Here is an 89,142-nt window from a genome sequence, read left to right on the forward strand (position 1 = left end):
TTGGGCGGTTTGGGTCTGCCTGTGAAAACTCCAGGATTCTTTTTGAATTCTCGATTTGCGTTGAAAAAAGATTTCCAGTCATTTTCAATTACTCTTAAAATCTGTTGAGTGGTCTGAGCAGGTAATGCTCTGTAAATATCTTCATAATCTCTTTTGATAATTTTATCCATTTTGGGATAGTTTATTATTTTACCATTGTGGATAAAGTTTTGCCGCATAATAAAAGTTGCACAGTTGTATAAGTTTTTAGATTTAAACGCTAAATCAGTTAAGTTAGAAGAGTTGCGTATTATGAATCTTTCTACTCTATTCACAAATTAAATCCTTAGATTAGCTTTTTTTTCTACATAATCATATCTACCGGTTGGTAATTTAGTAGCTTTAATTTTTCCACTTTTAATATAATTTTTTAAATAGGTTCCCAGCCATATAAAAAACTGCCTTTCTTATGTTTTGAAGGCGTGTGACATTTATCGCAAAGTGTAATCAAATTTCCAGGACGGTCTGTTCTGTCATTTTTCCAGAAACCAATATGGTGAATTTCCAGCACTTTGTTCTTGCAACCCGGGTTCTGACATTGGTGGTTATCCCTATGCAGGATATATTCCCTTAAATTCCAAAACCCCAACTGTTCACCTTCCTGATACTGTTTACCTTCAATCTTGCCATTAGCCTTGATTTTTTGAATGTCAAATGCCGCTACTTCGATAATCGTGTCAGTTACGGGAAATACTGATTTTAAAAGCTTAACTATTTTAATGTGACTATCAAACTTATGTTGAATGCTTGGGGCAAGCCATCCCACAGGCTTTTTTCGGTTATCAAATCTGGGTTTTCTATATCTTAATCGGGATCTTCGTTGTCTCCGATACATTATCCGTTCTTTGTTTCTTTCAACCTGCCCATCAAGTAGCTTGATTTCACTTGAAAAGTACTCTTTGATAGCTCCAACCACGGAAATACCAATGTTCTTATACCCTGCATCAATCCCTAATGTTAGATTCTGTTTAGATTCTCCTGTAGCAGATGTTAACTGAATAGTGAAAGGTCTATATCCGTCAATTTTTGCCGTACCTTTTTTTAGCAGCACTCTTGCTTTTTGTTGGGTTGTTGGCATTAGAGGCTCACCTCTCATATTTTTGACACAAACACTCAATACAATTCCTTTTATTAAATGGCAGATACTCTCAAGTTCTGCCCTCACATATGTGAGTGATCCACTTCGCCAATGTTACAAAGGGTTTTGTACCGGCAACACTTTTCCTACCCTCAGAAATGTTTAATCACCGACCTCAGTGCCTGGAGCGTGTGGAGTACCCCAAGATGACTATATATTCCAATGTAACGTAGCCCTAAAAGAGCTTAGGCTAATCAACTGGGCCTAAAGTTTCCCTTCAAGCCCCTCGCTTTTCAGCCGAGGGGTGGTTGACCTTGAAAATCCACAATAATCTCCTGCCTGCCATTACACCTTGGGCCGTACATTCAGCTCCAAACGCCATTTGCGATCATCATCCCGTGAGCAGGCCCAGAATTCGAGGGTGCCGATCTCGGTCACCTTAACTTCAAACGTAACGGGTATAAATCCTTCGTCCTTTCCTTCCAGTTCAGTTTCAATGGCGGTTAACGCCGTGATCCCCATATCCTCCCAATCATCTATCACATCTCCCAGCTGATCATCATGCCGATTGGGAGAGCTCATGATATCAAACGTGACTTTTTCCCCCACAACCAGATTAAACAGACGATCTTTACTTTCGGCCTGACTGCCCTCTTCCATACCAAAGGGGGCAATGCAAAGGGCTCTGGTCGGCATGACAAGCCCTGGCACAGCCGGCATGGTGGCTTCAATGGCCATATAGTAGGACATCCCCAGCCCACCGCGTATTTTGATGCCGTCCCCGCGAGCGGCCTGACCATAATATGAGGCCCCCCAGGCCACGGAAAGATCATAATCCACCGCATTGATTTGCCGGATTTCTCCACGTTCAGATGCACTGTGCCACTGCTTTAGGACTTCCAGAATCCGTTCTCTGATCAAAGGCGACTTCATGACACCACCGTTAAATACAACAGCCGTCGGCAGTCTTGGATTGCCTTGATCATCTGTATGAGAAGATATAAATTGGGCCAAATGCCGTGTGATGGCAGGATCGGCTTCATAGGAAAGCCCAAACTCTTTCATGCCCGTGGCACTGCTTCCCGCAGGTTTGTCATCCAGACTGCATACCGGGAAAAAACCATCCAGCACGACCTGCTGTACATCCGCCAGTTCCAAGCTCAGTTTGATCGTTCCTTTAATCAGGCTGGAGCCTCTTCCTAAAACCGTTACAGGATATTCATCAGGACCGTCAGATGAAAACAATGCCTCTTTTGCTTTTCTGCAAGAGTGAACAAGTCCTCTCATCTGCCAGGCATCCAGTTTCTTTTTCTTTTTTCGAAGCTTTTCCGCAAGAAAGTATGAGAGTGTTAAATCCAGATTATCGCCCCCGACAAGCAGGTGATTGCCCACAGCCACCCGTTCAAGATTTAAAAGGCCGTCTTCCCCCTCGTTCACCTCAATAAGACTGAAATCGCTGGTACCGCCGCCGATATCACAGACCAGGATAAGATCGCCTTTTTCCACCTGATCTCTCCAGTCATCCCCTGCTTTGTCAATCCAGGCATAAAAGGCGGATTGCGGCTCTTCAATGAGAACAATATCTTTCAAGCCGGCCATTTTGGCAGACTTTACCGTCAATTCTCTGGCCACTGCATCGAAAGATGCCGGAACCGTCAGATAGATGGATTGATTTTCAAGGCAAAGCGAGGGATCATCATCACCCGCCATTTCATGGTTCCAGGCATTTCTGATATGCCTGAGCAGCGCACATGAGGCTTGAACCGGGGAGAGCTTCTCGATATCTTTTGCGGCCTCCCAGGGCAAAATGGGGGACTCGCGATCCACCGCCGAATTACATAACCATGACTTTGCCGAAGAAATGAGTTTATGGGGAACTTCGGCACCGCGTTCTCTGGCAAATTCACCTGCGACAGTGATCGATTCCTCTTCTTGCCATGGCAACTGTAAGGCGTCTGAATCATCTTCATGCCCTTCCTTGACATAAAGAAAAGAGGGCAAAGAGTCTCTTAATTCAACCGCCCCGGGAGCTGTGAGCTGCGGCACTCTGAAAAGTTCTATTTTTGCCATTTCCATGGGTAATCTTTCAACTTGCATATCTGCGTAGGTCACCACGCAGTTTGTTGTCCCAAGATCTATTCCAACAATATATCGGCCCTCTTTCACGGCATACTCCTACAAATAAATAAAAATTTTTCTATTCAATTTCCACTTCTGCCGGCGCAATAATGGAGGTATCTTGTACATCTGACAATTTTGGCACCTCGCTCTTTGCAGCCTTCCATCCCCGATGCCTCAACACCCCTTTAAAAGGAGGCTCTCCGGAGACATTGCCCGTTAATTTTATGGCATTGGGGTCAAAGCCCAAGTCAACGTCAACAACATCCCCCTCCTCTTTATCAATGACCGGCACCGGGGACAGATACTTGTTGACACTTTTCTTGCAGTCTTCCTGTACGCTTCTAACGGCAGCGCCAATCTGCTCATCATCATATAAAGACAGTTCTTCCGCAAAAAAATCCAGCAACCGGCCTTCCCGTTGCAACACCGATATAAAATGCAGAAAAAGTCTTTTTTGTCGCTCTTGTTCCAGTCGTTTATCTACATGATCCTTTTTCTTTGCGCTTTCACCACGTTTAATTTCTTTCTTGTCGGCAGGCATGGAATCAATATTTTTAAACAAGGACGCAACACTTAATTTTAAAACAACCCAGAGAATAAGGCTTAAAATAAAAAAAACAAGGACAATCACTGCAACAATGCCGGCAATATATTGCGTCGTCACCACATCTAAAAAACGAGCCGCATCCGCAAGACTTTGAATTGTAACGGTCTCATTAATTCCCGGAATAGTGATTATGCCGTCAGATCCCGGTGCAAAGAAGCGGGCCGTTTCTTTTAGTCCGAAATAGATCCCGGCGCCGACCGCACCGCCAATGGTCAACATAAACAGTGAAATGATTATAAATGATCTTGTTGCATATGCCTTTGTCATATTCACGATGTATTTTCTCCTGATGTTTGTATTGTTATGTTTTACAGAGAGTCACAATACTAAAAAATGCAGGTGCATGAAACCTTTTTTAGGCTTGATTCTATTGTCGGCCATTTTTCGTAGGGGCAATCCTTCTGTGGTTGCCCTTGTTAGGGCAGGCACGGTGGCCTGCCCCTGCAACGGTCGATGTTATGATCAAGCCCCCTTTTTTCAGCAGGTTTAGAACTGAGAATGGCTGATAATTTGACAAAAAAATTGTAACTGCTAAAGAAATTTGATAATTGAAGACCTTTACTATTAAATTCAGGAAGGTATTATGACAAAATCCATAGGTATCGATCTGGGGACAACCAACTCCGCCGCAGCAGTAAAAAAGCTGCATGTTGACATATTAAATAATAGTGAGGGCGACCCCATTACTCCGTCCTGTGTCTGTGTTAAAGATAAAAAAATACTGGGGATGGTGAACCGCAGTGAAATTATCGTGGGTAAACATGCCCTGGAATGGATCAAACAGGATCCAAAGAACACCGTCACAGCCATAAAACGGCTGATGGGCAGAAGTATAACCAATCCTGAAGTTAAAAAGATCATAGCAGATCCAAGACAGTTCAATATCATCACCAGCCAGGAAAGGGGCACGACCAACAGTCTGGTTATCCGTTTAAATAATAAAGAATATACGCCCGAAGAAATTTCATCCAAAATACTTGAAAAAATACAAAAGGATGCCCAGGCACGACTGAATGATGAGGTGTCCTATGCCGTAATTACAGTACCCGCCTATTTCAATGACAAGCAGAAGCATGCCACAAGGGCTGCGGCGGCCCTGGCCGGGATCAAGGTGCAGCGGTTGCTGCCTGAACCCACGGCGGCGGCCATATCCTTCGGCGTAGATGAAGTCGGGCAAGACGACGCCAGAACCATTCTGGTGTTTGATTTCGGCGGCGGCACCTTTGATCTTTCCGTGCTGACCATCAGCGGCGGGCAGTTTATTGAACAGGGCAAGGGCGGCAACATGTGGTTGGGCGGCGAAGATATTGACCGGGAAATAGAAACGTATGTGCTGTCGGAAACCGCCCGGGAGTACGAGATTGACGACTTTCAAGGGATGCTGGATGACATGGATGACGGTATCCGCACCCGTTTTTGGGGAGAATTGAAAGCCGCGGTTGAAAAAGCCAAGATCAGTCTCAGCGAAAACCAGGAAGCCTACATTGAAATTTTAGGTCTGCTCAAGGATGCGGACGGCGACCTGCTGGACGTGGATGTCACCCTGACCCGGGACCGGTTTGAAACCCTGATGCAGCCGATGGTGGACAATGCCCTGACCCTGATCCGGAACCTGCTGGCAGATATTTATTTTACACCGGATATGATTGACAATGTGCTCATGGTCGGGGGCAGTTCCCAGATTCCCTGCATCATTGAGGCGGTAAAAAAAGAATTCGGGTCCTCAAAAGTACAGGTGCATGACAGACCCATGCTGGCCATTGCCGAGGGGGCTGCCATACTGAGCCACAGACTTTCGGATACCTATGAATGCCTCAATTGCGGTAAAAAGGTGAACCAGTCCGACACACGGTGCAGCCACTGCGATTTTGACCTTGCATCATATACTGTTGAACACGGGGTGTTTGATATTGTCCATGCCGCGGCTCACGACTATTACGTGGTCCTGGAAAACGGGGACAAGTATCTGTTTGCGGAAAAACACACGCCTTTGCCCTTTGAACAGACACAGGTTTTCAAACTGGTGGATAAAAACCAGCGGCTGGTGCACATGAAATTTTTGAATATCGTCAACAATGAAGATGAATCCATTGGAGATTTCTGGCTGGGCATCGATAACAATGAGCTTATGGCGTATCGGAAAAACCAGACCGAAGAAGAGGCTCAAAAACCCCTTTCCATTGCCGTGACATTGTCCATAGATGAAAACAACCTGGTTGAGGTCACCGCAGTCCTGTCGGAACTGCCCAAGGTTGAGCTGTCCAAAACCCTGTCCCGGGGCAAGGCGGACGAAAAATTATTCATGGACCTGGAAGCCATGGTAGACCACGCCAACGAGGCCGGGTATGACTCGTATAATATAGATGAGATTACCAGACGCAGTACGGATATTATTGCAGATATCCACAAGGTGATTGATAAAAATACCGGTAATGTCATTGAGCCTGTGTATAACCTGGCAAAGATGAAAATTGAAAAAGCCAGGCGTATGGCCGAAGAAGATACGTGCGGATACCCCCTGATGTTCTATGCCCAAGATCTTATGTTTCAGTTTTCAGACATTATGCCGGCCGAAGAACGGGGCAAACTGCAAGAGAAAATCGATCATTTGACGGATATGAACCAACACGGCACCTATGAAGAAAACATAGAAGCCATCCGGGACATGGAAAAAGCCCTTGATGAATTTCCTGTGTTGAATATATTGATGAATATTATTAAGGCGGCAGATCTGTGTGAAGAACATGATCCGGGCAGGGCGCCGCAATTTTCAAATGCCATCGCCACCATTGTTGAAGCCATGGATCGGAAAAATCATGAACTGGTGAGCAAAACCCTGGACGCCATCATGCCCCAGGTCAGAGAGGTGCTTCATCAATATGACAGCCGGGCCGGCTCCATTCAGAAAGGTATCACCCGGTAAGTGGGCCTTACCAGCTGCCCGATCTGCGGATTCTCCAATATCCCCGAGGACCGGGAGAACTGCCCCCAATGCGATGCCGACCTGGTTTGCTTCAGGCTGCTGGAAGAGGGGTTCCCGGTCCCGTCCGTACCCGGCACGGATATGCCGGAAACGGAGGACGCTGTTGAACAGGCACCCCCTGCCAGTTCCCAAAACAACACCGGAGCATGGGGTCGGGGAATCGGCATATGTGCCGCAGTAATGGTGGTACTGGCTATTCTCCTGATTTCATGGGCCGCCACCCACCGCCTGGCAGGCCTGGCCGGTTCAGTTGCCGCATTGGATGCCAGGTTGGGGCAGGTTGATCGGACACATGAGGTTTCCAGGGATATTCAGAGTACCGCAATCCGGATCGGCAACCAGGTAAACATCTTGGAACGGCGTATTGAACGTATGGACAGCCGTGTTGAAAAAGTAGTGGAAACGCTGATATCAGGGCAGAAGAAAACGCCCGAAGATATAGATCAAAATCAAAAAAAAGAGATGGCTGGGGAGATACCCGCCGCACCCGAGCCCTGCATGAAAAAATACCAGGCCAAGGATACGGATACCCTCTGGGGCATCGCCCGGGAGCTTTGGGGTTCAGGCATATATTATCCGGTATTGATGGCCTGCAATCCTGATCTTAATATTTTCACCATCAACCGCCGGGACAGACTGATGTATCCCTGTGATAAAACCAGGGTGCGGGAGTTGTACCGGCAGATGACAGCCGTCAAACAAAATCGTTGGTATTGGAAGTATACGGTGAGGCCGGGGGATACCCCCCAGTCGGTTGCCGACCGGTATTGTTCAGATAAAAATAATTGTTTTGTCAGCGGTTTTCCCTTTAAAACCGGGGAAACCATCGGCATTTTTTTGGAGTAGCTATGGCCAGGAAAAAAAATAAAATCGACACCCTCCTGAAACGGGCGGAAAAATTGTTCAACGCAGGCAATTATATTGAGGCTGAAGAGAAATTTTTAAAAGCCCAAAGACAACTAAACAGCCCGAAAATAGAAGAAAAACTTGCCGTTTGCCGCAGGGAAACAAATATTTTAAGGGGAAAAGAGCTGATTGCCAAGGGGGAGCAGTCCATACAGGAGAACGACCTGTCTCTGGCCCTGGACTGCTTTAAACAGGCGGCAGCCCTGGTGAATGAACCTTGGCTGACTGAAAAAATTCTGGAACTTGAAACCCTCAATACAGGCCGGCGGATATATGACGAGGCCCGGTCCGCGGCTGCTTCAGGAGACATGGCGGCAGCCGCAACGTTGTATGAAAAAGCCGCCGCCGGTCATCTTGACCTCTGGGAAACACACAAAGACCATGACGCCCTGAAAAAAGCGGCAGTGTACCTGACCAAGGCCGGAGATTTTCCCAAAGCCCTGGATCTGTTCGACAGGGTGGGGGATTTCGATGCGCAGGCACGTTATCATTTCGGATTTGCACTGGCCAAAACCGGGGATTATCTTGGGGCAATGGCCCAATGGCAATCCCTTGATTGCCGGGATACCGCATTTTTAGAACAGCGTGGAACAGTGCTGGCGAACGCCGTTGACCAGGTTTACAGGGAGTTAAAAGCCGGTACGAGCACCGGCAGCGCCCATGAATCCGATATACAAGAAAAATATAAAAAGGCGGAACAGGTGTCCGCCTTGATCCCGCCGGATGACAGCCGGGAGCTGAAGGAGCGTATTGAGGCCCTTCTGGTGTATGCCAACGTGATTTCGGCCCGGATGAAATGGGAGGCCGCGGATTATGAGGCCGTTGTCCGGCTGGTAGAAAATCTATGGGTCGATCCGGAACTTATCCGGCTCAAAGCTGCTGCCTGCTATCATATCTCCAAAGACAGGAATACATACCTTGACGTGTTGTCAGAGTGCTGGATGGATGCTGTGGGCACTTTGGACGGCCTGACGGGCCGGTACCTTGGCAATGAAGAAAAAACGACCGAAGTCCGGGACCGGTTGATCCGTATGGCTCATATGCGGATCAATCGTGCATCCGCCTCTGGAGAAAAAGAATCTGCCAAGGCCGGCTTTGATATCCAGACCCGGATATCAGACGATTTTAGGGCCATTTCCCAACACTCAGGCTTAAAGCTTGCCGTTTGCTCCCCCCGGTATGCGGCCATGACGGGCAGATCAGAATTGATGCTTGCGGTGATAAGGAGCAACAAAGCATATTTCAAGAATGACCAACACTATTTAGAGACCGGCGGCTACTATTCCAGGGCCGGTTTAAGCCTTTTGGCGCTGAAAACCGGAGATATCGAATCCGCCGTCAAGAGCCTTGACAGTCTGGATATGGATGAGACACCGGACGAGTTCACACAATATGCCGGGGAACTGATTCGGTTTGAATACGGCCTGAAAGCACTGGAATCGGGGCAGAAAAATTTCATGGATTATTTTTCGTCAACCCATCTTCTGTTCAAAGCGGCCCCGGCCATTGAGGCCCGTTTTTCAGATCGCATGCTTCAAGACGAAAGAGATCATTTACTCGCCTATGAAACCCTTACGGCCTTCCTGTACAGCAAACGGCCGTCCCGCCCAATTGCCCGGGCGCTTTCCGTTCTATTGGCCAAAGCCGGCATCGTAAAATATAACGATGATAAACTCACGGATAAGCAATTCAGGGTGACCGTGAAAAAAGCCCTTGAACTTGACCCGGATAACCAATTCGCGCTTCAGCTTCTGGATAGCACAAACATGGAAGCGGAAATGGATGTGCTTTTAAAAATAATGGGGAGGGGGAAATTTGAAAAAGCCGCCCAAATGGCCGTTGACTCGGATTATCCTGAAATCCGGGAATCCTTTTTTGAGATGGCGGAAAAAATTTCCGGAATGATCCATGACCAGGATGTGTCCCCGGAACTGATAAAGCTGGAACTGATAAAGCTGAAGGACGCCGTTGCCGTCGTTGACCGGCGTCATGACCTGGTGAAGCAAATTCAGCGTGAAATTAAAACAATAGGAGCATAAGATGGCCGCAAATCCCTATTATATTCTTGATATTGGTAAAGATGCCTCAAACCAGGAGATCATCCGGGCGGCAGCCCTCCAGATGCGGCAAAAACGATTTTGTGCAAAAGAGATCGCCCAGGCCCAGAAAATGCTGCTGGATCCGGTCTCAAGGGGATGCCAGGAATTTTTATACCATTTTGATTTTAAAGGACTGGAAGAGCGGCTCTGCCGCCCTCTGGAGGCAAAACCCCCGGAATTTGACGCCCCCTGCCTGACCCTGTTTGACAATGAGACCCATGACAGTTGAAAAAAAAGAGCAGCTCAGGGAAAAACTCATCGGCTTTCAGCGAAGTATAGCCGATCTCAAACGGGAACTTGACCGGCAGGCGCAGGATTTTTCAGACCGGGAAACCCGGCTCCTGTCCGGTTTTTTTGAGGTGATGGATGCCTTTGAGGCTCTGGAGGCAAACCTTGAAGCCAAAAAGGAGTCCTTGGATAAGCCCGCAAGGATGATGAAAAAAAATATCCGGTCCATTTCTAAAAAACTGTACCGCACATTTACATCAAACGGTATTGAGCAAATCCGGTTTGAAGCGGGCAAGGCCAACATGGCCCAGTGCAAAATTCTCGATACCCGGCAGGCCCCGGACCTGCCGGAAGAAACCCTGCTGGAAATCGTTAAAAACGGCTACATTAACACCGGCAACGGCAAAGTCCTCAGAAAGGCGGAGGTAATAACCGTTCATAATAATTAATTAGGAAAAAAAATGAATCAGACCGCAAAAAAAGAAAATATGGTCACCCGGCAGACCTTTTATATTTCCATTCTGACTTCCCTGACACTGGGATTTTTGATCGGCACCGCATATACATCGTTTAAGCTGGCGGATTCCAGGCAGCCGGGCAAAAGACATATGCCGCCGGCCATGATGGGGAATATGCCCAAAGGCACGCCGGCACCTGGAAAAGGGGCGGGCGTTGCTCAAAAACAGGACCTTGCAGCCATGGCTGATCCCCATATCAGGAAATTGCAGGGGATTTTGAAAGAACATCCCGATAATGCCCAGGCCTGGGTCGAACTGGGCAATGCCTTTTTTGATCTGGATCGTTTTGAGGATGCCATCAATGCCTATGAAAAATCTTTGTCCATTCAACCGGATAATCCACATGTTCTTACAGACTTAGGCGTGATGTATCGACGGAATAATGAATCTGAAAAGGCCCTGGACGCTTTCAGCAGGGCCGTTGCTGTTGACCCCGGCTTTGAATCCGCCTGGTTTAACAAAGGTGTTGTTTATATGCATGACCTCAATGATATCGCCAAAGCCATTGACGCCTGGGAACAGCTGCTGAAAGTAAATCCAACGGCCGGAATAAACGGGGGAAAACGGGTGTCTGAACTGATTGAAACCCTGAAGAAAAGCCAAGCCCGGTAATAAGCCCAAAATTGCTGATATGGCTGGCTTTGCGTCCAAACACTAACTGAAGATATAAAAACCCAGGTTTTTTGCATACGGTGGGGGGTTATAGAATTCACCGTAAATGTAATTACCCTGGATCTTTCTGACCACCACCCTGCGTTGAATCAATGCCCGTTTGATATCATCCAGGTTGAATTCAATATCCAGAAAATCATTGACGTGGATACGGTGGGATTTTGAGATCCTGAATCCAATGGCCGATAATGACACCTGCTCGACACGTATTTTTCCAAATTCTCCGGTTTTAAGGCGTTTGAACTGGCCCTGCAGGGATACGGATTTTCCAAAATTTTTAATGCCCTCTTTCTGGGGGTGTTCCGGTACTGTGCCTTTTGTCTCTTCGGCCTCTTTCCGGGCAATTTCATTTTCCACCAGCCCCTGGATGTTTTCCTGCATATCCGGCACGTTGCTTTCCTGTTCAGGCTGACGGGTTTTGGCCAGGGCCTGGGCCACAAGCCTTTTAAGTTGACCGGCATCTTCACCTGCCATGGTTTGGGTCTGGATGGTAACAGAAGAAAATATTTGTTTATTTTCCACCGATGCCGGGGCCAGGGCTTTTTTTATCCTTGCCTGGGCTTTCTGGGCACCATCGGAATAGGTCGAGGGGAGAAGGGCAATAAAACTGTTGTCCGCATATCTGAAAATCAGATCTTCACGGCGTTTGGTTTTATTCAGAATGGCGGCCAGGTTTTTGATTGCTTTGTCACATTTGTCCTGCCCCAGCGCCTCGTAGTGCCTTGTAAGACCATCCACCACAAGGATAAGGATGGAAAAAACCCGGCCCAACCGGGCCTGGAAATCATCCGGGCCGGATACGGTCCGTTCAAAACTGCATCTATTTTTTAACCCGGTCAGACTGTCCCGGGTGGCCAGGTTGGTTAACGCCTGGTGGTAATAGGACCGTTCAATGGCAATGGCTGCATATTCGGCAATGGAAGATAGCAGGGCAAGGTCCTGTTCGCTGAAGGTTTGTTCATTGATCCGGTTGATCAGTTCAATAACACCAAAAATTTTATCATCGGTTTTCAACGGGGTGGCAATGATTGAGCGTGTTTTAAACTGGGTCTGTTTGTCCACCCAGTTGCTGAATCTTTTATCCTTTGTCACATCATCCACCACCAGGGGGGTGCCTGTTTCCATGACATACCCTGCAATGCCTTCTCCCTTGGGCAGTCGTACACCTTGCAGCAGCTTGCTGTTGGTGCCCACCACCACGGAAAAGATCATGTCCCCGGTTTTAGGATCCTTGAGCAGGATGGACCAGTGACAGGGTTCAAAAATGCAGCCCACCTGATACATGACAATACCCAATACATCCTTGACGGTATTGGCCTTGGACATGGCTTTACCTATCTCAAAACCAATGTCCGAGGGCAAACGCTTGTCATGGCTTAAGGACGTATTTTGTGTCCGGTTTGTGGGGTCTCCCTGGTAATAATATTTGGTATTGGCCCGGGACAGTTTGATATTCGCCCACAGCAGATTCTCCTTAAGTTGGTTTACCGATGGAAAAACAAACTGATAAAAGGCTGAGATCTGTTCGATCTCTTTGTTCATGTCAAGAATGCAGTTGATGATATCGACTTTTTCCGGGTTAATACAGGCTTCCACCTCCGGGGCAAGGATCGGGGGACGGATGAAATCAAAGGATCCCATGCCCTGGATCCAGCACAGGAAATTCGCCATACAGACGATGGCGATCAATTTTTTTTCATCCTCGCTCAGATCGTGGTTTTCAAAGGGCTGGTGGTGGTATTTGACGACCAGTACCAGGTTCTCGGGAAGTTGCCATCGATCACAGAAAAATGCCCCGATATCATCATGGCCCAAACCGATTTCCGATCGTTCTTTTTCAATAACAAGATCTGTGGATTCCGACAGATTCCTAATAAATTCACCATAGTCCCGATGCCCCTGCAGATCTAAGAAAATTTTTCCGACATCGTGGAGCAGGCCGGCTGTATAAGCCTCTTGCGGGTTTGGATATTCGATTTTTTGGGCTATTTTCATGCTTAGCACCGCCACAGCAAGGCTATGGCGCCAAAACATCAGCCGGTTAAACTCTTTTGTATGTCCGGTTTTAAATATTTTTTCAAAAATGGCAATAGTTAAAGCCAGCTTTTTGATTTCATCAAGACCGAGGATGACAACGGCATCCGACAGGGAGGTTACTTTTCTGCCCAAACCGTAAAATGCTGAATTGACAAGTTCCAGCACCCGGATGGAAATACCGGGGTCTGTCTCCACGATTTTTGTCAACTCCGCCAGGGGCACCGTATCATCTTTTGATATTTCAAGCAGTTTGGCCGCGACCTGAGGGAAACTTGGCAGGGTATCCCGGTCAAGGGTTAAAACGGCCTGGATATCTGATTGGGAGGGGAGGTTAAGTTTATCACTCATTTTGTAGGGCACCTTTTTTTAAATATCAAATAGGTCACATAATCCGGGTTGAAAATCATAGACCAAGGGCCTGAATATAGGCATCAATTTCCGGATACCGGGTCCTGAACACATTAAATTCACTCAGTGTCCGGTCGTCAGATGAATCAAGAACAAACAGGCGGTTTAGAATTTTTGCGGCATTAATCATCTTATTGCGTTCATCCCCCGGTTCTGTTTCGATCAGACGCAATCGCCCAAACAAGGCAAATTTGTCTTCAGACACAGCCAATACCTGATCATAATAATCTCTTGCCTGGTCAAACTGTTCCATTTGAACGCATGCATCTGCAATACGGGTTTTTGCGATGGCCGGACTCATCCCGGCTGCCATCGCTTTTTCCCACAGCTGTTTTGCCTTTTCGTATTCCTTGTTGCCCCGGGCACAATCTGCCAGTCCGTCTATGGCATAGACATTCCGGCAATCAATATCCAAAATTTGTTCGAACAGCGCTTTTGCACTCAAAAAATCCTTTTGCCTGCGGTAAAAATTTGCCAATGCGCCGATGGCTCTGGGGTTTTGGGGCTGCTTGGCGACAAGTTTCTCAAGAAGCGGCCCGGCCAGGTCAAACGCCCTAAGGCGGATGTAGAGATTACCAAGACCTGACAGGGCAAAGGGATCATCAGGATTCAGGTCGATGGCTTTTTCATATATTCGTCTGGCATCGGTCAGTTTCCCTTTTTTGGTCAAAGCATCAGCCAGCCGGGTCATCACCAGGTTGTTTTCAGGATAAGCATCCAGGGCCTGGGTCCAAATGTCAATGGCTCTGTCCAGATGATTGGCGCCCCTGTATGCGTCGCCAAGACCGGACATGGCAAAAGGGTTCAGAGGGTCTAGTTCAAGACACCTCTGATAATATTTTGCCGCCGTTGTAAACTGTTTTTGCATTCTTTTGGTATCACCCAGCGCAACCAGCACATACGGATTTTTAGGCGATATTTCCAGGGCGGCAAGCAACAATGGTTCCGCCTGTCTGGGCTTTCGGATGCGAATGAGGTCACGGGCATCTTTGCATAAATTCAATACCTTGGTTGCATTTTTTTCATTTTCTTCAATTTTTTCTTTAATGCGCTTTTGCATCCGTTGTATGCCTAATCTTAATAAATGTTCGATCCGTTGTGGTGCTTGGTTTGATAATTGGGTTAACCTGATATCTAATCGTGTGATTGCGTTTTTGTCAATGGTAAAAAAAATATAAATTGCCGTATAATATGCATCTGGCCGCTTGTTGTGGGATCTTATAATATTTTACACTTTCCTATCATTCTATTATTTTTTTAATGCATGAAAATACAAAATTGTATTGATTTAAGTACCCTTATATTGTTTATATTCGTGAAATTACATTAATGTTATCTATTATATCTCAAAAATGTTATTTAATTTACAAATACGCCAGGCGAACAAAATCAATAAATATATTTAATTTCAGATAGATACATTAAAATTTTTAAAAAAATTTTTTTTGGCACCGCTCTTGCTCTCTGAATAGCGTAAAGCGCACATTGTTTGAATGTATATTTAACAAAGGGAGTAAAAATGAAAAAAGTCGTGGCCGTAATTAAACCGTTCAAAGTGGATGAGGTCAAAGATGCGTTAGCCAAAATCAGCATTAACGGAATGACTATTTCGGAAGTCAAGGGCTTTGGCCGTCAGAAGGGACACAAAGAGGTATACCGGGGTGCAGAATATCAGACAGACTTTGTCCCCAAAGTTGAATTGAAAATCTGTGTTGCCGATGACCAGGCTCAGGCTGTGGTGGATACAATTGTAGAAACAGCGAAAACAGGAAAAATCGGTGATGGTAAAATTTTTGTTCTTCCTGTGGAAGATGTTGTTCGTATTCGTACAGGTGAAACCGGAACAGAAGCATTATAAAATTTAACTGAATTAATATTTAATATCAATAAGGAGATTAAAAAAATGAAGTATATACTGATAATTCTGACTTCGTTGGCTTGTACCATTACAGCAGCATGGGCCGGGACAGACGAGGCCCCCACAGCACTTTCCAATGCTGAGGCCATTAAATTGGTTCAGACCCATGCCGATTACGTCTGGACTCTTGTTGCGGCATGTCTTGTTTTCTTTATGCAGGCCGGGTTTGCCATGGTGGAAGCAGGTTTCACCCGGGCTAAAAATGCTGTAAACATCATGATGAAAAACCTGATGGACTTTTCCATGGGGTCACTTTTTTACTGGGCCATTGGGTTTGGTCTGATGTTCGGTGCCTCTAAAACCGGTTTTTTTGGGACCACCGGCTTTTTTCTAAGTGATTTTGACGTGGATGGCGATCCCTGGGTACTGGCCTTCTGGATGTTCCAGGTTGTGTTTGCCGCAACCGCTGCCACCATTGTTTCCGGTGCCATGGCTGAACGGACTAAATTCACCGGGTACCTTATGTACAGCGCGGTGCTGTCCGCATTGATTTATCCCATCTTTGGTTCCTGGGCCTGGGGATCACTGTTCAACGGTTCCGGCTGGCTTGAAGGTCTTGGGTTCATCGATTTTGCAGGCTCCACCGTTGTTCACTCTGTGGGTGGCTGGGCTGCATTGGCAGGTGCCATCGTTATTGGTCCCCGCCTTGGAAAGTTCACCAAAGACGGTGGTATTAAACCGATTCTGGGTCACAATATCCCCCTGGCCGGCCTTGGCGTGTTCATCCTGTGGATCGGCTGGTTTGGTTTCAATCCGGGGTCAACAACCGTTGCGGATAAAAGTATTGCAATGATTTTTGTAAATACCAATCTGGCAGCTGCCACAGGTGCTGTTCTGGCCATGGTCGTTTCCTGGGTTAAATTTGGAAAGCCTGAAGTGGGCATGAGTTTGAATGGTGCCCTGGCAGGTCTGGTGGGGATTACCGCAGGCTGTGCCAATGTTACACCGGGTTCCGCTGTGATAATCGGCGCCGTAGCCGGTATTCTGGTTTTTTTCTCCGTACTGTTCTTTGATAGAATTAGAGTTGACGATCCTGTCGGCGCAATTTCCGTACATGGTGTATGCGGTGCCTGGGGCACCCTTGCTGCCGGTATCTTTAACATCGGCGGTACAAGTGTTAAAATTCTGTCCGTACAGTGCATCGGTATTGTTGCCTGCTTTGCATGGACATTTTGCACGGCCTTTATCCTGTTCAAGGTTATTGACTTGACCATGGGCTTAAGGGTATCCCCGGAAGAAGAACTGGAAGGGCTTGACTCCACAGAACATGGTGGCAATGCGTATCCTGATTTTTTACCCAGCAGCCATTAATAATCATGCATCAGGCTGCTGTTTCAACATTTCTAACGGCAGCCTGGTGTTTTCCTCCTATTGCTTGCATCGGCTTAGGAATGAGACCGAAATAAAACCGTTCATCACCAAGGTTCACTGAGTTTGTTTATAATATCCCTGCGGGAAAGAACCTGGGCACACCGTTCCCAGAGGTGGGCTTCGGGATTAAGGGTGGCTTGATACTTGATGGAGAATGCATTTTGCGCTTTTTTCCTTTCGTGCATATACTCATCCATCCTTTCCTTTAATTTCTCCTCCTCATCGATCCAGTCATCGTGTATGGTATTCGGTATACTGCCGAAAATGTCGTAGGTATCTTTGAGACGTTCGGACAGTACGTTATAAATTTTCTCATCCTGGGTACCACTGTAAACCAGATTCAGCATATCCACACATTTTCTGGCCTGGCCAAACCGTTTGATTCTGCCCAGACGCTGTTCAAGCCGGGACGGGTTCCAGGGCAGATCAATATTGATTAAAGTTCCAAGGGTCTGGAGGTTCAACCCCTCACAGGCGGCATCCGTTGCCACAACGATTCGGATATCCCGGCGCTTTACCGCCGCTTTTATGACCTCTCGCTCTACGGCATTAAATTCTCTGCCCCGGAACAGCCCGCTTTTTCCCAAGCCTGCATATACGGCAACAACCTCCTCGGATAATTCTTTTGCAAGTTCTTCGGCGATCCACTGGGCCGTATCATAATACTGGCTGAAAATAATGCAGCCATGCTCAACCCAGGTTTTTCCCTCTGTACGAAATTCCGTCAGGAACCATTTGACGGTATTCAGTTTGTGGTCCACGGCTTCCGGCCGGGAAAGCTGGGTGACTATTTCTTGCAGACAGGCACTTTCGGCGGGAGACATATCCGATAGAATATGCTCAACGCTGTCAGTACTTTCTTCATCTTCATTGGATATAGAATGTTGAAGCATCTTTTGGGCCGTACTGAGGCCTGAAGCAAAACTGGAACAGATCCGCTGTAACATCAGGGATTTCATGAAACCACCGGCTTGGATTCGTTTCTGCAGCAGCGTGCTGAATCTTTCCGCCTGGTCATAGGCAACGTCAAAAGGGGGATTTGTCGGGATACCCAAATCAATGAACCGATGCTGGTACACGCCTGGATTGACCCTGTTGGGGTGTGCGTTTACGCCTACTTTTTCAAGGAGCCCGTCATCTTCGAGCTGTTTTCTTTTTCGAAGAACGGTGTGGCGCAAAATGGGGTTATTCATTTTAAAAAATTCCGGGGTCAGGCATTCAGACAACCATATGTTCCGGAGCATATAATTCAGGTCTTCAAAATCATGGGTGCAATAAAAAACATCGGATGGAATGCCCTGGATCTCCCTCACGTTTTGTATCACCGCATGGTCGGATGCCGGGGGCAATGGATTGCTCAACCACTGCCATGCCTCCTTTTCCGATACAATGTTAATGTTACCGGTTACCATGGGAATCCCCTGTTCATGGCTTTGCCAGGGGGACTGCGAATCGCCGAGAACAAAATCGGCACCACAGTTTAAGACACCAAGCAAATCCCATAACTCCCGGACATTGGTTTGAATGGGTGTGGCCGTACCCAGAATCATATGGCGGGTGCGTCTGCCTATTTGTTGCATAAAGGCCAGCAGGTTATTGGGCTGGGCCGCCTTTTCTCCAACCCCGCCTTTAGCCCTTGCTTTATGAGCCTCATCCAAAATCACGGTGCCGAATTTCTGTCCAAGGAGCAGGCCTGCTTCCTTTACAAAATCGCCGTGGTCCCGCTGATGCATGATCAGCCCGGTGGAAATAATGGCAATCCTGTGAGGACATTTTTTTATGGCCGCCGGATCTCCTTTGGAAGAGAGCATCTGTCCCTGGGGGCCAAGCCAGACTTTTTTCTGAGAAGACCAGACCGCAGACGGAATCCCCAGTTTATCCACCATTTCAATCTGCCATTGTAATGTCAGCGTTGACGGGGAAAGAATTAAAACCGGCCCGTCATTAAGCAGAGCGCTGACCAATGCACTGGCAGCCATGGAGAGTGTTTTGCCGACACCAACTTCATCGGCCAGAAGCAGCCGGGCCTGACCGTAAATGTCTCGATGTTCAAGAAACAGGGTAACAAATGACCGCTGCCAGGGTTGCAACGCTTCTCCGCCACGGTATATGGGGGCTTCGGCAAGGGCGGCAGCCGGTACCTGGGACGGCTTGAGCACATCAATGGTGACTTCCTGCCGGTTGGCCACCCGGTTGATTTCCGCCGGAATGGCTTCGGGCAGGGGGACCCCGTCTTCCCACAGTGCATGGAACTCTTCTTCCACCCAATCCGCACTTTGCGCATCATCATCCTGCCATATCAGTTCGTAGTTTTGTGAAAAAGCTGATTTTGATTCGTTTACAGATCCAATAAAAGAGGTTCGTCGGCCATCCGGGTAATAAATAACGCCGGCCTTTCCATGGAGAAACAGCAACTCCCTGGGCACGACCCGAATTTGGACATTTCCGGCTGTAAGCAGTTGATCCAGCGCTTTATACCGCTCTTTTTGAACCAGTGCTTCGGCTTCCACATCAATTTTGTTCCACCGCGCTTTGAGGGCTGTATTGCGGCCTGTGGCAATTTTGAAATCCGCCATGTCCAACTCTGAATTGCAGATGATTCTGACATCGGAAATCTTTGAAATTTCCTCCCCGACCAATTCAAAAATAGAGCTTCTAAAATAACCGGCAATACGAAAGTATTGTGATGCCCCCTGAAGGGCCTTGGCAAGAAACGCCGTGTCCAGCGGTTCGGTTCTTGAGGAGAAGCGGCGAAGGGTCATGATGTTGTCCGAAGGCTGTGGTGGTTGAAAACCATACAGGCCATCATAATCTTTGGTTCCGGATGGCTTCGGCCAGGATTCTGGCAGCCTCTGCCTCTTTATCCGGGCGAAACGTTTTTGTCTGTTTCAGCCCCTGACGTTTTTCAGCCAGATAGTCCGCCATTTTGGCCACTAGGGATTTGTTGGCCAGGTAATTGGGGCAAAAGTCCATGAGGTGGAGCAGGACATCTTCAATATCCGTATCTTTTGTGATTTCATGGAGCCCGAATAGCAGTGCCCGTAAAGGGGTTCCGGCAATTTCAGCATCCCCGGACATCAAGGCGCTGCGGAACTCCGAAGAGAGTTTCAGGCGAGCCGAATTGGCCCTGGAGGCGTCACTCATGACCTGATCAAAATGGGCCACCTTAAATGCCTTGGCAAAGTTCTGGTAATTGTCCAGGGTTTTGCCGCCCTGGAATTCCACCTCTGCCATTTTCAGGTAGAACCGCTCCACGGGTTGAAGATTCTGCCATTCGTTCTTTTCAAAACCGGTAGGTACGAGAAACTGGACCGCCGTCTGAACGGCAAATTCAATAAGGTCATCCACAAAGGTTTTTTTACCGGGCACCCGTGGGGCTTCCGCCTCGGTCACCATGTCTTTTCCGTCGATGACGGAATACGCTGTCAACACCTTTAGTGCGGCCGCATAACCCGCCATTTGGAGGTCGGCATCTGTGTACAGGCCTTCGGCGCCGGTGGCCCGGACGGACTTGTCCAGTCCCACCAGGGATTCCACCTGTTCCTTGACCGCTTCCTCTATTTCCCATCCCAGATCGTCCCGGAAGGTATCCAGATTTTTGCGCCGTTTACGCAGAATAAGGATGACCGTGCCCTTGACATTGGCGCCCTGTCTCAGGGCCGAGTCTGTTTCCGTGACCACATACCAGGCCGCAGTGACCTGGAGACCGGCCGCCCAGATGATATTGGCCATGTCAGCCCAGATCGCACCGCTTTGGTGGGTGAACATGAGGACCTGGATACCGTTGTCCGGCATCATCTCTGCTGTTTTGCGGTAGGCGGCGACCATACCACGGCGAAAGCCTTCGTCTTCTCCTTTGATGGCCAAAGATCGTCTGCTGTCCCAGGTCCAATGGGAGAATTCTTTTGGGGGATTTTTTCTTAGCCAGGCAATGAAAAACTCTGAAATCTCTTCATATTTTACAGCGTCCCCGTATGGGGGGTCTGTGATGTAGATATCATTTTCTACTTCAATCTCTTGAGCTGGGTGAGCGCTTACTTTTGCAATCTTACATTGTATAAGAGACTCAACAACTCTAAAGCGAATTAAACTACCTATAGTTTTTACTGTTCTGGTGCCATAATTATATGATGTATTAAGAGCCTGGTTTAAAAAAACATTTTTAACAGATCCGCCTCCCCCATCTAAATTTCCCCAAATAGAAAGACGGGCATTCCAATTCAATATTGACGATAGGCAAAATTTACCAATTTCACCTGAATGCATATTTACTAAACCTGCAATTAATAATTGTCGTGGGTTAAAAAGGTGGTGCCAATGGGTCCAGCCTCGGGTGCGTATAGGTTCATCAGTTTTAGCGCCTGCTTCAATAATCATATCTGGAATAACACCTTTCTCTTGCCATTCCGAAAGGTGAGAACTAACAAAATCTATTACCTCTTTTTCTCTGACCAGGTCCCCTTTTGAGACTGAACGAAACTGGTATTCATCCCCACGTCCCGTTGCTCTCGTGCGAATCCATTGGACACAATAAAGGCGTTCTTGAAAAATATCATCCGGATGGGGAATAAAATCTGATTTCCCCCACTTTCTCAATCGATTTTTATTTTTTTTACCTTCTTTGTAGTCTCCACGTATGGAAGAAATTTTTGTTCGATAACTTGTAATACCGTCTGGTGAGTGAACCAATTCACCATTTTGTACCGTACCGTTTTGATACAAATAAAGTTCTTCTGTATCTACCCATTCCAAGATTTGGATATCATATTTTTTTTTATCTGAGACAGGTACAAGTTTAGCCACAACGTTATTTTTTATTCCAGAACGTGGTTTGCTGATAATCAAATTCGGAATCAAAGGCACTTTCCATCCAGTTTCAGGGCAAATTACTTCTACACAGTACAGAAATGCCTTGGCACGCCAACCTTTTCCATCTTTTTCAATCCCAAGTGCTTCAATTTGTTTTTGTATCTGTTTGGTCAGCTCGTTTTGTACAGCTTTTATCTTTTTGCTTTTTTCTTGATTCGCACCAACAATATTAAAAGCTCCCCAGGTCAGCATACAAGCGATTGGATTGAGATCTGAAGCATAAACATCACATCCTAAACGTGCTGCTTCAAATGGAATCTGGCCACTACCACAAAACACATCGGCCATTTTGGGCCTATGTCCGAATCGGGCAATTCCCATTTCTTCAATCAATTCAGGAAAAGAATTTGCTGAAGTGCCAAAATGTTTATTAACTCGCCTCCATATATGGACAAAAAGCGAATCATCCATCTCCTCTGCCCGTTTCGCCTTTTTTACCTGCTCATTAAAAGGAAGGACCAATAACTCTCCTACCTGATCCCTTCTTGAGGCGGGTAACTTAGCTTCCAAACGAGCCTGCATAGACTCTGTATCCATTCCCATGAGCAATTCAAAAATTTTAAGGTCAGTAAGCAAATCGTCCGTAACAGGAAGAAGCGCCCCCAAAATACAGGCTTTATTCAAAATCAAAGGCTTACGGCCTTTCCAATAACTGCCGAGTGCAGTCAGGGTTTTTCCGGCCCCTGCCATCTGCTCTCTAAAACTCTCAGCCGAAATCTTCTGCACCGGAAACAAGTGTTCAATCAAAGCCGGTTTATCTTTCCACTCAAAAGGGCGCAATGCCATTATATATCTCCGTTTTCCGTAAAATCAAATAAAGAGGGTTCAAACGTTTCCGCAGATTTTTTTTTTCGCCTGGGTTTCTTTTTCGGGGCCACCCTGACATTCGTGCCGTCGGACAGGGCACAGTAAAGGGCTTTTCGCCAACCCCTGCCTGCCTGGTCTTCCAGACCGGCTTCAGAGGCGGTTTTGCTGTACAGCCACCACCGTTCTTCGGGTCTCAGGGCCAGCCACTTTTGACAGATCACAGCGCATTGATCCGGGGAGGCCAATTCGGCGGCCCAGGCCAGAACACAGAGTTCACGGCCCAGAAAACGATCCAGTTGCACATTTCCCACTTTCCAGGCGCCGGTACTTCGCTTTTTGGATTTCAGCCGGGTGTTGAAATCCCGTCTGGCATCATCCCGGATTTGGGTCCATAACTCCCGGGCCAGGGTCACACGGCAGATTGTCGTCTCCTGAAGGGTCTCATCACCGTCAAACCCGTAATCTTCAAATATCCGGATAGCATCCCTTGCGCCGGGGGGCACCGCCACATAAAAATGGTGCATGCCGAATTGATCCGGTGCGCCGAAGTCTATTTCCGCCATTATTGGTCAACTTCTCCCTGTTGAATTTCAATCCCAAGCGCTTTTGTAAACTGTTCCAGGTCAAAGCCTGTTGAGAAATGAGCCTTTTTAAAAGAAAATACCACGGGTGCCTCCGGAGAGACCAGGGACTGGAGATGGATCAATTCTTTTTCGATGAATTCCGCACTAAGTTTCATCTCTCCCATGGACAGGTGGGCAATTTTCGGCGCTGATCCCACCTGGAGCGTTACCATTTCAAATTGAACCTCTTTTTCTTTGGCCAGTTGAAGGCTTTTATAGGTTTTGGAAGCGTTGTCCAGGCGTTTGGGGGCCGGTGCATAAAGCACTGCCGGAGCGTCTGGTTTAATGGGAATATCTTTGTCATCCACTCCGGCAAAGGTAAAGGTTCGCTTGACGTCCATGCCGTCACATTCGGCAAAGACATAAACGCGTGCCTCTTCATTCACAAGCTGGATCGGATCTGAATAATCGTTACCGTTCCGGGGTTCTGAGCCGTCCAGGGTGTATTTGATATTCCCTTTGGGGGCCACAAACAATTCCAGGGTACGGGTGGTCTTATTGAATTTGTTTCGAATGATCAGCCGGTTATGCCATGACATGGGGGCCCCGGTTTGATTTTTACCCGTGGGATCAACGGCCAGAAATTGGACCCGCAGGGCCTGGGTAACAAGATGATTATCCTTGAGCTGAGGGCTTGACTCGCTGACTTCTCCGTCTTCGGCATAGTAAATCTTAGGGGTGTTGCCGGCATTAACAGTATCCACTTTCAGGCGGATTTTACCCTGATCATCCGGGTCACTGTCTTCGGTTATGATGACTTCGGTGGTTTTCGGCTTGGGCGATTTGGTGTAATAGCCGTTCCCCAGGTCTTCCCAGATCCCCCGCTGGAATGCCTCAAGGGCAAGCTGGTCAAAGCCTTTGACAGGCATCCAGGGCATGCGGGTGTTCTGCTTCATTTTGTCCAGCAGATCAGTTTTCCGGACCTCATCCCGGGTGCCGAAAAGCAGGGTTTCAGCCCTTGCCTTGAGGGCATCGAAATTTTCAGAGACCTGGGTATAAAGTTTAATGGGGTCTGCCGTCAGGGTCTTGATGATCTGCCGTTCCCCGCTGTAGGGTTCCCCGGCCGGATAGGTCAGGTCCAGCGCCTTGTGCCTGAGTATGTCTTCCCCTCTCATGTTGTGGGGAAAAAGCAATTTGTCAAATACGGCAAGGATGGTGGCTTGAAAATCCTGTTCGTAATGGGCCTTTTTTTCATCCAGCTCCTTGCGCTGGGGGTGGGATGGCTGGATTTCGTTATCCGCCTTTGCAGACGCATAGACATGGCGGGCCGCCTTATCGATGTCGGCAATGGAGGACTTGTCCCCGGTGAGAATTAATACATTGTTTTTGTTAACCAGATTTTGAAAAAATTTAGTCACCACGCCGGGAGGCGTTTTCCCGTCCGGACTGATGATGAGCAACGCTCGTCCGGTTTTCAGGGCCGCTGAGGCCTCATCCATTTCCGGCAGGGGCAGGACCTTTTCATAGGCTTCTTTGGTGGTGGGTTTATACATTTCATTGAGGCGGTGCCGGATCAAATCATCCACCTTGGGCTGGGGGGCCTTGTCCGCATACCCCTGAAGTTTTTTGGTCAAGTTTTCCTGGTGGTCGAAGTAATGCCTGCCTTCCTGGGTCTGATGGAGATACCAGGCGTTTTTCTGGAGTTCCTCAAAAGCAGCCCGGTAAATCCCGGCCTGGCGAAGGGGATCAATGAGACATTCGAGCATCTCACTTTCAGACAGTCCCTTTACGGAGTTCACAGCCGTTGAAAGACTGGCTGTAAGTAACAGGGTGCCGGCCTGTTTGGCGTAGTTATTCCCTGTATTGAAGTCAATCACCTGTGCATGGGCACTGTCCGTGGAATTCCATAGATCTTTTGCAATGACATCCCGCATGGCGGAAATTTCAGCCAGTTTTTCACGGACATCCTGAATGGAAAGATCAAAATGCTGGGCACCTATGAGGTAGACATCCTCTTTGCTTTCCCATACGGATTTCAGCAGACGGGAAACCAGTTCCATAAGCCCCCGGGTCTGTTTGAATTTTTCATTCTCCTTGAACAGGGCCACAATACTTTTAAAGCCGGGGTGGAAGGGGTAGGTGGCCTCAACCTCTTCCGCCAGGGCTTCGGCACTTCTCTCCACGGTTTTGGCTTTGGCGGCTTCTGCCAATTTGGACCCGTATGCTGCGGCAATTTCGCTGATTTCATTTTTATCCGGCAGTTTCCGGAACAACCTTTTCCGCAGAATTTCATAAATTTCATTGGATTCAAGGTTAACCGGGGTGATGCTTACCTCGGCCCGGCCCAGCTCCTGGGAGGCGTCATTGAGGGCCCGCTGAATCAATTTTCCCCCGGTATCATAGGCCGCCTCAAGGTCAGAGACCACAATGGAGATGTTTTTCTTTTTCTGGGCCGCGGTCAGCATGTTGGAAAACGCCCGGGTGGCCACATCCGCCACCGTGCCATGGCCCAAGCTCTGGGTGGCATAATAATGAAAATAGGGCGGCATCTCATCCATCAGGATCAGAATGGGCTCATCCCCTTCAAACAAGGAGAGCCATGCCTGCTCATCCGGGGCTTTGGCGCCTGACTCCCAGTATTCTTTAAACAGAGACTCCCGGTCAAGTTGGCGGGCCAATTCCCCCCAGAAATAATTCCCCGGGTTGTTTCGTCCGTTGAATGCAGCGATTTTAGCAGCTGTAAAATCTCCCTGGTATGGCATGCTTCCGATCAGGACCTGCCGAAGTTCTGCATCCTTTGCCAGAAGCCCGAAACCCACCATCAAATGGGTTTTACCACCACCCATGGCCTGTTTGAGATGAAATACGGCATCTGTGGATTTTCCGGCAAGCCGTGCCATCCCCTTTGTCAGCAATGTTTTCATTCCATCGGTAATAAATGTCTTCTTAAAATACCCTTTCCCTTCGGTCGCGCTGATGACCTCGTCCAGCTTTTCAATTTGATCCCCGACATTGATATCCAGGGCTTTGGGATGTAGTTCACAAGCATTTTGAATGGTTTTCATTGACGGCTCCGTTTAGGAATATAAATTTAATATGCCTTCATTATAGTAAAAAAATCAACTTTATTCAAAATCCCCATTGTCTGTTTTTATATCAGTATGTTATTAGAGTCGTGGAAGTTTATATATTGCTGGTTACCCATGAAATGATTGCGTGCTGACGGGCGTTTCCCGTTAAACATAATTAATTGACGAATAATACCCGTAAATCATTAAACAAAACCAAATAAGGAGAGATTATGGGACTCAAAGAAGAACTGGAAGAAAAAGCGGAAAGCTGTGATGCACCGGAAGAGTATATTGGTGTGGCCAAGGAGATCGTCGCGGGCCTGGATGACAAGGATTGGGCGGTTGAGCTGATGGAAGAGGGTGCTGAATGGGCCCAGACCTATGATGAGGCCGTGGTGTATGCCGAGGCGGCCAAAGAGATTATCGGTGACGATGAGGTGGTGGGCAATTTTCTTTCCAACGCCAAAATGCTGTGCATGAGCGCTGCGGATTTCATCGGCCTTGGCGCTGCTGCCGGCAAGCTTGGCCTGGATGATATGGCCAAGGAGATGAATGAGGCTGCCATGGGCAAATGCACCAAGCTCAACGATTTTCTTACGTTGAGCAATGAGCTGGCCAAAACCGATCCGGACATGGCCAAGCAGGTCATGGACAAGGCCTTTGAAAAGTGTACCAAACCCGATGATTTTGTTTCCTTTGCCAAAACCATCCTGGACAGCACCAAGGACCAGGACAAAGCCAGGGAGATTTACGAAAAAGGCATGGCGGCCGCCACCACGGCTGACGGATTCAGTGCCCTTGCTGCAGGCGCCATAAAAGATCTGGGTGATAAGGATTTTGCCCGGGCCATTTATGAAAAAGCCGTTGGGTCTCTGGAAAAAGGGGATGAGCTGCTTAAGTTTGCCGAAATCGTCAAAGAACAGCTGGATGACAATGAGTTCACCTTGTCTGTGTATAAAAAAGCCGAAGCCCAGTATTCAAAGTTTGAGGAATATCTGAAACTGGCCAAGGCAAGTTTCGAGAATACCGGTGACCAAGCATTTGCCTCAGGCGTTTACCAGAAAGCGGCTGCCACCAATCCTGACTGCGCTCAGCTGGTTTCCCTGGCCCTGGCCATGGCCAAAGATTTGGGTGATACCGCTGCTGCCCTGCCCGTATTGAAACAGGCCCAGGCTGCCGTAAAAAATAATGCCGATTTCCTTAAAACCGCAGACGCCATTCTTGATGTGGCCAAGGACGACAAAGCCTGGACCGACGCCATTGCGTTTCAGAAAGCCAAGCGTGAAGAATTCGGAAAACTGTACGATAATTTTGCCCTGAAAGAAAATGAAATCACCACTTGCGCCCCCATGCGCATTTTGGCCGGTAAAGTATTCCAAGAAACCGGTGATAATTTTTATGCCGCCAAATTGTATAAAAAATCCGAAAATATCACCATTTATTTTAGCGATTTCATTAAACTGGCTGCTGTCATCCATGCTGATCTCAATGATGCGGAATGGATCAAAGAGATCTATACGGCACTTCTGGACAAATGCAAAAGCTTTGGCGATTACAACACCTTGACCAATGCCATCCAGGACACCCTCGGGGACAGTGCCTGGGTCAAATCAATCTATGAAGCGCTGGAGAACAAGGCGAAAAGTAACGGTGATCTTATGAAGCTTGCCGCTGCGGTTATTGAGAAGTTTAATGACAAAGCGTGGGCGCAAAAACTTGTGGGTGCTGCAGCCGGTAAAGCCAAGACCGTTTATGACTTTACCTTTGCCGGCAGTGTTACCCTGAACCTGCTTGGTGACAAAGACCGTGCATTGGCATTGTATAAATCCGCCGAAGGTCTTTGCGCCACTAAACAGGATTATGCCGGTCTGGTGGCGTTGGTTAAACAGCAGACTTCGGACAAGGCCATCCTTTCAGAACTGCTGAGCCTGGGGCGCCAAAAACTGACCGAATTCAGCGACCAGCTCTTTTTGGCTGAAACCTTTCTGGTTGACGCCCAAGATGCCGAAAATGCGGCTGCCGTATATGAAGAAGCAGAACTCAATGCCTTGGGTAATGATGCATTGTCCCAGTTAGGTACCAGCCTTTCAAGCCGTATGGGGGATACCAAATGGGCCTCCCGTGTTTTGGCTAAAATTAAATAAAGTTATGTTTATGAAACTTTTTTATTGACAAATAATGATTTTATGGTAGGTTGTCTTTAACGCCGATTTTTGAATTTAAAAACCGGCTGTATAACCTCCTTATTATCCTTAAGCAATCAGCCGCCGGATTTGTCACCCGGCGGCTGATTACGTTTATGGATGGTCCGAGTTCAAGCGGGTTGCCTGTTTTCTCGGACCTGAATTGAGGATTACTTGTCTTCAGACATGTTCTTCAACTGAGCCTTAACGGCATTAAGCTCATCTTCCAGTATTCTGGCCCTCTCCTGAAGCGTGGTTTCATCTGCTGCCCCAGGCGCACCAACGGGGCCAAACCAACGCCCCATTCCACGACCGCCGCCGCCACATCCCCGGCCAAATCCCCGGCCGCCATAACCTGCCCCATACCCAGCACCGTATCCGGCCCCGGTCATGTTGCGGTTTCCGCAAAGCCCCATTCCTCTTCCGGTCATGGGTCCTAATCCTTGTGGTCCTCTCTGATTAAATCCCGGCATGATATTTTCTCCTTTCATATCTATTTTGTCAGGGTTATTTATTCACCCTGCCTGTTACGGTATCTGCCGTATTTTCCACGGCTGATGCCACTCGTTTTGGTCATTTGATCATAATATAGGATTGCTCTGTTGTGGTGTCAAGAAAAATAATGGTCAAATGACCATTATTTTGAACTTGAGAGTATATGTAAAAATAATGTAAATCACCTGAACGCAATATCCGTTCATTCACCATGAACGTCAGGGTGAACACAACGTTTAAGTCCCTGATATCTTCCTGAACTTCTTGTTCTTCATGATAAAAAAAGCAAGCATATACATTAAAAAATATGGCATGCGGTTCCCGTGTTTTGAAAACAAAGCATCTTGACACCGGGAAAGAGTTTGAGTAATTTGTGTAAAACCGTAAAACAAGGAGGCCGATTCATGCAAGATTCCACTCCGTTCCAAGTCCAGGATCTTACCCCTGATATGCAGAAAACACAGCTGATCGACATGTTTACCCGTATTGTTGTCCATTACGGCCTCTGGTTTAATGAGGTCCAGCACCAGATGGGTATGGAAAAGGCGCTTACCGCTCTGGATACGGCCACACAATCGTCAATTGCCATTCTCATGAAACATCTGTCCCGTACCCTGGGATTTGAACTGGACCAGGGCATGCCTAAAGCGTTGATGTCACTGGATGATGCCACAACCGAGAAATTGATGGCCGCCGTGGGTAAATCCTGGCTGGCAAATGACGGGGTCTGGTTTCAGGCGGTGGAGTTTGCGCACGGTATGAACGATGCAAAACGGTGCAATGACTCCTGCTGGGCCCGGTTTTCCCCCTTTGAAGCCCACCGCATAAAAAATATTCTGGGCCTGGGAAAACATCCGGGACTTGAGGGGCTTAAAAAAGCGTTGAATTTCAGGATGTACGCATTCATCAACAAGCAGAGCATTGTGGAAGAAACTGCGGACGGTTTTGTTTTTCAGATGAACGACTGCAGGGTTCAACGGGCAAGAATGCGCAAAGGGCTGGATGATTATCCCTGCAAGTCCGGCGGCCTTGTTGAGTATGCCCGTTTTGCCGAAGGCGTTGATGACAGAATAGAAACCGAATGTATCGGGTGCCCGCCTGATCCCCATCCTGAAACCTGGTTCTGCGCATGGCGGTTTACCCTGGCACAGTGACGTTTTAATCCTGGTCTGGTTTTTAGACTACTTTAAATTTTAGAAAAAAAATAGTTAAATAAATCCATTCTACAACTATATAATTTTAAAAAGAAATGTGAATTATGGGTGTCACTTCCGACAAAATTCAGGAATTAAGGCTGAAAGAGAAAAAAATTAAGGCCATGGGCGGTGAGAAAGCCCTGGGTAAACGGCGTGAAAAGGGCGTTCTGAATGCCAGACAGCGCCTTAACCTGCTGTTTGACGCCGGTACCTTCCGGGAACTGGACATGTTCGTGACCCACCGGTGTACCAATTTCGGCATGGAAACCAAGGAAATTCCCGCAGATGGTGTAATAACCGGCCATGGAAAGGTAGAGGGTCGCCTGGTCTTTGCCTATGCCCAGGACTTTACGGCCTCGGCCGGATCTTTAGGAGAAATGCAGGCTAAGAAGATCTGTAAGGTCATGGACTTAGGGATTAAAGCCGGCGCGCCGGTTATCGGCATGAATGATTCCGGCGGAGCCCGGATACAGGAGGGCATTGACGCGTTGTCGGGTTACGGCGAAATTTTTTTTCGTAATTCCGCGGCTTCGGGTGTGATTCCGCAGATTTCGGCCATCATGGGGCCCACGGCAGGCGGGGCGGTGTATTCTCCGGCCATGACCGATTTTATCTTTATGGTCAAGAAGTCCGCATATATGTTCATCACCGGCCCCAATGTCATCAAGGCGGTCACCGGCGAGGAAATTTCCTCTGAGGCCCTTGGCGGTGCCATGACCCATAACGAAAAGTCCGGGGTGGCGCAGTTTGCCTGTGAGTCTGATGAGGACTGCATTGAACAGATCAAACAGCTTTTATCCTTTCTGCCGTCCAACAATATGGAAGATCCCCCGATCAAACCCACGGACGATTCCCCGCATCGCATGGCCCCGGTTCTTGACACCATTATTCCGGATAAATCCAACCAGGCTTATGATGTCAAACAGGTCATTGCCGCCATTGTGGACGACGGCTACTTTTTTGAACCCCACCAGTATTTTGCCAAAAACATTGTGATCTGTTTTGCCCGGCTCAATGGTCGCCCTATCGGCATTATTGCCAATCAGCCCATGGTTATGGCCGGTTGCCTGGATATTGATGCCTCCGACAAGGCCACCCGGTTTATCCGGTTCTGTGATGCATTTAACATTCCCATGCTCACCATTGCCGATGTCCCTGGGTATCTGCCGGGTTCCCACCAGGAGTGGGGCGGGGTCATCCGGCACGGGGCAAAACTGTTATGGTGCTACGCTGAGGCCACGGTGCCCAAGCTTCTGCTGATTACAAGAAAGGATTACGGGGGATCATATATTGCCATGTGCTCCAAGCATCTTGGTGCGGATATGGCCTTTGCCTGGCCCATGGCCGAGGTTGCCGTCATGGGCGCTGAAGGTGCGGCAAACGTTATCCATGCACGGGAGATTAAAAATGCCGAAGACCCGGCAGCCACGCGCAAGCAAAAAATAGACGCGTACAATACCCAGTTCTCCAATCCCTATTGTGCCGCAGCTCGGGGGTATGTGGATGCGGTCATTGTGCCGAGTGAAACCCGGCCACGGCTTATAGATGCCCTTGAGGCCGTGGTGACTAAACGGGAATTCCGGCCGGCCAAGAAACACGGAAATATCCCTGTGTAACAGCCATCGGGTGGTTTATTACTTTGTGATGTTTTTATATAAAAAAAGTTTAAAAATCCAAGGAGCCTTTTTTACATGACAAACAAAAAATTGACGGCGGCCATGGCTGCTGTTCATATGTATGTCAAAACGGAAGAAGAGGCAGCTGTTGTTGCAATGCAAAACCAGGCAGCGGATGCTGCCGCCAACGCTTCGGTTTCCGCCCGGATGGGACAGATGAATGTTTGGGGCCTTTCCGGCCGGCAGGCGATTATGAATGCCAATGCAATGATACGGCAAAGAATGCTGAAATAACAAAATTAATAAAATATAATTTATGTAGGATATTATGACCGATCACAATGAAGTTAAAATGGTTGAGATGGATTACTCCGGCGTGCGCGCAAAGGCAAAAAATCCCCTGAAAATTCAGGATCTCTCCCTGCGGGACGGCCATCAGTCATTGTTTGCCACCCGGGGTCGCACCGAAGATATGATCCCTGTCGCCGAACAGATGGATGAAATCGGGTTCTGGGCTGTTGAAGTCTGGGGCGGGGCCTCTTTTCAAACGATGCACCGGTATCTCAACGAAGATCCCTGGCAGCGGCTTCGCACCCTGAAACGGTATTTCAAAAAAACCCCCATTTCCATGCTGATGCGCGGCCAGAAACTTGTGGGGTACCGTAACTATGCCGATGATCTGGCCGAACTTTTTGTTAAAAAAACCGTGGAAAACGGGCTGGATATTTTCAGAACCTTTGATGCGCTCAATGATTACAGAAATTTTGAAACCGTGGTACCTGTAATGAAACGGTGTGGTGCGCATTTCCAGGGCTGCATCTGTTACACCCTGACAGAGCCCCGCCTGGGCGGAAAGCTCTATAACCTGGAATATTATGTGAAAAAGGCCAAAGAACTTGAGGATATGGGGGCTGATTCCATCTGCGTCAAGGATGTAGCCGGATTGATGGCGCCCTATGATGCGTTTGAGCTGGTAAAAGCGCTGAAGGCGGAAGTCACCCCGCCCATACACCTGCACTCCCATTTTACGTCAGGCATGTCCCCCATGACCCATCTCAAGGCTGTGGAAGCAGGGGTTGACATCATTGATACCTGCATGACGCCCTATGCATACAGAACATCCCATGCCGCACTTGAACCTTTTGTGATGAGCCTCATGGGCACCAACCGGGATACGGGATTTGACATCAAGGCCCTTACCCGGATCAATGAAACCCTGGAAAAAGATGTGATCCCCAAGTATAAACACCTGCTGGATGACAGCAAGGTCTCCTTGATTGATATTGATGTACTCCTGCACCAGACACCGGACTTTATGCGTGCCAATCTGGAGAAACAGCTTCGGGAAATGGATGCCCTGGACAAAATTAATGATGTGTACAAAGAACTGCCCCGGGTCAGAAAAGAACTGGGACAGATTCCGCTTGTGACGCCCACCAGCCGGATTGTGGGTACCCAGACAGTAAACAATGTGCTGTTTGATACGGAAGATGAGCGCTACAAAATGATGACGGCCCAGGTCAAGGAGCTGTGTTACGGTCTGTACGGTAAAACGGCAATACCCATTGATGCCGAGGTGCAGAAAAAAGCGCTTAAAGGCTATGAGAGAGGTGAAGACCCCATTACCTGCCGTCCGGCTGAGGTTTTGACACCGGAGCTTGAAAAAGCCAGGCAAGAGATCGGCGATCTGGCCGTAGATGAGGAGGATCTTATTCTTTTTGCCCTGTTCCCTGTAACCGGCAAAAAATACCTGATGCAGAAATACGGAAAGGAACAGGTGCCTGATACTGTCAAACCTATTACCCTGGAAGATGTTAAAAAACGGGATGATATGATTAAAAAGGCCAAAGCCGGCAAACTCATTGAACCCGCTGCGGATCTTCCTGAAAAAAGCGAATTTGCCAGGACCTTTAATGTTTTTGTGGACGGTGAATGTTTTGAGGTTGGTGTCGATGAAGTGGGTGGGTCTCCTGTGATCTCCTATGCGTCGCCGGCTGCGGTAACGCCTGCCGCAGCCCCTGTGGCACCATCCGCCCCTGCAGTTCCCCCGGCAGCCCCGGCGGCGGCACCACCCAAACCGGCTGCGCCTGCACCTGCACCCAAACCTGATGCGGCTGCAGGTTCCGGCACCCCCGTTGCGGCACCCATGCCCGGTGTGATTGTCAAGTATGAAAAAAATGTGGGGGATTCGGTGAATATCGGTGATACCGTCGTGGTGATCGAGGCCATGAAGATGGAAAACCTTCTTCCGGCAACAGCCGACGGAACGATTACCGCCATTAATTTCAAACCAGGGGATTCCGTGGCTAAGGATGATGTGCTGGCAACCATAGCGTAACGCAACTATTTTCATAAAAATGAAGGCGGCTGAGCCGCCAAGACATGCCTAAAATGGGCGCCGCAGGCGCTTCGCCCTCTTGTTTCTTGTTTCTTGTCTCCAGTTTCTTATACAGAGGGATGGTTTGACAACCATCCCTCTGTGCTTATTATGGTGGGTATTGCCGGTTGTGATCCGGTACTACTAAAATAAGGAGAAAACAATGGCATTTGAGACCAAAGAAGAACTGCTTGAAAAATATTTAAAGATGGACAAGCCCCATTGTCCCCATTGCGATCAGCCCATGACCCTGTGGGAGATTCCGCCCATCAATTTTTCCGACGGTTTGGGTTGGCAAACGCCCTATCTGTTTGTATGTTTTAATGATGACTGCCCGTCTTATAAAAAGGGATGGGAGCATCTTGAAGAATCCATGGAAACACTCGCCTCCTACCGGTGCTTTTGCGAACCAGGTGCCGACCATTTTGAATACATGCCTGTGTTCAGCCCCATCGGCGGCACCGGCACTGTTATGGATGATGCGGCCCTTGCTGCGGAACAGGCCAAAAAAGAGTTGATGAAACAGACGTTTTCCATTCTGACGGATTATTATATTTCTAAAGATTGGGATGAGATTTTAAAAATTTGCCTGGATGCCAAGATTCCGCCCAAGGCAAGGTTGAAAGCGGCAGAAATGGTTGGCGAATTAGGTGATGCCACGGCCGTGGAATACCTGATAAACCATAAGTTTCCCACCCCGGTATTACAGGAAGGGGTGAATAAAGCCATTGAACAGCTTCATGAACGCCACTTTACCCGGGAATGTCCCTTCTGTGCCGAGATTATTAAAAAACGGGCCACAGTATGTAAACATTGCGGCAAGGATGTGCCAAAGGCATAATAAGATAGCGATGCCGGCGCGTCATTGGGGAATGACCCCGATAAAAAACGGGCATTGATGCATACAAAACGAATGATGCCTGAATTTGTGTGTGACGCCGTTAACCTGGAGGGTTTGAATTTCACTATTCCTGAAATTCAAACCCTGCTTGACGGGATAAGGCCCATGGTTATTTATTGACCTTTTCCAGGTTGAAAGATCTGTAGATAATCATTTCACCGCTTCTTTTACCGGGATCAAGAAGCGTGGCTTCAATTTTTTTCAGCTGCTCTTTGGCCTGGGAATGATCCGGGACGACATCAAGTCCCTGTCCGATGGTGTCTCCTGTGCAGGCATCTTTGATAATGGCGTCCCTGGCATCCGTAGATACGGCAAAGGGAACAATATGGTCATAGACCAGTCTGGCACCGGCCAGAATTTCCCTTTCATAGGATCCGATAGATCCTGCCACACAGGTGATGGCCATAAAGGGGCGGTCTTCCACACTTACAATCAGATCAATCACGGATGGATAGTCTTCACCCTTGAACTGCACGGTTAACGGGACATCCACAAGAATATCTGATTTGGCGTATCCTTTGGTCTCCACCAGGAATTTTTCAAAAATCTGGCGGCTGGCTTCAGCGCCGACATTATCTATCTCTTTGCCGGTAATATAGTCGGTAACTTGATCAAGTATCATAATGTATACACTGTTAAATTAAGAAATTAGTATGCTTTGTTGACTTATTAAGGATCAGACATTGGCCTGTCATTTCCAATGGCTGCGCTATGCCGAGAACATTAAGTATGGTCGGTGCTATATCTCCAAGCTTGCCCTCCTGAAGCGTTATGGCAGGAGGTGGTTGGGCGGCAACAATAAACCTCACCGGATTTAAGGTATGGGCCGTATGGGGGGATCCGTCAGGGGCCAGCATCTGTTCGGAGTTGCCGTGGTCTGCCGTGATAAAAGCGGTGCCGCCGGTTTCCCAGATGGCTTCCACCACCTTTTTTACACAGCGATCCACGGTTTCGCATGCCTTTACCGCCGCATCAAATATACCGGTATGACCTACCATGTCCATGTTGGCAAAATTAAGCACCACAAATTGAAACTTGCCTGAATGAATCTGCTCGCAGGTTTTGTCCGCCACTTTGTCTGCACTCATTTCAGGTTTTTGGTCATAGGTGTCCACGTCCCGGGGTGAGGGGATCAGTATGCGCTCTTCCCCGGCAAAAACGGCCTCATCACCACCGTTGAAAAAATAGGTGACATGGGCGTACTTTTCAGTCTCTGCAATGCGAAGCTGTGAAATTTTATTTTCGCTTAGGATCTGCCCGAAAATTTTGTCCAGGTGTTGGGGAGCAAAGGCAACAGGCAGATCAAAGTGCTCGTCATACTGGGTCATGCACACAAAATCGGAAAGTGTTGGATTTACGGTGCGTTTAAATCCGTCAAAATTTTTTTCCGTGAAGGCCCGGGTAATCTCCTTGGCTCGGTCGGCCCGGAAGTTGAAAAAAATGAGGCCGTCTCCTTGTTCAACGGTTCCTTCATTGCCCGGGCAAAAGCATATCGGTTTAATGAATTCATCGGTTTCTTCCCTGTCATAGGCGGCCTGGATGGCCTGGGCAGGGGTTTGATCCGAAGCATCAACGCCTTTGCCCTGGGTATACAGTTCATAGGCTTTTTGTACCCGTTCCCAGCGGGTGTCTCGGTCCATGGCCCAGAAGCGCCCGGTCATGGTCGCCACCTTGCCTGTGCCAAGATCCTGGATTTTTTCGTCAAGCTGTTTTAGAAAATTAATGCCTGATGTGGGAGAGGTGTCCCGGCCGTCCATGATGGGGTGAATATAAACTTTTTCAATACCCTGATCCTTTGCCGTTTTTATTAAAGCAAACAGGTGATTGATGTGGGAATGGACCCCGCCATCGGAAAGCAGTCCCAAGAGATGAAGACTTTTGCCGGCCTGTTTCACCTTGTCCATGACTGCAACCAGCGCCGGGGTAGAAGAGAAACTATTATCCCGGATCGCCGTGTTGATCCGGACAAAATCCTGGGCCACGATCCTGCCGGCCCCGATGTTCATATGTCCCACTTCGGAGTTGCCCATGGTACTGTCGGGAAGACCCACGGCCTCACCATGACATTTAAGGGTGGTACTGGGGAAGTCGGCTAGAAGTGTGTCCAGAAACGGTGTATCGGCCGCAGCCACGGCATTACCCTTTTTTGATGCGTTGATGCCCCATCCGTCAAGTATCATCAAAATATTGACCGGTTGTTGTTCAGAACCCATCGTCATCCTCCATATTTGTTACTGTCTGCGTATTAAATTCACTCAGATCAACCGGTTCGGCATCACTCCACAGCCCTTCAAGATCGTAAAACGCCTTGGCTTCCGATTCAAAAACATGGATGATCAGGTGTCCGAAATCCAGAAGCGCCCACTGGCCTTCCTTAACGCCTTCTGTCCCTGTTGCCTGTATTTTTGCATCTTTAAGAGATTTTATAATATGTTCGGAAAGGGAGGTTACCTGCCTGTTTGATCCGGCCTCAACAATAACGATCATGTCTGTGTAGGAGGTGAGTTCACTGACCATCAGTGCGGCCACGTTTTTGGGTTTGCGGTCAAATATGGGAGCAAGATAGGGGGTATATTCCGCTTCAAGGGCGATCATTTATATAAATCCTTTGTTCTGATAAAAGTCTCGACATCTTCAGGTACAAGTCCTGAGATGGATTTGCCGGATTTGATTCGGTTCCGTATCTGTGTCGATGAAATATCAATCCTTGGAACATTGCAGATGCGGATGGGAAAAAGCCGGTCATGGACAAAAATATTATCGTTCATAAGCTTGTAGCCTTTTGAAACGTGTTCGTCAATAAAGGATGCAAAAGGTGCCATACCGTTTTTTTCACCGCGCTGCATCACGATCACGGGCAGGGCCCCAAAAATATGATGGGCCTGTTTCCAAGAGGGCGTATCAAAAAACGCATCAGAGCCTAAAAGCAAATGAAACCGGGTGTGGCTGCCTAAGATGGTTTTGAATTGGGATATGGTATCAATGGTAAATGACGGACCTTTGCGCTGCAGTTCAATGTCGGATACCTGAAATCCATCTATATTTTTTACGGCGCGTTTTACCATGGTAAGCCGGTCCCGGGCGGAGGCCAGGTTCAGGTTCGGTTTGTGGGGGGGCAGGGCTGACGGGTAAAGGATGATTGTGTCAAGGGCGTAGTATGCCTTAACATATTGAATAATGCCTAAATGACCGTTGTGAATCGGATTGAATGTGCCGCCGAAAAGTCCTGCATTCATTTTGGCTGTGTCCGTTAAACGTTGCCCGGCACTATTCCTTGTCTTCAGGGGCTGCCGCGTGAAGCAATTGCGCCAGGTGGTTGATCAGAGGCTTCACGCCTTTGCCCGTGGCTGCGGAAATGGTAAAAACAGTCTGATCAGGCAACGCGTTTTTAAAGGCTTCAACCCGGTTTGTTGTGCCCGTAAGATCAATTTTGTTGAGTACCACAACCTGGGTTTTGTTTGCCAGGGTATCGCTGTGCATTGACAGTTCATTGTTTATAAGCTGAAACTGTGCCAACGGATTTTCCGGATCAATGCCGCCGCAATCAATAAGATGCACCAGAATGCCGGTACGTTCAATATGTTTAAGAAATTTTATCCCAAGTCCCACCCCCTCATGGGCACCTTCGATCAGTCCGGGAATGTCGGCCACGGCAAAAGGTTCGCCAAAGGGCGCGGCCACCATGCCGATGGTAGGGGTCAGTGTGGTAAAGGGATAGTCTGCAATTTTAGGGCGGGCCGCAGACATGGCCGAAATCAGAGTGGACTTGCCTGCATTGGGCAACCCCACAAGCCCCACATCCGCCATGAGCTTGAGTTCCAGGCGAAGCTTCATCTCAACGCCCGGGATTCCGGGCTGGGCAAATCTGGGCACCCTGTTGGTGGATGTGGCAAAGCGTTTGTTGCCTCGTCCGCCTTTGCCGCCCTGGGCTATGATTATTTCTTTGTCGGGATCGGTGAGGTCTGCAAGAACCTGTGAGGTCTGGACATCAAAGACAATGGTACCCGGTGGAAGTGATAGATAACAATGGCTGCCGTTTTTGCCATGCTTCTGCCGACCGAGGCCGGGAGATCCGTTCTTTGCACTTAAGCGTTTCCGACGGCGATATTCATACAGGGTCCGTTTTGAAGGATCCACCCGCAGGATGACATCCCCCCCATCGCCGCCGTCTCCGCCGTCAGGCCCGCCTTTTTCAATAAAACGCTCACGCCGGAAACTGACGCATCCTGCACCGCCGCTTCCGGACCTGATCGTAACAATGGCCTCATCAACAAATTTCACGCGTCATAAACACTGACTTTTTTTCTGTCACGACCTTTTCTTTCAAAGGTCACGACACCGTCCATCTTGGCAAAAATGGTAAAGTCTTTGCCCATACCGACATTGTTGCCGGGATGAATTTTGGTGCCGCACTGTCTGATAATGATATTCCCGGCGGTGACCTGTTCTCCGCCGAATTTTTTCACGCCCCGCCGCTGGGCGTTTGAATCACGACCGTTTTTTGAACTGCCTGCTGCTTTTTTATGTGACATGTCTCACTCTCTTTCATTCACACGTTACAAATTTAACATACCTTCAGAATAAACGATAAGGACAATCAATTAAGCTGAAATGGAATTGATTTTGATTTCAGTGTAGTGCTGTCTGTGGCCTCTCATTTTCCGGTAGCCTTTGCGCCGTTTGTATTTGAATACAAGCTGTTTTTTGCTCCGGCCCTGTTCCACGATAAACGCTTTGACACTTGCATTCTCGACTTGGGGCGCGCCTAACGTTACGGTCTCACCATCGGAATATAAAAGGACATCATTAAATTCAATTTCCGATCCTTCGCTACCCTCAAGCTTTTCAACTTTTAAAACCTGATCTTCATGGATCTTGTATTGTTTGCCCCCGGTTCTGATCACTGCATACATGGGTTTATCTCCTTACAAATCTGACATCATATATCGGGTACTTAAAAAAACTCTGCATGCTATAACTATTTGCCTGTATTGTCAATAATTTTATATCTTTTGCTACGCCTTTTTAACAACAGAGCATTTAAGATACATGGCACCAAATCCTGGGATCTTACAGGAAATATCATGGCCATTTACCGGGTCATTGAGGAGTTTGATATTTTTAACTTTGGTGCCCAATTTCATTGTATCCTTTCCTGCCTTAAGATCTTTGACGGTGGTCACCGTATCGCCATCCTGCAACGGATTGCCATTGACATCAAGGAATCGTGATACATCTGCCGAGGGGGTATCCGGCGCCTGATCCGGGGTCCATTCATGAGTACATTCAGGGCATATCCACAACATGCCATCTGGATAGGCATAAGGTGAATTACATTTGGGGCATACATTTTCTTCAACTGACATAGCAAAATTCCTGGTAATTAGTATTCATTGAATTTTTATTTTAGGGTCATGTAGATATTATTGTTTCCATGGCCTTTGGTGCTTGAATTGGCAGCCCTTAATGGTATTTAATCAATAAACGATAATGTTGATAAAATACTAAAAAGGTGCCGACAATGATTGAAGATACATTTAATGATAACTTTTCTCAAGAGTTGTATAGGCTTTGTTTTAAAAAAAACGTGAGAAAAATTGGCATCCTTCATATGATCCCAAAAGTACTTTACACTTTTTGAATGGAGGTTCCCGAAAAATGGGGGTCGGCATCTGGAAAGTGCAAAGCGGGAAATGAAGGATGCCGGAGTTGATTTTGATGTCTGAATTTTGGGCCACCTTTCGTTTTCAGATGAGGTTGGGGTCTTGAATTGTAAATTTTTCTTGATTAAAAAGTAATAATTGAAGGCCTAACCTCTTTTTTCTGCAATTCTCTATTTTTGAGATAATCCAAATATACAGCTTTCCCCACCGCAAAAGAATATTGGAAAATTTGGGCTCAAATGATAAGAAGGTTATTCATCCATTGCCTTAATATAATAGGGGAAAATCTTTCAGGAGGAAAATATGAGCCGCTTATTGCCCTTTTTTTTGATTCTTTTTCTTGTCCTTGGAGGCTGCGCTTCCGACCAGCAAAAAGCCGAGACCTTTATCCGGGAAGGAAAAGCGTATTTTGAAAAGCAGGAATATGCCAAGGCTGAGATTCAGCTGAAAAATGCAATCAAGCTGGAACCGGAATCCACAGAGGCACACCACCTCCTGGCCCAAGCCTATCTGCAGCAGAAAAACACCCAGAAAGCCTTTACCACATTTTTGCGACTGGAGCAGCTGGAACCGGATAATCTTGAAACCAAACGCCGGCTGGCCTCGTTTTATGTTCTGGCCCAAAAATGGCTTGAGGCGGAAAAAAAAGTGGAACAGGTCCTTGCTGTGGACCCGGATAACATCCAGGGGCTTTATCTGAAAGCCGGAATTCTGGGCAGCAAAAAAGAGGGACTTGATACCCTGGAACCCATCTATGACCGGATTCTTGCGCTGGATGCCAACCAGATTAAAGCCATGCTGGTCCTTGGACGCATCTACCAGACCCAGGGGAAGTTCGACAAGGCTGAATCCATCTTGAAAAGCGCTGTTCAAACGGCCCCGGATGACCTGACGGTTAACCAGGCATTATTCATGTATTACCTTGGCCACAAATTTGATGACAAAGCCCGGGCTGTTCTGGAAGCCTTGGTTCGGCGCAAACCGGAAGACGTTCAACCCAGGATCATGCTGGCCACCTTCCATGCCGGGCGTAATGAAAACAGCCTGGCCGAAGCGTCCTTTTTAAAGGCTGTTGAACTGGCTCCGGACAATCCGCTGCCCCATATGCTCATTGCCCGGTTCTACAATGCCAATGAACAGTTTGACAAGGCAGAACGTTTTATCAAAAAAGCCCTGGCCATCCATCCGGACGATGCCGGTTTAAAAACTGTGTATGCGGATTTTTATTTTCATAACAAGGCGTATAAAAAAGCTGAAGAAATCGTCGATGAGGTATTATCGGTACGCCCCGACTTTCCCCAGGCCAAGGTCCTCAAAGGAAAACTGCTGATATTGCGGAAAGAACTGGATCAGGCCGGGCAGATTTTCCTCTCTCTATTAGAAGAGGAGCCTGAATCCGCCCAGTACAATTTTCTAATGGGATCTGTCCTGCTGGAAAGCGGAAAACCAGACCAGGCCATGGGTTATCTTGCCAAAACCCTGGAAAAGGACCCTCGTCACCTCAAGGCCAGGATCACAATGGCAGATATCTATTTCAAACAGGCCGATTATTTTCTGGCCGAGTCTGAAACCAGCAAGGCATTAAACTTAAGTCCTAAAAACTATAACGCCCTTTTACTTCAGGGAAATATTTACGCTGCCCGGCAGGAACTAAAAAAAGCCCGGGCTGTTTATGAGGCGTTGATCCAGAGCCACCCTGAAAATCCGGCGGCCCTGTTCCGGCTGGGCAATCTTTATATAATGGATAAAAAACCGGACAAGGCCCTGGAAGTCTATGACAAGGCTTTGGCCCTCAACCCGAACCTCATGGATGTCTTTATCAACCTCATCCGGCTATACAGTGCCAAAAAAGAATACCAGGTCGCCCTTGACAGGTGCGACGCCCATCTGGCGTCCATGGAAAACGCCTCTCCCATTGTGGTCTCCATTATCCAAGAACTCAGGGGAAATCTTTACATGGCCCTTGGAGAGACGGAGGCCGCAAAAAAAGCCTTTGAGCTGTCCATTGAGAATAATCCCAAATTTATTCAGCCCTATCTTTCCCTGGCCAAAATTTTTCGTTCTCAAAAAAATAATGACAAAGAGCTGGAGATGTATCAAGATCTGCTGGTCGAGCGGCCGGACCAGGCCGGCCCCCATTACTATCTCGCGACCTTTTACGAAAAATATGGGGAAGACGATCTGGCAGAATCGCACTACCAGAAAGTCCTGGAACTTAACCCGGACCATATTCCAGCCATGAACAACCTGGCCTATTTTCTGGCCGAGCGGAACAAGGAGATGAACAAGGCCCTGGATCTGGCCAGAAAGGCCAGGGAACTTGGCGGGGAAAATCCTGCCATCATGGATACCCTGGGCTGGATTTATTATAAAAAAGAACTCTATGATTCCGCCATTCAAGAGTTCTCCAACTGCATTGAAAAAGAGCCTGAAAACCCTATGTTTAACTACCATCTTGGCCTGGCTTGCAACAAGCAATGGGATTATATTAATGCTCAGAAATACCTGAAAAAGGCGCTTGAACTGGATAAGGATTTTAAAGGGGCGGATGAGGCCAGGAAGATCCTTGAACAGATTTGAGGCGGTCTGGGTTTACGTTTGAGGACGCCGTTTTTTTTAAAGAATCTGCACCTGGCTATTTTACCCGGTCAGGGCTTTGAGGCGGCCGGGTTTGGGTGGAAACTCCCAGAATCCGTTAATGCCATAAGTCTTTAACATTAATGCCAAATGGCTTTTGTCCAGATGCTGCTGCAGGGAACTTATCATGAGGGGAACCTCTTCTGCCGGATAAAGTTCTCTGATTTCAACAGCAAGATCTGTGATCCGCATCTGTCTGACAAAAAAATCGGTTATGATGCCGGCCGGCTTTTCACTTACAATGAATTCGAATGCCTCCTGGGGGGCCGAAAAGGTTCGGGCGCAGAATCCGCACCCGTGAATGAGTTTGGAAACGACGTCCGTATAGGGTGCTGATTGATGAATCACCACAACCACCGGTTGGTCTGCCCTGCTTCGACTTTCCCTGATCCGGGCCAATTTTTTGGCGGTTGCGGTTTGTTTGCGGTTTTCAAGAATGCTGATCCAGGTGTCAATGGCCCTGAGCGGCGCAGACGATTCCAGATAGTTTGAACTGATATATGAAAATGTGTCCGAGGCCATCAATGCGTCTATGAGCCGGGACGCGCATGTATCCAGAATAGTCGTGGTCAGCGTTTCACCTGCCGTGGTGCCGGATTCAATTTTTTTTCTGATTTCGGCAACCACATAATCCGAACAATGTGTGTCCAGGGCCCTGATGGCGGCCATGCTCACAAAAACAGCCGGATCTGTGACTGCTTTTACAATGGGGGCTGTGGATTCAAGTCCAGGGTAATGTGACAGGGCCGTATACAAAGAAAAGCGGATCGAATTTTTAAGATCTTTTTTTTCGGTGAGTGTCAAAAGGTCACCCAGCGATTCCCGGGGAATGGTTCTGCCGATAAGTATCAATAGATTCTCCAGCAAATCAGGTGTCTGGGTGTTCAGGTTGTCATGCAGGGCCTCTGCCACTTCGGGGCTTTTGTCACTAAAATAATCAAAGGCGTTGAACCGGTCTTCAATATGTGGTGAAGCCAGCAGCCGAACATTATTTTTATAAGGATCCTGATGAGACGTTGCCGGGTGTGACGTTGTCGGGTGGGGCGGTGCGGATTCGATCGGTACCGGTTTAGGCGTTATCGGCTGCGATGGTCCAGATCTGGACGGTTTAGGGCTTTTCCGGGACGGATGGATAGATATGGCTTTCCGTTTACCCTTTAAAAAGGCCAGGGCATCCAGGACATCCAAATCACATTTGTCGGTTTTTGCAATCTGTTCCAACCGCTGCACAGCCTTGTTCGTGCCGATACGTTCCATGGCGGTGACCGCTTCTTTACGCAGTTCAAGATCATTGTAAAAAACAAATTCCGCCAGATCATCAACGAAAAATTCCATACCAAGTCGGCCGGCGGCCCGGAAGATCTCCTTGAGCAGATCCGTGTCGGTCTCCTTGCTCAGGATATGCTTGATTAAATGGATGATAGGCCCGGGACGCTCCGGGTTGGTGTGGTTAATCAGGATCAGGGAAAATTTAAAATTAATGTGTGCCCGGTCCAGGGTGAGTTGATACAGGCGTGGGCGAAGGGGATGGGTGGGCCCCATGGTATTCATAAGAAAAAATAAAATATCATAGGCAATCGTATCCGGCGCCAGGGCAAGCTGTTCAATCATAGCCTGCTGCTGCGCTTCATCAAGGTTTAAAATCGGTGACAGGGTATTTGAATTTATCTCCCCTGTTTTGATCATTCTTTTAAATTCTGTAATAAATGAGGCCATCTGTTTTTCTTATGAATCATATCCGTTAGGGTTTTTCTGCTGCCAGCGCCATGCATCTTTACACATGTCTTCAATGTCCAGGGCGGCTTTCCAGCCAAGTTCGCGCTCGGCTTTAGACGGGTCTGCCCAGCAGGCGGCGATGTCGCCGGGTCTGCGGGGGCCTATTTCGTAGGGGATATTGTGTCCGCAAGCCTTTTCAAACCCTTTGATCATCTCAATTACCGAATACCCCCGGCCGGTGCCGAGGTTGTAAATGTCTACGCCCGGGGATTCCATGAGCCTTTGAAGACAGCTGATATGTCCCTTGGCAAGGTCGGTGACATGGATGAAATCCCGGACCCCGGTGCCGTCCGGGGTGTCATAATCATTGCCGAAAACATTGACCCGGGGCAACTGCCCTATGGCCACCCGGGCCACATAAGGCATCAGATTATTGGGAATATCCCTGGGATCTTCGCCGATCTCTCCGGATGGATGCGCTCCCACCGGGTTGAAATATCGCAGCAGGGTAATGTGCCATTTGGGGTCGGCGGTGTAAAGATCGGACAGGATTTCTTCAATCATCAGTTTGGTTCGGCCGTAGGGGTTGGTTACGGACAGAGGAAAATCTTCGGTGATGGGCAAACTGGCCGGATTGCCGTACACCGTGGCGGATGATGAAAATACAATGGCGGTAACCCCTGATTTTTCCATGGCGGCAATCAGGTTCAGGGTACCGGTGATATTGTTGTGGTAATAGCGCAGGGGCTGTGAAACCGATTCTCCCACAGCTTTAAGCCCTGCAAAGTGAATCACGGCCTCAATATCTTTATGGGCGTTGAACACCGCATGGGTGCCGGCATCATCCAGCAAATCCGTTTGGAAAAACGCAAGGTCTTTTCGCGTAATGTTTCTAATCCGGTCAAGGGCCCTGGCTGACGAGTTGACAAGATTGTCCAGTACGACCACGTCGTGGCCCTGGTTCAGCAGTTCGACGCAGGTATGGCTGCCGATATATCCGGCACCGCCGGTGACAAGAATTTTCATTTAAATTCCTTGTAAGGTTTGAAAGTTATCTCTTTTTTCCACGCCACCTTGTTGAATAATTCAGAACATATTTTACATGTTTTGCACATTTTTGTACAGGCGGTAAGGGTGTTAAAAAACCGGCTTCCCAGGCGAGAATTATCTATGTGCCATTGCCGGGCAAGTGTTTCCGGTGTATCCATCAGGTCAAGAAGATTGCCGTTAAAATTTTCCTGGATATAGGCACTGATGCACCTTTTTAAAAACTGAACGCCCCGGGTACGGCCGCAAAGCTTTATCCCGTCGGCAACGCCTTGATAATGGTGAATGTCTTCGGGCCGGATGAAAGGGGATTTCAGAAACGCCTGGGGGTGAACGTCAAAATAGGCCTGGCACCCTATATTCTGATTCATTTGAAATGTGCTTTCCCGGACAAGTCCGGTATTGGAAAGGGCAATATGGGCATCATGGCTGAGCTTGAACGGACATTGATAAATGCAGCCTTCATTGGCCAGCAGTTCAATGCGTATGTCCGGATCGTACCCTTTGACTGCCTTAGACAGGGCAGCCAGTTTTTCAAGGTTTCTGTTTAAAGCGCGGTCAGGCACAATGCGCGCCGGCTTTTTAAACCGGGACAGGGCAAGCAGATCAAAAAAAGAGAAAAATTTTTCAGGGCTGTCCAGCATGGCGTTTATTCCCGGTACCGCTTCAAGACGAGGGACAATTTCATGCCCTGTCTGGTCAAGGGCGCGCAAAAGATACATATCTGAAAGCACAATACCTTTTATCCCGACACTATTGTCAAGGTGTGCAATATCATCGAGTATGCCGGACAACGTGGTGTTATCCGTATATACATCGGGGGGGATGAAGCGGGTGTTCATTAAGATATATTTGTCAATTGCCTTCAAAGCGGACAGGGTGTTGCATAGATCCCGGGTCTGTGATGCAAGGTTATCAGCAATTCGTACCCTGGCATCGGTTACAGGTCCTGAAGGCAATGGAAAATATATGGATGAAAGGTTTGATGCGTGCCTCGTGAGAAACCGGGCATAGCCTTTGTCCGGAATAAAGGGGACAGACAGTTTCATAAAATGCGGCAAGGAACCCCCTGAGTCTTTAGCTCAGGGGAGGAATTGCCGCCCTCCTTATAATAATTTAGTAGTCCAGGTAGCGGACCTTAGCACGTCGTATTGTAGGAATAGCCGTCAGATGCGTGAAGCAGCCTGCAGTATTTCCAGCTAATGCCCTGTACTGTTTTGTCCACTGTTTTAATGTTAAACGATCCGCTTTTTCTGACAGCGACACGTCCGATGTACGTTCCAACCTTTTTGCCGGAAGTGACAACCGCCTTGACGATGTCGCCCGTCTGAAATCCTTTGACTTTTTTCTCAGTTGACTTTGCTGTTGTCCGGGGGAATCCGAACTTGTTTACCCTGCACATCTGCCTTGAACCATGACCGTCTGCCTTTACAATCAACACGGCCTTATCGATCTGAAACATCTTTTCCGGTGTGCTTTTCCCAACACAGGCGGCATCGAGCCAATGCGTTTTGTAAAGTCCCCTGGTCGTCCGGTTGAATTTTGTCAGACCGCCGGAGCCTGTTTCAACCGGCAGTCCGGTTTTTTTCAAGGTACGGAACAAGTCCCATCGGGTCGTGTTGACGGCGCCCGCATCCTTGAGCGGCACTTTGGACTGCTTTTGAATTCGCTTCAACAGTCCCGGTTTCCTTGAAAGGAACTCTTCTAGGGGCTTGTTCCCCTTCTTCCTGTTGCACGCCGTACAGGCCAGTGTCAGATTGCTGACTCTGTTGGAACCGCCTTTCGATCTCGGTACGATATGTTCAATCTCCAATGGGATATCTGTTTTTCCGCAATAGGCACACGTTCTGTCCCATTTTTCCAGAAGGTATTCCCGTACCTCATACCCCATGAGTTCCCCCTGCTGATACGCGACACCGGATATTTCGGGATTCTGTATTTTCTGCATGTCAAACCGAACCAACTCCATTGAAATTGCCTGAATATTGCAAAACCGGCACAAGCGGTTGACCCAGGTTTCGATATTGTGAACCCGGCTTTTTAATGAAGGCGGCAGCCATCCTTTCGCCCTGGTCCGGTTATCAAAGCGCGGTTTTCGGTATCGCGTTTTCCGGTTTCTCCGGGATCTTCTAATGGCTCGTCTTGATTCCAGATTATTTTTGATCTGCCAGCCTCGATGTCTCAGTTCCATGGCAAAAACAATCTCTCCGGTATCGTCGTTAATCACGGCAATTCCGGTCTCTCTACTGCCCGGATCAATCTTGATCCGCAATGGGTTTGATGCCACGTCCAAAACGGTCTCTTTCAAAATGATTGTGAAGGGGAACTGTCTGAAAACTGAGGCTTTCCCTTCTGTTAAAAGCAGTCTTGCTTTTGCCGGATGTACCGGATTCTGAGGCTTTTTGTTTGTATCCAGAACAAATACACTCAATTTTAAAATCCTCTTGTTTCCAAGGTAATGTTTGCCTCGTCAATGTTATGATCGGGTTTGGCGCAAGCAGCACCGGCTTAACCCCTTAAACCTGTTTAACCACTTGCCGTAGAACCTGGAGCTGGCGAGCACCCCAGGGTACCTGTTTCCGATCTAACGTAGTACTCGAAGCACTTAGACTGGTCAACTTTGGGGCTTTTTCAAGCCCCTCGGTCTTTAGCCGAGGGGTAGTTGACTGGTTCTTGCAATATCTTTATTTGATGCCCCCACCGCCTTAATAACAGCATAAAACCTTTTCCCGGATTCAAAGGGAAGATCATTGGAAGAGCGATCCAGAGTCAGGCTTTTTCCGGCGGTCCGGTAAACATGCGAATACTTGCCGGATTGCTCCCCCAGCAGAATTTTAAACAACGTAATGTCAGGGTTATGACTTTCCCATTTCAAGGTAAGTTTCCCATCGGCAAAAGAAGCCTGGAAAATATCCGGCGGAACGGGCGGCTGGGATTTTTTCGAAGGCCGTTCCCTGAGAGTGAACGCTATTGCAGGGGTTGAATGCATTAAAAGATCGTTTTTGAGCCGGTCGGTCATTTTTCCCTGGTCAAAAAAACCGAGCATTATGGAGAAATTTGCATTCTCGCCGTTAAAGGTTGGTGCAGCGCTGTGAAATTGCTTTCCGGAGATCACTGTGGCCTTAAATCCCTGACGGTTTCCCCAGGTGGGGTGGTCGTATTGCCTGCCGTAGTAAGTTCCGAAAGGGTTGATTTTGGCGCTGAACAATTTTTGTTTTCTGTCATACCTGATTTTTACCGGGGCAAACGCAAAATTTGAGGCCACAGTTTTGTCCATACCTACTGCCAGTCCCTTTTTTCCGGAAACCAGTGCGATATAACCATCCGTAATATGGTTATTCACGTTTGTATCTCCTTAAGGTTACCCAAATGATCAAACTCAACCGATATGATTCGGTTGGTCAGGCATGCCCCTTCATTTGTGACCCGCGACACAGGTTTGTATGTTTTTGTCTTTGGCTTCGGGCCATGGCAGAGTAAATAAAGACCGTCCGGCAGGGGCGCGGGACCGGTGATGTAAAACCGGGAACGACCTGCAGGCCGGGGCAATGCAATCAAGGGGACGGGTGGTGTATGAAGACCTTTTAAATAATATCCATGCGTCGGCGGTATATCTTCCAAGACCGGCAGATTGATAAACCGGGACCCCGTGATTCCCTTTGGTTTGTCAGGTGTGACAATCAGCAGAGTATCCACCCATTTCAGGCCGCTGTCTTGAATGTCTTTTGTTGAAACTTGCTTCAGCCTGGTCTGAATATATGGTTGAAGGACTTGATTTATTCGTTGTTCCAATTCATTCAGATCCGCCAGGATTCGTTGCATGGCCGTTTCCCGCTCGGGCACAATAAACGGGGTCGCCATACCAAAATGTGTTGTGGACAAGGCCTTTAGCCGGGTGAGATAGGCTGCGTCAAGCAAAGGAGAGAGGCGTTGAACCAAATATGGGTCGTTGAAACGGGCAAACAGGGCCTGAACGACCTGATTGAACCTGCGGGCCATGGCAATCCGGGTCCAGTCGTCTGTGGTTTGCTTTTTTTCGGCCCAGGAGCTGTAACCGTCAAAACTGCCATCCGCCGTGTCCTGCTGAAATTTGACAACGCCTGCCGGGCCATGGTCTGCCAGGTAATCTTTCAAGGTTGTAAACGTCACATAGTCAAGATCGCTTATTTTTTGAATCAGCTTTTCCAGGCCGTCGGTATTTGGCAGGAGGTCCACGGGCCAGTTACAGTCGATTCCTTTCCAGAAATCCGAATCCGCATCAAAGTTGATAAATAACAGCACATCCCGTTGAATCTGCCCGCGTTCCTGACGGCGGTGAAGATCTTGGACCCATTTGCGCAGGCTGACATTTTCCACAAGGTCACCAACATTATATGTTGGCATCACCAGGATCTCTTCCCCGGTTCGGTCATTCATGTAGGTCAGTGGATTATGGGCTTCCTCCCTTGTCAGCTGCTTTGAGAATACCCGGAAAGCATCAAAAGGGACTGCACTGTAATAAAGGGCCACCGCCTCTACACCCAACGCTTTGTAGATAGCGAAGTTACCGGGGGTGGTCATCATTTCCTGGGGGCGGACCACAGGGGTGTATTCCGTAAATAAGTCTTTTACCCCGCTTCCCCAGCGATTGCTGATTGACCATGACACCGCATCGGTCAATTCCCTGCGGTTCATTGCAGAGACCAAGCCATTGTTATAGGACATTAACAGGACTTCATCCCTACCGGTTGCAACGCGCTGTCGGATATCCGGGATGATATCCGGGGCATATTTCGGAAGCAGCTGTTCGAGAGAAAAATGATTGTCAAAATCCCAACTGGCCCGAACCGGTATGCCTTGGTCGTTGGCCCGGTTCAGGGTTTGGATAATATGTCGGATATTGGCGATGTCTTTACCGAAACCGTTGTCATCATTGGTATCCCCACGAAAGGAATGGTATAAATTGACATGAAATCCAAATGCCACACACACCTTTAATTTGTTTTCAGCGGCTTGAACATTTTGGTTGTTTAGTGATGGAGACCAACACAGGATAAGACTGGAGAAAATCAAAGCGAACAAGAGAAAACCGCGGTTTTTTTTAGATGGTATTCTCAATTGGGTCACCTTTTAACAAATTTATAACGCAATTATTATATAAATATAACAATTTAGGCCAGAATAACAATCAAAATATAAAAAAGTCCCCTTTCTTATTCATTTGTTGTCCCGGTAACATTTAATCATTTCAGGGATATCCTCGCTTCAAAACTCACAACTTTATATTGACACACAATAATGCATGGTTAAACTTAAAATTAATCCCGGGTGAAAGCCTGGAATCCATACACTGAATAAAAGGAGTTTTTAATGATTGAACTTACAGATGCTGCAAAAACGCAGATCGACAATTATTTCCAGGGGAATGAACCCAGCCCCATCCGGATTTTTCTTAACTCAGGCGGCTGAGCGGGTCCGTCTCTAGCAATGGCTCTGGATGAGCCTAAAGACAGCGACGATCTTTTTGATGTTAAAGGTCATAAATTTGTGGTGGACAAGGTGTTCATGGAAAAAGCACAAACGATTAAGATTGATTTCAACGGTATGGGGTTTAGCCTTGATTCGAGCATTGAGCTGGGACAGGGCGGCAACTGCGGGGGGTGTTCAGGCGGAACCTGCGGTTAGATTAGATTAGCCTATGACGATTATATAAAGGCGCCTTTGCATGAGAAATAAAAGCAAAAGGCGCCTTTATAATTTCTATTATCCAGTGATTACATAGAGATAGAGGGCCCTGGGACCATGGGCGCCCTGTACCATGACCAGTTCAATGTCTGCGGTTTTGCTTGGACCCGAGATCAGGGTCATGTGGTGGGGGAGCAGTTCCGGTTCCCTTGTGTCCGGATCATATTTAAGCAGGGCATAAAGTTCTTTTAAGATGATCCCATTGGACCACACTTTTTTTTGTGCCCCATTCGGGTTTGGTGCTGTTCACCAGGTCGGCAATGGCTTTTGATACCCGGGCCTCATCCTTTACCGGGATGACATTGAGGTTCAATGGCAGCGCCTCCCGGCAAAGATGGTCCCCTGACATCAAGGTTGTGGCGGGTCAGATATCCCTTGATGTTCATCAGGCATCCCATATCACAGCCCACCACGGCATCGGCACCTGAATCAAGAATGTTTTTCACTTTTTCCTTGACCATGACCGTGGAGATATCCGGGTATTTGGTTGAAAACGCACCGCCAAAGCCGCAGCATGTATCCGAATCCTTCATCTCCACAAACGTGGCGCCCTTGACCTGCCTGATCAGGGCCCGGGGCTGGGCGGCCACGCCAAGATAGCGTTTCAGGTGGCAGGCGTCATGGTAGGTGATGGTGCCGTCATACCAGGCGCCTGTGTTTTGGATTTTGAGTACGTCAACCAGGTATTCGGTGAGTTCAAAAGTCCTTTTTCCCACGGCAATGGCCCGCTGTTGCCACGTCGACTCATTTTCAAACAATTCGCGATAGTGATGCCGGACCATGGCAACGCAGGAGCCTGACGGACAGACAATGGTTTCAGAATCTTCAAAGGTTTCAATGTAATGTTTTGCCGCCTTTGCCGCTTCTTTCCGGTAGCCTGAATTGAACGGGGGCTGGCCGCAGCAGGTCTGATTTTCCGGGTAGTCCATGGTAATGCCAAGACGCTGGAACAGCTTGACCACGGCTTCTCCCACTTCCGGGTACATGCCGTCCACAATGCACGGGATGAACAACGTTGCATGTGTCATTGAATTTCATTCCTGACCGTTTGTATTATTCCGGATGGGGGCCTGTAACCAGAAAGGGGGGTACCTCTAACTTGTCTGCGGCCATCATGCTGACCACCCGCTCAAATGCGCTGATGATCATCATCTGCTCCCAGTCTTCAAGATCGGAAAAATGCTCCGTGAACGTTTCCTGGAGGAGAGGCGGCAGGTTCCGGATAATATCCTGACCCTTTTCCGTGAGAAAAATACTGACAGCCCGCCTGTCATCTTCTCTTTTTTTTCTGGCAATGTATCCACGGTTTTCAAGGCGCTTGGTAATATCCGTTACGGTTGCCTGACTTAAGCTTGTGGCCCTGGATAACGGGGTAATGGAAATCTGACCGTGGGAGGAAATTTCCTGGAGTACAATCAGCTGGGGGCCGGTCAGACCAAATTTTTTGTTCAGCTTTCTGGAATGAATGTCAACGGCCTGGATAATTTTACGAATTGATATCAAAAGGTTTTGACATCTTTGCTTGCTCAGTTCTGTTGCGGGCATAATTTAATGTATTTCTATTGAGTCTGTATTATTTAATATTAGATTTGATGATATTCAGTTTTTAAGTTTAAAATTGATATTGTATACTATTATAAGGGCAGGAGGCAAGTATCAATCAATGCTTTTTATCCTGCTTGATCCGTAAGATCGACTAATGGTAGCCGATGCTGTTACTCGATGATCAAATTTATTTTAATGTTAAGTTGTCGGGAAAATGACATGAAACAACAGGTTAAAGAAATGATGTTGAACAGGGGGGCTGTTTTTTGCGCCGTCATGTTCATGTTCCTTGTCGGTATTGCAGGGTGCGGCGGAGAAAGAGAAAAAAAAGAGGCGGATCTGATCTTGGGCAATTGGACTCATTACAAAAATCGCGCTTATACTCTCATTGCTATTGATATGAAAGGGACGTGGATTTCTTCGGTCAGAATTGCAGACGTGACGTCTAAAATTGTTGCTTCCAGGGGAACGGCCCGGGGTACCTGGCATTTGGACGACAAGCAGCTCATTCTCACCGTCGAGAAGTCAGATATCGAAGATGTCTGGAAAAAAAATGACACCCATTTTTACAAGGTACTTGAAATCAGCAAGCAGCTCATGGTCCTTGAGAGCGAAAGCGGTCGTAAGGAGGAATGGAAAAAAACGCTTACCCGGAAGGATAAAGATGACCCAAGTGCACTTAATCCGATTGTTACCATGGCGCCCTATGCCGTCAATTTGGACAGACATTCTTCCAATGCCCGGGATCGCTACCTGTGTCTGAATATTCATTTGAAACTCATGGAACTGATGCCGGAACAGACCGTACCCCAATTTCATCCCAGGGCCAGGGATGCTGCCATCATGTACCTGTCTTCTCTGACGTATGATGATGTTTCTGATTTTGATCGCATCAGAGCCCAGAAAAAAAAACTTAAAGATACACTGAACCCCTATATGGAAGGGTTGATCAAAGACGTTGTCATTGACCATGTGGTTATTGCCGTTTCTACAGCCAAGGTGGAACAATTTGTCATTGAACATACGGCGGCATCAACCCAGGAGGAACCCGCTGAAGGGGAAAAGGGAGAAACCAGTGAAGAAGGCGTAGAAAAAGAGGATCTCAAAGCCTTGTGATAGACAGGTGGTCAGTTATCTTCCTTTGGTTTTATGACGAGTACGGCACCGGACTTCAGCGTGATCTCGGCCTTATCCTGTATGAATACATTGCTGATCCCCATGGTTGATCCCATGCAAAGACTTTGATCCGTCAACGGGTACTCCAGTCCCTCCAGAGTCAACCCTTTAACATGGTCTGATATCGGGATGACGGATATCAGGTCGCCGGGGCAGCCCGTGAGGGTCAGGCGGGAAACGGCAATATGAATATCATTATAGCCATCTAAGATCGTGGCCGGAATTCCCTGGTCTGCAAGCCGGCGCAGCAGGAAAATATTTGCCAGGGTGTGGTCAAGCCGGGTGCTGGTAGCACCCATAATGAGAAGGTCGGTACATCCATGGTCAATGGCATATTCCATGCATAATTCCATATCTGTCTGGTCTTTACGAACCGGATGCTTTAAAATTTTAACTTGTTTCTCTTTAAAAAATGAAAGGATATTTTCGGGAATGGAATCAAGGTCCCCGATGATAACCCGGGGAACAAGGCCCATATGGTAAAGGTGAACTGCCCCGCCGTCTGCGGCAATAACCAGGTCCGCTTGCTGTATCCGGGATAAAAACCCGTCTGTTTCAGACAGGGTTCCGTTTGCTATGATGATTGTTTTCATAATTTAAGTTTCATATCAGAAAAATAATATAATTCAAACAAAAGGATAATACTTTATTAAATTTAGATATTACTGTATTTTCCAACCCGATGAAGATTTTCAAACGTATACATACTTATCTTTTTGTTGAACTTATCCCGCCGTTTGCCATAAGCACCTTTTTTTTAACCTCGGTATTTTTGATGACCCGGATTCCGGATATCATGAATATGGTGGTTAACTACAACGCCGGTATCACAGATATTCTTCTTCTGGTATCTTATACCCTGCCGCGGTTTATGGAGTTTACCATTCCCATGTCAACCATGATTGCCGTACTTCTGACCATCATGCGCATGTCAGGGGAAAATGAGATCATAGCCCTGAAAGGGGCCGGCATGTCTTTGTATAAACTTTTGCCGCCGGTCCTCATATTCAGCGTGATGACCCTTTTAATCACCATGTGGGTGACGGTTTACGGAATTCCCAAGGGCAAACTGGCTTTGAAGGTAAAGACCATAGAACTTGCCAGGTCCAGTATTGATGCAGCACTGCAGGAGCGTCAATTTAACAGTCAGCTTGACGGGATCATGATTTATGTGGCCCATGTGGATATGGGCACCCGGGATTTGACGGACGTATTCATTGAGGATCGGAGGACGGCTGACATGGTTTCTATCTCAACTGCGCCTAAGGGACGTCTGGTGCACCAGGGAAATCGGGATATATACACCATCCGTCTATATGACGGTATGATCAACCAGGTCAATGTTCAGGATCATTCCGTGACCAATATCAATTTCGGACACTATGACATCAACATAGACCTGACTGCCATGCAGAAAAATAAGCCCATGGAAGTGAGAAAGGATTTTGATGAAATGAGTCTGCATGAACTGATTCAACGTATCCGGGTCGGTTTCAAAACGCCTGAAATGGACAGTGAGGCCCGCCTGGTATTGCATGAAAAATTTTCCATTCCCTTTGCATGTCTTGCTTTGGGATTGTTGGCATTTCCTTTGGGGGTTCAATCTATGTCCTTAAGAAAATCAAACGGTTTTGGGATGGGGATCGGTTTTTTCCTGCTTTATTATCTGCTGCTGGCCTTTGGCTGGTCCGGCGGAGAGGCCGGTCGTTATCCGCCGGTCATTGCCCTGTGGCTGCCCAATGTGGTCATGGGGGGGGCAGGCATTTTCCTTTTGATCCGGAATGCCGAAGAGCGGCCCGTACATCTGCCCCTTTGCATTCAAAATTTTCCGGCAGCGGTTGTGGCCCGTTTTAGAAAAAGGACAACACCGTGATCCGGTGCTTTCACAAATACTGGCTTAAGGAGTTTGTCGGGATTTTTATTATTATCCAGGCATTGGTTATGGTATTATTTGTTTTTATTGATTATTTGTCCCATATGGATAGAATCCTTGAATACAATGTGACCTTTATCAGAGGGCTTTGGTATGTGCTGCTTAAGCTACCGTATATGTTTGTCCAGTTCACTCCGGCAGGGCTGCTTCTTGCGGTTATTTCCGTGTTTGGCATCATGAACCGGAACGCAGAACTTACGGCGTTAAAGTCTTCGGGCATCTCCGTTTATTTTCTGGTTAAGCCGGCCATTTGGGTCGGTTGTTTTCTGGCGCTGTTGATGCTGTTTCTGGGTGAAACCCTGATCCCTTTATCCATGGCACGTTCCAACTACATCCGTTACCATGAGATGGTTGGAAACAAGGAGGGGGGACACAGTCGAAAAGACATCTGGATTCGTTCGGGCAACATGCTGGTACACATTAATTTTTTTGACCCGGTTCAAAAGACGGTGGCCGGCGTCACATGCACCACCATGGGCGCAGGATTCAAGATCGCCTCGCGAATTGATGCAGCAAAAGGGCATTATGACAACGGCCAATGGATTCTGAATGATGTCACTGAACAGGTATATGATGCCACAATTGATGACTATCATGTGGCCATAAACCCCAGAAAGGTTATCGCCCTTGATTTGAACCCTGACGACCTTGGTCGCATGGCCAAAAAGACCAACGAAATGAGTTATACCGAGCTTAGACGGTATGTAGAAAAAGTCACAGCCGAAGGGTATGACGCCACCACGTATAAGGTGGATATGCACGGCAAACTGGCCTTTCCCTTTATCTGCGTGATCATGGCGTTGACAGGGGCGGCCACGGGCATGAGGCAGTTTGTCAAGACCAACCTGCCCGTGGGCATTGCCGTGGGGGTGGGGTTTTGTTTTCTGTACTGGTTTATATTCGGGTTTACGGCTTCTTTGGGCTATGCAAAGATTCTGCCGCCGGTGGTGGCCGCCTGGGTGGCCAACCTGGTTTTTTTATGCCTGGGGTGTATCTATCTGATTCAGACGGAATGATGCTGGTTTCATGATTTTTTTTTACCATATCATCACCTTGGTGATATTTTTTTTCTGCCTGCCGTTTTTACCTGTTGTCTGGATGTGTTCAGCCAAACGGCGGGCCAATCTACTACAACGCCTGGGGTTGTTTACCCGGTTGCCTAAAAAAGAAGCCAACACGCGCAGAATCTGGGTTCATGCCTTGTCCGTGGGGGAAGTGAACTCGAGTCTGCCCCTGCTGAACGCCTTAAAAAAAAAATACCCGGCCCATGATATTGTTTTTACGGCATCCACTAAAACCGGATTTGAGCGGGCCCTTGATCTGATGCCGCCGGGCCGGGCCGATTCTCCGGTTGCAACACTGGGTTATTTCCCATTTGATATCTGGTTTTCAGTAAGACGGGTTGTCTCACGCATTTCACCGGATATGGTCTGTCTGGTGGAAACGGATCTGTGGCCTGGTTTTTTGTCTGTCATGCATCACCGCCGGATTCCGGTGGTCCTTGTGAATGCACGGTTGTCACCAAGGTCCTTAAAGGGGTACCGATGCATGGGGCCATTGAGCGATTTGTTTTTCTCAAAACTTTCCTGTGTTATGGCCCAAACCCGGCAGGATGCTTTGGGTTTTGAACAACTTGGTGTGGCCGGAAACCGTATTGAAGTCACCGGCAATATCAAATTTGATCAGCCCTGTCCGAAGTTGTCCCGGGAAGATATTTCAGCTCTTGTCCGGGATTTGGGATTTTACACAGGTGATCGGATAATGATTGCCGGTTCCACCCATCCCGGTGAAGAACCCATGGTGGTCCGGGCATTTATCCAGGCAAGACAAATCGACCCTGCACTTAAACTTGTCATTGCGCCCCGGGATCCGGGCAGGTGTAAAGCGTTGCTCAGGGAATTGCCTTTAGCCGGATTCAGGGTCGCATGTTACCTGGATCCGCTTGAAAGCAAGCAAGGCGCAGATATTATGCTTCTCAACACCATTGGCATTCTGGCCAAAGCCTATGTACTTTGTATATTTGCCTTTGTGGGCGGGTCCCTGGTGGCCCGGGGCGGACATAACCTTCTGGAACCGGCCATGTTTGGCAAGCCGGTATTTTTTGGGCCCCATATGACGGATTTTTGTGACATGGCCCGGTTGTTTGTCCAGGGCAAAGGCGGTATTCAGGTTGAAGATGAAAACGCCCTGGCGGTTGAACTCAAAAAAATGCTGGACAATCCGGAGTATTGCCGTCGCATAGGACTCAATGCCCGGCAAATTTTTAAAGACAACACAGGGGCGCTGAATGCCTGTTTAAGCCGGATGGAGGCCTTTCTTGATTAAATCCTGGCTGGGCCGGATAGAAAAACGGGTATTGCAGACCATTGAAACCCCCGGTCCCTTTGCGCCTTTTTCTTTTGATCAGGTGCTGGCCGGCTGTGCAAGCCTCTACAAAGCCGGGGTGAAACTGCGTTATGCCATGTATGGCGCCGGGTTTCTGAAGTCCAGGTGCCTTGATTGTCCTGTGATTTCCATCGGCAACCTGGCTGTGGGCGGGTCCGGTAAAACACCCATGGCGGTCTGGCTGGCAAAAATGTTGGTGGAAAAAGGGCTGCGTCCTGTGGTGATCAGCCGGGGCTACAGAGGGACACTTGAAGACGAGGCTGCTGTGGTATCGGATGGTCGAGACGTGTTTCTGGATGCAAAAATATGCGGTGACGAGCCCTATATGATGGCCATGGAAAAAGCCTTTCCTGTGGTGGTGGGAAAAGACCGGTATAAGGCGGGCCTTATGGCCATGGAAGCGTTTGCACCTGATGTGATTATTCTAGATGATGGATTCCAGCATCTTAGACTGCACCGAAACCTGAATCTGGTGCTTCTGGATTACAAACAGCCATTGGGGAACGGACGCATGCTCCCGGCAGGCCCGTTGCGTGAAACCCTTTGTATGGCAAAAGACAGAATTGATGCTGTTGTGTTTACCCGGTGTTCCCCGGATGCATTTGAATTGGACGCGCCTCAGGCATCAGAGCATCAATCCGTTGCAAACGACACCAGTAAAAAATTGACGCCTGTACCGCTTTTTTACTGTATGCATGAGCCCTTTGTGGCACAATTATTTCCGGCCGAAAGCGATCATAACACAAAGGATTTTCAATCCTGGACCCTGCAAGGAAAAACAGCGGTTCTGTTTTCAGGCCTGGCCCGGAACGCTTCCTTTGCACAGTCCGTGCAGGATCTGGGGGTAAACATTGCCGAACACCTTGAATTTTGCGACCATTACCGGTATAACGGGCCTGATTTTAAACGGATTCTGGCCCGGGCCAAGGCGTTGAAGGTTGATTTTATCCTGACAACGCAAAAAGACTGGGTCAAGGTAAATCCGGCATACTTCAGGGATGTGGCAGTTGCTGTTATTGGTATCCGGTTGCATTTTTCCGATCCCGGGGACCTGGAACAATTTATTTTGAAAAATACGAACGGACAGAGTAGAACGTCAGAGTTGTCAATGATAATTCAAGAGTAGATGTATGAATGATGATCATATTTATCGGCTATTGCGTCTTCTGATGCTGGCCCTGGGCAGGCTGCCCAGATGGCTGGCTGATTTTTGTGCGCACCTTTTAGGCCTGCTCTGGTTCAAGATTGACGCACGACATCGAAAAATCACTCTGGAAAATCTTACCCGGGCCTTTGGCGATCAAATGACGCGGGATCAGATCGAAATACTTGGCAAACGGGTGTTTAAAAATATTATGAACATCTTGTTTGAATTTGCCTGGACCCTGAAATTTGACCGGGATACGTTTTTAAGCCATTTCACCATTAAAGGGGTGGAACATATGAAACGGGCCCATGCCAAGGGCAAAGGGGTTATCGGTCTTTTATGTCACCTGGGTAATTTTGAAATGCTCATCGCAGGCATTGAACCGGTGGGGGTTAAAGGGTATGGTATCTATCGAAAATTGGATTTTGAGCCCCTGGACCGGCTTATCAGGGAGGGACGCAGGCGATTTAACATGGAAGTGGTCCCCAGGGGAAAGAGTTCTAAAAAAGTTGAGGCCATATTGAAACGCGGGGAAATTGTAGGCGCTCTTCTGGACCAGAGTGTGGACTGGTACCTGGGGCCGTTTGTGGATTTTTTTGGGGCGCCGGCCTGTACTCACAAAGGCTTTGCCAAACTGGTACTGAAAACCAAGGCACCTGTCGTGCCTGTATATACGGTGCGTAAAAATCGACACTTCACTGTAGAATTCCTGCCCGAAGTTCCGCTGGTGGAAACCGGGGACCCGATCAAAGATATTGAAATTAATACCCAGAACTATACATCCGTTATCGAGTCCCTGGTGAGAAAATATCCGGACCAGTATTTCTGGGTCCATAACCGCTGGAAAACCAAAAATTACTGTCCCTGGCCCAAAACCGATGACTGAGATCCGATTAAAAGACAGCAGCAGGGCACACATCCTGATCCGGGCCGCCAACTGGGTGGGAGATGCCGTTATGACCACCCCGGTGGTCCGGGCCGTACGCACAAATTTTCCCAGGGCCAGGATCACGGTGCTGGCCAAACCCTGGGTGGTGCCGGTGTATGCAAACAACCCCCATGTTGACCAGGTCATGGTGTATGAAAATGACGGGCGTCACAAAATGGGTTTGGGGACCCTCAGGCTGGCTAAAGATATGCAGCATCAAAGGTTTGATCTGGCCATCCTGATGCAGAATGCGTTTGAGGCAGCGCTGTTGGCATTTCTGGCCCGAATCCCTGAACGTTTAGGATACAACACCGACGCCCGTAGGTTACTGCTCAACCGGTGCATCAAGATGGACCCTGCCTTAAAGAAAGGGCATCTCATTGATTATTATCTGGCCATTTTAACTTCGGCCGGCCTTGAAACTGCAGGCAGGGAACTGGAACTTTATCCTGATCCCCGGGACAGAGAGTGGGTTCAACGTTTCCTTGATGGAGAGAATTTATCAGGACCAGGCTGTCCGGTGTTGGGCATCAACCCCGGGGCCACCGGGGGAACGGCCAAACGCTGGTTTCCTGAACGGTATGCCCAACTTGCCGAAAAACTGGCAGAGCGATACCAGACCCGGGTCATCATTTTCGGCGGGCCCGCAGACCGGGAACTCGGGGATGAGATCAGCGCCATGGCCAACGGAGCCTGCATCAACATGGCAGGCCGGACCAGTCTGTCCAAAGCCTTTGCCCTGATCGGGGCGTTGAACCTATTTGTGACCAATGATTCCGGCCTGATGCATGCTGCCGCGGCCCAGAATGTAAACCAGGTGGCTGTGATCGGTTCCACCGACCATATTGCCACAGCCCCTGCAAATAAAAACAGTGTCATGGTCAGGCAACCGGTTCCCTGCAGTCCCTGCCTGAAAAAAGAGTGTCCCACTGACCATAAATGCATGGATAAAATTACCGTGGACATGGTGGTGGCGGCCTGCAACGCTTTTCTGGAAAAGGATGGATTTAGTGGCTGATGCGCAAAAGGATCTGTTTGGCCGGGTTAACCGGATTCTGATTGTCAAGCCCAGTGCCCTGGGGGACATTGTTCATTCCATGCCCTTTCTTTACGCATTGAAACAGCGGTTTCCATGGGCCCGGATTGACTGGGTGGTGGCCCATGGACTGCATACCTTTATGGAAGGGCATCCCATGATCGACCGCCTGTGGGTGATCAAGAAAGACCAGTGGAAACAGTTGGGGCGACTCAGGCTGACGCTAAAGGAGATAAATGATTTGAGACGGGGGCTGGCAGACCAGCACTATGATGTGTGCATTGATTTGTCAGGGCTGTTTCGCTCCGGTGTGATTTCCTCATTTTCCAAAGCCCCTGTCCGCCTAGGGTTTAAAGAGTCGGATGAAGGCAGTCCCTTTTTCTATACCCATAAGATTCATGGGTCCATGAACATCCATGCCATTGACCGGTATCTTGAGATTGCCCGCTTCATGGGCTGCCCCGTTGATAGGGTTGAATATCCGTTTGCGCCTTATAATCCTGTCCCTGATATTATGAAACAACTGCCGGACCAATATGCTGTTATCTGTCCTTCTGCCGGGAAACCGGCCAACCGGTGGCACGCCTCAAAATTCGGGGAGCTTGCATCCATGCTGGAGCTGCCCGTGGTGGTCATTGCCTCTGCATCGGAATCGGAGATTGCATTGGAGGTGGTGAAATCATCAAAGGGAAACGCCTTGTCCATTGCCGGAAAAACAGGTCTCAAGGATCTTTTGCCGGTAATTGGAAAGTCACGGTATTTTATCTGTAACGACACCGGTCCCATGCATATTGCCGCAGCCCTGGATGTCCCGGTTTTTGCCATATTCGGACCGGCCAACCCGGTTCGGACCGGCCCTTATGGCTCTATCCATACGGTGATTCAAAAAGAGCTTGAATGTTCCCCTTGTTACGCCCATACGCCATGCCGCCGCTTCCGGTGCATGCAAGAGCTGTCCGTAACCGAAGTGTTTAATCATATACAGTATGCATTAAAAGAAAATAAGGAAAGCACCGTATGAGTTCCTTTTCAGCCGGGAGTGAAACAGCCGGGAAGTTGTCTGTTTATATTATCGCTTATAATGAAGCCGATAAAATTGAAGATGCATTAAAAAGCGTGGCCTGGGCGGATGACGTGGTGGTTGCCGACTCTTTCAGCACCGATGACACGGCAAAAATTGCCCAGAATCACGGGGCCAGGGTGGTTCAGATCCCCTTTGAAGGCTTTGGCAAACTCAGGAACGATGCCATTAATGCGTGCAGCCACAGCTGGGTATTTAGTTTGGATGCTGATGAGCGGTGTACCCAAATGGCAAAAAAAGAAATTATCAGGATCATAAATAATCCCAACAGCCTGGATGCCTATTATGTCCCCCGTCGAAATTATTTTATGGGGAAATGGATTCGGCATGCAGGATTCTATCCGGATTTCCGCCAGCCCCAGCTATTCAGGAAAGGCGCACTCAAGTTTATGCCCGACGCAGTTCATGAAAGGTACGAAGTACTCAGTGAAGGGAAATGCGGTTATTTGAACTCTTTTATCTTTCAGATTCCGTTTAAGGATCTTGAGGAAATGTTTAGAAAAATGAACCGCTATTCCACCCTTGGTGCTCAAAAGCTATATGCGGCAGATCAAAAATCAGGGATGTTTAATGCCCTGGCCCACGGTTTATGGGCCTGGTTCAGCATGTATATTCTGAAACTGGGCTGCCTGGACGGTTGGCCCGGATTTATTATTTCCCTTAGCAATTTTGAAAGTACGTTTTATAAGTACGCTAAACTCCACTTAAAGCAAAAAGGACTGGACGTTTTTACCGGCAATCCGTTGCCAAAGGTTTGAGAATCCAAAGATTTTTTTTAATGGCTCATTTTACGGTCGGGCATCCCTTCATATGCCAGATAAGGAGTTCATAGTAGAGCATGGCCTTATTTTTTTTCCCGGTTGCAAAAAATAGAGTCAGCGTCCATAGCGTGAGATTCATGAGTAAATCTGCCGTCAGCCTTACCATGATCAGCGGCATGTATACGTGCGAAAGCAAAGGGAAGTGTTTTTTATAATAAATGCGCCGGGATTGGGAAAAAAGCAGCCTTGATTTAACACTGTGGCCGACACTTTGTCCGCCTAAGTGATAGATTTTTGCTTTCGGGACGATATAAGAAAACCATCCCTTTTGATGCATGGCAAGGGCTAAATCGGTCTCTTCAAAAAAAAAGAAAAAGGATTCATCAAAAAAGCCTGCTTTTCTGACTGCTTCCATTTTCATAAGGATACATGCGCCAATGCAGGAGTCTACCTTTACCTCACGATCTGTGATGGAATGTTTGTTTTTTCGAAAGGGAGACAGGGTATTGATGAGACTTTCGTTAAACAGAAGGGTGAGTATTCCGGGAAAGTACGCAAACGAGTTTTGTTTTGTTCCATCTTTATTCAGTAACTGGCCGGCACATATGCCGGCATCATTTTGTACTTCCATAAAATCGTAAATCGCCTTCACTGCTCCCTGGGTCAAGATTGCGTCGGAATTAAGCAGGAGCGCATACGGACTTTTTGTCTGCCTGAGCATCAGATTGTTTGCTTTGGCAAACCCAAGATTTTTACTGTTTTCAATAACGCGGACATCGGGAAAAGCCTTAAGAACTGCCTTGGGACTGCCATCGTGAGAGTTGTTGTCAACCACTACAACTTCAAAAGAAAGCTCTTTTATGGTTTCAAATACGCTTTTAAGGCAGTTGAGAAGCAGGGTTTTTGTGTTGTAACTTAAAATAATAATAGTAATATCTGTCATGCGTTGTGTGCCTTTTCCAAATTTTTTTATAGAAATTGGGGCATACTTCATACGGCCCCTGGCACCGGCTTTTGATTGGTGGTTTCAACAAAAATATTTTCACCGACCATGAATTCTTCACGGATAAACGGATCCAACGCCGTATAGAATGCTCGGCTGCATCCGACCTGATGGCTGTCATGAAGCTCGGCAATCACGAGGCCTATTTGAGTAATCCATGGGCGGGTATTAGAGAATACTTGTTTTTCCGCACCTTCAATGTCAACTTTCAGAATATCGATAAATTTTAGGTCATAATCACGAATCAAATCTTCAATGGTAACCGCTTGGACACTCTGAATACCATCGGTTTCCCTGACCTCAAATGAAAATTTGCTGGCCTTGGGATTGGCAATTTTAAGCGCTGCATTCCTGTGCCACAGTGCGCAGTGTAAAGGAATGATGTTGGGATAGGCCCGGGTATTTTCTTTCAGCAACTCATAGTTGGAATCTTCCGGTTCCAGAGCAAATATCCTCGCATCAGGGAATGCTGCGGCAAAATACAGGGAGGTCATACCGATATTGGCACCGGCGTCTATAATTACCTCAAGGTCTGGCCTGTAATTGAATTGGTACTCTTTTTTGACAAATATTTGGAAAAATACATCAATATCTGACGTGTTTGCCCTTAACTTTACAGATTTTTTCATGCCGGGAGGACAAATATTGGTTGATATGGAAAGCTTCAATTTATCCAGCACATATAATTTCAGCCCCTTTATTCCCAGTTCTTTTGTAAATTTGATAACTCTCGACATGGCTACCTCTTTTTAAACCTCTAAAGCCAGAATGTTCTTGATAGACAGATACAGATATCAGGCTGACGCAAGTTAGGTCAAGAAATAAATTGAAGGCTTGAAAAATTACTTTGGAATTTTCATTATCCGTTTAACGGGACTACTCAAATTGTATTCGAGGCAAAGAGATGTTATAAATCTACTCGAAATAGTCTGGTGTTTCGATTGTTATTTATGATATCAAAATGTTATGTTATCTTATGCCTGTTATGATCAATATCCCCAAAATATTCTTCCCTAAGAAAAAATTTATTCCGCACCCCCCACCCCCTGAATGCGAATGGTCCATCGGCATCTATGAGGGCGTTTCCCCTTTTGCCTTACACCCGCTTAATAAAAGAATAAATCCTGTCATATGCCCCTGTGATGTATCCGATGGGCAGGCAAGACTTGTTGCAGACCCGTTTGGTGTTCGGTATGAAGGTAAACACTACCTTTTTTTTGAAGCCGAGGTGAAAACTGAAGACGGGTATAAAGGAAAAATAGCCGTGGCAAGCAGTGAGGATGGAGAAACATGGCATTATAAGAAAGTTGTTCTTAACGAACCGTTTCACCTTTCTTATCCTTACGTATTCATCCATGAAAATCAATTTTATCTCATTCCTGAATCCAGGCAATCCAGGCAGATTCGTATGTATCGATCTGTCTTATTCCCTTTTCAATGGGAACTGGACACCGTTTTATTGAAAGGCAAGCGCTTTGCAGACAACAGCCTTTTTTTCTATAATAATATTTGGTGGTTGTTTACGGATTCGGGGAATTCAACCCTTCGGCTATATTTTTCAAAGCATTTAAAAGGACCTTATAAGCAGCATCGAAAAAGTCCGATACGCAGAAAAGATCCCCATTATGCACGGCCTGCAGGACGGTTAATTTTGTATCAAAATAATCCGATTCGTTTTGCCCAGGATGCTTTTCCCATATATGGGAGCAAAGTCTGGGGCTTTAAGATCACCACATTGACGACGAAAGACTACCAGGAAGAACCCATTGCAGCGCCAGTCCTTGAAGCATCAGGGTCTGGGTGGAACAGCCATGGCATGCATACGGTTGATGCAACCCAATTACCGGATGGTTCATGGCGGGCCTATGTTGATGGATATGGCTCAAGTCAAGTAAGTGTATAGCCTTGAGGTGCAAACAGGGTTGCACTCATCAGAGCAAAAAACCAGCCTTCAGCACTGTCCTGGAGCGGCGATGCGACCATGCAGGCTGCCATGATGGTTAAGGTAAAACCCCGGGCAAGCAATATTTTTTTATTTTTTTGTAACGATGCAGCATACCACCATTGGGTGATGAAAAAAGATAGAAGAACCAATATGCCTACCAGGCCAAATTGAACGCCGGCCATTAAAAATTCGTTATGGGGATTGTCTGATCGATTGAATCCGGTATCTTTTATTAATTCAGAATAGGAGCTTTTAAAACTACCTGTGCCTGTACCGATGAAAGGGCTTTTTTTTATGAGTTTAAGGGAATTTGTGTAAAATTCAAGGCGCAGGCCGGAAGATGAGATATTACTTGCCGGTTCTCCATACTTCCATGCCTTTATTTCATTGACTGCGATACGGGCTCTTGTCAGCAATGAGTTGGATGGATAGATCCACAATAAAAGTCCCATGCAAATACAGATGATAGAAAGGACTACAATGCTCTTCCGGCTGCTCCATGAAAAAAAATAGTATACAAGAAGGATAAGGACAATCAGGTGGCCGGTGCGCCCGTTTACCATAAATAATACATTAATCAAGGAAAGAAAACTGACTCCTGTCCATAGAACTTGTGCTTTAAGTGTTTTACTTGATCCGGCCAGAACTGCCGTCACAAATACGGTAAATGCCATGAATGTATTGTGTTTGATGTGGTCGTGGAAAACATAACAATTAAGCGGGGTGCCTTTGACAGGTATAAAGCCCGGTACCATGCTCATGCGTATCAGGTACGAGAGAATAAGAACTAATCCCATGGCACTAATAAATGATATTAAAACAGCTCGGACATTTTTTTCTTCTTTTAAATATATCATGGCCATGGCTATGAATAGAAATTTACCACCGTTTTGAGTACTCTCAAGTATTTTTTCCTGGTCGGCATGGGTATAGATAAGCCCTGCCAGGTGAATCAGGAAAAATGTACACCCGGCCATAGCCACAGGGTTGGATTTTATAATAACGGTTAATTCTTTTAATGGGTTTTTAAAGTTATCCAGAATCCAGAACAAAAGGAAAATGCCTAAAACAATATAAGTCATGGCCGTGGATACAGGGATGGTAAATGCAAGCAAAATCAGTGTAGAACTGCAGATTTTGCTCAAAGTCATATGAGATATTAATTTAGCACGCATTCGTTTAAGGACTCACTATTGACATTGTTGACAACGTACATAATTGGCTTCATGATGGTATAAATGCACTAGCTCAATTTAAAAAGCAAATAGTCTCTTTATCTATCAGATTATTTTTGAAGATAAACGATAGGTATTTGCATGTTTTCAACAGGAATTTGTTATGCTTGATCTTCAATTAAAAAGTGCTTTTTTAGTCCCCTTTTTTGGCGAACTACCCACTTATTTTCCGTTCTGGGCTAAATCATGTGAATTAAACCATCCTGATTTTCATTGGTTTGTCTATAATGACAGGATCACAGAATCCAATGCCCTGAATCCCGCAGTGACACTTATTCCATACCAGTTCGAGGAGATGGTTGCCGATTTTAAACAACGGTTGGATATCAACATACCGGGACGTTATCTTCGCAGGGTCTGTGATTATCGGCTTATGTTTTATTTTCTGCGTGATGATAAAGAAAATTTGAACGGTTATGATTTTATCGGCTTCACAGACATGGACCTTGTGTATGGACAACTTTTGAGGTGCATGCCTGAAAATATGCAATCCTATTCCATGATCAGTGCCGATGAAGACCGGCCGTGCGGGCCCTTTACGTTGATCAATCGTTCTGAGATCTATGCACTTCAAGAATATAAATATATAAAAAAACACATGGAGCCGGAAGAGCACAGGACGTTTAATGAATCAAAGGAACTGCTGCAGGTACTCTCCGGCACTCTGCCCCCATACTGCCGGACTGATCTGCTGCAGCCGACAATGACCAGGGGCGTAAGTAATACAAAGGTTTACGCCATCTGGGAAAAAGGGAGAGTGACGATTTATGATATCTATTTTAACCGTCTGGAAGCCGGTTTTTTTCATTTTTCCCGATATAAGGACAAAAAACGGTTTGTCATTGACGCTGATGCGTTGCACCATGACCGCTGGGGCCTTTTTAAATTCGGTATCACCGGATTAACATCCCGTTGGCGCAGAATGAAAATGAATCTTTCGTTATTGGTATAGCGATTACTTAAAGTGGCCCTGATAGATGCGGATAATTTTTTGTCCCATGGTTTCAATGGTATGGTATTGTTTTATTTTTTGTGCGGCATTTTGTGTGCGCTCAATTGTCGTCTTGGGGTTGCCAATAGTTTTAATAATCATCTCAGACAGTTCACCGGATTGCCCCACTTCAAAAAGCAGACCGGTTTCATTATGGGTGATGATATCTGCAATTCCGCCGGTTCTGGATCCAATCACCGGGCATAAGACATACATTGCTTCAATCAGGACCTGGGGAATGCCTTCAAAGAGGGATGGCAGAATTTTGCAGTCCAGGGCACGGTAAAAAGGCCATACATTTTCCTGGAATCCAATAAAATGCACTCTGTTTTCAATATTCAGATCCCGGGCAAGTTCCGACATCCGGTCCAGAAAAGAGGCGTCTCCTGTACCGGCAATAACCAGGTGGTGGGGGATATGTCCGGCTGCTTTCTCAAATCCGTTTAAAAGGGTCTCCACGCCCTTGTCCTGGGATACCCGGCCGGCAAACCCGATAAACCGCGTACAAGGATCAAGGTTGAGTTTCGCCGCCAGGGCACGTCTATCCTCATCCTTTGCGTTAAGATTGTCAGGTTTAACAATACCGGAAGGAATTGAAAAAATTTTTTGATCCGAAAGATTGAAAACGTCTTGGAGATGACGCCGGGTATAATCTGCCGTGGTGAATATATAATGGCTTAATTTTTTGTAAAGCAGCCGATTATACCAGGAATTGTTAACCGGCGTACTGATATGGCGTGATAAGATCCTGCATGGTATATGGGCCTTTTTAGCCGCCGGCAACGCTATTTTTGAATCTGTATTTCCATGGGTGTTCACAATGTGTGGCTTCTCTTGATTAAAAATACGGATAAGGCGCCTGTAATCGGATAATGCAGATAATCGTTTGAAAGCCATTGGGTAAATTTGAATCTCAACCCTTTTGGCTCTCTGGATCAAAGGGGTATGTTCAGGGGCAATAATAATGACCTGGTGTCCTTTGTCCGCCATCCATAAAGATTCGTTCAAAATCCTTTTTTCAAGTCCCCCCCAGTCGGTGTGGCAGGTCGTATGAATAATTTTATACAATGGTGTTTTCATGGGCGTTTGTTTGGAATTGCCGGTCAAATTTTACCTGGCGTAACCGGTAAATACGCAAGATATTTCTGCACATGGCATCCATGGTGTAGTATTTTTCGACCAGGTCCCGGGCTGTCCGGGTGAGGGTCTGAACCGCCTGGGAGGTATTCAGGGTCCAACTGATAATTTTCGGCAGGGATTCAGACTGCCTTGGGTCAAAGACCCTGCCGGTTTTATTATCAATCAGAATATCCCTGATGCCGGGCGTATCCGGACCAATCACCGGGCAGAAGCAAGCCATGGCCCTTGTTATTTCCCAGGGCACCCTCTGGTAAAAATTACGGGTATCGGGAAAATAGATACAGCAGTCCAGGGCTTGGTAATAGGCATCATTTTCTTCTTCCGTCAGCGGCAGCATATGCACAGGGGATTCTATTTTTTCATCCCCGGCGCTCACCGGATGATGAGAAGTGACGTGCCGGCTAACTTGGCCCGCGACTTTGCAAAGCTGCGATATGCTTTGGGGGTCTATTTTACCGAAAACACCAATGAACCGGGCATCTGTTTCCAAACCAAGAGTGTTTGCCAATTTTTGCCTGGCTGCAATTTTTGTTGTGTTATTCAGGGCTTCCTGGCTTACATCAGGCATGATAATACCATCAGGAATGGAGAAGATCTGCATATCTGACAGCGAAAATATTTGCTTCAGATGTGCTGTGCTGTCCTTTGAGGTGGTAAAAACATAGTGACACCAGGCTTTATAAATTTTTTTGTTGGGCCAGGTGTTTTTAACCCGTGATCCATTATGGCGGGACATGATTCGGCAGGGGACCTTTGTGGCCTGGGCTGCCTTTAAGGCAAGTTTGGCATCGCCTTTGCCGTGGGCATTGACCACAAACGGTTGTTCCCCGGCAAATATCTGTTTAAGGCGGCCATACTCACCGATTCCGGCCAATGGTTTAAAAGATATGGGATAGACCGTTAATCCCTTTTTTTTGGCTTTTTCAAATAAAAGACTATCCCCCGGCGCAACAATGGCGACCTGGTGGCCGTTTTTTTTCATCCATAATGATTCACAAAAAATTCGTTTTTCCCGGTTGCCCCATAGAGTCCGGCTTGACGTATGGATGATTTTATAAAATGTTTTCATGAATAATCAGCCGCTTTAGCGCAGGCCGGCTTCAACGCGTTCAATATCTTCGGGCAGATCAATCTCGGGTGAATCATATTGAGTGACAGCCACTCTAATGGGGTATCCGTATTCCAGCACCCGAAGCTGCTCCAGCTTTTCCACCTGTTCACAGGTACCACTGTCAAGGGTGACAATTTGGTCCAGAAAGGCTTTGGTATACGCGTAAAATCCCAGATGTTTATAATAATCTACATCGGTCTGACCGTCCCGGGGAAAGGGGATTTGGGCCCTGGAAAAATACATGGCAAACCCTTGGCGGTTGAACACGACCTTTACGTCCTTGGGGTCTGTAATCTCCCGGGGGTCTTTGATCTTATATGCCAGGGTGGACATGGCAAGGCCGGGATCTTCGTCAAAGGGCCGGATTAAATCTTCAAGGCTTTTGGGATTAAATACAGGCTGATCCCCCTGGATATTGATAATGATATCTTTGTCGGCCGCACCAAGGATCTTAGCGGTTTCCGCCACCCGGTCCGTGCCTGACCGGCAGGTGTCCGAGGTCATTACAGCGTCTCCGCCGAAGGCGTTTACGGCACGGACAATGCGTTCATCATCGGTGGCGACAATGGTTTTTGTCACCACCGATGATTTTTGGGATTGCTCAAACACCCGCTGGATCATGGGCTTGCCTGCAATGCTAACCAACGGCTTGCCGCCAAGCCGACTGGAACCAAAACGAGCTGGGATCACGGCAATGGGCATGGCTACATCTTTTCAAAAAGGCTGCGCGCCTTGTCACGGGTCATGATGCGTTTCCAGTCCTTACCCAGGCAGTTTTCCCACAACGGATCAAGGCCCAGGGCCACACTGATCATGGTTTCCATCTGATCCCCGGCAAGGTCCTTTGTCACCCCCCTGGGAATGTCCACCCCTGTTTTTTCCATGATAGTCCGAAACTCTTTTACCCCTTCGGGATAGTATTCATCCAGGGTGTCAAAGGTGACGCAGCAGCCTACGCCGTGATGGGTGCCAAGTACATAGGACAGACCATAGGACAGGGCATGGCAGGCACCCACCTGGGAGTAGGCAATGCTCATGCCGCCGAAAAAGGAGGCCATCATCAACTTGTCAGCCGAATCCGGGTGGTTATCCACAAATACCTGGCGGCAAAGATCCAACGATTTCTCCCCATAGGCTTTGGAAAATTCATTAATATAGGTGCCCTGCAAAGATTCAATGCAGTGGATATAGCAGTCCATCCCGGTATAGAAATGCTGGTCCTTGGGTACGCCGGCGGTCAGTTCAGGGTCCAGGACCACCTGGTCAAACACCGTATAATCGGAGTTCAGTCCCAGTTTTTTTTCGGGACCGGTGAGCACGGCCGTCCGGGAGACTTCGGCACCTGTGCCGGACAGGGTGGGGACGGCGGCATGCCAAACCGCCGGGTTCTTGATCAGATCCCATCCCTGGTACGCGGTAGATGATCCTTCATTGGTGAGCATCAACGACACGGATTTGGCAAGGTCCATGGCGGAACCGCCCCCAATGCCGATGACGGCGCAGGGCAGGGCGGGGTTGAAATTTTTTGCTTCCAGGGTGAGCTTATCCACATAGCCTGTTTTGGGCTCATCCGCTATATTGACCCACAAAAGAAAATCATTGTCGTGCAAGGGGATACGTGTTTCAAGATCTTTGCCCTTAAATACATCATCCACAACAAAAACAGCCCAGTCTTTACCGGACTTGCGCCGGCCGGCCACGACTTCGTCAAGCTGGCCAAAACAGCCCCGGCCAAAAAGAATATTGGGAACCAGTTTAAAATTTCTGAACATTTATATTAATCCTTTAAGGCGGTTAATACTGCCTGTATCCGTTTGTCCATATCCTCTGCGGTCCAGGAAAGCATGATCTGCATGGAAAGCGTCCGCTTCATGATATCGTCACTTTGTTCCAGGACAAGGCCGGCATAATCCGGCAGGTCGGTACTCAACTCAAAGGGCAGTCTGGCAGCGCGTTTCATTCCCTTGAGGTGATGCCATTTTTTATAATAATGCCAGTTGTTGTTATACCAGTAAGCACAAGGGGCACCGTTTTCGGCAAGCTTTTTTGCCGCCTGTTCGGCCTGATCTTGTGTGGGCATAAAAAAGTTCAAGAAGGTGGCGGAATCCCCGTCCGGGTCGGGAAGTGCCCGGAAGGTAACGCCTTCAACCTCTTTCATGGCCTCTTTGATGGCGGCTTTATTTTTTTTCTGAATGCCGACAATACGGTCAAGTTTGTTTAGCTGGGCAAGTCCTACAGCGGCATTCAGTTCGCATATCCTGTAGTTGGTGCCCATGATGGGATGGTCATCCGCGCCCCGGTCCGGCCCGCCTAAGTGGTCATGGCCATGGTCGGCATACTGCCGGCACCGGGTGTAAATATCTTCGTCATTTGTGATAATGCCGCCACCTTCACCACAGGTTACGGTTTTAACCGAGTCAAAGGAAAAACAACCGGCGTTGCCGAATGTACCCAGATGGCGACCCTTGAAACTTCCCCCCAAAGACTGGCAGGCATCTTCCAAAAGCACCAGGCCCTTTTTGTCGCAAAAGGCTTTGATCTCATCAATCCTTGCCATCGCCCCGCACATGTGTACCGGCACCACGGCCTTTGTCCGCGGCGTTACTGCCGCTTCCAGGCGGTCCGGGTCCAGGCACAGGGTCTGGTCAATGTCCGCAAACACAGGAATTGCGCCCGCTTGAATTACAGCTTCAAATGTGGCCACAAAGGTAAACGGCGGTACAATAACTTCATCCCCGGCCCCAATGCCGCAAGCCGCAAGGGCTGTGCAAAGGGCCGCGGTTCCGCTGGAACACAGATGGCTGAATCCGGCACCTGTTATTTCGGCCAATTTTTTTTCAAATTCCAGGGCTTTAAAATGACCGTTTCTGGCCCCTTCAAATCCGTACCTGAATAAAACGCCTGTTTCCAGTACATCATTGACCTGTTTACGTTCCTCATCTGAAAATAGTTCAAAGCCGGGCATGCCCTCTCCTTATGTTGCACATTTTTTTTATCCAGTGCAGAAAAATTCGATAATTAACTATAAAAATTAGGAATAAATAACAAAATAGGGATATTTTTTCAAGACAGATCCAAATATTGACTTTCATTTTTCTAATGCTTATAACCCTTTTATTGGAAAGGTTCAATATAAGGACAATATAAGGAAGACATCATAGCTTTTTACCATGGCAGACGATAAACAGACACAGACATACCAGGGATATGAACAGGGGCCCATTTGTCCGACCAATGATGCATACAGTCTGATGCTGCGTCTGATCCGGAACTGCCCGTGGAACCGCTGTTCCTTTTGTCCGACATATAAAAAACAGAAATTTTCCATACGCCCTGTGGAAGATATTATTAAAGATATTGACCTGGTGCGTACATACATTGACAGACTGCGTCAGGAAAATGCCCTGCCCATTGCCTTTGACCAGGAACGGATTCATTCCATTTATACCAATTTCAAGATCCGGGACCGGGTTGCATTCAACAACGCCGTCAAGTGGTATGCCGCAGGCATGCCTTCCATCTTTCTCCAGGATGCCAATCCACTGATCATGAAACCCAGGGACCTGTTTTTTATTCTCAGGCATGTCAAAGACTGTTTCCCTCAAATCGAAAGCATTGCCACCTATGCCAGAAGCAGTACCATCCTTCAGTTGCCCGACGGCACCCTGGAACAGTTGCACAAACTTGGTCTTAACCGGGTTCACGTGGGGCTTGAAAGCGGATCAAATTTAGTGCTTAATCGCATGCGCAAAGGGGTTGACAGATTCGGACACATCGAGGCGGGTAAACGGATTCGTCAGGCAGGCATTGAGTTCTATGCGTATGTGATGCCGGGGTTAGGTGGTGTTGACCTGTCCATTGAGCATGCGCTTGAGACCGCTGAAGTCCTGAATGCAATTAATCCGGATGTGATTAAAATTCGGACCCTCGGCATTTCGCCCTCCACAGAGCTTGCCCATTGGCAGCTTCGGGGCATGTTTGAAAAACCAGGGGATGCCATGATTGCTACGGAAGTACGCCTGATGCTTGAGACCCTGGACAATATCCAGTCCCGTATAAAAAGTGATCACATCCTGAATCTATTTGAAACACTTAGCGGCCAGATGCCCCATGACAAAGAGAAAATGATCGAGATCATTGACCGTTTTTTTGATCTGGCCCCAAAAGACCGTATCCTTTATCAGATCGGCCGGCGCATGGGTTTTTTTAAAAGGCTTGAAGACATGGATACAAGCTCCCGGATGGACCAGGTGCGGATTGCCTGTAAAAATTACGGGGTCACTCCGAAAAACGTGGATCAGATTCTTGATCGGTTGATGATGCGGTTTGTCTGATTTGATTGAATCTGAATATCTGTATATTCATGTTCCCTTCTGTATAAAAAAATGCAGGTATTGCGATTTTTATTCTCAAACCAACCTGTCCCTGATTCCTGATTATGTGACGGCCCTGGTTCGCGAGATTGGGCGGCGTTCACAATCAACCGTATCACACCCCAAAGGCAACGCTGCAACCGTGTACTTCGGGGGCGGCACACCGTCCCTGCTTGGGCCACGGCAGCTCGAGACCATTCTGCAGGCCCTGGACAACGCCTTTGGTCTTTGCCCTCAGACTGAAATCACCCTTGAAGCCAATCCCGGTACCCTGGACGAGATCCATTTGAAATCATTCCAAGGTATGGGGATTAATCGTGTGAGCCTTGGTTTTCAGTCATTTGATCCGGCACAGCTTTCCCTTCTAGGGCGTATCCATTCAATAGATGATGCCGTGCATGCCGTGGAAAAGGTCCGTACTGCCGGCATTGAAAATATCAGTCTGGATCTGATTTACGGCCTTCCCGGCCAGACCGGTGACCACCTGATCCGGGAGCTTGACGCGGCCCTGGTGCTGATGCCTGCACATCTTTCCTGTTACATGCTCACCCTGGAACCGGGCACAATCCTGCATGCCATGCATGGCCGAGGCAAGTTTTTACCCATGGCAAAATCGGATCAGGTTGATCTGTTCCGTGCGGCAGCCAAATACCTGAAAACTTGTGGATGGGATCATTATGAAGTATCTAATTTTGCAACGCAGACATGCCTGCGTTCCCGGCACAACCGCGCATACTGGCAGATGGTTCCCTACCATGGATTCGGGCCGGCCGCCCATTCCTATGCCGTAAAATCCGATACGGATGGATCGGCCGTGTACGAAAGGTTCTGGAATGCACCAGACCTGAACGGATATATCAATGCCCTGAAAACAGGTGATCTTCCGCCATCCGGCAGTGAAATCCTTACCCGGGAACAGCGGCAGATGGAGTATGTCATGGTGGGGCTGCGGACATCCATGGGGCTTAATATCAAAACCGGTCAAAACCTGTGGCAAAATCGGTTTTTAACCGTGTTTCAAACCTTGATGGAAGATCTTGAAAATAAAGAACTGGCCCGACGCCGGGATGCCGGGCAACGGTTTGTTTTGACCCTTGAGGGCTGGATGCGCCTGGACAGTATTATTGCCTCTTTTGTTGAAAAAATATAGGCTGTCGATAGAGATGCTCAGGCCGGTTTTTTCCTTAACTGCCGGTGGTCCTCAACCCGTATGGTCAGGTGTATGGCGTCAAAGTATTCAATCAGGGGAATGAGATATTTTCTGGAAATGCCGGTCATCTCCTTAAATTGTGGCGTGGTCATCTTGTCATTGGCTTTAAGGAATTCAATGAGTTTCGTTTCCAGATCATTGACGGCACCGGCATCAAAAAACAGATCATCCTTTGTTTTGACCACCTGTTTTTCATCAATGAGCATCTGCATGACATCCTTGCCTGTTTTCTGATCCAGGTCAAGATCCCGGCATATGGTGCGGAAAAAGGGCGGGGTCAACCCGGATTTTTTGTAAATGCCGGCAATTTTTTCTTTGATTTCATGCTGGTCCACCTGGAGGGCCACCTTGAATTCTGAAAGTTTCACAAGGTTTTTGTCCAGCACAATGAGGTTTTCCTTTTCCAGGCGGTGGAACAGGATGTTGAAAAACCGGGCATCATCCACATATTGAAATTTGGATTTCAGCTCCTGGGCCGGCATGCCTTCCTTTAAGGGGTTTTCCTGGTGATAGGCCGTCAGCCGTTCCAGTACTTTTTCCTTAAATTCATCAAAAACAGAGCCATGGACATAGATCTGCTTTTCCTTATCCGTGAGCACCGCCGCCTGTTTTGCAAGCATTTTCTGTAACGCAGCAGTCAGTTTTTTATCCGGCACATTGGTCATGACCCTTAACGCATTAAAGCTCAGTCCGGAATATCCCTTGATGGACAGAAAATAGGCAATGGTTTTTTCATCATCCTCTTCAGCAAGTCCGGAAAGTCCTTCGATCATAGCCCTGTCTTTAAGCTTGTATTTCTGGGACACCGGGTTGAGGATGGCCCCGCCTCCGATGGTTTTGACAGGCGAGTAGGATCGGATAACGTATCTGTCATCCTTGATGCAGCAGACCGGGGATTCCAGGCGGAACTGAACCGGTGCCGTATCCCCGGGTAAAAGCGATTCTCTGTCCAGCAGGACCATATAGCCCAGTATTTCACTTGTGCCCGAATGAAACCGTACCCTTGTCCGGGCCTTGGCCGGTTTGGCATTGCTTTTCAGGTAATGGAACTCGGCGTCCACCATATAACTTTCAATCAACGCCCCCGGGGTGGAGAGGATATCACCCCTGAAGACGGCTTCCCGGTCAAGCCCCTGGAAATTGATGGCCGTCCGGGTGCCGGCCATGGCTGTTTCTACTGAACTGGAATGCACCTGCAGGCCCCGGACTTTTGATGTAATTTTTCTTGGAAATACCATGATATCCTGGCCCACACGCACCTGGCCCGAAATCAGGGTGCCGGTGATGACCGTGCCGAATCCTTTCATGGAAAATACCCGGTCCACGGGAAGACGGAAAATCGAAGAAAATTTGCGGGGCGGAATTTGTGTACAGATTTCTTCAAGGGTGGTTAAAAATTTCTCCAGCCCCTGGCCTGTGGCAGAGGATACCGGTACAATGGGTTGGTCTTCAAGAAAGGTGTCTATGATAAAATCATGGATATCGTCCATGGCCAGTTCCAGCAGGTCTTCATCCACAAGATCCGTTTTAGTCAGGGCGATCATGCCGTGGCGGATGCCCATGAGATTGCAGATCTCCATATGTTCCCGGGTCTGGGGCATGACGCCTTCATCGGCCGCAATAACCATGACCACCACATCAATGCCCGAAGAGCCGGCCACCATGTTTTTTACAAATTTTTCATGACCGGGCATGTCCACAATGCCGATGTGCCGGCCGTTGGGAAGATCCAGGGAGGCAAACCCGAGTTCTATGGTGATGCCGCGCTCTTTTTCCTCCTTGAGACGGTCTGTTTCAATGCCTGTTAATGCCTTGATCAGACTGGTTTTTCCATGATCAATATGTCCCGCGGTTCCAAGAATTATATTCTCCACAACTGCCTGCCTGTTACTTTTTTAATTTTCTGTAGTAGCTCATGCCGTAGGCCAGGGCCACAAGAATGAGTCCTGTGACAATACCATAATAGATGCCCCAGTCCGGTTTGAACAGCCGGGTCAGGATGATTCCAAATGCCAGGCCTATAATCAGACGTATGATAAAAATAATCAGTGAATTCATATTCATAAAATGTGGCAAGGAATTGCCGCCCTCCTTTTGTCATAACTTATTATAAGATGTCAACTGCAAGTACAGGATTTAAGGACACGAAAATGGATTTAACTTGAGACTATAGGAATTTCCATTTCCCAGCACCCAGCACCCACCACCCACCACCTAACAACCCGCCCAAAGGGCGCTAATTTATTAACCCAAATAACCAGAGCGGTATTTTTCGACTGTCCGTGGTATAGTTTGTATCAATCACAAGATAACTATTGTTTACATTATAAATCTGCTTAAATGTTTTATTTTTTCCACCGACTTCAAATATCATATCCTGAACCCTGAAGTCCCCGATATCTGAATAATAAATTTGGGAAAAACAACCGGCAAAAAAAGTTTCACGCACGGTGCCTATATTGGCATCAACGCCAAACTCTTCCGCAAAAGTATAGAGAATATTCGTATTGTTAAAAAGTAATTTTTCAGGTTTCCTGGAAATTTTAGCTGAATATTTTTTGATGGAATGAAAAATTTTTGTATCATTCAGCATATCCAGATATGTATTCAAGGTGGGCGGCGTAATCCCTAATTCCCGGGATAACCCTGCGACATTTACCTTATACGGCACCCCGGATTCAATAAGCTTTGCAATAAGTCTTTTAAACACGGAAACATGACCATATTCCATCTTGTTGCAGGACGGGATATCTTCATTGATGATTTTCTGCAGTGCGTTAAAAAGCTTGGTTTTAAATTCATCTCTGTCCTCGATAAAAAACGGATACGCCCCATATTTTAAATACTCAAGAAAACTGCTGTATAGAGTGGTATTGGAGAGTGCAAGATCAAGACTGATTTGTGAACCATGCGTAATTATTTCATCCAGAGAATATTGGGCAAGAATTTTGTTTTCACTGAGGCCAAGAAATTCATGAAAACTTAATGTTTCCATATGAATTGTCACGCACCTCCTGCTCAAATCATATTTTTCATATAGAATATTCAGCATGGATGAACCACTGAAGCGGATCATCATCCCAGGAAATGAATCATAAATATTTTTTAATTCCTGGGCCCAGTTTTTATATTTATGTATCTCATCAAATACAATAACTTTTCCCCCCAGGATTGAAAATTCATCCGTCAAATCATAAAGTGTTGTATCTGCGATGTATATATCATCCGCACTTATGTATAAAAATTCGCTCATGCTGAAATTTGCTTTAAGGTATTGTAAAAGCAATGTTGTTTTACCAACCCCCCTTTGACCAATAATGCCAACAAGTCGGTTGGGAGATAAAATTTTCTTTAAATATTTTTTTCGGATAAAATTTTCAGGCACAGCCTGAATCAGTCTTGCCTGTTTGTTTCTAAAATAGTTTAACATGACATAAAATAACAAATTCAACTTTAGTTTATATTATAAATAATAGATAAAATAATAAAATGAACTTTATTATATTATAAAAAAAATGTAAATAAGTTTTACTTTTTTGGATTAAACAAATTTTCTAAAAATCAGAATATCGCGTAAAAGCCTATTTGCAAATGGTGTGCTTGAATTTTGGATTGTATCATGATACTTTTTCAACTATAGATAACCCCTCATCGCATAGGCAATATGGCAGCTCCCAAAGATTTTCAAAGCCCTTCCAAGACACCCCGCAGTCCCGGCAAATTTTTACAAAGACGCTGGTTCCGGGTCATTTTTTTTACCTGTTTAATCGGTGTTTGCCTTTTGGCCGGGCTGGTTGTGGCGAGTCTTTTTTTTATTGAAACCAGGCCTGCCCAGGCCTTTATCCAAAGGCAGGTCAACACGGCGATACCCGGTACCCTGTCATGGGAGCGGTTCCGCCTGGATCTTGGCGCGGGCAGGGTAGAAATTTCCGGCATTCACCTTAAGGGCGTTTCCGGCAAAGAACTGGCCGGCATCCCTTTGGTGGCGGTTGAGCTTGACTGGTCCGGGGTGACCCGGCAGAAAATTGAATTAACCCGAATTCAGATTGACAAGCCTGTCCTTGATATCAGTATGTCGGAGCAGGGGGATGTTGATATTATGTCGGCCCTGGTTGCTGACACCGGCTCTCCATCGGATGCCGGAGCTTCCAGGCCTGATAAATCTTCCGGCATTGATTTCTGGGTCCGTGAATTCAAGGTAAATCAGGCGCAGATCAAAGTGACCGCTCCGCAATTTAATATGGACATTCCGGCGTTATCTGTTGACGTGACCGGGTTTAGACTGGCCGACCGCTCCGCTTCAGCCAGCGTGGCCCTGGAAGGCGGTCATTTAGGCTTTGACGGTATTGATCTTGCCCTTGACGCCTTTGATGCCCAGGCCCGCATTGACAAAGATACAATTTCAGATATTGAATTCCATGCCGGGATGCCGGGCGTTGAATTCAACGCCAAAGGGTCTGTTGCAGGACTTTGGGGGAGAATGACGCCGGATTTGACTGCCACACTTGATGTGAAAGCACCGTTGGCTACAAAGGCCCTGGGCCTGACCGAAGATCGGGTCCGGGGGGATGGCCGGATCAATTTAACACTTAAAGGCCTTATTGATAATCCCCAGGCCAAAATTCAGTTTGAATTCGGCCGGGGCAGTATAAACAATACGGCCATATCAGGCATAAATGTTTACGCCGGGCTTGAAGACCGGCATCTGACCCTTAAAGACGGCCGGATAGATCTGCCGGCCGGGACCATTCCTTTGGGTGGCGATGTGGACCTGTCAAAAACCTTTCCAAAAGGGTTTGCTGGAACCATGGCCGGCCTGGATACCCTGGCGTATACCTTTTTTCTAAATCCGGACAGCCTGGCCCTAAATGCCCTTGAATTGGGAGAAAATACCCCGGAGGGGACCGTGGCCGCCCTGGTCCGGGTCCAGGGTCGGGGGGTGATCCCCGGTCAGATGTCTGCCCATGCCGATCTGGATGTTACGGTCCATGACCTGATTCTGCCCCGGATGTCCGAACCGGCAAAGGTCCGGTTTACGGCCGGTGCTGAGCTGCAAAAAGAGCACCTGACCCTCATCGGCCTGACCCTGGACGGACCCGGCATGACCGGTACAGGGGCTTTTCGGCTGGATCTGCCGGGGTTTGATCCCCGGGCCATGACAATGACCGGACATCTGGACCTGGATGTGGCGGATATATCGGTTCCCCTAAGCCTCGTGGGCCGGAAGGGTTCGGGCAGGGCCGGTATCCATGCCGTGGTCAAGGGGGCTTTGCCGGCACCGGATTTAACCCTGGAGATCAATGCCGGCAATCTTGCTTCCAAGGGATTCCAGGCCGATGACGTGCTTTGCAAGGCCCGGATGGATCAGGGGGTACTCCAGGTTCATGAGCTGACCCTTAAACGCAACCAGGGGGTGCTCCATGCCGGAGGAACCCTGTCCCTAAACGTAAAAAAGGGACAGGCGCATGCCCTGGACCTGGCCGTGGAATTTAATGAGCTTGAACTGGGCGACCTGGCCCCGGAACTGGGGGGCAGGGGGGCTTTTTCCGGTAACGTGACCGGCACCGGATCTCTGGAAAAACCGGATATTCGGGTCTCGCTTTCGGGACAGAATCCGGGTTTTGAAACATATGCCCTGGACAGCATCCAGGCACAGCTTAGGTTTGTCAATAATATCCTGACGTTTGAACAGGCTCGCATTCGAAAGCATAACGCACATTTGGATATTCTGGGGCAGGTCAATGTGTCGGAAAAGACCCTTGATATCCGGGCTGTGATCCCGGAAACCGACCTTAAGGGGATTGACCCGGCGGCGGATGCGGCCCTGGCTTCGGGCCGGCTGGGTCTGGATATTTCCGCCAGGGGCAGTTGGCTTGCCCCGGATATTTCAGGACGCATTAAGGCCCGGGATCTGCGCCTTCCAAATGCCCCGGACATGGCGGCGGATGCCGGTATCGACATAGAGGTACACGGGCCTTGGGATACCCCTGACGCATTGGAGGCATCAATTAATATCTCCCGGCTGTCACTGGCCAATCAGAAACAGATGCTGATCCGCATTGAAAATGCCACAGCCCTGCTCAAAGCCGGCCGGTTCACGCTTGATCCGGTGCCGGTCCGGATCATGGACAAGGGCCGGCTTAACTTGCGGGCCAACGGCGATATTAAAGGCGATCTGGCTGCAGACGTCTCCGGCAGCCTGCCCGTGTCCATGCTGGTTCCCCTGGCAGACGGGATAAATTTTGCAGACGGGGATATTCTGATTTCGTTGCGTGCCCAGGGCAGAGCCGTCTCTCCCGATCTCAGGGGCAGTATTGAATTCTCAAACATGATCCTGGACCTCCAGGCCCTGGAAGCGCCTTTGCAGAATGTCAGCGGCCGCATTGTACTCACCCCTGAGGCGGTTGATATCCGGGATGTGACAGCCGATCTTGGCGATGGTAAAATAGCGCTGACCGGAATGGCCGAATTGAAAAACGGCATACCGGATAAGTTTACACTGAACCTTAACGCCGGTCAGGTGCCGGTGGACATACCTGATACCCTGGAGATGACGTTGAACAGTCAACTGACCTGGGCCGGTACCATGGATAAATCAGCGATCACCGGGGAGATAGACATCTTTGAAGGAACCTATTACAAGGATGTGGATTTAAGCCTGGTACGCATCGCCGCCCAGACAACCCAAAAATCACGCCCCAAACTACGGGAACCCGGGCCGGATTTTTTAAAAACCATCGGGCTCAATATTTATGTCACCCGCAGGGAAGCCATTTTAGTGGACAACAACCTGGCCTCTATGAACATCAGTCCGAATATCAGTATCAAGGGAACCGCATATGCGCCGTCCCTGGATGGCCGGGCCGTGGTGGATGCGGGCATTATTAATTTTCGCAAAGCCCAATTCGAAATCACCGAAGGGTCCATTGATTTTATCAATCCGTATAAAATTGAACCACAGATTACCCTGATCGGTGAAACCACGATATCTTCCTATACCATTACCCTGTCTGTAACCGGCACGCCGGATGACCTGGCGCTTGAATTTTCTTCAGATCTGGAGGCGACGGATGCAGATATTCTTTCCCTGATTGCATTCGGCAAAACTACGGATGAAATGGGCTCTGGGAATGGTGGCGGGGATTCAATGTCAACAGCAGCCATTGCCAAAATACTGGTAGATCCTTTAAGTGAAAAAATTAAAGAAAAAACGGGGTTAAGCGAAGTCAACGTCAGCATGGATAATCAGGATAACCAAACCCGTGTGCATGTCGGTTTGGGCGCAGATCTTTCCCGCCAACTCAGTGTCTCCTACGGCATAGATATCAGTGACGGAGAGACCGTTCAGACGGTTACCACCTATTACAAACTTCTTGAACATTTGCTGTTAAGTAGTTTTCAGGACACCAGCGGTAAGTTGGGCGGTGAGCTTAAATACAGGCTGGAGTTTAGATAATGATGCGGTTTTGTTTTTTTGTTTGTGCGGCCTGTGTTTATCTGGGGGGGGCTGTGCCTGTGTTTGCCGCAGATGCCGGCAAGGTGGCTGATATCAATATCATGGTTAACGCGCCGTCTGAAAACCAAGCGTTCTGGCAGTCCATTGCCTCAAGTTTTATCCCCGTAACCGTCGGGGATGATTATTCCATCGAGGCCATGGATCGTGCGGTCAAGGCATTAACACAGTCCCTGCTTTTTGAATCCATTGATATACCCGATCCTGAACAGACGAAACAAGGTGTGGTACTCGCCTTTGAATTGACCCCGTTTTCAAGGATACGGGATATTCATATTCACGACGCGTTTCCTTTGTTTGAACAGGAAGTATTGAATACAATGACCATCAAGGCCGGGGGCATTTATCAAGCACAGCAAATGCCGGACCAGGCCCGGCGGGTGGAAGAACTTTTCAGGCGCCAGGGGTATTATGCGCCCAAGGTTAATGTATCTGCGATAAAACAGGGCAATGGCTACGTTATTGACGTGGATATTGACAAGGGCCCGTTTCAAAACATCCGCAAGGTTGAATTTAAAGGCAATGATCATATCGGTCAGACCCGCCTTAAATTTTTGACTGGGTCCTGGCGAAAATCCCTTTTGCCGTGGCATGGCAACCGATTTACAGATAAAACGATGAAGGATGATATCAAGACAATCACACAATTTTACCGGGAAAAAGGGTATGCAGATGTTCAAGTGACGGCAAAACCGTTGCCGGTTAAAGGCCGTGATGCCGTGGATGTCATTTTTACGATTGAGGCGGGTCCGCTATACAAAATTGATATTCAGGGCAATGACGCCTTTTACAAATGGTCTTTGAAAAAAGAACTCTTGCTCGAAGAGCGCGGGAACAAAAATGATTTTGCCCTGAGAAAAAGCATGCGCAATATCAGGAAACGCTATGAGGCAAAAGGGTTTCGAGATGTAAAAGTTAAAGACGAAAAAGAGACGCCTCAACCTCCGGGTGTGCGGCAGGTTAATATCGTTATCGACGAAGGGTTGAGATACACAGTGTCTGAACTGAAAATCAATGGGGCAGACACCTTGCCTTTAAAGGAACTTAAACAAAATATTTTGACCCGGGAAAAAGGCGTTTTCAGCGCAACTGAACTCAAAGATGATCTTAAAGCGGTTAAGGCACTGTACTTTACCAAAGGGTTTACAAGAACCAAGATAAATAAAAAAATTAAGATCAGTGATGCCCCGGATAAGAACGAAAAACAGGTGGCCGTTGAAATCCTCATACAGGAAGGTCCCCGGACAAAGATTGAACAGGTTGATATACAGGGGCTTTCGGTCATTTCCCTGGACGAAGCCCATGATCTTATGGCCATGAAAAAGGGGCGTTGGTATGACCGTGCGTTGCTTGAGGATGATATATCAGCATTGCAGCAGGCTGTATCGGAAAAGGGTTATCCCCATGTTCAGGTCAAAGCAGATGCCGAATTTTCCAGGGACAGAACCCGGATTCGGGTCACCTATCATGTGGACCAGGGACCCAGGGTGGTGGTGGGCAATATTTTTTATGTCGGTAGCCTGCGGCTGAAACAGGAAGTGCTTGAAAATGAGATGGAGATCGCCCCGGAAGACCCGTTTTCCATGCTTAAGATTGTGGACTCCCGCAGGAACATCCAGGATCTTAATGCTGTGGATACCGTCAGAATCAGGATTGCAGGACTTAAAAACCGGCAGCCCGAGGCAGATCTGATTGTGGAGATATCCGAAAAAAAACCCTATTATGTGGAACTGGCCGTCGGATATGATACGTCCCGGCATTGGTACATGGAAACCGGCATTGGGGATAAGGATTTTTTGGGGCATAATCTGAATGCCGAAGCCGGTTTTGAGTTGAGCCAGGTGGGGTACGGTATGGATGTTTCCTTAACTGAACCCAGATTTCTTTCTAGTCGCTTCAGTTCCACAAGCAAGGCCTATACAAAAGAAACCGAGGCGTTCAACAAAGACTACGGCATCAGAACCTATGGCCTGTCCCAGACGTTTCTGCGCAATTTCAACGATAAGAAGATTAATTTTTCTTTAGGCGGGGCTTATGAATACAGGAATCAGTATTTAAGGGTAGATCGTGAGCTTGATGATGAAGAAAAGGACGATTATGGGGTTCGCCATATCGGCCAGATGAATACAGGTGTGACCTGGCGTACTACGGATTCCTTTGTTCACCCCCGAAACGGGCTGTTTGCATCGACAACCTTTGATGTGTTCAAAGGCATTGATTCCAGTCTGGATGATTTTTATAAATACGGCCTGGAGCTGCGGTATTATTTGCCGGTCACCAATGATTTGGTTATTGCCATGCGCGGCCGCTACGGATACATGGATACTTACGGGGGCAATACCAATATTTCCGATGATCAGCTCTATTATCTGGGTGGTGCGTCAACCGTAAGAGGGTTTGAAGAAAATATGCTGCAATATGATGAGAATGATAATGCCGCGGGGGGCCGGTCCATGATGCTGGGTGCAGTGGAAGCCCGATACGATTTGAGTTTAAATTATGAGGTTGCCCTGTTTTTTGACACCGGCGCTTTAATTGAAATCCAGGAACCCGGCATCTCGGAATCATTCAGAAGCGGTGCCGGTATTGGTTTGCGCCGCCAGACACCGGTGGGGCCTATCAGTTTGCTGTACGGCTGGAAATTGAATCCCCGCGCCGATGAAAGCAGAGGATGTTTCTATTTTTCCATAGGGTATACTTTTTAATTCAGATAGGCTATTTAGACATTTAAAAATGCACAAATTAAGGAAGCGTAGATGAAACTTATTGTGGGCTACAAACATGGCACAAACCAGGCGGAAAATCTTCTTGAACTTGCATCGAAACGGGCGCAACTTTTTAATGCAACTGTATTAATCGTTACCGTAATGGCCGAAGGTATGGAAAAGGATCAGGACCGGATTACTGAAGCGGAAGCCTCTCTGGAAAAGGCCGAAACCCATTTTGACAATAAAGAGATCCCCTGTGAAACCCATTTACTGATTCGCGGCATTGATTCAGGAGATGATCTGGTTAATTTTGCCAAGGAAACCCAGGCAGACGAAATCATTATCGGTGTGAAAAACAGAACCAAAGTGGGAAAATTGCTGTTAGGTTCCACAGCCCAGGCCGTGGTTCTTAATGCGCCTTGCCCGGTGGTTACCATGAAGTAGGATTCAGGATTTTCCATATATTTAAAAAATCAGTTGAAAACAGTTCACCGGTTTGTCTTTCCAATGTACCGGCCACTCCGGTTTCACGCCTTGCACCAACGCCCAGCGGTTTTTTGCATCTCGGCAATGCGGTAAATTTTCTGGTGACCTGGGCCATTGTCAGGAGCCGTAACGGACGCCTTCATCTGCGCATTGATGATATGGACGGTATCCGTTTCAGGCCGGATGTGCTGGACGATATTTTTACCAGCCTTGATTGGCTGGGACTGGACTGGGATACAGGACCGGCCGGGCCGGATGATTTTTATCAAAATTATTCTTTGCATAAAAAAAAGGCGTATTACCGTGAAAGATTACAAGCTGTTAGCAAAACAGGGCAACATACGTTTGTGTGCCGGTGCAGTCGGGCATCCATAAAAAAATTATCTCCCAATGGACTGTATCCAGGTACATGCCGGAATGCCGGCCTTGTATTTGAACCCGGTCTTCATACGGTTCGGTTAAGGGTCAAAAAGAATACCTGGATTCAGGTAAATAATCAGCCCGTTGATTTGGCCAATACCTTTGGTGATTTTATCCTCTGGCGCAAAGATGACCAACCCGGTTATCATCTGGCAAGCCTTCTGGAAGATGAAGAACGCGGCATCAATTTTATAGTCCGGGGTCAAGATCTGCTCTTGTCCACTGCGGCTCAAATTTATCTTGCCCAATGTTTTGGTTTTTCTTCATTCCCGGCATGCCGGTTTATTCATCACGGGCTTGTTCGGGGGGATAATGGTGAAAAGTTGTCAAAATCAAGGGGGGCCCATGCCCTCAAAGACCTGAGGCAGTCCGGCGGCTCTTTTGCCGGCGCCGTAAAAACAGCAGCCCGGATTTTGGGGCTTAAACACAATTGGATCCTTACCGCACAGGATTTAAAACAAGCAATCAGAGACAAGGAGTTAAAAAATGACGAATAAACGTTTAAAAAAAAATGTACTCCTGAATAAGATAATGTCGGAAGCTCATTTACTGACCGAGGATCTGCAAAAGGATGTTCTGGCGTATATTTACAGCATCAAGGCGCATAAATCCTGTCCCGATATTCCGGCGTCTATACAAAATACCACGGAGCCCGGTTCCTATCCCGATATTCTGGCATCTATACAAAATACCACGGAACCCAGATCCTATCCCCGGATGAAAATATCCATTGAAATAGATGCTCTGATCGGTGATAAAATTATACAGTCTAATACCAAGGACATGAGTGCTACCGGTGTGCTTCTTAAATCCGGAATAAATCCCGAGATCGGAACATTGGTAAAGACTGTCTTTTCCCTGCCCGGCCAGGACCGGCCTTTTAAGCTTAACGGCACTGTGGTCAGAATAACTTCGGACGGGATCGGGATCTGTTTTTCCGAGATGCCACCCTATGCCCGGGATCTCCTTGATAATCTGCTCAAAAAGGTGCCGGAGTTAAGGCCTTGAAGAATTAAGGCCCATAATCAAGCGAATATAGTCAACTACCCACCGACACCTTTGGTGATCGGTGGGCTTGTGACTTCGGTTGCAAGTCCTGTTGATTAGCCTTGAGAGCCTTCGGGCTTTCGTTCTAAAGGAATATATAGGCACCCTGGTAATATTA

74 protein-coding genes are annotated in these 89,142 nt (G+C 47.7%); 34 read left to right on the forward strand and 40 right to left on the reverse strand.

The window, feature by feature from the left end:
- The 4 genes from HXW94_RS05140 to HXW94_RS05155 all read right to left on the reverse strand — a co-directional run.
- Window positions 1-314 (reverse strand): hypothetical protein (locus HXW94_RS05140; RefSeq protein ID WP_218576579.1); only part of this gene is annotated, 314 nt, incomplete at its 3' end.
- Between the two features lie 95 nt (window positions 315-409).
- Complete coding sequence (iscB, locus tag HXW94_RS05145; RefSeq protein WP_343054554.1) at window positions 410-1,204, reverse strand: RNA-guided endonuclease IscB; 795 nt, start codon at window positions 1,202-1,204, stop codon at window positions 410-412.
- Window positions 1,205-1,462: 258 nt separating this feature from the next.
- Complete coding sequence (locus HXW94_RS05150; RefSeq protein ID WP_178365828.1) at window positions 1,463-3,283, reverse strand: Hsp70 family protein; 1,821 nt, start codon at window positions 3,281-3,283, stop codon at window positions 1,463-1,465.
- A gap of 31 nt (window positions 3,284-3,314) precedes the next feature.
- Window positions 3,315-4,112 carry a DUF2760 domain-containing protein gene (locus HXW94_RS05155; RefSeq protein WP_218576587.1) on the reverse strand — a complete coding sequence of 266 codons (798 nt, stop codon included), beginning with the start codon at window positions 4,110-4,112 and terminating at the stop codon, window positions 3,315-3,317.
- A 316-nt stretch (window positions 4,113-4,428) separates the two neighbouring features.
- Between HXW94_RS05155 and HXW94_RS05160 the strand changes: the two genes are divergently transcribed.
- From HXW94_RS05160 to HXW94_RS05185, 6 genes are read left to right on the forward strand one after another with little or no spacing between them, the layout of a single operon-like run.
- Window positions 4,429-6,768, forward strand: coding sequence for an Hsp70 family protein (locus HXW94_RS05160; protein ID WP_178365830.1), 2,340 nt, complete (start codon window positions 4,429-4,431; stop codon window positions 6,766-6,768).
- Window positions 6,769-7,674: a LysM peptidoglycan-binding domain-containing protein gene (locus HXW94_RS05165; protein ID WP_178365831.1), complete on the forward strand. Its 906-nt coding sequence runs from the start codon at window positions 6,769-6,771 to the stop codon at window positions 7,672-7,674.
- 2 nt (window positions 7,675-7,676) lie between these two features.
- Window positions 7,677-9,773 carry a hypothetical protein gene (locus HXW94_RS05170; protein ID WP_178365832.1) on the forward strand — a complete coding sequence of 699 codons (2,097 nt, stop codon included), beginning with the start codon at window positions 7,677-7,679 and terminating at the stop codon, window positions 9,771-9,773.
- Between the two features lies 1 nt (window position 9,774).
- Entirely contained in the window at window positions 9,775-10,062 is a 288-nt protein-coding gene (locus HXW94_RS05175) for a hypothetical protein (RefSeq protein WP_178365833.1), read from the forward strand.
- Window positions 10,052-10,510 (forward strand): nucleotide exchange factor GrpE, encoded by a 459-nt coding sequence (locus HXW94_RS05180; RefSeq protein WP_178365834.1) that lies wholly within the window; start codon window positions 10,052-10,054, stop codon window positions 10,508-10,510. The genes HXW94_RS05175 and HXW94_RS05180 overlap by 11 nt, the downstream gene beginning before the upstream one ends.
- Before the next feature lie 12 nt (window positions 10,511-10,522).
- Window positions 10,523-11,191, forward strand: coding sequence for a tetratricopeptide repeat protein (locus HXW94_RS05185; RefSeq protein ID WP_178365835.1), 669 nt, complete (start codon window positions 10,523-10,525; stop codon window positions 11,189-11,191).
- Between the two features lie 42 nt (window positions 11,192-11,233).
- On the opposite strand, the gene HXW94_RS05190 is transcribed toward HXW94_RS05185, so the two are convergent.
- Together HXW94_RS05190 and HXW94_RS05195 are read right to left on the reverse strand one after the other, a co-directional pair.
- A complete protein-coding gene (locus HXW94_RS05190) occupies window positions 11,234-13,636 on the reverse strand; it encodes an HDOD domain-containing protein (protein ID WP_178365836.1) in 2,403 nt (800 codons plus the stop codon).
- A 55-nt stretch (window positions 13,637-13,691) separates the two neighbouring features.
- Window positions 13,692-14,756 carry a tetratricopeptide repeat protein gene (locus HXW94_RS05195; protein ID WP_178365837.1) on the reverse strand — a complete coding sequence of 355 codons (1,065 nt, stop codon included), beginning with the start codon at window positions 14,754-14,756 and terminating at the stop codon, window positions 13,692-13,694.
- Window positions 14,757-15,215: 459 nt separating this feature from the next.
- Between HXW94_RS05195 and HXW94_RS05200 the strand changes: the two genes are divergently transcribed.
- Both HXW94_RS05200 and HXW94_RS05205 read left to right on the forward strand, forming a co-directional pair.
- Complete coding sequence (locus tag HXW94_RS05200; protein WP_178365838.1) at window positions 15,216-15,554, forward strand: P-II family nitrogen regulator; 339 nt, start codon at window positions 15,216-15,218, stop codon at window positions 15,552-15,554.
- A gap of 45 nt (window positions 15,555-15,599) precedes the next feature.
- The gene (locus tag HXW94_RS05205; RefSeq protein WP_178365839.1) at window positions 15,600-16,925 is read left to right on the forward strand and encodes an ammonium transporter; all 1,326 of its coding nucleotides are present in this window, start codon (window positions 15,600-15,602) and stop codon (window positions 16,923-16,925) included.
- A 104-nt stretch (window positions 16,926-17,029) separates the two neighbouring features.
- Here the strand turns inward: HXW94_RS05205 and HXW94_RS05210 are convergent, their stop codons facing one another.
- Genes HXW94_RS05210 through HXW94_RS05225 form a run of 4 tightly spaced genes read right to left on the reverse strand, consistent with a single transcriptional unit; the run spans window position 17,030 to window position 26,289 of the window.
- Window positions 17,030-19,747, reverse strand: coding sequence for a phospholipase D-like domain-containing anti-phage protein (locus HXW94_RS05210; RefSeq protein WP_178365840.1), 2,718 nt, complete (start codon window positions 19,745-19,747; stop codon window positions 17,030-17,032).
- 43 nt (window positions 19,748-19,790) lie between these two features.
- Window positions 19,791-22,640: an anti-phage-associated DUF1156 domain-containing protein gene (locus tag HXW94_RS20085; protein ID WP_178365841.1), complete on the reverse strand. Its 2,850-nt coding sequence runs from the start codon at window positions 22,638-22,640 to the stop codon at window positions 19,791-19,793.
- Window positions 22,640-23,224, reverse strand: coding sequence for an anti-phage-associated DUF3780 domain-containing protein (locus HXW94_RS05220; RefSeq protein ID WP_218576581.1), 585 nt, complete (start codon window positions 23,222-23,224; stop codon window positions 22,640-22,642). Before HXW94_RS05220 ends, HXW94_RS20085 begins: the two co-directional genes overlap by 1 nt.
- Window positions 23,224-26,289: an anti-phage-associated DUF499 domain-containing protein gene (locus HXW94_RS05225; protein ID WP_178365842.1), complete on the reverse strand. Its 3,066-nt coding sequence runs from the start codon at window positions 26,287-26,289 to the stop codon at window positions 23,224-23,226. Before HXW94_RS05225 ends, HXW94_RS05220 begins: the two co-directional genes overlap by 1 nt.
- A 236-nt stretch (window positions 26,290-26,525) precedes the next feature.
- Here HXW94_RS05225 and HXW94_RS05230 point away from each other — a divergent pair, with 236 nt between their 5' ends.
- Entirely contained in the window at window positions 26,526-28,439 is a 1,914-nt protein-coding gene (locus HXW94_RS05230; protein WP_178365843.1) for a tetratricopeptide repeat protein, read from the forward strand.
- Between the two features lie 209 nt (window positions 28,440-28,648).
- On the opposite strand, the gene HXW94_RS05235 is transcribed toward HXW94_RS05230, so the two are convergent.
- Entirely contained in the window at window positions 28,649-28,951 is a 303-nt protein-coding gene (locus HXW94_RS05235) for a DUF5320 domain-containing protein (RefSeq protein WP_178365844.1), read from the reverse strand.
- Between the two features lie 426 nt (window positions 28,952-29,377).
- Between HXW94_RS05235 and HXW94_RS05240 the strand changes: the two genes are divergently transcribed.
- The 5 genes from HXW94_RS05240 to HXW94_RS05260 all read left to right on the forward strand — a co-directional run bounded on the left by HXW94_RS05240 (window position 29,378) and on the right by HXW94_RS05260 (window position 35,003).
- Window positions 29,378-30,127, forward strand: a complete 750-nt coding sequence (locus HXW94_RS05240) for a DUF6125 family protein (protein WP_178365845.1) — start codon at window positions 29,378-29,380, stop codon at window positions 30,125-30,127.
- A 104-nt stretch (window positions 30,128-30,231) separates the two neighbouring features.
- Window positions 30,232-31,785, forward strand: a complete 1,554-nt coding sequence (locus HXW94_RS05245) for an acyl-CoA carboxylase subunit beta (protein WP_178365846.1) — start codon at window positions 30,232-30,234, stop codon at window positions 31,783-31,785.
- A gap of 75 nt (window positions 31,786-31,860) precedes the next feature.
- Window positions 31,861-32,079: a hypothetical protein gene (locus HXW94_RS05250; RefSeq protein WP_178365847.1), complete on the forward strand. Its 219-nt coding sequence runs from the start codon at window positions 31,861-31,863 to the stop codon at window positions 32,077-32,079.
- A gap of 34 nt (window positions 32,080-32,113) precedes the next feature.
- Complete coding sequence (locus HXW94_RS05255) at window positions 32,114-34,123, forward strand: pyruvate carboxylase subunit B (protein ID WP_178365848.1); 2,010 nt, start codon at window positions 32,114-32,116, stop codon at window positions 34,121-34,123.
- Window positions 34,124-34,325: 202 nt separating this feature from the next.
- Entirely contained in the window at window positions 34,326-35,003 is a 678-nt protein-coding gene (locus tag HXW94_RS05260; RefSeq protein ID WP_178365849.1) for a zinc ribbon domain-containing protein, read from the forward strand.
- A gap of 169 nt (window positions 35,004-35,172) precedes the next feature.
- Here HXW94_RS05260 and HXW94_RS05265 read toward each other — a convergent pair whose 3' ends face one another.
- The 8 genes from HXW94_RS05265 to HXW94_RS05300 all read right to left on the reverse strand — a co-directional run bounded on the left by HXW94_RS05265 (window position 35,173) and on the right by HXW94_RS05300 (window position 40,429).
- Window positions 35,173-35,685, reverse strand: coding sequence for a type I restriction enzyme HsdR N-terminal domain-containing protein (locus HXW94_RS05265; RefSeq protein ID WP_178365850.1), 513 nt, complete (start codon window positions 35,683-35,685; stop codon window positions 35,173-35,175).
- Between the two features lie 13 nt (window positions 35,686-35,698).
- Complete coding sequence (gene gpmI, locus HXW94_RS05270) at window positions 35,699-37,276, reverse strand: 2,3-bisphosphoglycerate-independent phosphoglycerate mutase (protein WP_178365851.1); 1,578 nt, start codon at window positions 37,274-37,276, stop codon at window positions 35,699-35,701.
- A complete protein-coding gene (gene rsfS / locus HXW94_RS05275) occupies window positions 37,266-37,658 on the reverse strand; it encodes a ribosome silencing factor (protein WP_178365852.1) in 393 nt (130 codons plus the stop codon). The genes gpmI and rsfS overlap by 11 nt, the downstream gene beginning before the upstream one ends.
- Entirely contained in the window at window positions 37,655-38,299 is a 645-nt protein-coding gene (nadD, locus tag HXW94_RS05280; protein ID WP_178365853.1) for a nicotinate-nucleotide adenylyltransferase, read from the reverse strand. Before nadD ends, rsfS begins: the two co-directional genes overlap by 4 nt.
- 31 nt (window positions 38,300-38,330) lie before the next feature.
- Window positions 38,331-39,344, reverse strand: a complete 1,014-nt coding sequence (obgE, locus tag HXW94_RS05285; RefSeq protein WP_178365854.1) for a GTPase ObgE — start codon at window positions 39,342-39,344, stop codon at window positions 38,331-38,333.
- Window positions 39,341-39,595: a 50S ribosomal protein L27 gene (rpmA, locus tag HXW94_RS05290; protein ID WP_178365855.1), complete on the reverse strand. Its 255-nt coding sequence runs from the start codon at window positions 39,593-39,595 to the stop codon at window positions 39,341-39,343. Before rpmA ends, obgE begins: the two co-directional genes overlap by 4 nt.
- A 69-nt stretch (window positions 39,596-39,664) precedes the next feature.
- Window positions 39,665-39,976, reverse strand: a complete 312-nt coding sequence (gene rplU / locus HXW94_RS05295; protein ID WP_178365856.1) for a 50S ribosomal protein L21 — start codon at window positions 39,974-39,976, stop codon at window positions 39,665-39,667.
- A gap of 102 nt (window positions 39,977-40,078) precedes the next feature.
- On the reverse strand, window positions 40,079-40,429 hold the full coding sequence (locus HXW94_RS05300; protein WP_178365857.1) for a zinc ribbon domain-containing protein YjdM: 351 nt from the start codon (window positions 40,427-40,429) through the stop codon (window positions 40,079-40,081).
- Between the two features lie 600 nt (window positions 40,430-41,029).
- On the opposite strand from HXW94_RS05300, the gene HXW94_RS05305 reads away from it, so the two are divergent.
- Entirely contained in the window at window positions 41,030-43,306 is a 2,277-nt protein-coding gene (locus HXW94_RS05305; RefSeq protein WP_178365858.1) for a tetratricopeptide repeat protein, read from the forward strand.
- A gap of 60 nt (window positions 43,307-43,366) precedes the next feature.
- On the opposite strand, the gene HXW94_RS05310 is transcribed toward HXW94_RS05305, so the two are convergent.
- The 6 genes from HXW94_RS05310 to HXW94_RS05335 all read right to left on the reverse strand — a co-directional run bounded on the left by HXW94_RS05310 (window position 43,367) and on the right by HXW94_RS05335 (window position 51,091).
- Window positions 43,367-45,079 carry a HEAT repeat domain-containing protein gene (locus tag HXW94_RS05310; RefSeq protein WP_178365859.1) on the reverse strand — a complete coding sequence of 571 codons (1,713 nt, stop codon included), beginning with the start codon at window positions 45,077-45,079 and terminating at the stop codon, window positions 43,367-43,369.
- A gap of 9 nt (window positions 45,080-45,088) precedes the next feature.
- Window positions 45,089-46,105, reverse strand: coding sequence for a UDP-glucose 4-epimerase GalE (gene galE / locus HXW94_RS05315; RefSeq protein WP_178365860.1), 1,017 nt, complete (start codon window positions 46,103-46,105; stop codon window positions 45,089-45,091).
- Window positions 46,102-47,187: a hypothetical protein gene (locus HXW94_RS05320; RefSeq protein WP_178365861.1), complete on the reverse strand. Its 1,086-nt coding sequence runs from the start codon at window positions 47,185-47,187 to the stop codon at window positions 46,102-46,104. The genes galE and HXW94_RS05320 overlap by 4 nt, the downstream gene beginning before the upstream one ends.
- A 77-nt stretch (window positions 47,188-47,264) precedes the next feature.
- Window positions 47,265-48,557 (reverse strand): RNA-guided endonuclease IscB, encoded by a 1,293-nt coding sequence (gene iscB, locus HXW94_RS05325; RefSeq protein WP_178365862.1) that lies wholly within the window; start codon window positions 48,555-48,557, stop codon window positions 47,265-47,267.
- A gap of 216 nt (window positions 48,558-48,773) precedes the next feature.
- The gene (locus HXW94_RS05330; RefSeq protein WP_178365863.1) at window positions 48,774-49,469 is read right to left on the reverse strand and encodes a hypothetical protein; all 696 of its coding nucleotides are present in this window, start codon (window positions 49,467-49,469) and stop codon (window positions 48,774-48,776) included.
- On the reverse strand, window positions 49,466-51,091 hold the full coding sequence (locus HXW94_RS05335; RefSeq protein ID WP_178365864.1) for a polysaccharide deacetylase family protein: 1,626 nt from the start codon (window positions 51,089-51,091) through the stop codon (window positions 49,466-49,468). Before HXW94_RS05335 ends, HXW94_RS05330 begins: the two co-directional genes overlap by 4 nt.
- Before the next feature lie 501 nt (window positions 51,092-51,592).
- Here HXW94_RS05335 and HXW94_RS20620 point away from each other — a divergent pair.
- On the forward strand, window positions 51,593-51,790 hold the full coding sequence (locus HXW94_RS20620; RefSeq protein WP_178365865.1) for a hypothetical protein: 198 nt from the start codon (window positions 51,593-51,595) through the stop codon (window positions 51,788-51,790).
- A 78-nt stretch (window positions 51,791-51,868) separates the two neighbouring features.
- Here HXW94_RS20620 and HXW94_RS20095 read toward each other — a convergent pair whose 3' ends face one another.
- The 3 genes from HXW94_RS20095 to HXW94_RS05355 form a co-directional block, all read right to left on the reverse strand.
- Window positions 51,869-52,063, reverse strand: a complete 195-nt coding sequence (locus tag HXW94_RS20095; protein ID WP_218576583.1) for an LUD domain-containing protein — start codon at window positions 52,061-52,063, stop codon at window positions 51,869-51,871.
- Window positions 52,064-52,131: 68 nt separating this feature from the next.
- Window positions 52,132-52,878 carry a (Fe-S)-binding protein gene (locus tag HXW94_RS05350; RefSeq protein WP_178365866.1) on the reverse strand — a complete coding sequence of 249 codons (747 nt, stop codon included), beginning with the start codon at window positions 52,876-52,878 and terminating at the stop codon, window positions 52,132-52,134.
- A gap of 25 nt (window positions 52,879-52,903) precedes the next feature.
- Window positions 52,904-53,353, reverse strand: coding sequence for a MarR family winged helix-turn-helix transcriptional regulator (locus HXW94_RS05355; protein WP_178365897.1), 450 nt, complete (start codon window positions 53,351-53,353; stop codon window positions 52,904-52,906).
- Window positions 53,354-53,614: 261 nt separating this feature from the next.
- On the opposite strand from HXW94_RS05355, the gene HXW94_RS05360 reads away from it, so the two are divergent.
- Window positions 53,615-54,511: a flagellar basal body-associated FliL family protein gene (locus HXW94_RS05360; protein WP_246293755.1), complete on the forward strand. Its 897-nt coding sequence runs from the start codon at window positions 53,615-53,617 to the stop codon at window positions 54,509-54,511.
- A gap of 11 nt (window positions 54,512-54,522) precedes the next feature.
- On the opposite strand, the gene HXW94_RS05365 is transcribed toward HXW94_RS05360, so the two are convergent.
- Window positions 54,523-55,164, reverse strand: a complete 642-nt coding sequence (locus tag HXW94_RS05365) for a thiamine diphosphokinase (protein WP_178365867.1) — start codon at window positions 55,162-55,164, stop codon at window positions 54,523-54,525.
- Between the two features lie 89 nt (window positions 55,165-55,253).
- Between HXW94_RS05365 and lptF the strand changes: the two genes are divergently transcribed.
- From lptF to HXW94_RS05405, 8 genes are read left to right on the forward strand one after another with little or no spacing between them, the layout of a single operon-like run.
- Complete coding sequence (gene lptF, locus HXW94_RS05370; RefSeq protein ID WP_178365868.1) at window positions 55,254-56,444, forward strand: LPS export ABC transporter permease LptF; 1,191 nt, start codon at window positions 55,254-55,256, stop codon at window positions 56,442-56,444.
- Window positions 56,441-57,520 (forward strand): LPS export ABC transporter permease LptG, encoded by a 1,080-nt coding sequence (gene lptG / locus HXW94_RS05375; protein ID WP_178365869.1) that lies wholly within the window; start codon window positions 56,441-56,443, stop codon window positions 57,518-57,520. Before lptF ends, lptG begins: the two co-directional genes overlap by 4 nt.
- A gap of 10 nt (window positions 57,521-57,530) precedes the next feature.
- Complete coding sequence (locus tag HXW94_RS05380) at window positions 57,531-58,829, forward strand: 3-deoxy-D-manno-octulosonic acid transferase (RefSeq protein ID WP_178365870.1); 1,299 nt, start codon at window positions 57,531-57,533, stop codon at window positions 58,827-58,829.
- Window positions 58,822-60,015, forward strand: a complete 1,194-nt coding sequence (gene lpxK, locus HXW94_RS05385) for a tetraacyldisaccharide 4'-kinase (RefSeq protein ID WP_178365871.1) — start codon at window positions 58,822-58,824, stop codon at window positions 60,013-60,015. The genes HXW94_RS05380 and lpxK overlap by 8 nt, the downstream gene beginning before the upstream one ends.
- A 4-nt stretch (window positions 60,016-60,019) precedes the next feature.
- Window positions 60,020-60,922, forward strand: a complete 903-nt coding sequence (locus tag HXW94_RS05390) for a lysophospholipid acyltransferase family protein (RefSeq protein ID WP_178365872.1) — start codon at window positions 60,020-60,022, stop codon at window positions 60,920-60,922.
- The gene (gene waaF / locus HXW94_RS05395; RefSeq protein ID WP_178365873.1) at window positions 60,915-61,982 is read left to right on the forward strand and encodes a lipopolysaccharide heptosyltransferase II; all 1,068 of its coding nucleotides are present in this window, start codon (window positions 60,915-60,917) and stop codon (window positions 61,980-61,982) included. Before HXW94_RS05390 ends, waaF begins: the two co-directional genes overlap by 8 nt.
- Window positions 61,966-63,021, forward strand: coding sequence for a glycosyltransferase family 9 protein (locus HXW94_RS05400; protein WP_218576584.1), 1,056 nt, complete (start codon window positions 61,966-61,968; stop codon window positions 63,019-63,021). The genes waaF and HXW94_RS05400 overlap by 17 nt, the downstream gene beginning before the upstream one ends.
- Window positions 63,018-63,839, forward strand: a complete 822-nt coding sequence (locus HXW94_RS05405) for a glycosyltransferase family 2 protein (RefSeq protein WP_178365875.1) — start codon at window positions 63,018-63,020, stop codon at window positions 63,837-63,839. The genes HXW94_RS05400 and HXW94_RS05405 overlap by 4 nt, the downstream gene beginning before the upstream one ends.
- Window positions 63,840-63,864: 25 nt before the next feature.
- Here the strand turns inward: HXW94_RS05405 and HXW94_RS05410 are convergent, their stop codons facing one another.
- Complete coding sequence (locus HXW94_RS05410) at window positions 63,865-64,785, reverse strand: glycosyltransferase family 2 protein (RefSeq protein WP_178365876.1); 921 nt, start codon at window positions 64,783-64,785, stop codon at window positions 63,865-63,867.
- A 47-nt stretch (window positions 64,786-64,832) separates the two neighbouring features.
- Window positions 64,833-65,582 (reverse strand): FkbM family methyltransferase, encoded by a 750-nt coding sequence (locus HXW94_RS05415; protein WP_178365877.1) that lies wholly within the window; start codon window positions 65,580-65,582, stop codon window positions 64,833-64,835.
- Between the two features lie 224 nt (window positions 65,583-65,806).
- Between HXW94_RS05415 and HXW94_RS05420 the strand changes: the two genes are divergently transcribed.
- Entirely contained in the window at window positions 65,807-66,748 is a 942-nt protein-coding gene (locus tag HXW94_RS05420; RefSeq protein WP_218576585.1) for a glucosamine inositolphosphorylceramide transferase family protein, read from the forward strand.
- Here HXW94_RS05420 and HXW94_RS05425 read toward each other — a convergent pair.
- On the reverse strand, window positions 66,733-67,941 hold the full coding sequence (locus HXW94_RS05425) for an O-antigen ligase family protein (protein ID WP_246293757.1): 1,209 nt from the start codon (window positions 67,939-67,941) through the stop codon (window positions 66,733-66,735). The two genes, HXW94_RS05420 and HXW94_RS05425, sit on opposite strands and share 16 nt — an antisense overlap.
- Before the next feature lie 187 nt (window positions 67,942-68,128).
- Here HXW94_RS05425 and HXW94_RS05430 point away from each other — a divergent pair, with 187 nt between their 5' ends.
- On the forward strand, window positions 68,129-68,977 hold the full coding sequence (locus HXW94_RS05430; RefSeq protein WP_178365880.1) for a DUF6625 family protein: 849 nt from the start codon (window positions 68,129-68,131) through the stop codon (window positions 68,975-68,977).
- 3 nt (window positions 68,978-68,980) lie between these two features.
- On the opposite strand, the gene HXW94_RS05435 is transcribed toward HXW94_RS05430, so the two are convergent.
- The 5 genes from HXW94_RS05435 to HXW94_RS05455 are packed head-to-tail and all read right to left on the reverse strand — an operon-like array spanning window position 68,981 to window position 74,232.
- Window positions 68,981-70,096: a glycosyltransferase family 4 protein gene (locus HXW94_RS05435; RefSeq protein WP_178365881.1), complete on the reverse strand. Its 1,116-nt coding sequence runs from the start codon at window positions 70,094-70,096 to the stop codon at window positions 68,981-68,983.
- Window positions 70,077-71,225: a glycosyltransferase family 4 protein gene (locus HXW94_RS05440; protein ID WP_178365882.1), complete on the reverse strand. Its 1,149-nt coding sequence runs from the start codon at window positions 71,223-71,225 to the stop codon at window positions 70,077-70,079. Before HXW94_RS05440 ends, HXW94_RS05435 begins: the two co-directional genes overlap by 20 nt.
- 15 nt (window positions 71,226-71,240) lie before the next feature.
- Window positions 71,241-71,969, reverse strand: coding sequence for a 3-deoxy-manno-octulosonate cytidylyltransferase (kdsB, locus tag HXW94_RS05445; protein ID WP_178365883.1), 729 nt, complete (start codon window positions 71,967-71,969; stop codon window positions 71,241-71,243).
- A 2-nt stretch (window positions 71,970-71,971) separates the two neighbouring features.
- The gene (locus HXW94_RS05450) at window positions 71,972-73,039 is read right to left on the reverse strand and encodes an iron-containing alcohol dehydrogenase family protein (RefSeq protein WP_178365884.1); all 1,068 of its coding nucleotides are present in this window, start codon (window positions 73,037-73,039) and stop codon (window positions 71,972-71,974) included.
- A gap of 5 nt (window positions 73,040-73,044) precedes the next feature.
- Window positions 73,045-74,232, reverse strand: a complete 1,188-nt coding sequence (locus HXW94_RS05455; protein ID WP_178365885.1) for a DegT/DnrJ/EryC1/StrS family aminotransferase — start codon at window positions 74,230-74,232, stop codon at window positions 73,045-73,047.
- A gap of 205 nt (window positions 74,233-74,437) precedes the next feature.
- On the opposite strand from HXW94_RS05455, the gene HXW94_RS05460 reads away from it, so the two are divergent.
- Together HXW94_RS05460 and hemW are read left to right on the forward strand one after the other, a co-directional pair.
- A complete protein-coding gene (locus tag HXW94_RS05460) occupies window positions 74,438-75,601 on the forward strand; it encodes a radical SAM protein (RefSeq protein ID WP_178365886.1) in 1,164 nt (387 codons plus the stop codon).
- On the forward strand, window positions 75,594-76,790 hold the full coding sequence (hemW, locus tag HXW94_RS05465; protein ID WP_178365887.1) for a radical SAM family heme chaperone HemW: 1,197 nt from the start codon (window positions 75,594-75,596) through the stop codon (window positions 76,788-76,790). The genes HXW94_RS05460 and hemW overlap by 8 nt, the downstream gene beginning before the upstream one ends.
- A 17-nt stretch (window positions 76,791-76,807) precedes the next feature.
- Here hemW and selB read toward each other — a convergent pair whose 3' ends face one another.
- The 3 genes from selB to HXW94_RS05480 form a co-directional block, all read right to left on the reverse strand.
- Window positions 76,808-78,724: a selenocysteine-specific translation elongation factor gene (selB, locus tag HXW94_RS05470; RefSeq protein ID WP_178365888.1), complete on the reverse strand. Its 1,917-nt coding sequence runs from the start codon at window positions 78,722-78,724 to the stop codon at window positions 76,808-76,810.
- A gap of 13 nt (window positions 78,725-78,737) precedes the next feature.
- Window positions 78,738-78,926, reverse strand: coding sequence for a hypothetical protein (locus HXW94_RS05475; RefSeq protein WP_178365827.1), 189 nt, complete (start codon window positions 78,924-78,926; stop codon window positions 78,738-78,740).
- 160 nt (window positions 78,927-79,086) lie between these two features.
- Window positions 79,087-80,280 carry an ATP-binding protein gene (locus HXW94_RS05480; protein WP_178365889.1) on the reverse strand — a complete coding sequence of 398 codons (1,194 nt, stop codon included), beginning with the start codon at window positions 80,278-80,280 and terminating at the stop codon, window positions 79,087-79,089.
- Between the two features lie 234 nt (window positions 80,281-80,514).
- On the opposite strand from HXW94_RS05480, the gene HXW94_RS05485 reads away from it, so the two are divergent.
- Genes HXW94_RS05485 through HXW94_RS05505 form a run of 5 tightly spaced genes read left to right on the forward strand, consistent with a single transcriptional unit; the run spans window position 80,515 to window position 88,985 of the window.
- Window positions 80,515-84,306, forward strand: a complete 3,792-nt coding sequence (locus HXW94_RS05485) for a translocation/assembly module TamB domain-containing protein (protein WP_178365890.1) — start codon at window positions 80,515-80,517, stop codon at window positions 84,304-84,306.
- The gene (bamA, locus tag HXW94_RS05490; RefSeq protein ID WP_178365891.1) at window positions 84,306-87,068 is read left to right on the forward strand and encodes an outer membrane protein assembly factor BamA; all 2,763 of its coding nucleotides are present in this window, start codon (window positions 84,306-84,308) and stop codon (window positions 87,066-87,068) included. The genes HXW94_RS05485 and bamA overlap by 1 nt, the downstream gene beginning before the upstream one ends.
- A gap of 51 nt (window positions 87,069-87,119) precedes the next feature.
- Entirely contained in the window at window positions 87,120-87,515 is a 396-nt protein-coding gene (locus tag HXW94_RS05495) for a universal stress protein (RefSeq protein ID WP_178365892.1), read from the forward strand.
- Complete coding sequence (locus HXW94_RS05500) at window positions 87,491-88,474, forward strand: glutamate--tRNA ligase family protein (protein ID WP_218576586.1); 984 nt, start codon at window positions 87,491-87,493, stop codon at window positions 88,472-88,474. The genes HXW94_RS05495 and HXW94_RS05500 overlap by 25 nt, the downstream gene beginning before the upstream one ends.
- On the forward strand, window positions 88,464-88,985 hold the full coding sequence (locus HXW94_RS05505; protein WP_178365893.1) for a PilZ domain-containing protein: 522 nt from the start codon (window positions 88,464-88,466) through the stop codon (window positions 88,983-88,985). Before HXW94_RS05500 ends, HXW94_RS05505 begins: the two co-directional genes overlap by 11 nt.
- Window positions 88,986-89,142 lie beyond the last annotated feature (157 nt).

The sequence above is a fragment of the Desulfobacter latus genome (assembly GCF_013389365.1).
In the GTDB taxonomy this organism is placed as follows: domain Bacteria; phylum Desulfobacterota; class Desulfobacteria; order Desulfobacterales; family Desulfobacteraceae; genus Desulfobacter; species Desulfobacter latus.

Bases quoted from the DNA above. Each gene is read 5' to 3' on its own strand.
- HXW94_RS05250 (WP_178365847.1), top strand. From the start codon at position 31,861: ATGACAAACAAAAAATTGACGGCGGCCATGGCTGCTGTTCATATGTAT.
- HXW94_RS05505 (WP_178365893.1), top strand. From the start codon at position 88,464: ATGACGAATAAACGTTTAAAAAAAAATGTACTCCTGAATAAGATAATG.
- HXW94_RS20085 (WP_178365841.1), bottom strand. From the start codon at position 22,640: ATGGCATTGCGCCCTTTTGAGTGGAAAGATAAACCGGCTTTGATTGAA.
- HXW94_RS05220 (WP_218576581.1), bottom strand. From the start codon at position 23,224: ATGGCGGAAATAGACTTCGGCGCACCGGATCAATTCGGCATGCACCAT.
- rpmA (WP_178365855.1), bottom strand. From the start codon at position 39,595: ATGTCACATAAAAAAGCAGCAGGCAGTTCAAAAAACGGTCGTGATTCA.
- HXW94_RS05210 (WP_178365840.1), bottom strand. From the start codon at position 19,747: ATGACCCTTCGCCGCTTCTCCTCAAGAACCGAACCGCTGGACACGGCG.
- HXW94_RS05240 (WP_178365845.1), top strand. From the start codon at position 29,378: ATGCAAGATTCCACTCCGTTCCAAGTCCAGGATCTTACCCCTGATATG.
- rsfS (WP_178365852.1), bottom strand. From the start codon at position 37,658: ATGATCGCCCTTGAAGCGGAATATACCCCCTATCTTGCTCCCATATTT.
- nadD (WP_178365853.1), bottom strand. From the start codon at position 38,299: ATGAATGCAGGACTTTTCGGCGGCACATTCAATCCGATTCACAACGGT.
- HXW94_RS05205 (WP_178365839.1), top strand. From the start codon at position 15,600: ATGAAGTATATACTGATAATTCTGACTTCGTTGGCTTGTACCATTACA.
- HXW94_RS05225 (WP_178365842.1), bottom strand. From the start codon at position 26,289: ATGAAAACCATTCAAAATGCTTGTGAACTACATCCCAAAGCCCTGGAT.
- HXW94_RS05435 (WP_178365881.1), bottom strand. From the start codon at position 70,096: ATGAAAACACCATTGTATAAAATTATTCATACGACCTGCCACACCGAC.
- HXW94_RS05455 (WP_178365885.1), bottom strand. From the start codon at position 74,232: ATGCCCGGCTTTGAACTATTTTCAGATGAGGAACGTAAACAGGTCAAT.
- HXW94_RS05310 (WP_178365859.1), bottom strand. From the start codon at position 45,079: ATGGCCTCATTTATTACAGAATTTAAAAGAATGATCAAAACAGGGGAG.
- HXW94_RS05185 (WP_178365835.1), top strand. From the start codon at position 10,523: ATGAATCAGACCGCAAAAAAAGAAAATATGGTCACCCGGCAGACCTTT.
- HXW94_RS05300 (WP_178365857.1), bottom strand. From the start codon at position 40,429: ATGTCAGTTGAAGAAAATGTATGCCCCAAATGTAATTCACCTTATGCC.
- HXW94_RS05440 (WP_178365882.1), bottom strand. From the start codon at position 71,225: ATGAAAACATTTTATAAAATCATCCATACGTCAAGCCGGACTCTATGG.
- HXW94_RS05350 (WP_178365866.1), bottom strand. From the start codon at position 52,878: ATGACACATGCAACGTTGTTCATCCCGTGCATTGTGGACGGCATGTAC.
- rplU (WP_178365856.1), bottom strand. From the start codon at position 39,976: ATGTATGCAGTGATCAGAACCGGGGGCAAACAATACAAGATCCATGAA.
- HXW94_RS05380 (WP_178365870.1), top strand. From the start codon at position 57,531: ATGATTTTTTTTTACCATATCATCACCTTGGTGATATTTTTTTTCTGC.
- galE (WP_178365860.1), bottom strand. From the start codon at position 46,105: ATGAAAATTCTTGTCACCGGCGGTGCCGGATATATCGGCAGCCATACC.
- bamA (WP_178365891.1), top strand. From the start codon at position 84,306: ATGATGCGGTTTTGTTTTTTTGTTTGTGCGGCCTGTGTTTATCTGGGG.
- HXW94_RS05420 (WP_218576585.1), top strand. From the start codon at position 65,807: ATGTTATGTTATCTTATGCCTGTTATGATCAATATCCCCAAAATATTC.
- HXW94_RS05235 (WP_178365844.1), bottom strand. From the start codon at position 28,951: ATGCCGGGATTTAATCAGAGAGGACCACAAGGATTAGGACCCATGACC.
- waaF (WP_178365873.1), top strand. From the start codon at position 60,915: ATGACTGAGATCCGATTAAAAGACAGCAGCAGGGCACACATCCTGATC.
- HXW94_RS05415 (WP_178365877.1), bottom strand. From the start codon at position 65,582: ATGTCGAGAGTTATCAAATTTACAAAAGAACTGGGAATAAAGGGGCTG.
- HXW94_RS05365 (WP_178365867.1), bottom strand. From the start codon at position 55,164: ATGAAAACAATCATCATAGCAAACGGAACCCTGTCTGAAACAGACGGG.
- lptF (WP_178365868.1), top strand. From the start codon at position 55,254: ATGAAGATTTTCAAACGTATACATACTTATCTTTTTGTTGAACTTATC.
- HXW94_RS05425 (WP_246293757.1), bottom strand. From the start codon at position 67,941: ATGACTTTGAGCAAAATCTGCAGTTCTACACTGATTTTGCTTGCATTT.
- HXW94_RS05195 (WP_178365837.1), bottom strand. From the start codon at position 14,756: ATGCAAAAGCGCATTAAAGAAAAAATTGAAGAAAATGAAAAAAATGCA.
- HXW94_RS05200 (WP_178365838.1), top strand. From the start codon at position 15,216: ATGAAAAAAGTCGTGGCCGTAATTAAACCGTTCAAAGTGGATGAGGTC.
- HXW94_RS05180 (WP_178365834.1), top strand. From the start codon at position 10,052: ATGACAGTTGAAAAAAAAGAGCAGCTCAGGGAAAAACTCATCGGCTTT.
- HXW94_RS05255 (WP_178365848.1), top strand. From the start codon at position 32,114: ATGACCGATCACAATGAAGTTAAAATGGTTGAGATGGATTACTCCGGC.
- HXW94_RS05495 (WP_178365892.1), top strand. From the start codon at position 87,120: ATGAAACTTATTGTGGGCTACAAACATGGCACAAACCAGGCGGAAAAT.
- HXW94_RS05405 (WP_178365875.1), top strand. From the start codon at position 63,018: ATGAGTTCCTTTTCAGCCGGGAGTGAAACAGCCGGGAAGTTGTCTGTT.
- kdsB (WP_178365883.1), bottom strand. From the start codon at position 71,969: ATGCCCATTGCCGTGATCCCAGCTCGTTTTGGTTCCAGTCGGCTTGGC.
- HXW94_RS05460 (WP_178365886.1), top strand. From the start codon at position 74,438: ATGGCAGACGATAAACAGACACAGACATACCAGGGATATGAACAGGGG.
- HXW94_RS05230 (WP_178365843.1), top strand. From the start codon at position 26,526: ATGGGACTCAAAGAAGAACTGGAAGAAAAAGCGGAAAGCTGTGATGCA.
- HXW94_RS05390 (WP_178365872.1), top strand. From the start codon at position 60,020: ATGAATGATGATCATATTTATCGGCTATTGCGTCTTCTGATGCTGGCC.
- HXW94_RS05190 (WP_178365836.1), bottom strand. From the start codon at position 13,636: ATGAGTGATAAACTTAACCTCCCCTCCCAATCAGATATCCAGGCCGTT.
- HXW94_RS05160 (WP_178365830.1), top strand. From the start codon at position 4,429: ATGACAAAATCCATAGGTATCGATCTGGGGACAACCAACTCCGCCGCA.
- HXW94_RS05480 (WP_178365889.1), bottom strand. From the start codon at position 80,280: ATGTTAAACTATTTTAGAAACAAACAGGCAAGACTGATTCAGGCTGTG.
- HXW94_RS05170 (WP_178365832.1), top strand. From the start codon at position 7,677: ATGGCCAGGAAAAAAAATAAAATCGACACCCTCCTGAAACGGGCGGAA.
- HXW94_RS05485 (WP_178365890.1), top strand. From the start codon at position 80,515: ATGGCAGCTCCCAAAGATTTTCAAAGCCCTTCCAAGACACCCCGCAGT.
- HXW94_RS05155 (WP_218576587.1), bottom strand. From the start codon at position 4,112: ATGACAAAGGCATATGCAACAAGATCATTTATAATCATTTCACTGTTT.
- HXW94_RS05245 (WP_178365846.1), top strand. From the start codon at position 30,232: ATGGGTGTCACTTCCGACAAAATTCAGGAATTAAGGCTGAAAGAGAAA.
- HXW94_RS05410 (WP_178365876.1), bottom strand. From the start codon at position 64,785: ATGACAGATATTACTATTATTATTTTAAGTTACAACACAAAAACCCTG.
- HXW94_RS05430 (WP_178365880.1), top strand. From the start codon at position 68,129: ATGCTTGATCTTCAATTAAAAAGTGCTTTTTTAGTCCCCTTTTTTGGC.
- HXW94_RS05360 (WP_246293755.1), top strand. From the start codon at position 53,615: ATGAAACAACAGGTTAAAGAAATGATGTTGAACAGGGGGGCTGTTTTT.
- gpmI (WP_178365851.1), bottom strand. From the start codon at position 37,276: ATGGGTTCTGAACAACAACCGGTCAATATTTTGATGATACTTGACGGA.
- HXW94_RS05265 (WP_178365850.1), bottom strand. From the start codon at position 35,685: ATGATACTTGATCAAGTTACCGACTATATTACCGGCAAAGAGATAGAT.
- HXW94_RS20620 (WP_178365865.1), top strand. From the start codon at position 51,593: ATGGCTCTGGATGAGCCTAAAGACAGCGACGATCTTTTTGATGTTAAA.
- HXW94_RS05305 (WP_178365858.1), top strand. From the start codon at position 41,030: ATGAGCCGCTTATTGCCCTTTTTTTTGATTCTTTTTCTTGTCCTTGGA.
- HXW94_RS05175 (WP_178365833.1), top strand. From the start codon at position 9,775: ATGGCCGCAAATCCCTATTATATTCTTGATATTGGTAAAGATGCCTCA.
- HXW94_RS05450 (WP_178365884.1), bottom strand. From the start codon at position 73,039: ATGTTCAGAAATTTTAAACTGGTTCCCAATATTCTTTTTGGCCGGGGC.
- HXW94_RS05400 (WP_218576584.1), top strand. From the start codon at position 61,966: ATGGATTTAGTGGCTGATGCGCAAAAGGATCTGTTTGGCCGGGTTAAC.
- HXW94_RS05260 (WP_178365849.1), top strand. From the start codon at position 34,326: ATGGCATTTGAGACCAAAGAAGAACTGCTTGAAAAATATTTAAAGATG.